Genomic DNA, 115,343 nt, shown 5'->3' with positions numbered 1-115,343 from the left:
TATCTGAGTGTTATTCTGATCCTGATTCAGGCTCTTTTCTATACCGGACTTTCTTATATTACGATCAGAAAGCACCAGCGGAAGATTCAACAGTTTTCCTCCAATACGGAAGGAATTAATCTGAACTGGCTGGAGTATATCATTCTGGTACTTCTTATGGTGAATATTATCTATGTGATCTATAACTTGTTTTATGATCCAAAATCATTGAATTTCTTTATCAATGCCGTTTTTTTATCTGTTATTTACTGGGTGGGATATTATTCTTTGAAACAAAAGGAAATTTACCCTTTAGAAGAAAAACAAAGACAGGAACTAATCTCTATTGATGAAGATTCCGATCCGGAAGAAGTAAAAAGAAAACTGATTTCCGATGAAGAATTAGTAAAGATTAAAACCTCACTGGAAGGCATCATGGAGGTACAAAAGCCTTATCTTGACAGTGAGCTTAATTTAATCAGGCTGGCTGAAATGTTATCCGTTTCTACTCATCATCTTTCTTATGTCATCAATACAGGCTTTGGAAAGAATTTCTTTCAATATGTGAATGAATTCAGAGTAGATTATGCCAAAAAACTTCTGAAAGAACCCAACAGTAAATTATCCATTTTGGGAATTGCTTATGAATCGGGATTCAATTCTAAGACTTCTTTTAATACTACCTTTAAAAAAGTGACCGGACAGACTCCTTCTGAGTTCAAAAAATAAGTTCCGATTTATAAAGTTTTACTTTTTTTAATTTTAAATAATTGATTTAAAGGTATTTGTTATTTATTTGTCTTTTGTTTAAAAATCAGTTCGTTCAGATAATCCGGAACATTTAAGCCTGCTTTTCAAGATAGCTTTGTACCATAAAATGTAAACTTATGGATACCAAAGAATCATATGCAGTAGTTACGGGAGCAAGCCAGGGACTTGGGAAATCATTCGCTGAAAATCTGGCCAGAAAAAAGATCAATGTCATTCTTGTAAGCCTTCCGGATCAGAATCTCAAAGAATTTTCTCAGGAGCTTGAAGAGCTCTATGAGGTAAAAGTTCATTATTATGAAACAGATCTTTCGGTTCATGAAAATGTGATGAAGCTTACTGAATGGCTCAACCGTTCTTTTGATATTCATATTTTGATCAATAATGCAGGATTGGGCGGAACTAAAAAATTCACAGAAGCCTCTTCGGATTATATCAATACCATTTTGCAGGTGAATGTAGCGGCCACTTCACTGATTACCCATCAGCTGCTTCCTAACCTTTTAAAACAGCCTAAAGCCTATATTCTGAATGTCTCAAGCATGGCAGCCTTTTCTCCTATAGGTTTTAAAACGGTATATCCTGCCTCTAAAAGTTTTATCCACTCATTTTCAAGAGGACTTCATGAAGAACTGAAAGATACCAATGTATTTGTCAGTGTTGTAAATCCTGGAGCGATGAAAACCAATAAGGATGTATCTGAAAGAATAGAAAAGCAAGGTTTTATGGGGAGATTAACGCTTTTAAATCCTGATAAAGTAGCTTCATACTGCATCCGTCAATTGTTTAAAAAAGATTCCGTAATTATGGTGAATCCAATCAGCTGGCTGGTGATGAAAATTTTACCTATATGGATAAAGCTTCCATTGATGACCCAGGCTATAAAAAGAGAGATCGAAGCATGAAAAAAGTTTGTGTAACCGGAGCAACAGGGCTTCTGGGAACTAATGTTATCATTAAATTATTACAAAATGGTTATTCTGTTACTGCTCTGGTGCGCAAGAAAAGCAGCTGGCTGGGCGAAGAAAACGAAAATCTGAAACTGGTGGAGGCGGATCTTTCATCCGATATCTCGGCACAGCTTACTCATATCGACTGTATCATCCATATTGCAGCTGAAACACGCCAAAATCTCATTAATTATGATGAATACAGGAAAGTAAATTATGAGACTGTAGTGAATCTGTTTACTCATGCAGAACTGATGGGTGTAAAAAAGTTTTTGTTTGTGAGTACAGCAAATACCCTGGGATTTGGAAACACGGCGTTCTGGGGAAGTGAAAAAGCACCACAAATTTATCCTTTTACCCATTCATTCTATGCCCAAAGTAAACTGGCAGCTGAAGATTATCTTTTAAAAAACCATAAAAATACAGACGTTATCATCGTTAATCCAACTTTTATGATCGGAGCGCATGACAGCAAACCGAGTTCCGGGAAAATCATCTTTTGGATCTGGAAAAAGAAGCTGGTTTTTTATCCAAAAGGAGGAAAGAATTTCGTACATGTGGAAGATGCCGCAAATGGGATATTAAAAGCTATCGAAAATGGTAGAACTGGTGAAAAATACCTCTTAGCTAATGAAAACCTGAGCTACAGAGAATTTTTTAAGAAAGTAAACCGGGTTTCCGATCAAAATCCTATCATGATAGCCATTCCAAACAGAGTTTTGAGTTTCCTCGGATTAATAGGTGACGGACTGAGACAATTAAACATAAAAACAAATCTCAGTACCTCCAATATGAAAGCTCTGCAGATCTGTAATTATTATTCTAACCGGAAATCAGTAGAGGAGTTGGGTATTCAATATCAATCCGTTGATAAAGCAATCGAAGATGCTGTTCAGTATTTTATTAAAAACCTTGTTAATCATAAAAAAACCAGCTCTTAAAAGCTGGTTTTTATTACTTTATCTTATGATTTTCTGAGTTACATTTTTGTTGGAAACAACGCAGGCTTTGCTGCAGTTATTTGCACTTGAAATATTAACCTGTACCAATCCTGGCAATGATCTGTACTCTTCACTATTGTAAGGTGCTTCAGTACCATTGCTTCCACCTCCTTTAATATCATATTGTACCTGGGCAACTCCTGTGAATCCAACTGCAGGCCTGAAAGAAAGCGCTCCGGTAGTGGGGTAATAGGTCCACGTTCCCTGGCTGTTGGTATAAACTCCACCAGTGATATTCGGAATCACAGCTCCGTTATTATCCAAATAGCGGAATGAATTAAAATCAAGGTTGTTATAGGAAAGTGTTGGAGGATTTTGACCGCTTGCTGAAGAATAAGCTGCATCATTAAGCAAAGGATAATAGGTCGATTTTATCCCCGGGCATCCTGCAAACAGATCATCTGTTACTTCCGCAGCATAAGGTCTTGTAACTCCTAAGTTTCTCAATAAATGGATGTTTTTAGCGGCTCCTGTAGAAGCAGCAAACCCAATTCTGAAAGTAGAAGGAGCTGAAGTATCCAGAGTTCTTACCGTACTGTTGGATATCGTAGTCTCGGTATATTTCAGAGAAGTCGGATAATAATAATTATCAATCACTTTTTCTTTTACAGTTCCGTGCTGTATTTCCAGGGTTATATTGTAACCACCGGCAGGATTGGGCACTAATGTGACATATGCTTTACGGAATCTCGCATCATTTTCATTAAGAGGAAAGGTTGTTCCACCACTTTCAATGCTGAATTGCTGAAGAGTTGTGTTTTTAATACCTACATATTTACCGGTTGCAGTATCCAGATAAGCAGATCTGTTGTTGCTGGAAGGGGAGGCATTCGTAGCTGTGCTGTAAAGCAACGGGTAACCATTGTATCCCGCAGGCTCAGCTGACGACAGAGATTGATTTCCGCGTTTAGCCCTTAAAGAGACATTGCTTCTTCCATCGGCTAATCCTACACCAAAAATTCCATTTCTAACCCTTTCTCCTTGATTAAAACTTGTTTTAAAATTTCCGTATTCATCAAGACCGATCCCTAGATAGGCTCCTCTAAGTCCTTCTGTAGATTCACCACCACGTACAAAACTATATCCTAATCCTCCACCAAAGTATCCGAGATTAAGCTGGGTTTTAGGGATAGATCCATCTACTAAGAATATAGAGATACCATCTCCTCCGTTTGTATTTCCTCCATAAATGGCAAATTCAAATTCGAACTTGATTCCCTGATCACTTTTGAATATTTTATCAGCAAGGATTACCCCTCCTGAAATATTATTCACACTTCGGGTTAGTCTTAATCCGTCTGTAGTGAAAGTAGCATCATTCTGAACACCGCTTGTAGCAACTTTATAAGCTTCCTGAGGCTGTAACCCCTGCGTAAAGTTGACAAAGTACGGATATCCGGTTCCTTGTTCATTCTGCGCCTGAATAGTTTGGGAGAAAATGAACAATGAAAAAGTGAGCAAAAATCTTTTATATCGTACAATTGAGGTACTTTTTATCATAACTCAATTATTTGACAACAAAAACAATATTAATAAAAGAACAGTCTGTAGCCGCTGCTTTTACATCATACTTCATTACACCATCATCAGTAATAGTAATATTACTGAATACGTTAGTATCAGCATCAGTTACATAATAGTAAAGGTCTTTGCTGGAGGGGAAAAAAGGAATGGATGCAGGAGCACTTGTACTTTTTGCTCTTGGAGATCCGAATTGAGTTTTATATAATGTATATAAATCTTTAGTCCTACCAATTGCGGTAGTAGAAGTATCAAAAGAAACACTAGGCATGTAAAACATTTTTACTGCATTATTGCTGATACATAGCCAATCAGGGCTGGTAGGTGTACCTACATTCTGGCTTAAACATTTCTTATCAGTATCATAGATAAGAAGGGAGTTAGCCGGATTGACAATAGCATTTCTTTGTGCTGTAGTAAGCCTTGGCATCAGCATTCCTTTACTTTGACTGTAAATATCAAGAGCTGCGCTGGCATCTGGTGTGGGTGTATTAACCCCAATTTGTGCATACGAAAATGAACTTACTAAAACGATTGGTAGAAATAATTTTTTAATCATGATGTTCTTAATAATTTTTAATCTGTGTATGTTTTTTTATGTTTTTTTTTGAGGGCATTTTTTCAGCCAGGCCGATTCCATAAAAGGAATAAAGTATCATAAACCGTTCATTTGAATAATGAATTGTGTTCATAGAATGCCATGAGGAGATCTTTGGATTCCTACAAGCCAATAACAGATATAGCATGATGTCTCATAGAGGACATTCTATGTCTTATCTGAAATAGTCGAAAAAGTAAAATGAGTTATGTAGCCGTATAAGCTCTTAAATAAGTAAGATTCATATTCCCTCGTGTTTTTTTGCAAATATACAAAGAAATATCCAACCGTTTGTATTTATAGAATTAATTCTAAACTTTGCTTAATAATTAACATATTTTGGTTTAAATTTTTACATAATTTGTAAATCAATGTGATTGTTTTTAATATGCAAATCTTTGTAATCTATTAAGAAATCTTAAAAAGCAAAAGATATTGAGGTGCTGATATTCGAAAATGAAGAAAAAATTCACCTTTTTTAATATAAATAATTGAAAAAGAGTCTATTTTGGAAAATTATTCAACGCATCTTCCAGAGTGCTTACAAAATTAATATGTTTAGTTTTATTACTTTCAAAAATGAAATCTTTCATACTTTTACTTTCATATTTACTGAAGTCACCCACAATAGCAAGACCGATACGGTAGTTGGAGAACTTTTGGAGAATTTCTCCTGCAATTTTTGTTTTCAGGTCGAAGAATTCAGGAGTAATATTTTTTTCGTAAAGAATCACTTTATCAAACCCTTGATAATAAATATTTCCCATAAGATCCAGCCCGTCCTGAACAGATTGGATGATCATGTCATTGGAAATAACTTCCGCAATTTTTATAGAATTAATTTCGTGAGATTGAATAGTCATTTTGTTATTGAATTGTTTTTCTTATATCATGTAAAAAATGGTCTAAAGGAAATGCATCTCCCTGATTGGTAAGGGCTATGATACAGCTGTTATGCTGAAGGTCTCTCCAGAATAAAGCTTTGAACCCATTAAGCCCACCAGTATGCATAGCTGTTTTTTCACCATGTTTATCCTCCAAAAACCACGCAAATCCATAGTTGGAAATCTGACCGTCAGATAATTTGAATGGAGTATACATGAGAGCTGTATTTTCTTTACTGATCAGAGTATTATTCCATAACGCCTGATCAAATTTATACAAATCTTCAGGAGTAGAATAGATTCCACCGTCGCCAGTCGTTAAGATTGAATAATCATCAGGTTTCTTCTGTTTATTATATCCAAACGCTTTATTTTGAATAACGGTATCTGGTTCATACACATAGGTATTGTTCATTTTTAAAGGACTGATAATATGTCCGTTGATAAAAGCAGAATAGGTTTTCCCGGAAAGCTTTTCAATAATCTGAGACAGAATGATATATCCGCTGTTGCTATACTTAAACTGGCTATCCGGAATGAAATCCAGGTTTTTAAGATGAAACAGCCAATCTATAATCTCCTGATTGGTTAATCCTTTTTTCGAAAACAAATTCTCGTAATCCTTAATCCCCGAAGTATGATGCAAAAGCTGCCTTACAGTGATATCCTGGGCGTAATCAGGAAGTGCAATGAAATGAGAGGCTTTGTCATCAAGTTTCAATAATCCTTTTTGTTCTAACATTAAAATCGCCGTGGCAGTGAAAGGTTTACTGAGGGATGCAATATAAAATGAAGTATTTTTATCTGCTTTCAGCCTTTTTTCAATATTACGGAAGCCCAAAACTGTATCACAAACAATCTGGCCATTTTTTACGATCAGAACAGAGCCATTGAACTCTCCTTTATTGTAATATTTACTCACAACATCCTCAGGATGCTGTTTGCAGGATACCAGTTGTGTAATCAGTGAAATACCAATAAGGAAATTCCATATCAAAGTTTTCATAGGTTAGGTGTATGGAAGCAAAATTACTTATTTCCTTCCATAAATAAACCTGTCATTTTCAGATAAATCCTTCAATAATTGAGCGTTAGAAAAATATTGGTACAACTCCAGGGTTTCATGACCTAATTTCTGGTTGATTTCTAGAAATAAAAGACCATCCTTATTCAAATGTTTTTTAGCATCATCTGCTATTTTTCTGTAAAAGATCAAAGCATCAGCAGTAGGGGAGAAAAGTGCCATTTTAGGCTCAAATTCCTTCACAGAATCGGCAATTTCAATCTCTTCTTCAATACCAATATACGGTGGATTTGAAATAATGATGTCATAATTTTCAATCGGCTCAAAATGAAGATAATCAGCATGAATGAACTGTATTTCCAACTGATGGTAATCTGCATTTCTTTTCGCAGTTTCCAGCGCTTTCTCAGAGAAATCTATGGATGAAACTTCAGCTTCCGGAAAATGCTTTTTTAAAACCAAAGGAATCACCCCGCTTCCGGTTCCTATATCCAAAATCTTTATATTTTTGATATTAAACTTTGAATTTTGAATTTCCCGAATAGCAATTTCCAACAGTTCTTCCGTTTCAGGGCGGGGAATCAGTACATTTTCATCTACAAAGAATTTCATTCCATAAAATTCAGTTTCACCAAGAATCTGCTGATAAGGTCTTCCTGTTTTAAGTTCTGAAACCAGTTGACAAAGTTTTTCCTCATCATCAGTCAGAAGTTCCTGTTCAGAAAACCTTCTTTGTTGGAAATGGTCAAAACCTACGATCTGATGAATGAAAAGTGATGATAAAAACAGGCTTTCCGACTCAGTATAAAGGTCGGAAAGTTCTGCTTTGAAATATTTTTTAAATGCTGAAATTGTCATTTATCTTGTAAAAACCAGTTTTGTATCTGTAGATTTTTCTTCATCAATTCTGTAACCTTCATAGTTGAATGCTTTTACATCTTCCAGTGTTTTGGCATTGGTCTCAGCACAGAATCGTACCACAAGACCTCTTGCATGCTTGGTGTACACTACGATGGTTTTCAGTTTTCCATCTTTTAGTTCATAAAAATCGAAATCAATTACTTTATGGTTTAGTTTTTTTCTGTCGATTACTTTTCCATACTCATTGCTGGCAAGATGAAGAAGAATTTCTCCTTTTTTCATCTCAGAATTCAGTTGTTCTGTGATTTTTTCTCTCCAGAATTCATACAGATTTTTGTACTGTTCAAACGCAAAAGGGCGTCCCATTTCCAATCTGTAAAGCATTACTTTATCAGATGGCTTCAACAGACCATAAAGCCCGGAAAGCATTCTGTAATTTTTCTGCAGATAATCTACTGCATTTTTATCCAGTGTTTTGGCATCCAGCCCTCTGTAAACCTCTCCTGTAAAAGCAAACATAGCCGGAGCCGATTCTTTTGCCGTAGGTTTGGATTTCCATTTTTGATTTCTTTCCCAGTTTTCATCAGCCAGTTTAGGCGATATTTCCATCAGTTCTGAAAGATATTTTGGTGATTTTTCTTTTAAATAAGACTGTATAAATGCTGCGTCTTCAATGAATTTTGGAGTAGAAGATTTCAACAGATCCGTTGAGTTTTCTACGTTCATTAATTTGGCAGGTGATGTTATAATTTTCATAATGCTAAAATAAAGATAAGTGTTTAATATCCATAAAATTCATGGCCATCAGAGAGATGAAATCTATCATGAAATGACAGATGATGAGAATTTTGATATTTGAATAAAGTTTATAAAATACAGCAAAAACAACTCCGATAAAGAAAGGAATGACTACCTGACCAATGGTGCCGTATGTACTGTGCAGAATTCCAAACAGAACCGCTGAAACAGCAATTCCCAGAAACGGACTGTTGTAGATTTTTTCAATTCTGGGTTGTATGTAGCCCCGCATCAAAAATTCTTCTACAGCTCCGGCTGTAAAGCAGGTAAAAATAAGTAAAAAATAATTGTTTTTAAAAATAGGCGTAAGCTCAAAAAGCTTGTCACTTATCTTTTCCTGGATCAAAAAATGAATCATTACATTTAAAAATGCTCCGCCAATACTACAGATAAGATATAGACTAATAACTGCTTTTATATAAAACAGAATAGAGTATGGAGTTTCTTTTTTTAATAAAAAAGATCCTTTTTCGAGAAAAAGACTGTAAAGAAATACAATAAGAAAAACTCCCCATATAGCAAATCTGCTAAGGAGAAAATTATTGGCTGTAATACCTCTTATTCCCGTTATCATAGTAGTAACAGGGAAAATATAAAGCATCACAAGAGCTAAAAGTATAAAAGTGAGTAAAATTCCTATAGAATATTTCCCATTAATCCCCATAATCTAATCAGTCAACAGTAAACCTCAAACTTTAAATCAAAAACTTTAAACCTCTAAACTAGATAATCCCTTTTCCCTGACGGATAATCTCCGGTTCTCCTGAAGTAAGATCCACAATAGTGGAAGCCACATTATCTCCATATCCGGAATCAATGACAATATCTACCAAATGATCATATTTTTCTGCAATAAGTTCAGGATCGGTAGAATATTCAATAATTTCATCATCATCCTTAATGGAAGTGGAAGCGATAGGATGTCCCAGTTTTTCCACAATAAGTTGTGGGATCGGGTGGTCAGGAACACGGATACCAATTGTTTTGTGACCTTTATAGGCTAATGGTAAACTTTTGTTGGCATCTAGGATAAATGTAAATGGTCCTGGGAGGTGACTTTTCAGAAATCTGAAAACTGAAGTTTCAATAGGTCTTGTAAAGTCGGAAAGATGACTCAGATCATTACAGATAATCGAGAATTTTGACTTCTCAAGCTTCATTTTTTTGAGCTGTGCCAGCTTTTCCATGGCTTTTATATCAAAAATATTACAGCCTAACGCATAAATCGTATCTGAAGGATAGATAATCAGCCCGCCATTATTAAGGGTTTTAATAACCTCATTCACAAGATTTTCCTGTGGGTTGTCTGGATAAATTTTTAATATTTTTGCCATAAAACAAAGATACAAATAATAAAATAGTTTTCATAAAAGTCCTTTATTTAAAAGAAAAATTAGGATTTGTAAAAAATATTCGTACCTTTGCAATCCAATATCGCGGGATGGAGCAGTAGGTAGCTCGTCGGGCTCATAACCCGAAGGTCATCGGTTCGAGTCCGGTTCCCGCTACTAAGTTAAGTGCTTTCGGTAAGCACTCTAAAAATACACCGCGGGATGGAGCAGTAGGTAGCTCGTCGGGCTCATAACCCGAAGGTCATCGGTTCGAGTCCGGTTCCCGCTACTAAGTTAAGTGCTTTCGGTAAGCACTCTAAAAATACACCGCGGGATGGAGCAGTAGGTAGCTCGTCGGGCTCATAACCCGAAGGTCATCGGTTCGAGTCCGGTTCCCGCTACTAAGTTAAGTGCTTTCGGTAAGCACTCTAAAAATACACCGCGGGATGGAGCAGTAGGTAGCTCGTCGGGCTCATAACCCGAAGGTCATCGGTTCGAGTCCGGTTCCCGCTACTAAGTTAAGTGCTTTCGGTAAGCACTCTAAAAATACACCGCGGGATGGAGCAGTAGGTAGCTCGTCGGGCTCATAACCCGAAGGTCATCGGTTCGAGTCCGGTTCCCGCTACTAAACGAAAGAGAAGCAATACTATTGCTTCTCTCTTTTTATTTATGAGCCGTCATTGCGAACAAAGTGAAGCAATCTCAGGTTGGAATAATATTAAGACACACATTTTTATAACGTGGATTAAGAAAGAAAGCAGATGATGAAGGTGTATGATATGCATTAGCTTAGAAAGAATCAATGAAGTTGATTCCATCTTTGCTTCCTTAAAAATTTGATCTAAGTTATTAAACCTTTGCGTTTAATTAATATAGACATTCCTTCCATTTTTTATAAGCTTCTCTCATACAATGCCCACAGGGCCGGAACTTATTTTCCAGTGCTTCTTTTTCATCTGTGAAGAAAACCCTGTTTTCCTTTTTCATTCTTTTCCCTGATGAACAGGTTAGTAGTCCATAGATCTTCAGTTTTTTATTGCCTCCAAAATGAATTTCTCCGTTGTGAATTTTACTTCTTAAATTTTCGCTTGATATTTGAGAATGCTGGATCATTATGATTGAAAGTTTAAAATTATACTGCTAGCTCACTGCGTCATGGAAAATTATACCCAAAGCATATCGGCTGCCTTCTCTGACCTCACTCACTCCATGTTTCATATTCACCCTGTAATATCCTCTAGTTCCTTTTTCAGGTTTAAATTGAGTGGTAAAAATAAGGACATCTCCTTTTTTAGGTTTTAAAACAATGGCCTTCGACTGTGCTCTTGGAATCTGCTGGGTAAGAACAAATTCTCCTCCTGTAAAATCATGATCAGGTTCACTGAGCATTAATACAATCTGGATAGGAAAGTACACATCACCATACAAATCCTGATGCAAAGTATTAAATCCCCCTTCTGTATATTTCAAAATTAAAATAGTTGCTTTTCGCTGCCCGTTAACATGACACTGCTGTAAAAACTCCTGATGATTCAATGGAAATTGAATATCAATATGTAAAGCGTTGAACCATGAATTGGCTATAGGAGCCAGATGTGGATATATACCCGTTCTTATGGTCTGGATGATTTCGGGCAGTGGATAATTAAAATATTTATATTCTCCCAGACCAAAACGATGCCTTGCCATCACAACCGTTTTTCGGTAAAGAGCAGAATGATCATATTCTGATTTCAATATTTCACATTCATGATCCGATAACAGGTTAGGAATTACAGCATATCCGTTTTCATGCATTGTTTCTGTAAGGTGCTGCCAATCTGTATTTTCTATTTTTTGGATGATCTCTTTCATTGGTTTGATTTAATACTGCAAAATTCTGAAGATGTTCATTATGATAAAATCCGAAACATGCGGTATTTATTTTATAAGGATAAGAATTAAAACTATTGGACTACCTGTATAATCCTAATCTGGAATATAAAACCAGTCCTGTTTAAGGCTACTTTTGCCCTGTTAATTAAAATACATAACTATGAATTACAGTATTAAAAAAGCAAGCCTTGAGGATCTTAATGAAACGGCAGAATTATTCAACCTTTACCGTATTTTTTACAGACAGAAATCAGATATTGAAAAAGGAAAGGCTTTTCTCAAAGAAAGGTTTTTAAACAGTGAATCGGATATTTTTCTTGCAGTGGCTGATGGCAAAGCAGTAGGCTTTGTACAACTTTATAAGCTCTTTCACTATACTAAATTACAAAAACAATGGCTGCTAAGTGACCTGTTTGTTCATTCCGATTACAGAGGAAAAGGACTTTCTGTAGCATTAATAGACCGTAGTAAACAATGGTGTGAAGAAACAGGAGCATGCGGACTGATGCTGGAAACAGAAAAAACGAATGATATTGGAAATGTATTATATCCACGCTGTGGATTTGAATATGATGGGCTGCATAATTACTACCACTGGTGGAAATAGACAGAAAAGTGACAGATGATTTTTAGGCTGGAGGCTGGAACAGGATGCTTCCAGCTTCTTTTTTAGTAGTATTAGTTCTACAGTTGTGCACGTTTAATTCTACATATATTTTCAGCCTGCAGAAGGGGATAGTTCTATTTTTGTAAAGCTCTTACAGGTCATGGGTAGGACAGTTGATCTGTAGAGTGTATGCAAAAAAATCTCTGCCTAATTTTCTACTTTTTCCCCAAGGGTTTTATGATTAGTACCACAAAACTGCTTTTTCCGGCGGAGATTTTTTGCTTTTAAATAAAAAAGAGAACTGCAATTGCAGTTCTCTTTTTTATTTTTAAATATGAATTTAGATATTATTGTGCCAGTTGAGCGTAAGGAGTAAGTTTGTTGTCATCAGACATTGTCTGCCCTAAAAAGTCTCTTTTCTGGTCAGCTTTCATTCTTCCTGCAGCCTCATTTGCATTCAGATAAGCTTCACTTAGTTTTGTAGCGATATCGGCTGGTTTAAATTCGAATTTTGTATCTCCTTCAACACCCAGATATCCATTTTTTCTTGTAAGGTTGGTAATATAATTGTTGTAGTTGATCATTGTTCCTCTGAACATATTGTTATGATATTCCATACATTTCTTAGCTTTTTTGGAAGAATTGTTCAGGATACAGTTTTTCATATTGTTTCTATATAAATACCATTCAGATTCTAAAATGCCGTATTGTTTACCTACAGCTATTTTTCCGTTGTTGAAAATATTGTTATCTCCTTCTTTAGTTGCAATCGTCTGAAGATGTTGGATAACCAATGGAACGGTAGCTTCGATTTTTGATTTTGTATCTTTTAATATGCTAAGATCGGCAGCAGGAGAACCCTTCTTTTGCGCTGTAGTAACATTGAAAATAAGCAGTAATAGTACAATCAATAAATTATATCTTTTCATGAGAAATTTTTAAAGCACTAAAATAAATATATTTTTCCAGTTAAAACAAATACATTTTAATATTTATTTAATAAATTTTAACAAATTTATAATGTATCGTATTCATTGTTGTATAAATGATGCGTTCAGTGTCTTTATTGAAGTGATTTTTGTAATTTAAAAATGTTAATAAAATTCAATTTATCTGTCTGATTTGCTTTTCCTTGTGGAATGTTATTCTCAGCTTTGGCGATTAATAGTAAGGGATGAGGGCGTATAAATAAAAAAACACTACTATGATAGTGATAGTAGTGTTTTTTAAGGATTATTTATTTAAAATAATGGGTGATTTTTTCACTTTCAGGAACTACTTTAGAATCAAAATGTTCCAGTAATTTTCCTTCCGGGCTGATGAGAAACTTGTTGAAATTCCAGCTTATTTTTGCATCCATTACCCCATTTTGAGATTTGTGGGTAAGATAATCAAATACCGGAGTGATTTTTGAACCTTTTACATCCACAGCAGTGGTAAGAGGAAAGGTTACGCCATAATTCTTTTCGCAAAAAGATTTGATTTCCACATTGTCATGAAACTCCTGGTCTGCAAAATTATCAGATGGGAAACCTACAACAACCAGTTTGTCACCATAATCTTTGTAAAGCTGCTCCAATCCTTTGTATTGAGGAGTATATCCGCACTTGGATGCCGTATTTACAATAAGAATGTATTTCCCTTTGTAATCGGAGAAATTAATTTTTCCACCGTCTATGGATTCAATCTTAAAATCATAAATTGATTTTGCAGGTTTCGGACCTGTAGAATCATCTGATTTAATAAATGATGAAAGTCCTATAATCCCTATAAGCACCATTCCGATAAAAAGTATTTTTTTCATTTAAAAAAGATTTTACTATTAATTTATATGTTGAATTACTGATCAGTCTTCCTGCAATTTTGACTTTTAGAGGTTAATTTCTTGCCAAAATCATTCTTCGGAAATATCAGAATATCAAATTTACGGCAATAAATTCTTTTGCAATATTATTTTTTTAGTCTTTGATCCTTGTCAAGGTTCATAACCTTGACAAGAATTTTTCCCGATTGATTAAAGACCAAGAATAATTAGACGTTTTTAGTGTAAAATAAACACCCAATAATTCCATTCATTAAAAATTTAATAAATTTTAACTATTTTTATATTACTGATATTCAGCAAGTTGTGTTTTTGAGTTGTTTATCACTAAAAAAATAGTTGTTTGATTCATTTTTATTTCTACATTTGTATAACTAATTTATTAGTGATATAGAATACAATGATTGTATATCACTATAATTAATAAATGAACAGGATATGAAAATTCAGACTCTAACAAAAGCAGAAGAACAGGTAATGCAGTATTTATGGAAATTAGAAAAAGGCTTCCTGAAGGATGTGCTTGATCTTTTTCCGGAACCTAAACCGCATACCAATACGGTTTCTACCATTTTAAAAGTATTGAAGGATAAAGAGTTTGTAGATTATGATGTACATGGAAGACAGCATGAGTATTTTCCTTTGGTTTCAAAAGAACAGTACTCCGGGAAAACGATGAAGAGCCTTGTGAAAAACTATTTTAAGGGTTCTTACAAAAGCGCCGTTTCATTTCTGGTAGAAAAAAATGAGATGACAGTAGAAGACCTTGAGATGTTATTAGATGAACTCAAAAAGAAAGACTAAGACCTATGGAAGCAATACTTTTATACTTTGGGAAAACTATTTTATGTTCGGGTGTAACGTTTTTGTACTATCAGTTGTCTTTAAAAGACAAGACATTCCATCATTATAACAGATTTTATCTGCTGGCAGCAATCGTAATATCACTTTTATTGCCACTCATCAGGGTAGACGATTTTACGATAGAAGTAAATAATGATATGTATATGCTTCTTGACAAAATTCAGAATTTTAACACAGAAAAAAACATAGACAATGGTAACCTTTATTTTAACATTATTTTTTCAGCTCTGGGACTGGTTTCTTTCTATTTTTTAGGAAAGCTGCTGTATGGGATTTTCAAAATCCAGCAGTTTAAAAACCAATTTCAGAAAGAAAGTTTTGACGGGATCAATTTTTACCGTACAGACCTTACCGAAGCTCCATTTTCTTATTTTAAAAACCTGTTCTGGAAGAATACAATCACCCTGCATTCTGATATCGGAAAACAGATTTTAAAGCATGAAATGGTACATATTGAGCAGAAACACTCTTTTGATAAGATCTTTATCGAGATTATTACCTCTGTTTTCTGGTTCAATCCGTTCTTTCATCTCATTAAAAGAGAAATTAATTTAATCCATGAATATCTGGCTGATAAAAAAGCCGTAAAACAATCGGACACCAAAGCATTTGCGCAGATGCTTTTAGCAAGCCACTTTTCCGGAACACAGTTGCCTGTTACCAGTCCGTTTCTAAGTTCAAACCTTAAAAAGAGACTTAAGATGTTACAAAAACCAAAAACCAAATTCGGATATGCGCGAAGAATTTTTGCATTACCGGTTGTATTCTCTATAGCTTTTGCTTATCTGGTAAATGCTAAAAACAGAGAAATTGAAGAAACGAATCTTTCTATAAAAAAAGTAGTTTCAGAAATCAAGAAAGATACGATAAGACCTGAAAAATCTGGTCAGGAAAAAATTGCAGAACTGAAAACCGTATCGCCTGAAGACCATACAAAAATTGCAGGTCTTGAAAAGAAAATAAAAGAAAAAGAAAAAGAGCTGGAAGGTTTAGATCCTGAAAGTGATCTCTTCAGTGATAAAATAGAAGAAATAAGCAATCTGGCATCAGAGATAGGAGAGGTAGCCTCAAAAGTTGAAGTTGATCAGTATTTCAATTCTGCGGAATGGAAAAATCAGATGAAGGAGCTCGAAAATATGGAACCTCTTAGTAAAAAAGATCTCCGTAAAATAGAAAGAGCAGCAAAAAAAGCGGAAAGAGCGGCTGAAAAAATAGGAAAAATGCAAGTTCCTGTACCTCCTAAAGCGCCAAAAGAACCGAAAATAACCTATTTTAAAACAAACAAAATTGTTAATTATAAAGATTTAAGCGCTAAAGAGAAAGAAGAAATAAGTAAAGCAATGGCTGAAGCTAAAAAAGCAATGGCCGAAGCAACCAAAGCCAGAGTAGAGGGAGATAAAGCACGAATGGAAGGTGATAGAGCAAGAGCAGAAGGAGATAGAATAAGAGTAGAGAGCGAAAGAATCAGGATTGATGGAGACAAAATCCGAAGAGAAGTTGAAAAAGCCCGTGCAGAAGCCGAAAAAAGATCAGCAAGCTTCAGAGACGGTACCTTTATTAAAGTAAGCAGCGGTTCACCTGGAGTTATTGTAATGAATGCAGATTTTATCAAAAAAGACGGCAACGGAAACATTGCAATGAATGGGGTGAAGAAGTTTAAAATATCCGGTACTGATGACGTAAAATATAAATATTATATTGACGGAAGAGAAGTTTCTCAGGATGATGTGAACTCATTAGATACAAAGAATATCTCGAGAGTGAATGTCAACACTCAGAAGACAGGAGATTCTAAGCAAGGAGAAGTAAGAATCGAGACAAAGAAATAAAGTTCCATCAGGCTTTGTTAATTTCAGATTGGCAAAGCCTTTTTACTAATATTTAAATAAATTATGGAAAAAAAATATTTGATTTTATTAGCATTCTTAGGGGTGTTTGCCAACGCGCAGGTCAACAGATTTTTTTACGATTATAAATATATATCTGATTCTACCAATAAAGCAGACGTGAAAAGTGATGTTATGTTTCTGGATATTGATAAAAACGGATCCAAATATTACAGCAGAGAAAAATTTGTATCAGATTCCGCAACAAAAGCAGATATTGCCAAGCAGATGAAAGGAGGATTCGGAGGTAGTATTAATATCAAAAGAAATATAAAGCCAGGAACAATATCCTCAACAGTTATAAAAAAATATCCGGATTACAGTGTTTCATTCTCTGAAAATATTGGGAATACCGCTTATAAAATGCCTGAAGATCAAAAACCTGAATGGAAAATTCTTCCTGAAAAGCAGAAAATCGGAGAATATAATGCACAGAAAGCAACCACCAACTATGGAGGGCGAAGCTGGATTGCATGGTTTACAACAGATATTCCATTTCAGGATGGTCCTTATAAATTTTATGGACTGCCAGGACTGATTGTTAAAATTGAGGACAAAACAGGTTCTCATGTTATGACTCTGATTGGTAACAAGAAAACAGAAGCTGCATCGCAGGAAGATGTGCAGATACCCGGTCTTACTACCATAGGTTTAGGAGGTAAAGAAATAGAGATCAGCAAAAAGCAGTTTAAAAAAGCCTGGAAAGACTATCTGCTGGATCCTACAAAAGATATGAAACAGACCATGAGTACACTTCCGGCAGGAGCTGTAGTGCAAATGAAAAATCAGGATGGTAAAAGCATTGACATGAATGAAGTGTATAGAAACATGGAAAAAAGGGCAAAAGAAGACCGATTAAAAAATAATAATAAAATAGAACCGGATTTGTTCAAGTAAAATTATATATTTTCTAATATCAGCGGGATGGCAAGAGTGTCATCCTGTTTTTGTTTTTTTAGATAATACAAATCTTGGGTACAGAGGTTAATGATAAATGTCAACTAAGTTTATCAAAACAGATTTCTTATCTTTCAATAAGCAATAAGCAATAAGCAATAAGCAATAAGCAATAAGCAACAATAATCAACGTTATATCTCATGACAGAAAAGGAAAAATGTGCAGCCGGACTTTTATACAATGCCAATTATGATAAAGAATTAATTCAGGAACGGATAGCATGTAAAGATCTGTGCCAGGAGTATAACGGATTGAAAAACTCTGATGCAGAAAACAGATACAAACTTCTCAAAAAATTATAGGAAACGTTAAAGAAAATATCTGCATAGAACCCAATTTCTGGTGTGATTACGGCTATAATATAAAAGTAGGAGAGAACTTCTATGCCAATCATAATCTTGTTATTTTAGATTGTGCCAAAGTAGAGTTTGGGGACAACGTATTTATCGGTCCGAACTGCAGTTTTTATACAGCAGGACATCCGTTGGATGCAGAACAGAGAAATGAAGGTTTAGAATATGCACACCCAATCAAAGTAGGCAATAATGTGTGGCTGGGAGGAAATGTGGTTGTGCTTCCGGGAGTTTCTATCGGAAACAATTCCGTGATTGGAGCAGGAAGTGTAGTGACGAAAGATATTCCGGAGAATGTAGTGGCAGTAGGAAACCCTTGTAAGGTTGTAAAAAATATAGCAGAAAAAAACTAAAAACTATATCAAACTAACCATGAAAAAAGTAATCATTCTATTCAGTCTGATAATGGCTGTGATGGCTAATGCCCAAAATCAAAGATTTATTTACGAGTATAAATTTATTACAGACTCTACCGCCAGGGATAAACAGGAAACAGAAGTCATGTATCTTGAAGTAGTACCTAAAGGATCCAAATTTTACAGCAAAGACTACTTTCAGTCAGACTCCACCATGCAGGCCATGGTAGCAAAAGATACCCAAAGTCTGAATATTAATCTCGGAAATTTTAAATTTAAAGGTAAAATACGCTACAATATTGAAAAAATGTACCCGGATTATTCTACCAATTTCTTTACTGCACTAGGTTCTGACGAATATCAGGTTCAGGAAAACAGAAAACAAAACTGGAAAATTCTGCCGGAAAAAGAAAAAATAGGTGAGTTTAATGCACAGAAAGCGGTTTGTGATTTCGCCGGAAGAAAATGGACGGCGTGGTTCACAACAGATCTTCCCATTCAGGATGGACCGTATAAATTTTATGGACTTCCTGGGCTGATTGTAAAAGTGGAAGATAATACCCATTCTCATTCATTCGAATTAAAAGGAAGCCAGAAACTTCCGGCTGGATATGAATGGAAAAGTACCAAAGATAAGGAACGTTATAACCCTCTGGTGACAATCAATGAAGCAAAGTTTAAAAAAGCGCTTAACGACTACCGTCTGGATCCGATGAAAAGCCAGAAACAGATGCTGGCACAAGGAACTATTATTGAAATGAGAGACAGTTCAGGAAAAGTACTGGATCCGATAAAGGCCAGCAGAGATCAGGAAGCTAAAGCGAAGGCCAATATTAAAAGACAAAATAATATTCTTGAATTGGATCTGATAAAATAGATCTGTTTTATCATAAAAGCAAAGGGCAGTCTCAGGAGAAATATAATGTAACTCTTGAGGCAGCCTTACGTTTATTGTAAAATCTTATTCCAGAGCTCTCTGTGAAATTTTATCATATTGCTGTATGCATTCGGGTTTTCTCCCATTCTGATAATAATGAGATTCTTACTGGGAACAATATCAAGGATCTGTCCGTTTTTACCCAAAGCACAAAACATATCTTTGGGAGCATCAGGAACCAGTGACTGGTTGAAAGACTGTTCAAATCCGGGAACTCTTATACTGTTTTTCCCATTAAGCCACCACAAATAGCCATAAGAAGGATTGACTTCCTGAGAAGTGTCTGTCATCTGCTGAAAGTAACTGTCGTATTGATAATAGACTTTATCATTTAATTTTCCTTTATTTAAAACAAGCTTTCCGAATTGCAAAAAACTCTTTGCATTACTGGAAAATACAAGACCGTTTTCATAAGGAATCCATTTTCCGGAAATACCAGAGTCTGAGAGCTTTTCAGAAGTATACTGATCAATGCTTTTACGACTTGCTTTTTCGATTACTTTTGCCAGCTGAGAATAGGCTGAGGTATCATAATACCAGAAGCTTCCTGCCGGATTTTTCATAGTAAAACAGTTTCCGTAATTGCAGGTTTGATCCTGAGAATAGTCAAGTCCGGAAGTCATGGTCAGAAGAGTTCTGATCGTGATTTTATCTTCAGAATTCTTATCCATTCCGGTCCATTTTCCCAGATATTTCGATACTGGATCGTTGATGTTTAATAAATTCTCCTGTTGGGCAATTCCGATAAGAACAGCCGTAAGAGATTTCCCTGCAGAAGCCCAATACCAATTGGAATTTTCATCGAAGGGCTCTTTGTCTATAATTTTTGTTCCGAAATATTGTTCATTAATGATTTTTCCATCCTGAAAAATGAGAAAAGCACGGCTCTTGTTTTCAAGATTAAATTGATTAAGCTGCTCCAGTTTTTCTTTTGAAAAAGTAATGTTTTGAGAGAACCCGAAAACAAAAGAAAATAATGCCAATAGAAGAATACTTTTTTTCATGGCTCTTTTTGTTTTTGATTCGGATACCATCCATTAGTTAAATTTGAAAATAATTCAAGGTTGATACCAAAGAAAAATCCCGGAACGACGTTCCGGGATTTTTATATCTGAATAGGGATCAGTGATTATGCTAATTTCTGAGAATCTGCAATAAACTGAGCCAGTCCGCTGTCTGTTAATGGGTGCTTCAATAAGCTCAAGATCGGAGGAAGTGGAGATGTAATAACATCTGCTCCAATTTTAGCACAGTCGATGATGTGCATTGAGTGACGGATAGAAGCTGCTAAGATTTCAGTTTCGTACATATAGTTATCGAAAATCAATCTGATTTCCTGGATAAGGTTCAGACCGTCTGTAGAAATATCATCTAATCTTCCTAAGAATGGAGAAACATAGTTAGCTCCTGCTTTTGCTGCCAAAAGAGCCTGCCCAGGAGAGAAGATCAATGTACAGTTCGTTTTGATTCCTTTATCAGAAAAATATTTTAAAGCTTTGATACCGTCTTTGATCATTGGGATTTTTACAACGATATTTGGGTGAATAGCAGCCAATTCGTCTCCTTCCTTAATCATTTCTTCATACGTTGTAGAAAGAACTTCCGCAGAAATATCTCCGTCTACAAGTTCGCAGATCGTTTTGTAGTGATTTCTGATTGCTTCAGCTCCCTGAATACCTTCTTTAGCCATTAATGAAGGGTTGGTAGTTACACCATCCAAAATTCCAAGATCTCTGGCTTCCTTGATTTGCTCTAAATTAGCTGTGTCAATAAAAAATTTCATTTTGATAAATAGATTTATTGTTACAAAGATAGGGAATTAATTGGGTTCTGAGATATGAATTTTGAGTTACGGAGTTAAGGGTAAGAGGGTTTGAGTGTAGGAGAGTTTGAGAGTGAGAGGGTTTTAGTGAATGAAAAAAATAATTTTATGTTGATCTTAAACCAAATAGTTATTTTTGCTTCTAGCTTCTAGCTTCTAGCTTCTAGCTTCCAGCTTCCAGCTTCTAGCTTCTAGCTTTTAAATTTGCCATCCATGAAAAAAAACAGTTTCACAGCCACATTGGAAATCATAGGAATCAATCCTTTTGTTTTTATTCCGGAAGAAATTTTGGAAACGATTTTTGATGAATCAGGAAGAAATAAAAGTCCTATTGCTGTAAAAGGAACCGTGAATGGGAAAGAATTTAAGCAAAACCTAATGAAATACCTGGGAGAGTGGAGGCTGTATATCAACCTGACCATGTTGAAAAATTCTCCAAAGAGAATAGGAGAAGTCATTGAAGTCGTTGTGGTGTATGATGATTCGGACAGAAGTATCTCTATCCATCCTCAATTAGAAAAAGCAATCAGAGAAAGTGCTCTGGCAACAGAAAATTTCAAAAACCTGATTCCATCAAGAAGGCATGAGCTGATCCGTTATATCAATAATTTAAAAACTGAAGCCAGTATTCAGCGGAATATTGAGAAAATAATCCGGCACTTACACGGTGAAACAGACTTTTTTGGGAAGAAAATAGAATAATTACAAGCATGGCATCATTTATAAAAAAAGACCGGAAAAACTTTCCGGTCTTTTTTTTACTAAGAATTTAATGTTTTGCTAAGTTTCACAGCATCCTGGTTGGTAGGATCATACTGTATCGACTTGGCGATGTGTTCTTTTGCTTTATTAGGATCAGTTTGCTGTTCTGTAAAGGCAAGATAGAAATAAGCATAGGCCAGATTCTTCTTATTTTGCTCTACTTCTTCAGGTTTTACTGTTGCAATATACTTTTCGTAAGCAATTTTTGCATTGGCATCATCTTTTGCAGACTGATAGGCATAGGCCTGGCTGTAATAAGACGGAGCCCAGTCCGGTAGTAAAACAGATATTTTCTTCCAGGTATCAATGGCATTCGGCCAGTCTGAAGCTTCCTGATAAGCGTTAGCCAATTTTGCTAATGATTCTGCATCCTTTGGATTGGCTGCAATCTGTTTTTTAAGACCCTCAATCGTTGGGTTAGTTGTTTGACTTGTTGTTGCCGAAGTTTCCGGCTGAGTCGTTTGTGCATTTACAAGACTTACACTTCCTGCTAGTATTAATCCTAAAAAAAGATTTCTACTATTAATTTTACTCATTTTCATAATCTTATATTTTAAATTCATAATCTAAAATTCAAGAATAATTCCACAAAACCATAAATTTTAGAGGCTTTAAGGTTTTTTAGAAAATATTAACGGGAAATAGTATTTTTTTAGATTAATTTTTGATTCGTTGATCTTTGAGGCTATCTTTGTGGTTCATTTTTTTAATAATACATATAATTTCGTGGTATGAATATCATATTAGCTTCAACATCCACACTTTTTGGTGGAGAATATCTGGAATACTTAAGAGAAGAATTAATTCAACTGTATAAAGGAATTGACGAAATTGTGTTTATCCCTTTTGCAAGACCAGGCGGGATTTCCCATGATGATTATACTGCAAAAGCCCGTTCTTTCTTTGAAACGATCAATATAAAAGTAAAAGGACTTCATGAATTTGAAGATAAACAAGAAGCCATTCATCAGGCAAAAGGTTTTTTTACCGGAGGCGGAAATACTTTTTTATTGGTTAAAACATTACACGAAGAAGGTTTGATGTCTGTCCTAAAAGAAAATGTATCTGGAGGGAAAGCCTATCTTGGATGCAGCGCAGGAAGCAATATCGGAGGTCAGAATATGAAAACAACCAATGATATGCCGATTGTATATCCGCCAAGTTTCGACTGTATGGGATTGGTGCCTTTTAATATTAATCCACACTATCTTGATCCTAATCCGGATTTGAAGCATAACGGAGAAACCAGAGAAACCCGTATTCAGGAGTTTCTTACCCAAAATGATATCAAAGTAGTAGGTCTTAGAGAAGGAAACTGGATCAGAAGAACTGGAAATTCAATAACCGTTGAAGGAAGTGAACTGACAAGAATTTTTGAAAAAGGTAAAGAACCTTACGAAATAGAAGCAGGAAGCAGTCTTTAATGAACAAAGAAGAAATTAATCTTTTTGTAGAACGTAATCTGACCAATTTTTCAGTGAACAGTACCGGATGGGAGGACCTGATCCGGAAACTGTTATTTGAATTTGCGATTGCAGGCTGGAATCTGGAACACCGTGTTTTTGGCAAAGAAAAGTTTGGTGAATTGAGATGCAACACCTATTCTGAAGACGAAACACTTAATAACAGGCTTAAAAATATCAAAGACAAATATTCGAAATTGTCTGAGAAAACTTGTGAGATCTGTGGTAGTGAAGGAAAAATGAGAACAATAGGTTCATGGCAGACAACGTTATGCCTGACCCATTTTCTGGAACAGCAGCCCGTTATTGAAATTGATGACCAGCATAATGTCAAACTTCATAACAAGACAGTTCTGAATATTAAAAACTTGGTGAAAGCTGATGTAGAATATGATCTTCAAAAGTTAGTGCTTTACACGGGACATAATGACTTGGAAGGACAAAAATATTTTTCGTGGCAGGAGCCTAATTATTATCTGCTTTTAAAAGCAATTCCCCTTTCACTTTTTCCGAAAGACAGGCAAAGTGAAATTTCGATGTTGTTTCAAAGCCTTAATGATTGTGAGATATGTGGTCATAAAGCTGTGTATCAAAGAAACTGTCTGCGCTGTCATCAGGAACCATGGAATGATTCGGGCTATTTTATTGAGGATTATGGAGACAAATCAAATTATATAAAAGAATGCCAGATGGATATTTTTTTAGATGAAGATGATTACGAGAAATACTTTAAGCATGACCGATCGTTTGAAAATTCTCCTGAACATCAGATTCTTTTCAGTTCCGATGATCTCAGGGAGTATGAAAAGCTTTTATTTTAACTATATTTGATTTAGAATTTAAATAAATGAAAAGGCGGCAGATACTACCAGGAATATGTATTTGAAACCTAAACATTTAGACTCAAACAACAATGCAATGAAAAAAACACTTGCTGTTCTCACGCTTTCTGTACAGATGGTAGCTGCGCAGAATATTGCCCAGAAATTAGACAAAGCAACAAAGGATCTTATGGATTCTTCAGGAGCGGTTTCTTCCAGTTTATCTTTTTATGTTTCAGATGAAAATGGCAACTTTATATACGAATATCAAGGGAGCAGGGGACTTTCTACTGCTTCTACACAGAAAATTTTTACCGCAGGTGCCGCACTGGAAACTTTAGGAAAAAATTATACTTTTACAACAACCTCCAGTTATTCCGGGAATATATCCGGAGGAACGCTGAACGGAAATCTTTTTATCAGTTCCAACGGTGATCCTACATTGGGAAGCTGGAGATACGATGCCTATAAACCTGAAAATTTTAAAAAGAAACTGATTGATGCTATTAAAAATTCAGGAATAATAAAAATATCAGGCGATCTTGTGATTGATGACTCTTATTTTGATCATCAGACGATTCCGGGAGGCTGGCCGTGGGATGATCTTGGAAATTACTATGGAGCAGGAGTTTGGGGAATCAACTGGAAAGAAAATCAGTTTGACATCAATATCAACGGAACAGATTTTAAGAGCTTTTCTTATCCTTTGGAAGGTGTAAAATGGCTGAATGATCTGAAGGCCGGCGGCAGTTCAGACCAAAGCCTTATCTTCACAGCCCCTCATTCTAATGTAGCCTTAATTAACGGAATGCTTCCGGCAGGAAAAACGGTAACGGTTTCAGGATCTACTCCTAATCCACCATTACAGCTGGCTGCAGAAATAAAACAATGGCTGAAAGAATCAGGAATTGAACTTTCAGGAAAAGCGGTGACGAATTCACAGCTTGAAACAGAAGGGAAACAAGCTTTGGAAGCTCCTAAAAATAATATTCTTCTCACTTATCAGTCGCCGACTCTGGACAAAATCGTGTATTGGTTTCTGAGAAAAAGTGTTAATCTGTACGGTGAGACCCTAATTAAAACTTTAGGAAAGGAGAAAAAAGGAAATTCAAGTTTCAAAAGCGGGGTTTCTTACCTGAAAGAATTCTGGAAATCAAAAGGAATTAATCCTAATATGATCAATTTTGCTGATGGAAGCGGGCTTTCACCACAGAATTATGTAGCAGCAAAAGCAGAAGTACAGGCGCTGTTATATGCGAAAAAGCAATCCTGGTTCGATGCTTATTACGACGGGTTTCCCGTTCAGGATAATGGAATGAAGATGAAGAGCGGAACCATGAGAGATACCAAATCTTTTGCAGGATATCACACCGCAAAAGATGGAAAAAAATATGTATTTTCGATTATTATCAACAACTATCAGGGAAGTGGGAATGCAGAGCTGCAGAAAATTCTGAATGTTTTAAAATAAAATACCTTTGAGAAAATCCATACTTACAAGGCTGAATAACTGGATCATTTTTGTGGTCATGACTACTTTGGTGATTGCCATTGTAGTGGCCTCCACATCCCTTATTAATTTTCTCAGAAAAGAGGAGATCAAAAGGATCAGTCTTCTTTCCAAAGCGATAAGAATACAGCAGGAAGTGAAAACTCCTGATACGGATGTTCTGGACCTTTTGCCGGATATCCTCAATATCAACAATACGATTCCGTTTATTGTAACGGATAAATTTAAAAACCCGATTCTCGATCTGGGATATTACAGAAATATTCCCGAAAGTACCATTAAAGATCCTGAGAAACTTCAGGATCTGATCCGGAATATGGAGAAAAATTATGATCCCATCGAGATTAAAGTGCCGGACGGAAATAACCAGTTTGTGTACTACGACAACTCTCGTATGCTGAATAATCTTCGGTATTCGCCTTATATTTTAGGATTATTTATTTTACTATACTTCGGTTTCTCTTTCTGGTTTTTCAGAACAATCAAAAAGACCGATGAAGGATATCTTTGGGCAGGTCTGGCTAAAGAAACTGCTCATCAGATCGGAACTCCCTTATCTTCGATGATTGGCTGGATGGAAATCATGAAGCTTGATAATCCTGAATCAGAAGGAGTGCATGAGATAGAAAAAGATATTGAAAGGCTTAGAACTATTTCTGAAAGATTCTCAAAAATAGGTTCTGTTCCAGAGCTGAACGATAGGAATTTCAATGAAACCATTCGGGAGAATTATGATTATTTAAAAACCAGAATTTCCAGAAAAGTCAATTTTACGTTGAACCTTCCCAATTATACCGTTTTGGTTCCTCATAATAAAATTCTGATGAGCTGGGTGATTGAAAATCTGGTAAAAAATGCTGTGGATGCAATGAAAGGTGAAGGTGCTATTACCATGTCCGTTTTTGAAAGAAACAAAAATATCCTTATTGAAGTAAAAGACAATGGAAGCGGAATGACTAAGCAGCAAGCAAGAAATGCTTTTAATCCAGGATATTCTACCAAAAAAAGAGGCTGGGGATTGGGATTGTCATTAGCAAGAAGAGTAATTCATGAATACCACAACGGAGATATCAAGATCTCTCAGACTGAGGTAGGAAAGGGTAGTACCTTTAGAATAACCATCAGGAAAGGAGAGAATATTTAACTGGAAGTTAGTTTTACAAAAAGGTTTCTAAAGCCTATATTTAAAATAAAAAGCGAGGAAAATTTCCCCGCTTTTCTTATTATTTTTTACCAGTTAACCACTGGTTCTGTAGTTTCAGTTCTTCCGGAGTTGGATTCGCCTTAAATGAAAGCGTTTCCATGGTCATTTTATCCAGAATAGCTTTTCCTTTCAGCGTCATTTTCTCTTTCTTGCCGGCATTATCTCTTAAAATAGTTACCGTAACGTCTTGTCCATCTTTAATGGTTCTGGTATATTTAATAAAATCCTGTACATTTTTGATGTCTACCGTTTTTCCATCCAAAGCAAGTACCTGGTCAGTAATTTTGAATCCGATACTTTTTGCAAATGGAGACAAAGCAGAATGATCGTCAAAGGCAAATGCATTGGTCTTTTGATCAAAATCTGTTTCATTCGGGTTTTTAATGAACCAGAAAAGAGGCTGGCTTTCCTGCTTCTTAATATCTACACCCACCATGCTCAGATATTGTGCATAAGGGGTTGGCTGGTTTCCTGCAATATACTTGTTATAGAAATCTTTTACCTGAGGATATCCGGTTACCGTTACCAGTTCGTCTATCAGTTTATCATCTTTGAAAGGTTTGTTTTCACCAAATCTCTGAGATAATTTTCTGATCATATCACGATATCCCATTTCACCGTTAGAAAGCTTTCTAAGCTCGATGTCTAAACACATTGCCAGAAGAGCTCCTTTCTCATACACATTTCTGTACTGATCTTTATAAGGCTCAACTAATACATTTTTACTCATTACGGTAAATGGCATTGTGTCATCATAGCTCTTGGAGTTGGCAATTTTCTCACCCATTCTTTCAAGAAACTGATCTTTATCAATCAAACCTTCCTGAATCTGGAAAAGATTGGCAAAATATTCTGTTCCACCTTCGTACATCCATAAGTGCTGAGACATTTTCGGATCTGCATAATCGAAATAGTGAATCTCTTCTGAATGCGTTTTCAAAGGATTTACGGTATGGAAGAATTCGTGAGAAACTACATCTGTAATGGTTTTGTCAATGGCATCTTTCGGCATTCCTTCCGGAAGAACAACACTTGTAGATTCATGGTGTTCCAGTGCTCCAAAACCTTTCACTTTAGGCCCGTCACCACCGGAAAGATAAAGCATGATTGCATACTTTTTATTGGTATTCATATCACCCAAAAATTTCTTCTGAGCAATTACCATTTTCTCCAGATTTTCTTTGAAATCTGTGGCTTTGTATTTTCCAGTTGGAGAATATACGCCCAATACAAGATCCATTCCTCCTGCATTGAAGGTAATATAATCCGGTTTTGTATACATTAACGGAGAATCTGTTACCTTGGCATAATTAGCAAGAGTATAGGTATCTGTAGATTCAGATTTGTCCTGATCTACCAAAGCCGTTGTTCCGTAGAAATCTGTTGGCTTCTGAACGATAAGCTGATAAGGAACATCCTGCATATTATCTATATATCCAATGAACCCGTGGGTATTGATCATATATACTTTTCCTGCCTCAATATCTGTTCCTGACGGAGAAAATACTGCTTTATGCTTTGATGTATCTAATTCATCATCAAAACTGTCATTCACAAGATAAGAGATTTTGGAAAGTCCCTGAGCGTTTTTCAATGAATAGGTATTGTCATTTACTTTAGTGAAAGTAAGTTCTTTGCCTTTATTATCGTAAAATTTGATCCCTTCGATGAATCTTCCATAGTCGTCTACAGAATAAGTACCGGGAACCGTTTTTGGGAAATGAAATTTAACATCCCCGGATTTCATTTTCGGAAACTCCATGGTAACGGCTACTTTATCATCTTTTACATTGACCAGATCAATGGTTGTTTTTATAGACTGAGCATTTGCTAAAAAAGAAGCAAAAATACCGAGACTAAGTACTGTTTTTCTCATTAGGTTTACATTAATAGTTAAATAGTTGCTCTTTTTGTCATTTTGTTACGAAAGAAGTATTAAACTTTTCTTAAATTTTTAAAGTAAAAAGTGAAAAGGCAAATCTGCAGGTCTGCAAATTTGCCTTTTTCTTTTATTTATTATTGTAATAAGTGATATAATAGTTGGGATTAAACTCTACCGGACTATTCTTTTTAAGCTTTACAGTCTGCCATTCTTCAGTAGGATTGATCGTCTGATCTCCATTAATGATGATAGGTAATTTCAGGTTTTTTACCACATCTGTATAACGGAATTTTAAAGTATCCCCATTCTGATTATACTCAAGAGTAGGAATCTTTATTGTTCTCAGATACTGATCAAAAACAGTTGAGAAATCAATCCCTGATTTTGAGGAAATATAATTTTCAATCTGCTTGGTGGTAACAGTCTGATGATAAAAATCTTTATTCAAACCTCTTAAAATCTGTCTGAATTTTTCATCATTATTGATAACCTGTCTTATCGTATGAATCATGTTGGCTCCTTTCGGATACATATCTCCGCTGCCTTCATTTCTTACACCATACCGGCCAATAATAGGAACGTCATTGTCTATCAATTTCCTGATCCCTTGAACATAGATTTCAGAAGATTTTTTGTCCATATATTTTTCTGTGAAAAGAGTTTCTGAATAGTTGGTGAAACTCTCATGAATCCACATATCAGCCTGATCTTTTGCAGTAATATTGTTGGCAAACCATTCATGGCCGCTTTCATGAATAATAATGAAATCCCATTTTAATCCAACTCCCGTCCCTGAAAGATCTCTTCCAAGATAGCCGTTCTGATATTTGTTTCCATATGCCACATTACTCTGATGTTCCATACCAAGGTGAGGAGACTCTACAAGTTTGTATGAATCTTCATAAAACGGATACGGACCAAACCAGTATTCAAACGCTGAGAGCATGGGTTTTACCTGTTGAAATTGTTTTTTTGCCTTGTCTAGATTATAGTCAAGTACCCAATAATCCAAGTCCAGTTTTCCTTTTTCACCCTCAAATATATCTTTAAAATTTACATATTTTCCTATACTTGGGATAATAGAGTAGGCATTAATAGGGTTTTTCACTTCCCATGTATAAGTTGTCTTATTCCCCTCTGTCTTTTTGTTGGTAAGCCTTCCGTTTCCAACTCCCACAAGATCATTAGGCGTAATGATATTCATGACAATACCATTGTCAGGTTCGTCGCTCCAGATATCTTTGGTAGGAAGCCATATGGATGCTCCTATTCCTTCATCTGCAGCAGTCATCCATGGATTTCCTTTTTCATCTTTGGTGAAAACCCAGCCTCCATCCCATGGGGCGTTTTTAGCAATCGTAGGTTTCCCGGAATACAGAACATTGATGGTGTATTTTTCTCCTTTTTTGAATTTTTTATTGGCTGTAACCCAAATAAAATCTCCATCCTGCTTATAATTGGCAATCGGAAAACTTCCTTCCACTTTATCAGCTTTCATAGGCTGCTGAAGATCAATCTGGAAAATAGGATTGGTAACATCTTTTATAATCTCAAAGCTGATTATATTATTTCCTTTAATACTTCTCTGTTCGAAATCCGGTTCTACAGACAGATCATATTTTTTGACATCCCAAAAATTTCTGAACTTTGTATTGGATCCTTTTAAAGTATCTTGTTTGGTGAAAACTTTACCCTTCTCAAAGAACTGCCCGAAAGCCAGCCCTGAAACAAATAAGAGTGTATATGACAACTTTTTCATTTAAACTTTTATTAATAATCTTTTCAAAAGTATAAAATTAAATTAATAGCGACATGCCATAACTCAAATTAAATATAGATTTTGAACCATAAAAAAAGCCCGGTCATTGCCGGGCTGTAAATATGGGTTGGTTTTATTTTTTGATGAATTTCAGGTTGGTAGTGGTACCCTTATCGTCAATTGAAATAATATAAGCTCCTGTAATCAGTTTTGATACAGCAATTTTATTGTCTGTAATCTGACCATTCATTACAATTTGTCCTGCAGCATTAGTGATAGTATACTGAGCCTTGGATGAAACTTTAAGAACGTTCAGTACATCAGTTGCCGGGTTAGGGAAAATCTGGACTGTATTATTGTCTTTTGTTACATCTTTTGTGCTTAGAGCATCTTGAACAAGGATAGGGTAGTCTTCAGTTTCCCCATATTCAGGGCTGGTACAGGCATCCACAGGCTGAGTGTTGTAAGCCAGCATCACTCTCATAATGATATTTCCTCCGGTATATGCGTCATTAGGAACAGAGAATGTTCCCGAAACTGGAGTTAATTTATTAGGTACACTCGTATAGATCTTTTCAGAGCTTGAGAATACTCCGTCTTTATTGAAATCGATCCATGCAGTTACTCCTTCATTGTATTTGGTACCTGACCATTGTTTTGCTATACTGATGATGTTGCCTGAAGAACCTTTTTTAAGAGTAATCAGTTTAGTAGCATCGGTGGTGTAATTAGTGTAAGCTGATCCGACACTGTTATTCGAAACGGCAGCCATTCCGGTGGGAGTCACCGTAACATTGGATATAAATTCATCAGAAGGATCTGAAGAAACGGCGCATACGCTAAATGAAAGTGTTGTGAAATTAGTAGATGCGGAATAGGTTCCTGTTGTAGATTCACATACATTGGCTATTTGTACTTCATACTGTGTAGCTTCTTCTAATCCTGTAAAAGGATAAGAATTTGTAGTAACCGGAATAGTGGTCCATGCAGCACTTCCTGTTTTTCTGTATTGTAAAGAATAGGTAGCTCCTTGTAAACCAGACCAGCTTACGGTAGCAGAAGATTTGGTTATCCCTGAAACAGCAATTCCTGTTGGTGCTGCTGAAGAGCAGGCAGAAGCAGCTGAAACAGTAGCATTTCCAATAGCATAAAATACATTGTCAATAGCACTTACTCTTATCTTTACATTGGCTCCTGCAGCAAGCGTTGAAAATGAATACGGTTCTACTCCGTCATTGGGTGTTGATGCTGAAATAATGCTCCATGTATTTCCATTATCTGTTGTATAATCTATTTTAACATTTGCTACATTATAAATAGTATTATTGGTATTGGCTACATCCCAGGTAACAGCTCCGGATGTATTATTGTATACCGTAGATGAAGTGAGTTTAAACGGTCCGTCATTTCCTACATTTATTTTAACTAAACTGCTCTGAGTCTGCTGTTGGGTAACATCAGGGTTATTATCTCTAACAGTTACTTTAAAGTTCATTTCCCTGCTCACATTAGAAACCGTTTCCCAGTCCTGAGCATTGGTAAGATTTCCATTAAGAACACTGGATAATTTTGGGAAATAACGTGTTGGAGAATTAGTAGGCATCAGCGATCTGAAGTTTGCTCCATTCGTACGATTGGCATCTACATTATTAAATTTAGTAGTTGCAATATCATATTGTTCCCAGGTATAGGTCATAGGATCATTTTGAGCATCTGCAGCGCTGGCAGTCAGCACAAAAGCTGTTCCTTTGGGAATTGTTTTCGTAGGAATTGCCTGTATCACTGGTGGAGTATTGGCAACCGGAGTGGTAATCGCACAGTTTTGAGAGTTTACGTACTGTTGTATTTGTTCAATATTGAGTACGTGGAAATAAGCATCAGAATTCATTTGAACATTGGCAGCTGTAATTCCGGCATACCCCATAATTGTAGATCCTGATCCGGGTTCTATTGGACGGTCTGTTTGTGGGTGAATTACAGACATTGTATGGCGTCCTCCAAACTGATGTCCAAGTTCATGAGCTACATAATCAATATCAAAAGTATCACCAAAAGGTTGATCATTTATACTTGGAGAAGTGATTCCTGCTCCTTTTGAAGTATCATCATTATTATTGGCAGGGTTTCTACATACGTTTCCGATGTCACCGGCCGATCCTCCGCCACCTCTATGTCCGAAAAAATGACCTACATCATAAGCACCATTCCCTACACCGGCAGTATTGGTTAAAGTTTGCTGAACTTGCAGATTCCAGGCATCAGGTGCAGAAAAAGAACCGTTAGGATTTTGAACAACATCTGAGTAAGGGTCTGTGGCAGGATTCGTAAAAATAAGCTGTGGTAAATCCTGTACAATCAAATGAATTCCCAAATCCTTTTCATATACCCCGTTTACTCTGTTTATAGTAGCATTAATACGGGCTGCTGCTCCCGGAACACCTCCTGCTAATTGGGTATATTCACCATTTACAGAAACAGCCAGTCTATAAGTTCTGTATTTTTGGTCAGTACTTTTTTTTTGACTTCCTGCTTTTTCCAAAACACTCTTTGAATTGAGCAGCTTTTTCATTTGTTTTTTTGATTGCTCGGATTCCGTTATTTTACATTCAAAAGGGTGTCCGTCCGATGTTTTATTAGATTTAAAGAAAACTCCAAATACATCTTTTTCTTTGTTGATAGGCTCTATAAATTCATATAGACCTGTTTTGGTATCAAAAAGCATCGATTGAAAATCATTGGGTGCTGTACTGAATCTAACCTGTTTGCTTGGATTATCCAAACCTACCCCAGAATAAGCCCCTAACTGATATCTCTCAGCCATTGATTTTTCAACAACAGGCGAGCTGTACACAGAGAATCTTTCAACTCTTCCGTCAGTAGTAGGTAAAGAGACTACTACCGGACTTCCTTTTCCGGCTTCCGGAGCATTTTTTAAAAGCGCTCTCAGTGCACTAAGATCAAATTTGTAAGCATGAATGACATTCACTTCTTTCCTGATCGGAGTAATCTTTTGGGAGACGGGTTCCCAACGTTGTGCATGTAAATTCGTTAGTCCAATTGCTAAAGCAAAGACGAAAATAATTTTCTTTTTCATAAAATTAATATATTGATTTGGTTGTTTTTGTGAATTTTATGCAAATCTAATAAATTAAATGCGAAAAATTTATTAAATGTATTTATTTATTGTTTTTAGTTTAATTTAAAAATTAATAACTTTAATTATTCTTATTTAAAGAATTTTTTTTAATGAATTTCGATATTTAAAGAAAAAAAATACGTGTATGTATTGGGGTGAGTATGAAAAAAAAGAGCAGGTTTTCAATGGTGAAAACCTGCTCTTTTTTATATTTTAATTAATTAAACTATTTCTGTACTGCCGGAAGATTTCCGTTATTTTTCTGTGCTTTTTTATAGGTATAACTACACATCATAATACTGAATTCATAAAGAACAAGCAGTGGTAATGCAGCCATTATCATACTCAAAACGTCTGCCGGAGTAATAATTGCAGCTACTACCATGATCAAAACAATAGCATGACGACGGTATGTTTTCATAAACGCAGGAGTAAGAATTCCGATACTGGTAAGGAAATAAATCAGAATTGGAAAAAGGAAAATAACCCCCATACCCAAAACGACCTGTAAAAATAAAGTGGTATAATCACTCAGATCATAAAGCGGAACAATAATGTCTGAAATTTTAAAGATAACCCCAAAATTAACAGCAAACGGAAGGATTAAAAAATAACCGCATAATACTCCGGTCATGAAAAGCATCCATACCGCATTAATAATATAAATGGAATTCTTTCTTTCCTTCGGATGTAAAGCAGGACCAATAAAACGCCATAATTCCCATACAATATAAGGAAAAGCAGCTACCATCCCTCCAAAAATAGAAACAGCCATCATCACATTGAACTGCTGATATAATCTCTGTACACGAACAGGGAACTCTTTTGGAAGATGAATACTGTCTTCCCCTAAAATCATTCTTGAAAAATGATTAACAATTCTGAAGGTAGGGAAATCATTTCTGGTGGGTCCAAAAAAGATATGGTCCATAATCCAGTTGATATTAAAACCAACCACAAAAGCCGCAATTATGATAGCAATAATCGAACGGATCAGATGCCCTCTTAATTCTCCTATATGTCCAAGAAAGGACATGTCTTTACCATCACTCACAGAATAAAATTTTAAAGCACAAATTTATTAAAAAAAATGACAGAAGTAAGAGTCTGAGGATTATTAGTTAAATTTTACTTTTAATCTGTCAGCTATCTGTTATTTATTAATCACTAATGTTGGTCTAGTTAATCCCTTCGTCCAGCAGTTTATGCAGGTCTATAATCCCGAAATATTTTCCGTTTTCCGTTACTACAAGCTGGCCGATATTATTTTCTTTCAATATTTTCATAGCTTCTTTAGCCAGCGCTTCTTTCTCAATCGTTCTCGGACGGGCAGACATAATATCTTTAGCTGATACCTTACTGATATCTTCTCCTTTCATCAGCATTCTTCTCAAATCACCATCTGTGATAACACCAATAATCTGATCTGCATTTGTTACCACCGTGATTCCGTGGCTTGAACCACTGATAGATATAATCACGTCTCTTATGGATGCATCTTCCGTAACCTGAGGCTTTTGTGAAGATAAAAACTGTTCCACTTTGGAAGTCAGATTTTTACCTAAGCTTCCTCCGGGATGAAACTTTGCAAAATCATTAGCTTTGAAATCATTCAATTCCATTAAAGCAACAGCTAAAGCATCTCCCAAAGCCATCTGAATGGTGGTAGAGCTGGTAGGAGCCAGTTTATTCGGGCATGCCTCAACGTCAACATGTGTATCTAAAATAACTTCAGAAAACTCAGCCAGTTTACTTTTCTTATTCCCTGTCATTCCTATCAGAGCAGAAGAATAATCTTTCAAATAAGGAACGAGATTCGCAATTTCAGGAGAATTTCCGGAATTGGAAATGCATAAAACAACATCCTGCTTCTGAATTACCCCAAGATCTCCATGGATAGCTTCCGAAGCATGCAGAAATTGTGAAGGAGTACCCGTTGAGTTTAAGGTCGCTACAATTTTGTTGCCTACATGGGCAGATTTCCCTATTCCTACTACAATGAGCTTTCCTTTTGCCGAGTGAATAATCTCTACTGCGTGTGCAAATTGGTCATCAAGTCTGTTTTTTAATTTTTCGAGTTCAGAAATCTCTATTTCTAAAGTGCTTTTTGCAATTGATATAATGTTGGTTCTATCCATTTTATGATGATAAGGTATACAAAAAAGTTCTTAAAAAACGTTATATTTTAAAAAGAATATTTAATATAAATTTTATTTTTTATAAATTCGTTCGCTTTTATTTTAAGCAGAATTTTTATAACTTTGGGTGTGATGCAAATTTAGCAATAGAAAATTAGATGAGCGCAAAAAAAGCCAATTTATCAGGCGAATTGAAAAAGTATTTTGGGTTTTCTACATTTAAGGGCCAGCAGGAACAAATTATAGACAACCTATTGAACGGGAAGGATATCTTTGTTTTAATGCCTACAGGTGGGGGAAAATCATTATGTTATCAGCTTCCGGCACTTATTTCGGAAGGTACGGCAATAGTCGTTTCGCCCCTAATAGCGTTGATGAAAAACCAGGTAGATGCGGTGAACGGTCTTTCATCTGAGGATGGGGTAGCACACGTATTAAATTCATCATTAAACAAAACGCAGACCAAACAGGTTTTTGACGATATCAAAAGCGGAAAAACCAAGCTTCTGTATGTAGCTCCTGAATCATTAATTAAAGATGATTACCTGGATTTTTTGAAAGAAGTGAAAATTTCTTTCTTTGCTATCGACGAAGCCCACTGTATTTCAGAGTGGGGGCATGATTTCAGACCAGAATACAGGAATCTGAAACAGATTATAGACAAAATCGCCAATGTACCGGTGATTGCTTTAACGGCTACTGCTACTCCTAAGGTTCAGGATGATATCCAGAAGACTTTAGGAATGACAAATGCATTGGTGTTTAAAGAAAGTTTTAACCGTCCTAATCTATACTATGAAGTATGTCCTAAAATCAATGTAGATAAGGAAATCGTTAAATTTATCAATCAGCATAAAGGAAAATCAGGAATCGTATATTGCCTGAGCCGAAGAAAAGTTGAAGAATTTGCCCAGCTTCTGCAGGTCAACGGAATCAATGCACTTCCTTATCATGCAGGTCTTGACCAGAAAGTGAGAGTTGCCAATCAGGACAAATTCCTGATGGAAGAAGTGGATGTGATTGTAGCAACAATTGCCTTTGGGATGGGAATTGATAAGCCGGATGTACGTTTTGTAATTCATTACGACTTTCCGAAATCCCTGGAAAGCTATTATCAGGAAACCGGCAGAGCAGGAAGAGACGGAGGTGAAGGGCACTGTCTGGCTTTCTACGACCCTAAGGATATTGAAAAACTGGAAAAATTCCTGGCACAAAAACCCGTTTCAGAAAGAGAAATCGGATTACAGCTTTTAAATGAAGTGGTAGGCTACGCTGAAACTTCAATGAGCAGAAGACAATATATTCTGTATTATTTTGGAGAAAATTTCGATCCGGTACACGGAGACGGAGCAAATATGTGTGACAATTCATCCAATCCTCCAAAATTAAAAGATGCTACGGCAGACCTGGAAAAATCACTGGAACTGATCAATGATACAGGAGAAAAATTCAAATCTAAAGATCTGATCTCTGTTATTGTAGGAAAAGAAAATGCAGTTACAAAATCTTATAAACTTGAGCAAAGTTCTTATTTTGGTTTTGGAAAAGAAGAAAAAGATAATTACTGGAAAACGATTCTAAGACAGGCAACTGTTCAGAATTTTTTACAAAAAGATATTGAAACTTACGGCGTTTTAAAGATTACAGAAAAAGGTAGAAATGTCGTGAATGGTAAGACTAAAGAGGTCTTTTTAATTGCTGAAGACAGAGAATTTGATCTTACCCAGGCAAAAGCTGAGAGCGACCAGGTGCAGCAGCAGGCTAGCGGAGGGCTGGATCAGACCCTTTTTAACCTGTTGAAGGAACTTAGAAAGAAAGTCGCCAAAAAACATGGAATTCCACCATATACAGTGTTTATGGATCCGAGTTTGGAGGATATGACGGTTCAATATCCAATCTCGGTAGATGAAATTAACAAAATCTACGGAGTAGGCGAAGGAAAAGCTAAAAAGTATGGTAAAGAATTCGCAGACTACATCAAAACATATGTAGAAGAGAATAATATAGAACGTACTCAGGATATGGTATTGAAGCAGGTGGCCAATAAATCCAGCCACAAAGTTTTCATTATCCAGAGCACCGATAAAAAGATAGACCTTGAAGATATTGCAAGAGCTAAAAACCTTTCTATGGATGAACTTTTGAAAGAAATGGAAAGGATTGTATATCAAGGAACAAAGCTGAACATCGATTACTATATTGAGGATAATTTTGACGAAGACATTGTAGACGGATTTATGGAATTCATGAACGAATCTGAAAGCGACAGCATGAAAGTATTGCTGGATGAATTCGGAGATGAATTATCTGATGAAGAAGTGAGAATGCTGAGAATTAAATTCATTAGTGACGTAGCGAATTAAAGAAATCAATATATTTTAAAAATATAATTTAAATAAAGTAAGTTTTTCATTAGAAGAGCTTACTTTATTTTTAGAGGATCAAGACTATCATAAATAGGAGAAATAAAATCAGGCTTCAGAACTTAGTTAATTTCTGTTAATAAGCACCAAAACAGGAGTTTTCACTCAAACTTTTTACTAACTTTGATGTGATGAAAAAAATATCTGTCATATTTATTCTGCCGGACCTAGAGACCGGAGGAGCAGAAAGGATTGTTACTACTATAGCGAACCATCTTTCCAGAGATCGGTTTGAGCCTAAGATTTTGCTGTTACGTAAACAAGGCGGATATCTGGATTTTCTGAAAAAAGATGTTGAAATCATCGATATCAATACCGAAAGAATAAGACATTCATTACGACCTATTTTAGGAGAAATCTACAGAAGAAAACCGGATATTGTTTTCTCAGGTTTCGGAGAGGTGAATGCTTATTTATCCCTGTTTATAAAACTCTTTCCAAGAACAAAATTTATCGCAAGAGAAACCAACGTTGTTACCGAACATGTAACCCGAAAAGAAATTAAATTTTTCTATAATTTTTACAATAACTATCAGAGAATCATTGCTCAGAGTGATGATATGATGAAAGATCTTGTTGATAATTTTAATATTAAAAAGAAAAAAATTGTCAAGATCAATAATCCTGTAGATTTTGATTTTATTGAGGATAAAATGGCCATTTCTTTAAAACCGGAATGTTTCAAATACAATTATAAAAATGTAGTGGCTATTGGTAATTTGTCTTCAAGAAAAGGATTTGACAACTTGCTGAAAGTCTTTTCAAGACTGAAAAACGAAAATATTATTCTCCATATTCTGGGAGACGGAAAAGATAAAGACCTTTTACTTCAGACGAAGGAGCTTTTAGGATTGAAAAAAGTTATTTTTCATGGCAGACAGGAAAATCCTTACCAATACCTGAAATATGCGGATTTATTTGTTCTTTCTTCAAGATACGAAGGATTTCCCAATGTACTTCTGGAAGCAGGAGCCTGCGGAACGTATTCCCTTGCGAACAATTGTCCCGGAGGAATCAATGAGATTATCCAGCACAATATAAACGGTGAAGTTGCCAATATTGAAAACTATGACGGTTTTGCCCAGCAGATTGTAAAAGTACTGCAGAGCAATTATAACAGAGATGCTATAAAAAACTCCATTAAATCAAGATTCTCGAAGAATATTATTCTGGATAAATATGAAAAGGTTTTGCTGGATTTGGTCAAATCTTAATAACCTCATTTGCTTTATGAGGAGTTAAATTCTTACTTTTGGAGGTATAAATTTTATCTGAAAACCAATTTTTTCATTCATGAATAAAATCCAAAAATTAGGATGTGCCTGTGAGAAACCCACTTCAAATTATACAGAATATAGAAGCTCTGCATTAGGAATTGATCATACAAACGGAAGATATGGAGAAGTAACTATTCAACAATGTAAGCTGTGCCAAAGAATATGGATCCACTATTTTGTTGAATATGAAAGCTTTTCCAAATCAGGAAGGTGGTACAAAGGAATTGTTTCTAAAAAAGACCGTCCTCAAATAACCCCGGAAAATGCAGTAGAATATCTTGAAAGCATTGACTGGTATGTATATGGTGGTTCTTTTTTTGAAAGCACAGGTGAATTTGGGCAAGGAAAGTTGAACATATAGCTGTATAATATTCCATAATGACTTTATACATTAAATATTAAATCCATGAAGCCATTTATCATTGCTGTTTTGATGCTGAATTCTGTTGGTATAACAGCTCAGCAGAAAACAATCTCCAGAAAAGAGTTATTAAAAACTGCTCTTGATCAGAAGGTGAAATCTACAGAGATTCAGGAAATAACAATGGCTGCAGGACAAGGAGCTCCGGAACATCTGCACCCTTGCCCCGTTTTGGGAATAATCAATTCCGGAGAGGCTGTTTTTCAGATAGAAGGCCAGCAGAAAGTGATACTCCATGAAGGAGATGCTTTCTATGAACCTAAAAATGTAAAAATTCTTCATTTTGATAATGCATCCGCTGAAAAACCATTGGTCTTCACTGCAATTTACCTGAAGGAAGGGAATGAAGAAAATATAAAGTTCATAAAATAACACTTTTCATAAAACTAAAGCATATAATTATCATTTTTAAAATTGATAAAACTCACTTTGGTGCTTGGTAATTTATATGTAAATTTGTGAGAATTAAGATAGATAATAATAAACAAATTCATACAATAACATGAGTCAATTCGATGTTACCGTAATAGGTTCTGGTCCCGGTGGTTATGTTGCTGCTATCCGTGCAGCACAATTAGGTTTCAAAACAGCAATTATTGAAAAATATTCAACTTTAGGCGGAACTTGTCTTAACGTTGGATGTATTCCGTCAAAAGCGCTTCTTGACAGCTCTGAACATTTCGAAAATGCAAAACACAATTTTGCAGGTCACGGAATTATCATCAACGAGCCACAAGCAGATATTGCAAGAATGATCGAGCGTAAAAATGAAGTGATCAAACAAAATACAGACGGAATCAGCTACCTGATGAACAAAAACAAAATTACTGTTTTTGAAGGCGTGGGAAGCTTCGAATCTGCTACTCAGATTAAAGTGACAAAAAACGACGGTTCTTCTGAAACGATAGAATCTAAATATACAATCATTGCAACAGGTTCTAAACCATCTGCATTGCCTTTCATCTCTTTAGACAAAGAAAGAGTGATTACTTCTACGGAAGCTTTAAATCTTAAAGAAATTCCTAAACATTTAGTAGTAATCGGAGGGGGAGTTATCGGTCTTGAACTAGGTTCTGTATACCTAAGATTAGGTGCTCAGGTAACTGTTGTTGAATTTATGGATAAAATCATCCCTGGAATGGATGGAGCTTTAAGCAAAGAATTGACTAAAGTTCTTAAAAAACAAGGAATGAAGTTTATGCTTTCTACTGCGGTTTCTGCGGTTGAAAGAAACGGAGATACTGTAAAGATCACGGCTAAAGATAAAAAAGGAGAAGAAGTTGTAGTAGAAGGAGATTACTGTTTAGTTTCTGTAGGTAGAAAACCTTATACAGATGGTCTTGGTCTTGAAAAAGCTGGTGTAGAGCTTGACGAAAGAGGAAGAGTGAAAGTAAACGATCACCTTCAGACTAATGTTGCTAATATCTATGCGATCGGTGATGTTATCAAAGGTGCGATGTTGGCTCACAAAGCTGAAGAAGAAGGAGTATTTGTTGCTGAAACATTAGCTGGACAAAAACCTCACATCAATTATAATCTTATTCCTGGAGTTGTTTATACATGGCCGGAAGTAGCTGGAGTTGGTAAAACTGAAGAACAATTAAAAGAAGAAGGGGTAGCTTACAAAGTAGGATCTTTCCCAATGAGAGCTTTAGGTAGAAGCCGTGCAAGTGGTGATATCGATGGTCTTGTTAAGATTATTGCAGACGAAAAAACAGATGAAGTTTTAGGAATGCACATTATAGGAGCAAGAGCTGCTGACCTTATTGCTGAAGGAGTAATTGCTATGGAATTCCGTGCAAGTGCTGAAGATATTGCAAGAAGTTCTCATGCTCACCCAACGTATGCAGAAGCTATTAAAGAAGCTGCATTGGATGCTACTGGGAAAAGACCTATTCACATGTAATAGCTGATTAATAAAATTAATCATTTAGATATAAAAAGGAGAAATCAATTCGGTTTCTCCTTTTTTTGGCATAAAAATGGACATTGTTTTTGAAAATTTCAGGTATGAAAAAGATTTTTATAAGTTGGATGCTGTTGGCGGGAATCAGCTCATTTGCACAGGAAGCAGGAAAGGCAGGAGAATTATTGAAAAATGAAGCTTCAGCCACAGAAATGAAAGCTTCTAAAAGCCCGGATGAAAGAAATAAAAGTTTTGATCAGTCGAGATCAGGAAATACTCCGATTCCTCAGAGAAATAGAAATGAAAACAGAATAAAAACCCCTAACTATCAATGGAACAGAAATTACGGTTATGCGGAAGTTTTTCTGAGAATTCCTGAACAGGGCTTTTTCACCGTTGAGGTTGGTGATCAGATGATGGCAAACGGTTCAGGAAAATTCAGATTCTTTGATCTGTCTTCAGGAAGAATGCCTATTTCAATCTACGAGAATGGTTTTCTGATCTACAGAACCACTTTGATGCTTCGTAATAACAGCAGAATGGTACTCGATTTCTTCACCAATGAAGGTTTGTATCTTCTGGATTCTTATCCTGTTCAAAACCAATATGGATTTAATGATTGGAATGATATCTGGAACAACCCTTATGGAAATCAACCCGGAGGCGGATATAATAATGGAAATGCGATGGATACTCAATCTTTCCGCCACTTTTTTGATACGATGATGCAAAATGAAAGGTTTGATGATGGGAAAATTACCATGATTAATCAACAGATGCGTGTTTCAATGTTTACTGCTGCACAAATAAGAGATTTGGTGAAATCAATAAGTTTTGATAATAATAAGCTGGCATTAGCTAAATCTATGTATCGTAACTGTGCAGACAAAGAACATTACTTTTTGGTGACTGATGCTTTTGATTTTGAGAGCAGCAAACGTGAACTGATGGATTATATTTCGAAATTATAATATTCAATAGAAACGGGCTATTATCCTGAGCCAAGTCGAAGGAAGCCCGTTTTTTTACATCAATCCAATGGCTTCAGCCAAAATATATTTTCTACATGATTTTTAGATGATCATAAAACTTAGAATGTTTTGGTGCAATATTAAACTGGATTCCAAAAGTTACCCCTTTAAAATATTTTTCTCTATGAATCGGAAAGGCATAGCCGCTATTGAGAAACACTGCATTAAACAACGAAACACCAATTCTTGGTTCCAGCGAGTATGGATTCCCGGATATTCCCAGCAATAGTCCGGCACGGAGAAGATTGATGTTGATCTCCGGGATCAATTTATCTGTTTCATTTACACGCGTATAAAGCAGAGAGGGTCCAATAATAATAGAACCTTCATAGCTTTCGCCAAATCTGTATTCTAATCCTGCCTGCAGAACGTTTCTTCCAGTGTATCGGTAAGAAATATTCAGTGCCGTTTTCTCAAGCAGCTGAGCATTTGAAAAGATAACTGAAAAGAACAGAGGTAAGATGAAATACTTTTTCATGATTATTTTTTTTGTTCAAATATAAGAGTTTTACGGCCTTTATAAAACATGAAAATAATTCTTCAAAATAATTATAACAGCATTAACTAGGTTGGCGTCTTCAAATTTCCGTACCTTTGTAAGCTAATTTTATCATCAATGCAACTCGGAAAAACTCAAACTTTAACAATTTCAGAAAAAATTAATTCAGGATGGATTCTCGTAGATGAATCCGGTGAAAAGGCTTTTCTACCTAAAATCTTTATGCAGGACGAAAAAGAAATAGGCGGGGAGGTTGAAGTTTTTGTGTATCAGGATGACGATAAATTGAAAGCAACTACTGAAATTCCATTAGCGGAAGTAGGAGAATTTGCAGTAATGAGCTGTGTACAAAGTCTTCCAAGTGGAGCTTTTATGGATTGGGGAATCATTAAAGATTTATTTATCCCTTACAAGCAGCAGAAAACCAAAATTATCGAAGGAAAAAGATATTTGGTTTATATTTATGTAGATGAAGATATGGAACTGATTACGGGAACAACAAAGTTCAAGAGAAATCCACAGTATGATGATCTTCCGTTTCAAAAAGGGGACAAAGTAGATTTGATTATGATGAATGAAAGTGAACTGGGCTGGAATGTTGTCATCAACAAGCAATACATCGGTTTGATATATGTTTCTGATGTTTTCAAAAAACTATATCCGCTGTCAGAAGAAAAAGGATACATCAAAACAATACGTGAAGATGGGAAAATAGATGTTTCTTTACAACCAGACGGATTTGAAAATATTGACGAGTTCAAACAAAAGATTCTCAATAAGCTGGAAGAAAACTATGGACTTCTGTATGTATCAGACAAATCTTCTCCTGAAGAGATCAAGGATGAACTTCACATGAGTAAGAAGAACTTTAAAAAAGCAATCGGAGGACTTTATAAAGATAAGGTTATTGATATTTTAGAAGACAAAATCAAATTATTATAAAATAAAAAGCGAGCAGAAATTTCTGCTCGCTTTTTTTGTTCTCCATTCTTAATAAATAGCCATTCGCTGCGGCTATTTCCATCACAGCAAATTCTCTTTAATAATCATCTTTTCGGGTGATAACTTTCTTATTCTAAATAGTACCTGCCACCAATTTGAATTCAAAATATGATGGATATCATAACAATTATGTTTAATTTTTTTGTTTAACAATTTTGTCAAAAATAAATTTTAATATAAATTTGCACAAATTTGTTTAACAAAAATGTCAAATCAAGCAAAAAAAGACCAAACACAGGAATTGATCAAGGAGACAGCGAAGAATTTGTTCTTTGTGAAAGGAAAATTTGATGCTACTACGCAGGAGATTGCAGATGAAGCAGGAGTGAACAGGACCCTTATTAATTACTATTTCCGTTCAAGGGATAAGCTTATCCAGATCATCTTTGATGAAGCGCAAAGAGTAGAACAGGAAAAATCGAAGATCATTCAGGATTCTGATCTGCCTTTTAAAGAAAAGATCAGTCAATTCATAGAAAGCAGCCTTTCTACGAGTCTTCAGTATCCGTATCTTGAAACGTATATCGTATCACAGATCAATAAAGGAACCTGCCATCAGAGAGAAATTGAAGAAGATATTCTGAACGATATGTACAAGGATATTGAAAAAGAAATGGAATTGGGAAATATTGAGAAAATGGCACCTGTTCAGTTTATTCTGAATATGGTTTCGTTATTGGTGTTCCCAAGTGCCATAAGACCATTATTTATGGAGAATTTATTAATTAATGACAATGAGTATGATCAAATTATTTCTGAACGAAAAGAGATTATTATCAACATGTTGTTTAAAAACTAAAAAAAACTAAAGTATTTCTTACAATGATTCGTCATTTAGAAATAAATAATGACTGAAAATTAAATAAAAAATAAACGAAGTATAAAATTATGAATAGAAAACGTATAACTGCTACAAAGCTAAAAATTGGGATAGCTTCAGCATTTATGATTTTCGGCTCTACACTGATGTCTGCCCAGCAGCAGGTTTCCCTGCAGGAAGCAATAAAACAGGCACTTCAAAATAAGGCAGAAGCTAAAAAAGCTGCTTTACAGGTTAAAAAAGCCGAATATAAGATTGATGAAGCCAGAGCCGGTGCCTTACCTCAGATAAGTGCAACGATAAACAATACTTACAATCCTATTTTACAGAAATCTGTTCTTCCCGGAGAAGTTTTAGGAAGACCCGGAGAACTTATTCCGGTTGCTTTCGGAACAAAATGGCAGTCTGTAAATGTAGTAACTCTTAATCAGAACATTTTTGATCAAAGAGTTTTTATCGGCCTTAAGGCGGCAAAATCAACAAGAGAATTCTATCTTTTGAATTCCGAATTGACCAATGAACAGATCATTGAAAATGTTGCTACAGCTTACTATCAGGTATTTGTTCAGGAAGAGAATCTTAAAACTGTACAAGAAAGCTATGCTAATACAGAAAGGGTAAGGAATGTAATCAAGAGCTTGGTGGATAATGGTTTGGCAAAACCGATCGATCTGGATCGTACCAATGTTCAGCTTACCAATATCGGTTCAAACAAGCAGCAACTGATTAATGCAGTTGAAGTTTCAAAGAATTCATTGAAATTTTATATGGGGATTCCCATTGAAACAGCAATTGAGCTTGAAGAAAAAACAATTGTACCGAATCCTCAGCTGCTAGACAATAATGTTAATCTTGAAACACGTTCTGAATTAAAAGTTTTAAATAAACAAAAAGAACTTTTGATCTATAATAAAAAAGCAACAGTTGCAAATCTTTATCCTACTGTAGGTCTTTCTGCTAACTATGGCTGGCAGGGCTTGGGAAATAAATTTCCTTATGCTTCAGGATCAAGCCAGGGAACCAATTGGGGAGATTATGCTTCTGTCGGATTAGCAATTAAAATCCCGATTTTTATGGGTGGAGCTACTAAAGCTCAGATTGAACAGGCAGAAATTGACATTCAGGATTTAGATCAGGATATTATAAATAAAAAACTCAATCTGAGTTTAGATTATAAAAATGCTGTTTCTAATATGGAAAATGCCATCATCAATATTCAAAGCATGAAAGATAATGTGGATCTGGCAGAAAAAGTACAGAAGAATACCCAATCTAACTATCAATACGGATTGGCTACACTTACTGAAGTATTGGATACTGAAAATTCGCTTACACAGGCTAAACAGAACTATTCAACTGCATTGCTAGACTACAAACAGGCTGAGATTAAGCTGATAAAAGCTAAGGGTGAACTAAACACACTACAAAACTTATAATAAACTAAAATGAAAAAAACTTTAATATATATCATCGTAGCAGCTGTACTGGTAGGTTTAGCAGCTTATAAGATTGCAGGGAACAAAGAAAAGCAGACTAAAGAAGTAAAAGAAGTTGCCAAGCAGGTAGATAAAGTCAATGTAAATATTGTCACTGTTACAAGAGAAAATATTGATACAGACTACTCTGCCAACGGAACTTTCATTCCTAAGCAGGAAATGAACCAGTCTTCTGAAATTGCCGGACGTATTGTAAGCGTTTTGGTAAAAGAAGGTTCAAGAGTAAGTGCAGGTCAGGTTTTAGCAACCATCAAGAGAGATGCTATCGAAGTGGATGTTACACAGGCTCAGAATAATTTGCAGAATGCTGTTATTGATAATCAGCGTTACGAAAATGCCTTTAAAACAGGAGGTGTTACGAAACAGCAGGTTGATAATTCAAGACTTCAGCTGAAAAATGCACAGGCAGCTGTGAAAGCTCAGGGAGTAAGAGTGAATGACACCAGCATCCGTGCAGGTATCAGCGGAACAATCAATAAAAAACTGGTAGAACCTGGAACAGTTGTTTCGGTAGGAACTTCCATGTTTGAGATCGTTAATATCAACAGCTTAAAATTGTCTGTTTTAGTAGATGAAAGCCAGATCGGAAAAATCCAGTTAGGTCAGGAAGTTCCGATTAATGTAAATGTTTTACCTGAAGATTCTTTCGTAGGTAGAATTACTTTCATTGCTCCTAAAAGTGATGCTTCTCTGAATTTCCCTGTAGAAATTGAAGTTCAGAACAGAGGAAATCTAAAAGCGGGTATGTATGCAACAGCTAAATTCAGTACAAATAACGGTGCAGAAACTCAGAATATGCTGACAGTTCCTGCAGAAGCATTTGTAAACGGAGTAAGTTCAGGACAATTATTTGTTGTTCAGAATGGCGTTGCTAAATTGATCAAAGTAACCATCGGAAAAGTTTACGGAGATAAAGTTCAGGTTCTAAGCGGATTGAATGGAGGAGAGCAGGTGGTAACCAGCGGACAGATCAACCTGGATAATGGATCTAAAGTAAATATTATAAAGTAGTAGATCTATGAAGCTAGCAGAAATATCGATTAAAAGACCCTCGCTGGTAATTGTATTATTTACAATTCTGACGTTGGGAGGTATCCTGAGTTATACGCTCATGGGATACGAATTGATTCCGAAGTTTGAAACCAACATGGTAACTATTTCTACGGTATACCCGGGAGCTTCACCAGCAGAGGTGGAAACATCCGTGACCCGAAAGATTGAAGATGCCGTAGGTTCCCTGGAAAATGTAAAAAAAGTAGAATCCTCTTCATACGAGAGTTTATCCGTAATCATGGTTCAGCTGAACGATGGTGCCGATGTAGATTACGCCTTGAATGACGCTCAGAGAAAGGTAAATGCAATTTTAGCAGACCTCCCGGACGACGTGAAAGCGCCCTCTCTGAACAAGTTCTCTTTAGATGATCTACCGATTATCACGATGAGTATTTCATCTGATAAGCTGAACAGTAAAGATCTTTATGACTTATTGGATAAAAAGATTGAACCTATTTTCTCCCGTGTAAATGGTGTGGCACAAGTTGATCTTGTAGGTGGACAGGAGAGAGAAATTCAGGTGAATCTTGATGAGAAAAAACTGCAGGGGTACGGACTTTCAATTGGAGATGTACAACAGGCAATCCTTTCATCAAACCTTGATTTCCCTACCGGAAGTTTGAAAACGAGAACCACAAAATCTACGATCAGACTTTCAGGAAAATATAAATCTACCGAGGAAATGAATAACCTTGTCGTTTCCAATAAAAATGGAGCTCAGGTACGTTTATCTGATATCGCAACCGTTTTCGACTCTCAGAAAGATGTGGAAAAAGTAGCGAGATTCAACCAGTTCCCGACCATTTTGATGCAGGTTAAAAAACAATCTGATGCGAATGCGGTATCAGTATCGGAAAGTGTTCAGAAAACAATTAAAACAGTAGAAGAAGCTTATAAAGTTCAGGGAGTAAAAGTAAAAATCGTAAACGATACTACAGAATTTACCCTTGAATCAGCAAACCACGTTATTTTCGACCTATTCTTAGCGATTATTCTCGTGGCGATTGTGATGTTGTTATTCCTTCACAGTATCAGAAACGCGTTCATCGTAATGGTTTCTATCCCGGCTTCATTGGTGGCAGCGTTCATCGGAATGAATTTAATGGGATATACTTTGAACCTGATGAGCTTACTGGGGCTATCGCTTGTGGTAGGTATCCTGGTGGATGACGCGATTGTTGTACTGGAAAACATTTACCGTCACATGGAGATGGGTAAAAGCAAGATCAGAGCGGCTTATGACGGAGCTTCAGAGATCGGATTTACCGTTGCTGCGATTACATTGGTAATTGTAGTGGTATTCTTACCGATTGCGATGAGTTCTGGTCTTGTAGCAAACATTTTGGCTCAGTTCTGCGTCACGGTAGTTATTGCAACCTTATTATCATTATTGGCTTCATTTACCATCATCCCTTGGTTATCATCAAGATTCGGTAAGCTGGAACATTTGACAGGTAAAAACTGGTTTGAGAAATTCATTCTTTGGTTTGAAGGATTAATTGACAAGTTTACACACTGGATCACAGGTATCCTTGAATGGTGTCTGAAAACAACCTTAAGAAGAATTTCAACAGTAGTGATCACATTTATTGTTTTGATCAGTTCATTCATGCTGGTTGCATTCGGATTCATTGGAGGTGAGTTCTTCCCGCCAATTGACCGTGGTCAGTTCTTAGTACAAATGGAATTGTCAAAAGATGCAACCGTTGAAAAAACAAACCAATTAACATTAGATGTTGAGAAGTTCTTAAGAAATGATAAAGATGTTGTAGACCTTATTACAACAGTTGGACAGCAGTCTACAGGTTTTGGGGGTGCTCAGGCAACCACTTACCAGTCTGAGGTTCAGGTGAACTTAACAGACAAATCTGAACGTTCTGAAAGTACCAACATCAAAGCTGCAAAAATAAAAAGACAGCTGGAAGAGAAATTCACAGGAGTTGAGTTTAAAACTGCTCCAATCGGTATCATGGGTGCTGAAAATGCTCCAATTGAAATGGTAGTAACAGGACCGGATAACGAAACAGCAGTAAAAGAAGCAACAAGAATTTTAGATCTATTGAAAAAAGTTCCCGGAGCTGTGGATGCCGAATTATCAACAGATACAGGTAGCCCAGAGGTTCAGGTAAGTATTGACAGAGATAAAATGTCTTCCCTAGGCTTAAATCTTTCAAGTGTAGGACAGACAATGCAGACAGCATTTAACGGAAATACAGACGGAAAATTCAGAGCCGGAGAATATGAATATGACATCAATATCCGTTTTGGAGATGTCAACAGACAATCTATTGATGATGTGAAAAACCTTATGTTTACAAACCCTCAGGGGCAGCAGGTTCGTTTAAGCCAGTTTGCTGATGTAAAAATGGGTTCAGGGCCAAGTTTGCTTGAACGTAGAGATAAATCTCCTTCAGTAAAAGTAAGAGCTAAAGCTGTAGGTAGACCAGTAGGGGATGTTGCTAACGAATGGGCAGATCAGTTCATGAAGAGCACCAAAAAACCTGCAGGAGTAGAGTATATCTGGAGTGGAGATATGGAGAACCAGCAGGAAGGTTTCGGTACGTTAGGAATCGCATTATTAGCGGCTATCGTATTGGTATACCTGGTAATGGTTTCACTATATGATAGTTTCGTATATCCGTTTGTGGTATTGTTCTCAATCCCGTTAGCAATGATTGGGGTAATGGTAATTCTTGCCTTAACTGCCAACTCACTGAACATCTTCACCATGCTAGGGATGATCATGTTGATTGGTTTGGTAGCGAAGAATGCGATCCTTATCGTGGACTTTACGAATGCAAGAAAAGCAGCAGGAGCAAATACTCACGATGCTTTGGTACAGGCTAACCACGCCCGTCTTCGTCCGATCCTGATGACCACCATTGCGATGATCTTCGGTATGTTACCAATCGCATTGGCAACAGGGGCCGGAGCTGAGATGAACAAAGGTCTTGCATGGGTAGTAATCGGTGGTTTGACATCGTCACTATTCCTTACATTGATCATTGTACCGGTAGTATACTCTCTATTTGACTCTGTTCTACGAAGAATGGGTAAAGATACTAAAGTAGACTACGAAGCTGAAATGAAAGCAGAATATGTACACAGAGAACTAAATGAGGATGGATTTACTCCTAAGCATTTAGACAAATAAATTAAACCTTTAATTAACCGAAAGCGCCTCAGGATTTCTGAGGCGCTTTTTGTTTGTAAATAATATTCAAGATTTGAGTATATAAGTTTTGGCTAAAGCCAGAGGATTATTTTGTTATTGTAAATGGGCTTCCTTCGACTTTGCTCAGGATAATAGCCCATTTCTATTGATGGTGTTTGTGAAGAGAAAAGAAGTTGTTTTTAAATCGAATTATTGGCTTTGTCATTCTGACGAAGGAAGAATCTCATTTATAATCAAACCTATGAGATTCTTCACTGCATTTCATTTCGTTCAGAATGACAAACATAAACCGTTAACTTTTAAGATATTCAATAGGAGCGGGCTATCATCCTGAGCAAAGTCGAAGAGAGCCCGCTTAATTTTATAACAATGAATAGATGGCTTTAACCAAAACATAAAAAAAGCTTCCAGTAAAACTGAAAGCTCTTCTATATTGTAATATGAAAAAATTAGTCTGCCATAGCCTCTCCGGACTTTCTGTAGATAAAGTTTCCATAAATATGTCTTCTTGCAAAACGGCTTGGTGAATCTGAATTGACCATTTTGATATACGTATTTCTTGGAACTCCCATATACTCATACATATTTCCGTTTAAATGCTGAACCGTTAAAATTGATTTCTCAAGATAAAAGTCCTGAATATTAGATTTTGTAGTAGTTTCCGTATATTCTTCTTTATATTTTTCCTGTGTTTCAGAATTAATACTTACCAAAAAGTGGTAAGCTTCAATCACAGACTTGCTTTTTTCTTCTGCTTCCTGCTTTCCTGTTTCATCATTAATGAACTTATCAGGATGAGTATCTTTCATCACATTTCTGTAAATGGTCTTTAATTCTTTTAAAGTAACATTTTTATCTACTCCAAGAAGTGTTCTGTGCTCACCAATTTTTTTCATATCTCTAATCCTTATTTTCGGGGTGCAAAATTAAGGATTTTAATCTAATAAACCATAACTTATTCATTATTAATTTATTTGGTTTGTTTTAAGGTGGGTAAAATAGTCTCGATATCAGCCAATAGAATATGTATAGTCAACTTTTACAACTAATTAAACTCCGAGTACAAATTTTTATTCAGTTTAAAATAAATAAACCCATTTTTAAAATCAATCACAGTATTAAATCTTTTTAAAAACTGATTTCCAAAAAATCCAGCCATCTTTTCTGTAGAATCAATTCCTTCTGTGGAACCGGAAAGGGTAATCGGGAGGTTATAAAGATATTTCTGAGCGAATTTGACAGCCGGACAGAGAACAACAGGCATTTCATATACAGAACCATCAGAGCCTTGCGCTGTAGCTTTGCCAATTGTTTTCATAGCTTTTACCAACGTATTCTTTTTTGCAAAAGGAGAAGCTATAGTGAGTACATCATCCGCTCCGCTGTCGAGGCCAAAGAACCCCGAATATTCCTTACCATCCACTATCATACAGCTTTCTACTGCCGGATAGTTGTCAATCATGTGAAGTTTTATTTTCTCATATCCTGCCAAATCAATAGATCGGTCGTTTTCTTCATAAAACCGTATTTCTTTTTTATGATAATTGATTTCAACAGTTTTTCCCTTCATAAGATCCGTTCCGAAAACCCCGTCAAAATTGGCAGATTTATAAGGAATAAGAGTAAACTGTATCTCTTTTTTCTGAATATCTCCAAACTGTACAGTATTATTACTGCTGTAATCAACAGTGTTCGTCCCGTTTGAGCCTCTGTTTTCAGACTTGCCACCAATTTGCAGCGGTACTTTTTTCTTTGAATTAATATTAATGACAGAGCCATCCGCACCAGTATCAAACAGAAATTTAATACTGTCCGTTTCATTGACTTTACAATGCAAATAAATCGAATTATTTTCCAGAGAAAATGGTAGGATAGTGGGGGCTTTCTGAGCTGATACTGCTATGTAAAATAACAATACCAGGAAAGTAACAACGTGTTTCATGGAATAGTTTTAGAAGTACGAAAATAGAGGTAAATAGCAGTTTCTCAAAGAAATAACTGGTCATTAACCCTCCTTTAACCGTTCCTTAACCATTCACTATAAAACTTATACAAATAAAAAACAGTACCCAATCTGAGTACTGCTAATATATTTTTTAAATGCTTTAATCTTTTAATTTTTAAATGAACTAAGGCTCATCACAAGTTCTCTTCAACTTAGTGAAAATTTTATCAAAATCCTTGTAAGACGTTCCTTCATCATCACGTTTCTGTCTGAAACTGCTGTTGGCACAGTTGTGAAAACCAAGACCAATAAGGTCTATCAAAGCGTAATCTTCTTTCTGAGGATCATTCATTTTGGCATCAAATCTTGCCATTACGCCTTTCGGATCCGCATTATTTTTACTTTTAAGCTCAGTGTAGTTTTTCCATGCTGCAAACATTTTTTCTCTGTCCGGAGAGGAAACTGCATCAATCTGTTCTCTGCAGGTAGTATAATATTTGCTGTTTTTAAGTGTGGAAGGATCAGAATAAGCGAGGATTTCTTCTTTATTCAGCTGGTATTCATTTTCAAAAGAATCAATAGTTTCTTCCATTAGTTTTTTCCATCTTGGAAGATCAATTACTTTAAGGCTGTACAATTCCTTTTTCTTTTCTTCATACTGTTTTTCCAGTTCCTGTAAGTAAGCTTCTTTGTTTTGACGGATTTCTTCAAGCTGGGAGAGTTTAAAAACAGGTCGGGTATCAAATACAACCCCATTGAACTGATACAAAAGTTTGTTTACCCCGTCTATTTCTTCTTTCTTATATTTAGCCGGATCAAAATACCCTTTATTGTCACAATTAAAAGTCTGATAACTGTAAGGGGTCAGATTGTTTGCTTTTGCAGGAGTTTTTTGCCCCCAAATACTAATGGATAGGGCTAAAGCAAGCCCGATCATCATTTTTTTCATGTACATAAATTGTTGAAGGAATCCGAATTTTCTGAATTTCAGTGCAAAATTAAGGCTTTAAATTCAAAATATAAAGGATTAAATAGATTTTCTCAATTGATTTTGCAGATTTTATATGAATTTTGTACTGTCGGGTTTTATTTGATTTTATATTTTATGTTTAATTTTCTTGAAACCCCTTTTGTAGTAGGGTATACAAAGAATATGAATGAAAATTTTGAAAGAGGATGTTGTTGATAATTTACATAGTTTTAGACAAACTTCTATGTGTATTTTATTTCAATAACAATGATATTAGAATAAAATTCAAGAATTTGTTTAGGAAGCAGGACTATTGATATCCCTTTTCTTAATGTTGGTGATTGTTTTTTAAAATTTAAAATAATAGATTTACATAAATTAACACGAAGCCATGATATATTACCTTTTCTTTCTTTTTATCATTGTCCTTTTTGGCGGAATCGCTTATCTGATAATGCGTTTTTTCGGTAAATGGACACGGAATAATAAATATGAAGTTGTTTTTAATACTTTAATATTTATCGGATCATTTTTTCTGGTTTCATTTCTCAGTCTTTTAATCTTCTTTTCCACTGTTGATTTTTCCCGTTAAAAAAGAATCTTTTTTGAGAATTAAATAAGCAATGAAAAGATTGATAAAAAGAGCAGCCCAGACATTCAAGCCATAAAAAAGTTCGTAATCATGACGTTCTTCGTTATAGAACATATTCTTTACGATTCTGAAAGTAATTGCTGTGGTAGTCACCGCGTAGCTTAGAATCATGTACATTTTATGATTGCCGATATTTCCTTTTTTAATGGAAAATACAGCAGCAATGGTGAAATATGCCCAGAGTATATCCTGTATCAGAAATCCAGCAATTCCGATAAGTCCTCCATTTGAAAAAAGCCCAAGTACAAAGCATGCCGGAACATTAATAATAAGAATGTTGTAAACATATATTTTGCCAATAATTTGATGAAGACCCCAGTTTTCCGTTAAAAAACGATTTGAAAACTGGGTAAGACCGGCCAGAAGACATAGCGTTATGGAAAAGATATGAATGTAAAAAAAAGCCATCCAATACGGATTGTTTACAACCTGCTGCTTAAAAGCCAGAAACCCGATATGCTTATTAAAAGAAGTATACTGGGAAATCGTTTTCAGCATCAGAATACTGAAAAGAAGAACTAAAAATAAAGCGGTGACTTTAATGATTTTTATTCCCAAACACTTCATGAATTATTGCATGTCTTATAAAGCTTCACTGCTGTTGATATGAATAATTTCGGTACTTTGACCATCTGAATCTCTCTTAGATCTACCATAAAGTCCTATTTCAAGATCATTTGGGGATTCACTGTCCAGTTCCGAAGGATGTACATAGGTATACATACCATATCCATGTCCGGAAACCAGCCATCCGTCGGTAAGGTTTAAATGGATAACACTGAAATCGCCGGCAGGACCTCCCGCAGAAACCGGCCCGAATTCTTTCATTAGTTTTATTGCTTCCTCTTTTACATCTTCGATAGTACTGATGTCATCAAAAATAATATAAGTACCATTTTCAAAAAGAACCCAATCCTGAAATTTGGGATTAATGGCAAGCTTCACATGTTCAATCATCTGTTAATAGTTTAAATTAAAGTTTTTAAGTTAGTAGTTTTATTTAAATATGTAGTTTTTATAGATGATTTATCATTTATCAATCATCATTTACGCTCTATTTTTACATAATTCCTTTAATCCTCAAATGCTGTAGCAGCATGATTGTTTTTGCATCTTTGATTTCCCCTGTATCAATCATTTTCAGGCTTTCTTCAAAAGGGAGTTCCAGAACTTCTATATTTTCTCCTTCTTCTTCCAATCCGCCTCCATCATTGACTTTCATTTCATGGGAATATTCCGCAATAAAGAAATAAAGAATTTCCGTTACAGATCCAGGGGACATATAGGCTTCAAATACCTTTTGAACGCTTGAGATTTTATATCCGGTTTCTTCTTCTGTTTCCCTTTTTATACAGTCTTCCGGATTGTCATTATCCAAAAGTCCGGCGCAGGCTTCAATAAGCATACCTGTAGGATTTCCGTTGATATAAGTAGGTAATCTGAATTGTCTGGTGAGAATAACGGTGTTTGAGATAGTGTTGTAAAGAAGGATTACAGCTCCGTTCCCACGATCGTAGGCTTCCCTGCTTTGGGTTTCTGTAGTTCCGTTCTTTTTTAAGACAGAATAAGTGACTTTGTTTAAAGTATACCAGTTGTCTGAAAGGATTTCTGTGTTTAGTAAGGTTATGTCAGGGTTTTTCATTAGAATATTTTCTATATTATTATATATGTCAATTATATTTTTGAATTTAATGCTTTAATAAATCATTTAAAGCATTCTCCAGATCCGGAAATTTAAAATAAAATCCTGCATCCTGAAGTTTTTTTGAAGAAGCTCTGGAGCCTTCCAGAATTGCAGTTGCCAGTTCACCGAAGATCAGCTTTAAAACAAATCCTGGAACATTGGGCATGAATAAAGGTTTGCTAAGTACTTTTGCGATCTTTTTTGTCAGTTCTTTATTGGTGGCATGCTGTGGTGATACCGCATTATAAGCCCCTTCCATTGTTGGGTTTTTTAATGAAAATTCATAAATAGAACAGATATCATCAAGATGAACCCATGGCATATATTGTTTGCCAGTTCCCAGAGGAGACCCGATATAGTATTGAATAGGAGGGATCATTTTCTTTAAAGCTCCGTCTTTTTCAGAAAGAACAACGGCAGTTCGTATTTTCACAACCCTTTCTGCCAGTCCCTGTTCTTTGAAATCGTCAGCAGCTCTTTCCCATAAAACTACGACTTCACTCAAGAAATCATTACCAGGCGGATCTGTTTCAGTATAAATCTTTTCTGTAGTTTCTGTGCCATAAAAATTGATTCCTGAAGCTGAAATAAAAGATTTTAGCTTTATCTTGTTTTTTCTTAAAGTCGTTCGAAGTAATTCTGCAGAATCTACACGGCTGGAGATCAGTTCTCTTTTTCTTTCCGGTGTCCATCGTTTTTCTGAAATGTTGGCTCCTGCAAGATGAATGATGTGAGAAACATTGTCAAAGGCAGTTTCATCTATAATTCCTTTTTTAATATCCCATTCATATTCATGATCATGCACTTTTTTTCGGGTCAGAAACCTGAGTTCGTATTCATTACCTATCTTTTTTGCCAGCTCTTTGGCTATCATACCGCTGGCGCCGGTGATCAGAACAACTTCTTTCATAATAATAATTTTGTGGTGTGGATCTATGCCTGATTTTTTACAATCAGTACAAAATCATCTTCCAGAAGTTTATATCCGTAATCATAAATAAACTTGTATTCAGAGCCGTTTTTATAAACTTTCAGGTTGGTGAAATAATCAAAATCAAAACCCAAGCCATCCAGTCTGGATCTTGCAACTTTTGTTTTACCATCGGTATTAATTTCCATCAGGATACGGTAATTCTTACGGAGTTTATTGTTTACATTCCGCATCAGATTATTAGAATCCTTGTTCTGATTATTATTGTATGCGTTCCGGCAGGCGTCGTTGCAGAACTTTTTATCAGACCGTCCGATGATTTTTTCGCCACATTCCAGACAATTCATGTTTTCTATTTTAAGTGATGGGTGTGTCTTTTCTTTAGCAGTTTTTTAAACATGCTGTGAGTAGGATAACTTCTGTTCGGTGTAATATTATTAAAAAATAGTGCTACAAGCAAAAGAATAATGCAACCTGAAAGAACGGGGGAGAGAACGTACCAATATCCCAATTCCGGAATTTTTCCTGTAGAACTTACAGCAATCAGGGCTGTAGCACCACCTGGTGGATGTAACGTCTTTGTATATTGCATTAATACTATAGAAAATGCTACTGCTAAAGGAGCTGACAACCAGATAATACCCGGAACAAACTGATAAACAGTAACGCCTACCAATGCGGAAAGTACATGCCCGCCCACAAGATTTCTGGGTTGAGCCAAAGGACTCTGTATAGCTCCATAAATAAGAACACTTGATGCCCCAAAAGAACCGATCAGAAATATATTCTCTGTTTCTGTAATCGTATGAGACTGGATGAATGCAATGATTCCAATCCCGAAAAATGCGCCCAAAAATGACCAGAAATGCTCCTTGTAATCAACAAGCGTTTCTTTATAAATCACATATTTTGAAACCCTGAATGTTCTTTTGATTGTCTTCTTCATTTACTCTTCTTTATTTTTTATAATTTGAATTAAATTGTCTACAAATGGCTGGGTATACGTTCCGCTTTCATCATAATCAGGATCTAAAATGGTAATCTCTATTCCAAAGCACAACGGATTTTCAAATAAAGTTTCAAGCATTTCCCTGAGGTCGTTATAATTGATTCCGTCTTCCATTCTGCTGTCTACCGCAGGCATGATCTCATCTTTCAGAACATCTGCATCAAGATGGATGAAGAAACCGTCCAGACCTTTATCATTCACCATTTTCAGAAAATCATCCACTGTTTTCCTGAAACCATTTTCTCTGAGACGGTAAAGATCAAAATAATGAATATCAGAATTGATAATCTGATTCACATATTCTTCATCATCTGTTTCTGCATTTCCACAGCAGAAAATGTTTTCTTCAGAAAGATAAGGTTTTAATCCACTGATGTCAGTTAGTTTCTTATGTCCGGTTCCGGTGATGATAGCGAGATCCATTCCTGCTGCGCCTCCGGTTTCGGAAAGTTCCGGCGGGATAAAATCTGTATGCCCGTCAAGATAAAAAAGACCGAAATTCCCTAGCTTTTTCAAAGCAACGGCATTTCCTATGAGAATACTGCAGTCACCTCCAAGAATAATATTGAATGCATTCTTTTCGTAATTTTGGAGAATACAATCAGCCTGTTTTTGGGCATATTCTATAATCTGGTTAGCATTTCTGACCTTTGATACCTCATCAAAATCTAAGGAATATTCCGGAGCATCCAGCCTGAAAACATTTTTAGGATCAATTCTGTTATGAAAATCAAACTTTCTGAGCCAATCCGGAAGTTTTCGAACCCCGGGTTCTGTCTCATGTTCTTTCTTTGTAAGCCCCAAATTGAGAGGAAATTCAAAAATATTGATATTCCTTTTCATAGATGAATTTTCACAAAGATACGGAATTATCCGTTTGTAAATGGATAGCACTGAGCTGGGAAGTCAATGGTGTTGAATTTTATAAATAGGATAGGATTTATTTCATTAAATGAATTTTCAGGTCATTTTCAAACTTCATTTTATTTGTGTCATTTCTTTCGGAAAAATCAGTATTGATCACAATTTTAAAAAAAATAATTCACTTGTAAAGTTAATTTTTTAATTATAACTTTCTTATTTTCATATAAATAAAATGAATTTTTATTTCACATAATTGTGTTTTTTTTATAAATTTGATACTGATAATTCTTCTGTTGTCATTTAAAATCAATCAAAAACTATTACTATGAAAAAGCAACCCGTGAAACCGGAATTTACCTTCAAAATGTTTGAAGTACTAAGCCGGATGTGGCTTGTAGGCTGTGTAAAAACGGCTGCGGAACTTAATATTGCAGATCAGCTGGCATATGGTCCTAAAACAATTTCAGCACTGGCTGCAGAGACGCACTCCAACGAGAAAGAGCTGTACCGAATTATGAGGGCTCTAAGTAGTGAAGGCATTTTTGAAGAACTGGAGAATAAGACATTTGCATTAAATGACTTCGGGGCTGCTTTGCAAACCAGTGTTCCGGGAACCGTAAAAGATTTTGTAATAGCCAACGTAGGAGAGCATTTCCCAGGTTTTGCTGATCTTATTTATTCAGTCCAGAAAGGGAAAGTTCCTTTTGATCATGTGCACGGGATGAATCTCTGGGAATATTATAAAAAACATCCGGAGCTGGGAGCCAATTTTGGCCGGGGAATGACGGGATTATCCGGAATGTCTTTGCAGGGGATCGCAGCAAACTATGATTTTACACCCTATAAAACCATTGTAGATGTGGGTGGAGGCAATGGCGCCATGATGTACACCATGCTGAATTCTTCACCGGAAAGCGCGGGGATTATTTTTGACGAAGCCAATGTTACAGAAAAAACGATTCAGCTTATTCCGGAAAATTTAAAAGACCGTTGTACTGTTGCCACGGGAAGTTTCTTTGAGAAAGTACCTGAAGGGGCAGATCTATATACCATGAAATGGATTATTCATGATTGGAATGATGATGAATGTGTACAGATTCTAAAAGTATGCCGTGATGCAATGCCCAAAGGAGCAAAACTCCTGATTATAGATTCCGTAATTCCTGATGACAGCAGAAACAAACCTCATATTTCCAAGCTTTTCGACATCGTAATGATGGCATGTATTACAGGAAGGGAAAGAGAGTTGAATGAATTTAAAAATCTTTTGGATAACGCAGGACTAAAGTTCAATAGAGTAGTCCAAATAGGAACAGAGGTTCAAAGTATTGTAGAATGTGAAAAAGCATAAATTCCAATTTTAAGTTGCATGATTAAGTGAAAGGTACTCAATGATTTTATTGAGTACCTTTTTATTGCTAATATCCCAAAAAAGCGCTCCCTTAAGGAACGCTTTTATATTTTACAGTGTCATACTGAGCGGAGCCGAGTCTCTCAGTTTATTTTTTCAGCCTATTGATTTCTTCTTTCAGAAGAACAATATATTCCTGCATTGTTTTTATAATTTCTATGCTTAATTCATTGCTGATATGCCCCATGTTGTTGGCGGAGAAACCGCTGTTACCAACGTTTGCTCCAGGGCTGTCATTAAAAACAGGATTTTCAATAATAATCCTAGCTTCTTCTTCTTCATAAATTTCCTCTACAGGAACTTCTAAAAATTTAGCAAGCTTTTGCCATTCTGTCTTTGTTATAGATACGCTGCCGCTTTCTTTTCTGCTATAATTGGAGACGTCAGTGGGGATCACATCAGCCATTTCCTGCTGGGTAAACCCTTTCATCTTTCTTACTGTACGTAGTTTTTCTTTTTGCATATCAGACATTTTTACAAATTTGCAAAAAAAAAATCAAATTAAATAGAAAAAAAATCCCTTGTAATAGATCTATTTTTCAATGTTTTTTATGTGAAGAAAAATATTTTGTGATTGAGTTTTTATTGTTGAATTTTTTAGCTTTAAAATAGAAATTCAACGCGATTACTCTTTATTAATATCATTTAGTATCGGATCTTTTTATATTATTATCCGTTTTCAAACGATTACAAACGAATTTAAATAGTTTATAACCGACTGTGATATCAGAAGATCGACACCTTTGCAACAGAGATTTGAGAAAAAACAGTGAACGTCTCTTATCTGAATTTATTAATATTTAAAATCTAAAACTTATGTCACTAAGAAACAAAGTAACATTAATTGGTTACACAGGAAAAGAAGTTGAAATGGTAAACTTCGATAATGGAAATGTAAAAGCAAGTGTATCCTTAGCTACCAGTGATCATTACACCAATGCTAAAGGAGAAAAAGTAGAAGAAACGCAATGGCATAATCTTATTGCATTCGGGAAAACAGCAGAAATCTTTGAAAAATATGTTCCCAAAGGAAAAGAAATTGCCATAGAAGGAAAGCTTACCTACAGATCATATGATGATAAAGACGGGGTGAAGCGGTATATTACAGAGATTCGTGTAGACGAAATCCTATTGTTAGGAGGGAAATAATGGTAAAAACACAAATGATGAGAGTAAAAATTTTTAAAATCAGATTACCTGAAGAATTTCTCTACAAAGACCAGAAAATGCTGGATGATTTCCTGGAATGCAATGAGATTATAAAAGCAGAAACAGCTTTTGTGAGTGAAGAAAAATATTGGTCAGTAATATTGTATTTTGAAGATTTAAAACTGTCAAAAAATACAGTAAAAGAACCAAAGGCAGCTAAATATTCGGCAGAAAATGATCTTTTGAACACAGATGAAGAAAAGATTCTGGATGCATTGAAGCTATGGAGATCAGAAAAAGCCCGGGAACAAAATCTTCCCACTTATTTCATAGCCAGTAATAAGGAATTGACTTCTGTAGCTAAATATAAACCTGCTAAGAAAGAAGAGCTTCTTGAGATCAAAGGATTCGGAAAGCATAAAATTGAAAATTATGGTGAAGAGATCCTCGAAATCCTTGAAAACGTATGATTTTTTTGTGAATTTTAAAATACTCTAATTTATACAGGGCAGAGGGATTGCCCTGTATATAATTAGAATCAAAATAAGTAAATTCATGTGGTTAAATGAAACCATTGCTAATATTTGAAGCTATCTGTAAAATATGCTTTAACATATTGAATTTATTTAAAATTGATGAAAAAACAGAAAACACTCTAAGTGTTCAAAAAAATATATTTTAAATTATCTCAATGGCTTAAGAGTCATTTGAGTAGTAAATATGTTTTATTAAGGCGCGGTGTAATTAATAACTACAGAATTAACCATTGTTCTGTTATAGTTAATACTTTCAAGATTCATAGTATTGGCAGTAGGATCGATAAATCTTGTTAAAAATGTAATTTTTTGACCAGCTGTTAAATAAAGAGTTCCTGATGAAAATATGGTAACAGGAGTAAGGTTATCTACTGTTACATAAGGTTGTGCCAGAAATGAAAAAGAGGCATTCCCGTTATTAACAAAGCTGCCAGTATAAGGTTTTGATACTCCTACTCTTGGAGTTCCGGTCATAGCACCTTTTATCACAAGATTAATATTAAATGTAAAAAATCCGGTTTTTAGTATTGATAATTCACTGTTAGTTATGCTATAGCTGGCATAGCTGGAAGTTTGTCGTATATCATCATATTTAATCATTCTCATTGTAAAACCTGAATCAGCTCCTAAATAAGTAGTATCATTTCCGGTACCTTTGAATCCAATGATGTTCGATACAGTTGAAACTCCAGGAATAGCAGTGTTTTCATCTAATAATTTTTGCCATTGCCCAGATGCTGTACTAAACTTATAAATAGTATCAGCAGTTACATTATTGGGAGAAGTTCCTGCATTAGAGGTATTATAAACTAATAATGAATTAGCAGGATTTGGGATGGTTGTAAGATCTGTTTTTCCTGTAAGTGCTATTCTGGGGATAAGAAGACCTTTATTGGTAGATTTAATGTCCAATACGGAAGAAGGATCGGGAGTAACCGTATTAATTCCAACTTGAGAAAATGCAATGGTAGATGCCATTACAAAGGGTAGTAAAAGTAACTTTTTCATTTTGTGTATGTTTACAGTTTATTTATGTTAAATTTTTAGATCAGCAATATTATTTAAAAAATAGATTTTGTGCAAAAAAAGAGATACAACATATTTACAACATGTTTATTACATTTGTTCAATGCTTTGTGTTTTAGCTTGTTGTGTTGGAAGAGAGATCTCTGTGTAAGTTGTAATTTCAGTAATGTAATATTTTGTATTTAATCTAAAGAATTCCTCGAGGCTCTGCCTCGGGGTTAAAAGAGGAAAAGTTTGAAAAACGGATGGTTTTTCAAAAGAATAAAAAGATGTAGCTTTGATTTATGGATGATCATATTCTGAAAAGACATAATAAAACATTACCTCTTTACCATATTGTTTTTCCTGTGAAATATAGGAATTCGGCTATTAGTGAAGAAGTTGGAACTGGCTTGAAAGAAAGATGTATTGAATTGTCTCATCGCTATGAAATTCACTTTTTAGAAATTGGTTATGAAGATAACCATGTTCATTTTTTGATACAAAGTGTTCCAAATTTATCAATTAGTGAAATTTGTATGAAAGTAAAAAGTATCACAGCTAAAGAAATTTTCAAACGTTTTCCTGAAGTTAAAGCTAAGCTTTGGGGTGGAAATTTTTGGACAAGCGGTTATTACGCAAACACAGTAGGTCAATATAGAAACAAAGATGTCATTAAAAGATATATAGAAAATCAAGGAAAAAAATATCAAAAAGTGCATGAGGCTCAACTTACACTTTTTGAATTCTAATACTTCGGGGCTCTGCCCAGGGGTAGTTTATTTGACATTTTATTCTTTGATCCGAAATTTTTAAATAGAGTATAGAATTTCGAAAAATTTTGAATATTTGAACGTATAAGGAAAAGTTTATATAAGTGTATTTAATGTCAATCTTGGAAAAAAGAATAAAAAAAATTGCTTCCTCAGCTTTTTATCTTTCGGAAAAGTGTTTTCAATTCCTTATTTTTGCATTTATCAAAATGACATACAACAAATGAAGCCAAGTTTAGCAAAAGGGACGAGAGATTTTACAGCACAGGAAGTTTCCAGAAGAAAATATATCATCAATATTTTACAGAATAATTTTGAATTATTCGGGTTTCAGCCATTGGAAACACCAAGCTTTGAAAATCTTTCTACGTTGACAGGAAAATACGGAGAAGAAGGTGACCGCTTGATTTTTAAGATTTTAAATTCAAGCATAAATGAAGCAAGAGAAGATAGAAAAGCTCAAATGCTTCATGATTTTCAAAGAGCACTAGATAAACCTTTTAGTTCAGAGTATTTAACTGACAAAGCTCTTCGTTATGACCTTACCGTACCTTTTGCGAGATTTGTAGCTATGAATCATGGGAAATTGACATTCCCATACAAACGTTCTCAGATTCAGCCGGTTTGGAGGGCAGACAAGCCTCAGAAAGGAAGATACAGAGAATTTTATCAGTGTGATGCCGATGTAGTAGGAAGTGAAAGTTTATTGCAGGAAGTAGAGCTGGTTCAATTGTATCTGAAATCTTTTGCAGACCTTAAAGTTCCGGTAACGATTCATATGAACAACAGAAAGATTCTTTCCGGATTGGCAGAATACGCAGGAATCACAGAGAAACTGATTGATTTTACTGTAGCATTAGATAAGCTGGATAAGATTGGAAAAGATGGGGTTGTAAAAGAATTGCTGGAAAGAGAAATTTCTCAGGAATCTATTGATAAGCTGGATTTCTTATTTACTCAGTCTGACGATGCACTGGAAAATCTTCTTCAGCTGAAAGAAAAATTTGCAGGAAACGAAATTGGTCTAAAAGGAGTAGAAGAACTGGAATATGTTCTTACACAATCTCTGAACCTTGGTGTGGATATGCAAAATCTTGTATTCAATATTACCTTGGCAAGAGGTCTGGATTATTATACAGGAGCCATCTTCGAAGTGAAGGCAGATGAGGTTGCTATGGGATCCATCGGAGGTGGTGGTAGATACGATAACCTTACAGAAGTTTTTGGAGTGAAAAATATTCCGGGAATAGGAATTTCATTCGGATTAGACAGAATTTATCTGGTAATGGAAGAGTTGAATCTTTTCCCTGAAGAAGCATCTTCTAAGATAGAATATCTGTTTGCCAATTCTGGAGGAGAAGAAACAACAGAAGCTTTGAAACTGATTATGCAGCTAAGAGCAAAAGGAATTTCAGCAGAATTATATCCTGAAAATGCAAAGATTAATAAGCAATTTACTTATGCAGAAAAGAAAGGGATAAAAAAAGTGGTTTTCCTTGGTGAAGAAGAACTTAAAAATAATACTGTTACTTATAAAGATATTGAAGCAGGAGAAAAGAAAACTGTTTCTTTAGAAGAGTTTTTAGGGCAATAATAGTATACACATATTAAAAAATAAATCAACCACAAAAGCAATTTTTGTGGTTGATTTTATTTGATGGATGCTAAGATTTAAATATTTTTGACCTTTACAATCGGTTCAAAATTTGTAATTTGGAGTCGATATTATAAAAACAGGGTAAAATGTTGCCTTGTATTCATAAAAACTTTTAAACATAAAAACCAGATGAATAGTATTTGTGCTTTGTGCGGTACACCACTTACGGAAACAGACTTCTCTGTAGGTAAAAATAAATTGGCTGACGGTGGTTACTTATGTGTGGGATGCTTTACTAAAGCCATTCATATTAATAGAGACCTCATCAATAATCTTGATCAGTTTTATTTTGCAGAAATTACAGGAATGATTCTGAAAAGTAAAATTGATGCCAGTCAGAATTCTGGAGGATTTCAAGCTACAGCCAACAGCCACTACGAATATGATGCACCTACCAGACTGGATGAAATAAAAGATCAGATTGTGACACTAAACGCTAGACTGAGTGTGCTGGCTAACGAAGAAGTGAATGAACTGGCCAATGTGCTGGATAGAGACGAAAGATTGCTGGCTATTGCAGAAGGAATAGATCTTCAAAGTAACAGAGAAGGAATCATATTCTCAACCCAGAAAAGAATTGCTTTTATTGATAAAAAGTTTCTTGGTGGAGTTGCAAAGAATGAATTCCTCATTCAGGATGTCTCTTCCATTGATCATGATGAAAACCTTTTGTACTCAATACTTAAAATCAATACTTACAGAGGTTCAGCACAGTTTAAGTTACACAATAAAAATGACGGAAGGGCATTTTCCAATGTTCAAAGCAGAAGTAAAACTCATACTGAAAATGAATTCAGACAAAACTCAAGTCCATTCCAGGCATTTACTCAAACGATTCCGGATCTGGTAGAGGAAAATGTATATTCTACTGATAAAGGAGATTCCGGAACTATTTTTGAACAGCTGGAAAAATTAGGGAAGTTGAGAGAAAGCGGAATTTTAACAGATGAAGAGTTTGCAGAACAAAAGAAAAAACTGCTTGATAAATTATAAAAGAAGAAGAAATGAGCAATACTTGTGCATTGTGTAATACGGAATTAACATCCATGGATACCCTTTTGGGCGCTAATAAACTCTCGGATGATAATGTTTTATGCAATAAATGTTTAAATAAAGTAAGCGATATCAACGATGAATTGCTGTACAACCTTAATAAATTCAGCATTAATGATATTCATGAAATGCTGAACGCAGACAAAATTGAAGTCGTTCAGGCATTAGCGGTTACAGAACAGAATCTTCCTGCGGTCATCAATTCCGGTTCTCGTCAGATCTCAAAAGAGGTTTATAAACGAAGACATCAGAAAATAAAGAACGAACTGGAAATGCTGAATGCTAGCCTTTCTGTATTTACCAAAGGAGAAATTAAGGAACTTCCTTATCTTATTCCGGAAGAAGAACAGATCATTGCCATTACAGATGCTCAGTTTGTCAATACCTTGGAAGCAGGAATATTGGTAGCAACAACCATGAGATTGATTTCTGTATCAAAGGCCATGTTTGGAGCAGCAAAAATCAATGATTATCCTAACGAAACCATTAAGGCTGTAAGCTTCGTGGCACATTCAAAGTCCCCAATTATTAAATTGCATCTTGATGAAAGAGCAGTAGAGTTTGAATGTTTCATGGATAAAGAAGATGCAGAGAAATTCTATGATAAGATAAAAGTAATTTACAATAATTCTCAGGAGAATTCTCCAAAACAAATAGGTTCAGCAAGCAAAAGTGTTTCAGTTTCCTCAGAAGAAGTTATTAATCAGCTGGAAAAATTAGGAAAGCTGAGAGAAAACGGAATCTTAACCGATGCAGAATTTGCAGAACAGAAAAAGAAACTGTTGGAGCAATTATAATAACCCTTTTAATACTGAATCATGAAGGATAAAGTATCGGCAGAAATAGTAGAAAAATGGCTTAAAGGATGGTGCTTATCAAGACAAGTACCTTTTCCTGTTCCCTATAAATCCGGATTCCATGTGATGGTAGGAGATGAAAAACAAAAAGAACGTTTTGTATTTCCCGAACTTAATGATGATTTTTTCCAACTTGCCCATTCAATTGATGAGCCCTGGGTGTATCTGAAAGTATCTACTTCTCCTGATGAATTTATAAATAAGATTCCTGAAAGATGGAAACTGCAGCCACAAGGGTATATGATGCTCTGTTTTCAGCCGATGAATTTCTCGCAAATAAGTCTCGCAGAAGGATATCACTTAGAATTTTCTGAGTACAATACCACTTTTGTTGTCAGAATTGCAGCAGAAAATGGCGAACAGGCTTCTATAGGACGGGTTTCTCTAATAGATGATATTGCCGTTTATGACAGGATTATTACCGAAAAAGATCATCAAAGGAAAGGTCTTGCTACTTTTTTACTAAAAGAATTGGAGACGATAGCTTTGTCTAAAGGAATTACAAATAATCTTTTAGTCGCCACAGAAGAAGGAAAGTTATTATATGAAACCTTAGGCTGGAAAATGTACTGCCTGCACACTTCTGTCGTGATACCCTTGGAAAACTAATATTTTATTGAACTAAATAAACTAATACGATGAGTGAAAAATCAAGATTAGACGAAATAAGAGACGAACTAAAAAAGCTGGATATCAGCCCTACCATATTTGCCAGAAAAGAAATTCATGAACTGCCGGATATCCTTTCAGCAGATGAGAGAATTGTCTCTCTTGTAGAAGGAAGAAACAAATTAAACAACCATCATATCATTTTAGTAGCCACAGAAAGGAGATTGATATTTGTGGATAAGGAATTTATGTACGGATTGAAAGTAGAAGATTTCTCCTACAGCAAAATAAGCTCCATACAATATGAAACAGCATTCTTGCTGGCTTCCATAGATATTCAGGTTACAGACGATATTGTAGAGATTGATGGCGTAGGGAAGTATCATGCTGAACTGTTTTGTGAAAAAGTAAGAGACTTCATGTCACGTCCGGAAGAATCTATTCAGAGTAAATCTGAACCTAGTGTTTTAGACCAGCTTGAACAGTTAGGAAGATTAAAAGAAGCCGGAGTTTTAAGTGAAAATGAATTTCTTGAGGAAAAGAAGAAATTAATGGAGAAATTATAAACAGTAAATTGATGGGATAGGGTAACTAAAATAAATTAAAACTAAAACTATGGAAAATTACTTAGAAATAAACAAAAAATCGTGGAATGCTAAGGTAGAACCACACCTGAAATCGGATTTCTACTTTGTAGATGATTTTTTAAAAGGAAGAACTTCTCTGAACTCAATAGAGCTGGAACTTCTTGGAGATATAAAAGGAAAAACTATTCTGCATCTGCAGTGCCATTTCGGACAGGATTCGATTTCTCTGTCAAGAATGGGTGCGAAGGTTACAGGAATAGACCTTTCCGACAAAGCCATTGATACAGCCAGAGAGCTTGCACAGAAGAGTGAAACTGATACAGAATTTATCTGTTCAGATGTTTATAATCTGCCGAATGTTCTGGATCATAAATTTGATATCGTTTATACAAGTTACGGTACCATAGGATGGCTTCCGGACCTTGAAAAGTGGGCTGGTATTATCAGTCACTTCCTAAAGCAGGGAGGACAATTCATCATGGCAGAATTTCATCCTGCCGTTTGGATGTTTGATGATGACTTTACAAAAGTTGCTTACAACTATTTCAATGAGAAACCCATTGTAGAAACTTATGAGGGAACCTACGCGGATCAGTCTGCGCCTATTGTACAGGAATATGTAATGTGGAATCACTCTTTATCAGAAGTGCTTGACAATTTGATTAAAAAAGATTTACAGCTGAATACTTTCCGGGAATTTGACTGGTCACCCTATCCTTGCTTCAGACATGTAGAAGAATTTGAAACAGGAAAATGGAGAATTCCACAGTTTGGAAATAAGGTACCTCTTGTATATGCATTAGCAGCACAGAAAAAGTAAAATTAATTGATACAGATTAATATCTGAACGGTTTAAATTAAAGAACCTGTTTAAACTTTTTAGAGAAAGAGTTTCCAGAAAATTAGCAATTTAGAGTTGCAAAAAAAAAAAGAACTAAAATCTGGAACTCATAAGCAAAGATAAACTGGAAAAATTGATTTTACCTCATTTAAGCAAGGGCAAACGAGGATTTTCCACAAGATTTGATTTAGGAAAAATCTTTAAACTCATTATTAAACGATTGAAAACAGGCTGCCAATGGCGGGAATTAAGCCTGAAAGAATATTTTTCAAAAGAAACAATAAGCTGGCAATTGATTTATTATTATTTCAATAAATGGTGTAAGGACGGTTCTTTCAGACGAATCTGGATTTCTCTTCTACGTAGCCATAAAAGAAAGCTTGACCTTTCCAGCGTCCAAATGGATGGAAGCCATACCCGTAGCAGAACGGGAGGAGAATCGGTAGGATATCAGGGAAGAAAATCATCCAAAACCAGCAACTGTATTTTCCTGTGTGATAATCAGGGACAGATGCTTTCAATAGGAAAACCAATAAGTGGAGAGCATCATGACCTGTATAATATTGAAGAAACTTTAGAAGATATTTTAGGTCTTCTGAATGATGCAGATATAGAGTGTAAGGGATTATTTCTCAATGCAGACTCTGGTTTTGACGGTAAAAAATTCAGAGATATTTTGGATAAAAAAGAAATTATCGGCAATATTAAAGAGAATCCTCGAAACGGGGATACAAAACATGAAAAATATTTTGATACTGAACTCTATAAAAGAAGATTCAAAATAGAAAAAGCAAATGCGTGGCTGGATAGTTTCAAGGCTTTGCTGGTAAGGTATGAAACAATTAATATTACATGGATCAGCCTACATTATCTGGCTTTTTCTATTTTGTTCCTAAGAAAAATAAAAGTTTAAACAGGTTTAAAATAAAAAAAGTCATCGTAGTGCTATTACGATGACTTTTTCCTATATATGAATGTTAAAAAAAACTGCTCTTGTTAAATTAGCTTAGAGAATCTTCAGCCTTTGTTTTTGCTTCGTCCACTTTAGTCTGAACCTGGGAAGCAACGTCATTGGCTTTACTTTTAAGGTCATTTCCCCACTTGTTAAGATTGTCTTTTGCTGTATTAATTTTATCTTTTACTGCTTGTTGATCTTCAGGGCTTGAATTCTTATATTTCCAATAAGCTAATGCACCTAAACCTAATAAAGCTAATAAACCTTTTACTTTGTTTCCCATGATTTCTATTTTTTTATGTATTAATATTAAAGTTTGTTGTTATCAATAATGTAAAATACGTGCCAAAAAAATAACTGGACTTATAAAAAAATGTTAAATTTAAGAGAAGACTACAAAATTTTCACCATCAAAACTGGCGAAAACCATAGTAGGATAGGAATCCTGATGATAAACATTCCCTTCTTTGTCAATAGCAATGGCACCTGCGAACCCATCAATGGTTTTAAGTTCATCAAATGTTTTGCTGAAAGCCTGCTGAAGGCTCATTCCGTCTGTAACTCTTGTTACAATTTTTGTGGCAGTAGCATTGCTCACAATATCTTCTCCCACACCGGTACAGCTTACTGCACAGAATGCATTGGCATAATTTCCGGCCACTGTGGCAGAATCTGAAATTCTTCCGGGAATTTCAAAACCTTTTCCTCCCGTAGAAGTTGCAACCGCCAGTTTTCCTTCATGATCTATAGCAACACAGCCTACAGTACCTATTCCTCCATTAGCAAGTTTAGCCTCATATTCTTTTCTTCTCTGAGGAATTTCCGTAGAAAAATTTTCAAAACCATGCTTTGCAGCATAGATTTTTGCACCATTTCCTCCTAAAACTCTGTCATCCTCATTGATAAGATCTTTGGCAACAAAAATAGGATTCTTTACATCCTGAATATTGATCACACCGCTTAACTTCTGAGTGTCTCCGTTCATAATCGCAGCACTCATACGAATAATGCCGTCACTTTGAATCTGAGACCCGATTCCTGCATTGTATAATGGATCGTTTTCCAGTAATGAAACGGCATATGCAACGGTATCAAAAGCGGAATGTGTTTTAAGATAATCAAAAGCTTTTTGGGCAATTTCTTTTAAAGAGTCCTGTTTAGCTGTTTTTACTTCATGGCTTTGGTCGCTTTCTGAGAAAAAACCGCCGTGGATAATGATTTTCATAATAGATATGGGTTTCTTGTTCCCGAGTTATGTATTTATTATAATCAATAATAATCCGGGTTATTAATAAGAAGAAAAGATAAGAATTTTATTAATATCCTGTATTAATGTGAGTTTCGTGTTCCGGGATTTCGAGTTTGCTATATTTTTTGGAAAATAAATCTCGATGTTATCTATAAGACTCCGAATCTCGAAATCCCGCACCCTTCACTACTTATCCTGCGGTATCGGATTAAACTGAGAATTCTCAATAGTTAATACCTTCGTTGTAAGATCATAATGATCATTCATAGACATTACGTGTACCGTTAAATTATCAATAGAAATAGGCTCTCCAAGATTAATATTCGTAAGATTGGTATCTTTAATAAATCTTCCGTCTACTAAGATAACAAGACCTGAACCTACAGCTGTCATCACATCATTATGAATGAAAAGTCCTGTATCTTCTCCCAGTCCGATTCCCAGGGTTCTCGGATTGTTCACTACCGCCTGGAAAAGACGCCCGATTCTTCCCCGCTGTACGAAGTGGGTATCAATAATAACATTATCAATTAAACCTAATCCCTGAGTGGTTTTGATTTCTCCTTTTAAAAGAGCTTCAGAACTGCTTCCCTGGTAGATCATATTTTCAGAAGCGGCAGCAGCACCTGCGGAGGTACCGGAATAAATAAAATCCTGTTCCTGATATTTTAATAAAACCGTATCGTGGAATCTTGTACCTCCAAGAATAGAAGTCAGTCTCAGCTGATCCCCTCCAGTGAACATCATGACATCAGCAGCATTTGCTCTTGCTACCATCGCATCAGAATTAGCTTCTTCACGGTTGTGGATGTCCAGAACATTTACATTTTTAGCACCAAGAAATTCAAATGCTTTTTTATATTCAGAGCCTACAATCTGGGGAATTTGAGAGGCGGTTGTTACAATTTCAATGACAGAATTTTCCTTAAGTTTTGATTCATTAATGATCTTTCGTAAGATCCCACGCTCAAAAAAATTAAGATTCTTTTCGATATTCTGATCATAATCGGTTTCAGCAAAACTTCCTTTGTTTACAGCTCCTCCGATAACTATTAATTTTCCAACAGGTTTCATCATTGTACAAAATTAAAAAATAATTAACATTTCTTCGCGAATTTCGTGCCATCTTTAGTTGATTTTTAATGTTTTAAGAATGTTAATTAAAATTAATTTTTTTTTAACAAATCTTTAAATCTACTATGGTTTCGTTTTGGGTTTTACATTATCTTTGGCTATGAAAGGAGTTATTGTTAACTGTTAAAATGCCAATAGACTATGAAAATCGAAAAGATTCAGGCACTAAGAGGTCCTAACATCTGGAGCATCAGAAGAAAGAAGCTGATACAGATGAGGTTGGACTTAGAAGAAATGGAGGATTATCCTACCAATAAAATAGAAGGTTTCCGGGAAAGGATTGAAAAATTAATTCCTTCATTGATTACCCACCGATGCTCAGAAGGAGTAGAAGGAGGCTTTTTCCATAGAGTGGAAACAGGAACCTGGATGGGACACGTCATTGAGCATATTGCCTTGGAGATTCAAACCTTGGCAGGAATGGATGTAGGGTTTGGAAGAACCCGTGAAACAAAAACTCCGGGAGTGTATAATGTGGTTTTCAATTATATTGAAGAAAATGCAGGTATCTATGCTGCAGAAGAATCTGTAAAGATTGCCGAAGCATTGGTAGAAGGGAAAGATTATGATGTGAATGCATGTATTCATCGGTTAAAAGAAATCAGAGAACGTGTGCGTCTGGGACCATCTACCGGAAGTATTGTAGAAGAAGCGGCTTCCAGAAGAATTCCATGGATCAGATTGGGAACCAATTCTTTAGTGCAGTTAGGTTACGGAGTGAATCAGCAAAGGTTTCAGGCTACCATTACAGGAAAGACAAGTTCTATTGCTGTGGATATTGCCTGCAATAAAGAGCTCACCAAAAGAATGCTCCATGATGCAGCTATTCCGGTTCCGATTGGAGATTTAGTAGTAGATGAAGAAGGATTAAATGCGGTGATCAGAAAAATTGGCTATCCTATTGTTCTAAAACCTCTGGATGGAAATCACGGAAAAGGCTCTTCCATTAATGTAAATGAATGGGAGGCTGCTAAAATAGGTCTGGAACACGCTCAAAAGTATTCAAGAAAAGTAATTGTTGAGAAATATATTACAGGGTATGATTTCCGTATACTGGTTATCAATAATAAAATGGTGGCAGCAGCAAGAAGAGTTCCTGCCCATGTTGTAGGTGATGGCGAACTGAACCTTCAGCAGCTTATTGAAAAGGAAAACAAAGACCCGAGAAGAGGTTATGGTCATGAAAATGTCCTTACCGAAATTGAGGTAGATAAAGATACTCTTGAACTTCTTGATAAACTTCAGTATACCCTGGAAACAGTTCCTCAAAAAGGAGAGATCGTTTATCTGAAGTCAACGGCTAATCTTTCAACCGGAGGAACGTCTATTGATGTAACAGATATGGTACATCCGGAAAATATCACAATGGCTGAACGAGTTTCCAAAATTATCGGATTGGATGTCTGCGGTATTGATGTGATGGCAGAGAATCTTACACAGCCTTTAAAAGAAAGTGGAGGGGCAATCATTGAAGTAAATGCCGCTCCGGGATTCAGAATGCACCTTGCTCCAAGCGAAGGATTACCAAGAAACGTGGCAGCACCTGTAGTGGATATGCTTTATCCACAGGGGAAACCTTTTACCATTCCAATCATTGCGGTAACGGGAACCAATGGAAAAACAACCACGACGAGACTTATCTCACATATTGTGAAAAGTAACGGCTATAGAGTAGGGTTCACCACTTCTGATGGAATCTATATTCAAAATACCATGTTGTCTAAAGGAGATACTACAGGGCCGCTTTCAGCAGAATTTATTTTGAAAGATCCTACAGTAGAGTTTGCTGTTCTGGAAACTGCCAGAGGAGGAATTTTACGCTCCGGACTTGGGTTTTCACAATGTGATATCGGTGTTTTAACCAATATTGAGGAAGATCATTTGGGAATGAATGATATTCACAATTTAAAAGATCTTACCAAAGTAAAAAGGGTAGTGCTGGACAGTGTAAAGAAAAGCGGTTGGAGTGTGTTGAATGCAGACAGCGAATATTCTATGAGGATCGTCAATGATCTCGATTCTAATGTAGCGATCTTCAGTATGGATGAAAATAATCCTCATATCGTAAAATTTGCGAAAGAAGGAAAAATCACGTGTGTCTATGAAGAAGGTTTTGTGACTATTAAAAAAGGAGACTGGAAAATTAGAATAGGAAAAGCCAAAGATTTCCCGATCACAATGGAAGGAAAGGCCAGATTTATGATTGAAAATGTATTGGCGGCAAGTTTGGCGAGTTACCTTTACGGATTCGGGATTGAAGATATTTCCAATTCTTTGAGAACCTTTATCCCAAGTGCTCAGCTTACTCCGGGAAGACTGAACGTTTTTAAATTCAAAAACTTTAAAGTTCTGATCGATTTTGCTCATAATCCTTCAGGCTATGAAGCGATTGAAGATTATCTTAAAAATGTAGAGTCCACGAAGAAAATTGGTATTATTTCTGGTGTTGGAGACCGAAGAGATGGTGATATCAGAGAATGTGGAAAGATTGCAGGAAGAATGTTTGATCATATCATTATCCGAAACGAAAAACATCTTCGAGGAAGAACTGAGGAGGAGATCAATGGATTGATTATCGAAGGAATGCAGTCTGCAGGAAAAGATGTAAGCTATGAGATTATTCCTAAAGAAATAGAAGCCTTGAAACACGCTATGGGAATGGCAGAAGAAGGAACGTTTATCACGGCTTTGAGTGATGTTATCTCCAATGCTATTGATCTGGTACAGGAATATCAGGCAAGAGAATTATTGGAAGACGATAAAAACGTATAAATAAATCTTTATCAACTTATTAAAATTGCAATACGAAATGAATAAAAACGTATTGCAATTTTTTTATACCCATAGCACTGCTGTTGATTTGCAAATACATTGTAAATACTTTTAACTTTTTTTAAAAGTGAAAAAAATAAAAAATTATTAACTTGCAGTACGATCGGTTTTTATGAAAAAGGCACTATTTATTTTCTTTCTTTATTTTTCTGTACAGTCTTATTCTCAAAACTATATTCCGGCAAAGCTGGATAGTATAACGAGTGTCTATAAGAATAAAGGAGAATATGAAAAGGTTTTCCAATACAATATAGCTGCACTTCAGTATTATAAAGAACATGATAACCCCGAGGGAGAGGCTTTGGCTAATATTAATATTGCTAATGCCCTTTCTACCTTTGATGAGCACCAGAAAAGCCTGCATTATCTGGATGAAGCTAAAAAGCAACTTAAATTAATCAATAATAATGGACTGAATGCCAGATTGTGTAATGAAATTGCAAGAAATTATGCTTTTTTAGGGCTTTATAATCAGGCTAATATTCAACTCAATAAATCGATAGAATATCTTAAGCATGCCCCTGATACAAAAGAGAACAGAAATTCTTTATTTTTTGTGTATATCTGGAAGTGGTCCAATTTTGAGGATTTAAAACTACCTGATTCTATTAACGCTATGCGGAAAAAAGGATTAAAAGATTTTCCCAATGAGCCTAAAATTTATGTAAGAATTGCAGAACAGTTTTTATCCAAGAAACAACATCTTGATTCCGTAGAATATTACCTGAATAAGGCATCTGGACTAGCCGTAGAAAATAACAGCTCTCTTCATGCTTACGGAGCTATCGCAACAAGACGTGGAAACCTGTACACTCTGAAAAAAGATTATCCGAAGGCGCTTGAATATTATCAGGAATCTTTACCCATCTATCTGAAAATAAATCGGGGTGCAGATATTATAGATACTTATAAAAAGATCTATCAAACTTATCTGGCTCTGCATGATATTCCAAAAGCAAATGAATATCTGGCAAAATATACCGAACTTAATGACAGCATCCAATCCGGAGAAAGAAAAGCTGTTGCTTCGGTCGTTAATAATCTTGCTATTGAACAGGAAAAAGAGAGGAATAACCTCTACATCATTATTGTTGCTATTGCTGGTATTGCTATTGTATCTATTGCCACAATATTTATGATTCGGAAACGGAATAAAAGAAGAGATCAGCTGCTTGAAGAACAGAAAAAACTCATCGGTGAGAAAATAATTGAAACAGATCAATTGAAAAAGAAAGTGGATACTTCCATTAATGAATTGTCTAAAATGGCTACCTCCAACAATCCTTTTTTTATAAGTAAGTTTAAAGAGGTTTATCCGGAATTTTATGAAAAACTAATTTCACAATATCCTGATCTTACCAATCATGATATTAAATTTATCGCTTATGTAAGGCTTAATCTGACCAATAAAGAAATCGGACAATGCGGAAATGTAACAGTAAGAGCTGTGGAAACCAAGAAATACAGGCTTAAAAAGAAACTAGAATTACCCGCTGAGATGGACTTAGGAACTTGGGTTTCAGGATTATAATTAAAATAAAAATGCCTCAGGTATTTCTGAGACATTTTATTGTGATGGATTATAATTTTTCAGACTTTTCTAAATAAGATAAGAGTTTATAAGCAATATCAATCCTTTCAGAATTAGGATAGTTTTTATTGGCAAGAATGACAACACCAATTTTTTTCGAAGGAACATACATTACATAAGCTCCAAAACCATTGGTAGCCCCGGTTTTATTAATCAATACATCTGTTGCCGGTTTCTGATGAGGAAGGATTTCCTTTACAGGATTGGGCTTAAAGGCCATATCCGCTGAATTTCCTTTTTGAAGCTGTTCCAGTGTTACCGGGTAATTATACTGCTCCCAGATAAGATCCTGCGTCATTTCTGAGGTGTTAAAATAGCCGGTATGAGTATTCATTACTGCAGCAGATAACTTACGGTCAATGTTTCCAATTCCCATATTCGCATCTACAAATGTAATCATATCCTGTGTACATGATTTCACTCCATAAGCTTCATCTGCCAAAACTTCAGGGTTTAAACGTATAGGTTCATTATTTTTGTTATAACCGAATGCATATTGGCTCATATTTTCAGCTGGTACTGTGTAAAATGTATTATTCAATCCCATTTTAGCAAAAACATTTTCAGTCATTGCTTTTGTGAAAGGTTGATTCATCGTTTTTCCTGCAATGATCCCTAGCAGACCAATGCTCGGATTGGTGTACATTCTTTGAGTGCCTGCCGGATAATCAGGCTTCCATGTTTTATAATACTGGATGAGTTGTTCATTATTCGTAATCTCCTCAGGCAGCTGCAGCGTAAATCCACCTGCGGTATGTGTTCCCAGATTATAAAGTTTTATTTGATCAAAAGCGGTGTTTTTAATTTCGGGCATATATTTGCTCACTGGGTCAGATAGGTTAAGTGTTCCGTTCACATGTGATAAACTGGCTAAAGTAGCCGTGAATGTTTTGCTTACAGAGCCCAGCTCAAATAACGTTTTATTGGTAACTTCTATCTGGTCTGCTTTTGAAGCCAGTCCATAATTGAAAAAAGTATGTTTTCCATCTATCGTTATGGCAATACTCAACCCTGGAATTTCATTTTTCTCCATGACAGGTTTCACCAGAGCATCCAAATAATTATTAAGATCTGACGCCTCCTCTTTCTTGGGATTATTACAGCTTGATAAAAAAGATAAACATAATACTGCAACAGATATGTTTTTTAAACTTCGCATAATTTTAAGATTTTATAATTGAATTTTTTACTTGTGTATACAGTGAGAAATTTCCTGAAGAATTTTAAGCGAAAGTAAAATAAATTTGCAGTATTATCTCTACTACAATTGCACTACAGTTATATATTTAATTGAATATTAGTATTTTGTAATTTTTTTGAAGAGCGTTTGAAATAGCAGGGAACTGTTAGAAAAGAATTAGCTGAAAGAATTTTATCCTTAGAAAAAGGTGATGGTGAAGTGGTATATGCTAAATAAGTTTCGGCTGAACCAAAGGTTCAGCCGAAGCCTGTTTTTTCAAAAATTAAAAGATATACTATTATTTACAGTAATTGTATCAGGTTTTACTCTTATAAGTTTTCCCAGGTTTTCTTAATTTTCTGCATTTTAACAAGGTAGAAATACAAAGGAATAAGTTCAAGTCTTAGTGTAAAACTAATATTGGGAAAAGTAAAAGGTATAATCACCATCATAATTAAACAAATAGCAATGCCTATAATTGCATCAGCTATTGCGGCCTGTACAGCCCATTTTTGTTCAAACCAAAGTCCATAGGCAACAATACCTTTATATAGAAAAAGGGAAGATATCAAAAGTCCTATCATTGAATAGGGATGGTTTGCTTTTATTCCATATAAGGATAAACTAATATGAGTTAAAAAAGAACCTGCCATCAACAAAATAGCAGCTATTGCTCCTCCAATTAAAAAGAACCATAAGAAAATTTTAATCCACGTGGGTAATAGATTTCTTCTTCGGGTTAAAGCAGTGTTTTCAAATTCTGCAAAAGGTGTTGACCTTTCTTCCATGTATATTAGTTTTTAAAGTTATTTATCCAAAAAAAGCATTCGAGCTTCCGATCCAGATGGCGTCTTTTTTATTGAAGTCTACATTTACCATTGCTGCTTTGGTCATTCTTCCCAGATTTTCCAATAGGATAGGACGGTCGTCATTTTCCCGCCAAATATACAACAAACGGATCTCTGCTTTTGAAAATTCTCCATTGATATCCTCAAAAATAGGTTCATAAGTTACCTTTCTCTGCAGAATATAGTTTTCTTTATCCTGAATAGCTTCGGTAATTTCCTTGGTAGGATTCAGGTCAACTCCACTTCCTGCAAACGAAAATAAGGGTTTCAATACAAAATTTTCAAGGTTTTCATTTTCCGGAAACTCATGCAGGAAATAACTCTTTGGAACAAACTGATGCTTTAATAAAGGCAAAAGAAACTTTGATATTTTAAAGAACCAGTTCGGGTGTGTTACCCATTTTACATCAACTTCTTCACGGAAGTCAAACTCTGTAACAAGATCAGGAATATTGTCCAGTTCATCAAATATAACACGGTTGTAGATTCTCTTGATTTCTGTCAGCTTTCCATTATTTTCATAATACAGTTTTTTACCTTCCTTTTTTACTTTGGTAAGACATACTGTTTTTATACCCAGTAATTTCTCTGTTAAGGCAAAATCGATAGCTGTCTTCTGTTTTTCCGGGAAAATTTCAAGCAGAATTACATTTTCAGGATCTTCGTCGCCTACAATCAGTTCCTTCAAATAATTTTTGAACGTTTCATGAGGCATAGGATTTTTGATTTCAGAAAGAAAAGGATAGACTTCACAATACGTTTCTTCATATACTTTCTGGAAAGCATACAGAGAAGGAAAAGCCTGAAGTTCTATCAGCTGAGGTTCTATCTCTCCATTTTCACTTTTGCAGACTCCAAAATCTATGGTGAAAAAATGAGGCTGATCTGTATCATTGGGAACCCAGCAGTTATCAGGAATGGCTTTTTGAAGAGCCTCTTTTGGCATTGCTTTGATCTGGCTGATGATACTTTCGCTGGCATCTATAAGTTTGCTTTCAAACTCTTTAGTAAGGAAAATGGGACTTTCTGAAACTCTGAAAGTAGGGGCTATTCCTCCTTTTTGTAATAATATATCTTTTAATTGATTGTATTTTTCATCCGAAAACTCCTGATTAAACTGTTTTCTGTATTTTGGGATCATATTTTTTTTCTTTTGTGATGTTAAAAAAATCGAGCATTTCTGCCCGATTGTTATAGTATGGAAGCTTGAAGCTGGAAGAGGGGTTTTCAAATCTAATAATATTAATATTTTTAGTTCATGAATAAAAGGATATTTAGTAGTCTTAACGAATAATAACTTCCAGCATCCTTCTTCCGGCCTCCAGCTTTTAAACCTTTTAAACCAAAGATTCAGCTTCTTTCAAAATGTTTTTTTTTGCAAACTGAAGAAACCTCGGCAGGATTTGATTTCTGGTCAGGATGATTTTGTCTTCATCATCTATTCTGTCCATAGTTTCAAGATACTTTTCCATTCCGAAGTTTTCGATCATGGCTTCTCTGTTTTTTTCATCTTTCAGATTTTCAATCAGAGATTCAGGATTGGCTTCAGGGTGAAATTGTGTTCCGAATATCTCTTCCGAAAAACGAACGGCCATTATCGCTCTTTCCAGATTAATATGAGGACGGAACTTTTCAATGGCCATAACAGTCATTCCAAGTTCTTCAAAACGGTCATGATTCGGCTCAATAAACTGGTACGCTCTGGAATCTACAGCATAAAAAGGATCCTGAAGATTTTTGAATAAAAATTCCTCTTTACCTTCATCCGTCTTATGAACAGGCATTACTCCGAAAGAATAAGATTTTCTTTTGCAGATATTTCCCAAATTCCAATGAATACTTGCCAGCTGGAATGAATGACAGATCAGGAAAAGATATTTTTTATCCTCACTGTATTTATTGTGTTCAAAAACAGAGTCTAAAAAATCAGCAAATCTGTCTTCCCAGGCAAGACCTTCACGATGTGGATTTCCTGGTCCGCCGGAAGAAATGAAAATATCAAAATCTCCGATTTCCGGCATTTCATCTTTAAATCTCACATCAAATGTCTTGATGATAACATTTTCTTCAGAGTTCTGCTTAAATGCTTCGGAAATCTCTTTAATGTTTCTAAAGCCTTGATTCACATGGTTGTTGTTCATGTCAAGCAGAGCAATTCGAATATCTTTCATTACATCATATTTTTTGTAAAGTTACCAAAAAAATTATGAAGCTGGCTCACCATGTGTTATACCGTACTCCGTTTCAGAAATCATATAATCAACCACTTTCGTTAAATCACCTGTTTCTTTATAGATTTTAAGCTGTCTGTCTGCACCGGTTCCGTTTTCAAGAATCTTCCAGGCATATTCCACTTCATGGCGGCATCCTAAATCGTCTACTACATCATCAATAAACTCTAAAAGTTCTTTTAATAGATGAGGATAAGGCACAGATTCTTCTTTCCCGAAATCAATCAGATGGGCTTCGATACCACTTTTGGAGGCACGCCATTTGTTTTCGTTCAATAACAGTCTTCTGTAGCTTCTGAAACTTAAATTCTGCTGGTGAAGTTTATAGATTTTAGCAACAAGACATTGCATGATGGCAGCAAGACATACCGTTTCATCAATTCTCAAAGGCATATCACAGATTCTGAATTCAATCGTAGGATAGAATGGGTGAACACGCAGATCCCACCAGATTTTCTTAGCATTATCGATGGTTCCTGTTTTTACCAGAAGATCTACATAGCTGTCAAATTCTGCCAGAGAGTTAAAATAACTTGGAATACCTGTTCTTGGGAATTTTACGAAGATTTCCTGTCTGTACGATTTAAAACCTGTATATCTTCCAATCCAGAATGGCGAATTGGTGGACAAAGCATAGACGTGAGGAAGAAAATAACGCATAACATTCTGAATTCTAACGCCTTCTTCGCGGTTAGGGATTCCAATGTGAACATGCAGTCCGAAAATAAGATTTTCACGGGCAACATCTCCCATATCATCCACGATCTTTATATATCTTTCTCCCTGAGTGATATTGTTGTCAGACCAATGAGAGAATGGGTGAGTACCCCCTCCGGAAACACGCAGTCCCTGTTCGTGAGCGGTATTAATGAGATGGCGTCTTAAATTCGTTAATTCTGCTCTGGCTTCCTGAATATTTTGGCAGATACCTGTTTCCATTTCAATCATGGATTCGTGCATTTCGTGCTTTAAGTTTTCACTTAAAACAGCTTTACCGCCTTCAATGATTTTTGAAACGTGAGAAACAAGATCTCTGCTTTCAACATCAATGATTTGATATTCTTCTTCAATTCCAATAGTAAACTGATGATGCATTTGTTTTGTGTTTTTTAATTTTTTTCAATGTTATTTAATGGAATCTTTCACAAAGGTTCCCCAAGTAATATTAGGTTTCCCAGAAACATATTCTTTAGCTTTTTCTATAGCCAGTTTTGCAGCATGCTCTATAATCCATGCAAAGTTTTCTTCTCCTACAGAATTTTTATCCGCATCAGGAGCAGGGTTGCAGAAGTCAATCGCATAAGGAATACCATCTCTTACTGCAAATTCTACCGTATTGAAATCATATCCCAAAGCTTCATTCATGGTAATGGTATAATCATGAATAGTCTTCAGTAGTTTTTCAAGTTCTTTACCTTGCGTCTGGTGAGTAGTGGCATATCTCAAATGAGGAGCATTTCTTGGCTCATAAGGCATGATATGAACATATTTTCTTCCCAAACAGTAAACCCTGTAATAGTCATCAAAAATAATTTCTTCTTGTACCATCATCACCAGTTGCTCTGTTTCTCCTAGTTTGTTCCAAAGATCATCCGGATTCTCAACTCTGTAAACGCTTTTCCAGCCGCCGCCGTCATGAGGTTTCATGTATGCCGGAAATCCTACATAATTGAAGATATATTCCCAGTCATGAGGAAATTTCAAGTTTCTGAATGAAGTTTCGGAAGTATTGTCCGGTCTTTCGTGTGACGGAAGCAAAACTGTCTTAGGAAGCGGAATTCCCAGTTTAGACATTAGGGCATTGTTGAAAAATTTCTCATCTGCACTCCACCAAAACGGATTGTTGATTACATAAGTACCGTTAAGTGCTGCATTTTTCAAATAAGCTCTGTAAAAGGGAACGTCCTGCGAAATTCTGTCGATGATCACTGCATAGCCATAATCTGCACCCTGTTCCAGTTTGTCTATGTTAACAGGTTCAGCCACGATTTCTCCACCTCCAAGTTCATTCACTTTGTCTATAAATGCCCAGGGAAACGTGTCTTCCATACCGAAAAGAATTCCTACTTTTTTTGCCATAATTTTTGTTTTTAAGATGGATGTATATTTTTTCTATTTGTCTTTTTTTGTTTTTTTAAGAGAAGAATGTTCCTATAAATGTAGGGAAAACCATTCTCCATAACGGCCAGTCGTGGCCTATCCATTTTCTTTCATCATACCAGAAGTCTATGCCTTTTATTCTTAAGATTTCTGCCATTTCTACATTTTTTTCTTTGCAGATATCCTGATCAGAAGTACTCAGTACAATATGCATATGCTTGTATTTCCATGCCTCATCAGTTCTTACAAATTCTCGTGGACAGTTGAAATATACCAGATCATCAGAATAGCCATCCATAAAGTTTCTTATACTGAAAGCGCCTGAAAGGCAAAACAGGTGGGAAACCACATCAGGAAACCTGAAAGCAAAATTGGCAGCGTGATACCCTCCAAAACTTGCTCCGGCTACAGCTACGCGATGGGTCTTGTGAAGTTTCTGAATATAAGGTACAAATTCTTTGATCAGAAACTGTACATACCGCTCATAGTTTCTTATTCTTTGCTGAGGAGATATTTTGTCATCATAAAAACTCCAGCTGTCGATGGTCTGTACATTGTAAAGCTTTACTTTTCCCTGTTCAATAAACCAGTTGATACTTCCGTTAAGATGAAAGTCATGGTTCTGGGTGTATTGACCCTGGGAAGTAGGAAACATGATGATAGGATGACCATAATGCCCGGTCACTTCTACCTTGAGACTTGTTCCCAATATATTTGAATAATAATCTGTATGTTCTATATGAGGCATTTTTCCGTGTTTAATTTTAAAATTGTATTGATGCTAATTTGATAAATTCAATTCCTTCAGGCTGATTAATGAAATTGGTAATATGTTTTGCCATTTTCCAGAACCGATTTCCTAAATTACATTTTATAACAGGTTCTTCCTGCAGCTTGTATATTATGAATTCAATAATATTTTGAAAGTCAGTATCTTGCTTTATGATTTAGGAGCTGAGCTTGCTGCTTTTGGGAGGCAGGATGTTCAACATATCCGCATGAATCATTTCTGCAGCAGAATCCAGCCTGTCCTGTACAACTGAAGCATCGCTGGATTTGTAAACAATCCCGACGTGATAATCTATTGGAAGGAATTTTACAACCTCTTCACATTCAAAATTGCTGTAGTTCGGTTCTTTATCTTTAATCAGAGCAACAATCAGCCCGGAATAGTATCCTGTAGGTGGTGAAACATTGTAGTCATTACCCCTTAAAAGAGCATCCTCAATCTTTGCCCATTCTCTCCAGATATTGATGCCGCTTGAAGCTTCCACCAGATCCGGAATATGCGCTCCGCCAACCCTTGAAGAGGTTTCAAGGAAATACCATTTTCCGTCTTCTTTTCCACGGATAAACTCTGTATGGGTAGCACCATTAATCAGTCCGAAATTGGAAAGTACGCTGGCGTTAATTTCGTCCAATGCTTTAAACTCTTCAGAATACCGGCCTAAGGTTTTGGATCTGAATACTCCACCTTCATGAGAAACCTGCATAGGAGGAGCAAGGTATTTCGAGGCAGAAGTGAATATAATTTTTTTATTAAAAGTAAGGCTGTCTACATGATAAACGTCTCCTGGTTTAAAACTTTCCAGTAAAAAAAGATGACGTTCTTCGCCCAATGTTTCTAATGCCTCAGAAAGCTGCTCTTTGGATGTAATTTTTTTGATTCCCGATGCGGAAGCTTCAGAACGGGGTTTCAGTACCCATGGTGCAGGAACTCGGTCTGTAAATTCATTCACCTCATCGTCATTGAATACCGCTGTGAATTCAGGAACACTGATCCCGGAATCTTTTGCTTTTTGGCGCATAGCCAGTTTGTCTCTGAAATATCGGTGGGTAGTCTGTCCCATGCCCGGAATGCGGAATGTTTCCCTGATGAGTGCTGCTTTTTCTACGTCATAATCATCCAAAGCCACTACAGCATCTACTTTTCTGGTTTTCATCAGGTGGGAAAAACCCTGAATAAGATGTTCCAGATTCCATACAGATGGCTTAAGTTCAGGCATATAAAAGGTTTCTTCAATGGCATGCCAGGGCCAATCCTTTTCTTTGAGGTTTTCCGAAGTTACGAGGATGATTTTATTGCCGAGTTTCTTCATTTCGTCCATAAAATCGTAGCCCTTGTAGTAGCACGAAATACACACAATAGTTTTCTTCTCCATATAATGTTTTTTAAGATTTAGTGTATTTTCAAAAATAAAAGCATTTATTTGTTATTTTATTAATAGTAAAAAATACAATATCGTGCGTTTTTGAAAATCCACTAATCAAGTATACAGAGTTTTTTTTAAAAAAACTAATTTTTAGTGATAATTTTCAATTAAATTCACGAGCAGTTGAACCCCATAACCTGTTGCTGCTTTTTCCCTGGCATAGCCTACATTCCCAAAGGCTACTCCGGCAATATCCAAATGCGCCCATTTAGGGTGGCTTTCAATGAATTGCTCTAAGAATTTTGCGGCAATAATACAGTCTCCAATCGGTTTTAAAGAGATGTTTTTAATATCCGCTACATCAGATTGAATATCGTCTTTCCAGACATCCCATAGAGGGAGATTCCAAACTCTCTGATTGGTTAGATCTCCGGTTTTGATCAGATTGTTTTTCAATTCTTCATTATTGGAAAACATAGCGGCGCAGGTGTCTCCAAACATTCTTACTGAGCTTCCCGTTAAGGTAGCCAGATCGATCAGGAAGTCTGTTTTGTAGTTTTTAGAAAGATAAGACAGTCCGTCTGCAAGAATCAATCGGCCTTCTGCATCAGTATCAAGTACTTCAATGGTTTTTCCGTTGTAGGCTGTGATCACATCACTCGGAAGCAGGGCTTTCTCTGAAACAGCATTGTCTGTAATAGGAAGTACAGCAATAATATTCACCGGAAGCTGCATTTCAGCGGCATAAATTAGAGCTCCTATAACAGCTGTAGCACCTCCCATATCAGATTTCATATAGTGAAGGTTGGCAGAACTTTTAATAGATATTCCTCCCGTATCAAACAAGACGCATTTTCCTACCAGTCCGAAAGTTTTGGCATTTTTAACCGTAGTTTTATATTCTAAAATAGTGAAAGCGGCATCATAAGCACTTCCTTGATTAACGGAAAGATATGCTCCCAATCCAAGTTCCTCACATTTCTTTCTGTTAAAAACGGTGTGTTTTAATTCATATTTTTTAGCCAGATTTTTAAGATATGCACTTAAGGTGTCCGGCCTTTTTAGATTGGCAGGTTTGTTGAGCCATTCCTGACAGGCAGTTTGTCCGTTAATCAGAGCTTCTGTTTTCTGGCTGATATGGTCTAATTTTTTCTGGCTTAAATTTTCAAAGTGCAATTCAAATTTTACATTCCAGAAAGCATGTTTTTTATCAAATGGATAGTTGTAAGTTCCTGCTAAAAGCCCTTTTACAAATTCTTCGAACTGTTGTTCGTTCAGGAAATCTGCTAATGCTAATGTAGGGACTGCCTGCAGTTTTTCTTTCTGTGTCTGTGAAAATTTAGCAGCCACCTGCTGGATTTCGAAATTTTGTAAGGTAGATTTTCCTAATCCGATGAAATAAGTAATTCCTTCTTCATGGGCATTCACAAAAACCTCATATTTCTTTCCTGTGAAGAAAGTGGAAATGTTTTTATTGAAATTTTTACTGGTTTTTGTCCATTCTTCTTCGGTGAACAGATGGAAAACCTGAGTGTAATTTTTGTTTTTTTTATTGATTAATTTCATAAATAGATGTTATTTTTTCTAAAGTCATAGATCATTGCTGTCTGAAAATTTTCTTCAGCGATTTTATATGCTTAGTTTTTAATGCTTTGTTGTTGGGGTTTTACTTCTACAGGGTTTTCTGTATTGTCATAAAACAGCCATTCTATAGCCCTTGGAAATTCCTGTGACCAGTAAAATTCATTGTGAGTGCCTTCCGGATTAATATTGGTTTTAAATTCAAAATCGAAAAGCTTTTTTTCTTCCCATCTTTTCAGGTATTCTTCAAAAATATGAATCCTTTTAACCATTTTAGAGCCTTCCTGGCCGCCACCATACAGATAAATCTTGGTCTTAAACGGAACTCTGAAATTCATCATCGGGAAGTTGTTGTTCGGTTCTACCCAAAGAGACGGAGAGAAGATTAATAGCTTGGAATATACTTCAGGATAAAGAAACCCGCTGTATATACTGATCAGTGCGCCCAATGAGCTGCCCCCGATTCCCGTATTGTCGCGGTCTTTTTTAGTTCTGTAGTTTTCGTCTACGAAAGGTTTTAAAGTATCCGCAATGAAGCGGATGTATTTTTTTCCTTCAGAACCATTGGCCACATGATCATTATCAAAAATATATTCTTTAATTCTTTCCTCGCTGCCATGTTCTATGGCAATGATAATAAGATCTCCACGGCCATACTCTGCAAGGATAGAGAGTTTTTTGTCGATTTCCCAATTGCCGAATCCGCTTCCTTCATTGAATAGGTTTTGTGCATCCTGCAGATACAGTACGGGGTAACTCTTGTCGGTAGTGTGATAGTCATAAGGAAGAACTGCCCAAACCTTTCGGTAACGGTCAAGCTGTGGAATGTAGAATTTTTCGGAAATGACTTCTGCAATAGGATAGTATTCTTCTTTGAACGGTCCCCAGTTTAATCTCCATTTTTGTACAGAATCGGAAGTTTTACCCACTGATTTCTTTACTTTCCGGTTGGGCGTTATGTTTCCATACTGATCCAGTTCCACATTCTCCCAGCCTCCTTTTGTGAATTTGTACTCGATTTCTTCGGCAAGGAGCTGGTCTTCAATTTCTATAAAATAATTGGAGGGATCTGTTTGCTGGAGCTGGAAATTGTAATCTTTAGGATTCCAGCTGTTGAAATTTCCGGTGATAAATACCGGTCTGTCGTCTTTTTCTTCTGTATAAAGTTCAAACCTCATCGTATGTGTTTAATAAAATAGTGATGCTAAATTTATAAAAAAAGATTGTTTTGAAATCATAAAAATGTGAGCTAAAAAATGATATATTTGATTGAAAGACAAAACACGAAATGATATTGATAATTATTTGATGAATAATTAATCGCTATTGTCAGTATTTTTCGTAGTTTCAGGGAAATTATAAATACAAACCGATCTTGATGAATTCTGTTAAAACCTACACGCTTTTCACCGATCATGATGTATATCTTTTCAAAGAAGGTAGACATTATAAGCTGTATGGCAAATTTGGAGCTCATTCTGCAGAAAAAGATGGCGTGAAGGGCGTATACTTTTCAGTGTGGGCACCTAATGCAAAGAAAGTTTCCGTGATCGGAAATTTTAATAACTGGAATCATAAAGATCATATTTTGTTTCCCAGATGGGATGAATCCGGAATTTGGGAAGGATTTATTGAGGGATTAACCTGGGGTACATTATATAAATATGCTATTGAAACTCCCGGAGGCGAGATTCTGGAAAAAAGTGATCCCTATGCATTGAGCTGGGAACAGAATATTCAGGCTGCATCTTTGGTTTCTACTACATGGTATGAGTGGGATGACCAGGAATGGATGGACAGCCGATGGAAAAAAAACAGACTTGAAGCTCCAATATCAGTCTATGAACTGCATCTGGGGTCTTGGGTAAGAGAGGGGGACCAGCCCCAACGTTTTTTAAATTATAGAGACATTGCTGAAAAACTGGCTCCTTATATAAAAGAAATGGGATTTACCCATGTAGAATTTATGCCAGTGATGGAGTATCCTTACGAACCAAGCTGGGGATATCAGATCACTGGTTTTTATGCGGCAACTTCACGCTTTGGCTCACCACAGGATCTGATGTTTCTTATTGATGAACTTCATAGAAACGAAATTGGTGTCATTCTGGACTGGGTTCCATCCCATTTTCCGGGAGATGCTAATGGTCTTCATCGTTTTGACGGATCATATCTGTATGAACATGAAGATCCGAGAAAAGGATTCCATCCTGATTGGAAATCACATATTTTCAATTATGGAAGAAATGAAGTGAAATCTTTTCTGATTTCCAATGCCATGTTCTGGCTGGATCGTTATCATGCAGATGGATTGCGTGTGGATGCAGTCACCTCAATGCTTCATTTGGATTATTCAAGAAATGAAGGCGAGTGGGAACCCAATATTTATGGAACCAATGTAAATCTGGAGGCTAAAGCTTTTCTGCAGGAATTTAATACAGCCGTTTACAAGGAATTTGGTGATAATATCATGACGATAGCAGAAGAAAGTTCAGATTTTCCTATTCTTACAAAACCCGTTCATGATGGCGGCGTAGGTTTTGGAATGAAATGGATGATGGGCTGGATGCATGATACACTGGATTATTTCAAAGAAGATTTTCCTAACCGTAAGTTTCATCATCATAAGCTCACCTTTGCTTCCATGTATATGTATAATGAAAATTATATGATGCCTTTGTCACATGACGAAGTCGTACACGGAAAAGCCAGTCTTATCTATAAAATGAAGGGTGATGAATGGCAGAAATTTGCCAATTTGCGGGCTCTATATGTATATATGTATACCCACCCAGGAGCCAAGCTTCTTTTTATGGGGGATGAATTCGGGCAGACCAGTGAATGGAATTTTACCAGAAGTCTCGACTGGCATTTGCTGGAATATCCCGTTCACAAAGGAATGCAGGAAATTGTAAAAGAACTGAATCATCTGTACAGATCTGAAACGGCTTTTTACGAAAATCAGTTTGATAAACATGGTTTTGAATGGGTGGAAGCCGATGATCTCGAAAACTCGGTGTATATCTATCTGAGAAAAGGGAAAAGAAAAGATGATGTCTTGATGGTTGCTTTAAATCTGGCACCCAAAGTATTGGATTATAAAATTGGGATTCCTGCAGGGACACATTGGGAAGTTGTTTTAAGTTCCGATGATAAAAAATACAGCGGAAGCGGGGTCGAACCTGAAATAGTGGAAGAGAAATATGAAGAATGGAGAGGGTACCCAAAAACAATGACAGTGAAGCTGCCACCATTGGCGGGAATTATTTTACGACAGAAGAAAGATAAAAAGTATAAATTACACAGAATTAAACACAAGAGATAAAGAATGGTTATTTATCATTTAAGTACAGAATGTTATCCTGTAGCAAAAGTAGGAGGCCTGGCGGATGTAGTGGGAGCACTTCCGAAATATCAGAATAAAATAAAAGGAATAGATGCTAAGGTAGTAATGCCATGGTATAATAAAACCTTTGTTTATGATCATGAATTTGAATTGGTTTTTGATGGGTTTATTCATCAGGGAACCAATATGCTGCAGGTTCAGGTGCTGAAAGAAAAGACAAATGTGTTGGGATTTGAGCTGTATATGGTGAAAATTCCCGGATTATTAGATCGAGAGAATCCTTATGGATATCAGGATGAAAGCTTTCAGTTTCTGGCTTTTCAACATGGGGTACTGCATTGGCTGTCTGCCATGAAAATTCGTCCGGATGTACTGCATTGCCATGATTATCATACCGGTCTGGTTCCTTTTATGGTAGAAAACTGCCCGGAATTCGGATTCTTGAAAGGAGTGAAAACAATAGGAACCATCCATAACGGAGAATATCAGGGTATGATGAGCTGGAATATGGCCAATTATATGCCTTCTTTCGATGCTTACAAATGGGGATTGATGGATTGGAACGGATTCATGAACCCTTTGGCCAGTATGATTAAATGTGCCGATGCTTTTACTACCGTTTCCGAAGGATATCTTGAAGAACTTTTTATCAGCTTCCGAGGACTCGAAAGTCTCGTTCGCCAGGAATTCGGGAAAGCGTATGGAATCATCAATGGTATTGATACTGAAGTCTGGAATCCAGAAACCGATCCGATGCTGGATTTTAATTTTAACAGTAAAAATGCAGTTGCTCAGAAAAAGAAAAATAAAGAAAAGCTCTGTAAAGAATATGGTCTGAAACCTGAACTCCCTTTATTTGCCTTTATCGGAAGATTCGCTACAGAAAAAGGAGCAGATTTCCTGCCGGATGTAGTATGGAGAAGTATTAAACAAAGCTACGGAGCTTTAAATATTATGATTCTCGGCTCAGGAAATACCTACATTGAAAACAAATTGAAAGAATACGACTATACCTACACCAATTTTGCATTGGATCTGGGATATAAAGAACATCTTTCCCATAAGATATATGCCTCGGCAGATTTTCTTTTGATGCCATCCAGGGTAGAGCCTTGCGGACTGAATCAAATGTATTCTATGAGATACGGAACCGTTCCTGTAGTAAGATATACAGGAGGACTCAGAGATACCGTAGAAGATATTTCAACAGGAGGAGCAGGACTGAATTTTACTTATCCGGGTGTAGATGATATTGTACATGCGATGAACAGGGCAATGGCAATTTATAATCAAAAGGGAATGATGGAAGAACTTATTCATGCCAACATGAATTTTGATTTTGCATGGGAGAAATCTGCAGAAAAATACATAGCTTTATATAATAGCTAAATATGAGAAAGCTTTTTTCATTTCTATTAATAATAATTATAGTCTCTTCCTGTAAAAAAGAAGATGACGGACTCCGTAATGGTTATTTCTGGCTATACGGGGCTGGTCTTAAAGATAGATATGGAGAAGAAGCGACCAATGGTATTTCTGAAAAATGGAAAATAAAAACAGTAGATGCCGGCGGATGTATTATTGATGACGAGCTGGAAAAAAAGATAAACAGGGCGAATAAAAAAACACTAGCCGCTATTACAAAAAAATATGGTAAAGGCTGGGAAACAAAATATGATAAGGATATAGAAAATTTTGCCTTGAAAAGCGCAGATGTAATGGATGTGCTGATTGTAAATAAAATGTTCAGAAGCAAATTGAAAGACCACAATATTCCTATTGATGATGTGGATAAACAGGTTAAAGAACTTAATGATCAGGGAGAATACGAAGTGGCAATAGTTAATTCAAATCTGAAATATGAAAATAAAGAATGCTTTAAAGTAGCAGTAAACACTAAGAACCGAACAGTAAACTTAATAAAATAAAAAAACGCAAGATATTTATGAATCGAAATGTAATCTCCATTGTTTTAGGAGGAGGCAGAGGGACAAGACTATTCCCGTTAACGTATTCCAGATCAAAACCAGCTGTTCCTATTGCGGGAAAATACAGACTGGTAGATATTCCAATTTCAAACTGCCTGAATTCAGGACTGAATAAAATTCTGGTTTTAACACAGTTTAATTCCGCTTCTCTCAATTCACACATTAAGAACTCTTACCATTTTGATATTTTCAGCAAAGGCTTTGTCGATATTCTGGCAGCAGAGCAGAATGTAGAAAATGACAGTTGGTATCAGGGTACTGCAGACGCTGTACGTCAGTCGATGAAGCACCTTGAAAAATATGATTATGACTATATTCTTATTCTTTCAGGAGATCAGTTGTATCAGATGGATTTCAGAGAAATGCTGGATTTTCATATTGAAAACGGAGGAGATCTTACCATTGCTACCATTCCGGTGAATGCAAAAGATGCCACTGGTTTTGGAATCTTAAAATCGGATGATGAAGGAAACATCACTTCTTTCTATGAAAAGCCGGATTATGATTTGCTGGAAGGGATGAAATCTGAAGTTTCAGAAGCTAATAAACATACAGGAAAAGAATTCCTTGCTTCTATGGGAATCTATATTTTCACTAAGAATATCCTTAAAAAGATGTTTGAAGAAGGAGCAGGTGATGACTTCGGAAAAGATATCATCCCAAGTTCCATCGGAAAATACAAGACATTGAGCTATCAGTATGAAGGCTACTGGACAGATATCGGAACTATAGAATCGTTTTATGAAGCCAATCTTGACCTTTGTCTGGATCTGCCTCAGTTTAACCTTTTCTCTTCTTCTCCTATCTATACCAGAGCAAGGATGCTTCCGCCATCAAAAATAAATGGTTCATACGTAAGTAAAGCTGTTTTTGGAGATGGATGTATCATCATGGCAGATAAAATTGAAAATTCCGTGATTGGAAACAGAACAAGAATAGATAAAGGAAGTACCATCGTGAATTCTTACGTTATGGGAGCCGATTTCTACCAAAATACAACAGAAATTGTCCTTAATGACAGAGGCGGCCGTCCTAATATGGGAATTGGAAAATACTGTTACATAGAAAAAGCAATTCTTGATAAAAACTGTTACATTGGTGATAATGTAAAGATCATCGGTGGTAAACATATTCCTGATGGTGATTATGGAACTTATTCCGTTCAGGATGGGATTGTGGTTGTGAAAAAAGGAGCTGTAATTGCGCCGGGAACACATATCGGATGAAGAGGAGGAAGCAAGAGCAAAGCCAGAAAGTAATCAAAAGTCTACAGGCGATTTCTGTCCAACAGTCCCCTTCAGCTTCCCTCACCCAGCTTCCCGCCTTTAACCAGGTTAATTATTGTTAAACATACAATCAGAGTGATCAACATATTGTTCACTCTTTTTATTGTAAAGAAATACAATTCAATAATTCTGATTCTTGACAACCAATAAAAACACAATTTAAAAAAGAAAGCTATTCTAAATGAAATGTAAACAAGCTCTTTTTAAAACACTTTTAATCTTAACTACTTTAATATCTGAATGCTTTGCATCACAAACAGTTACCGTTCGAGGAATAGCCAGAGATTCTTCAAATAACCTTATAGCAATTAGCGTAAATGATACAATAAGAAAGTTTAGAGATAAAGCATTTGAAAATAATGATTGGAAAGGATATGATGCGCTAGCTACTAATAAAAATCTTTATACAATACCTGATTCTGCTGGCAACTATGTCATAACAGCAAAGGTTACAGATACATTGTATTTTTCTAAAAGAAAGTATGTCACCCAAAAATATAAAGTTGCAGATATAGTAAAGAATAATATTCAGGTTCATTTAAATCGCGCACAATGTATTCCTAATAAAGAATGTAATCAGAAAATTCCATCAAAGTTATATATTTTCGTAGGAGAAAAAATAAATGTTACTTCTGTAGACAGATCTCAATATTGTGGTGAAATGATGGATAGCGAATATAAAGCCGAATATAAAATTGAACAGGAGTTTTCTGAACATTGTCCTTCTTCAAAAATTGTTTTTACAGCTTATGACCACAATAGTACGTATGAATTTGATTTTAGAAACTATGATCATATATTAGTTTTTGTGGGAGAATATTGCGGTGATTTAATTCATTTGAAATATCAGTTTTTTCCTTTATACAAAACAGCTGATGGAAGATGGGCAACCCCAGTGAAGCTTAAAGCAGAACAGATATATCAACTTGACCAATATACACCTTCTAAAATAGAATTTGATCAATCTGTCAGTTTTGATTTGCCCAATGATTTATCTGAAGAGCAAATTGCTCAATTAAGAAAATATAAATTTCCTGAAAAACATTATGATATTAAGGATCACAAAGCTATTCCAATAATGGGAAGATATGCAGAAGATTTAGTGAAAATCTGGAAGGTGGCTTATGAGAAAAACGAAGAATAAATTAACAAAAAATAATGAGAGATCGATGTTAGAAAATGGAAGTTATGAAAGCTAGGGTAGAACTTTAATCTTTTTATATGAAATTGTGGTTTAAGCAATTGTTTGAAGAATTTTCAATCAAAAGTCTACAGGCGATTTCTGCCCAACAGTCCCCTTCAGCATCCCTCACCCAGCTTCCCGCCCTCAACTAGGTTAATTATTGTTAAACATACAATCAGAGTGATCAGCATATTGTTCACTCTTTTTATTTATACTATTTTTGTGCGATGCGTATTTTTAAGATATTAACTTTTATCGTTATTGTGTTGGGGGGAGCTTATGCGGCTTCCATGTATTATTTTGTGGACGAAAGTAAAAATTTTACTATTGAAAAAGAGATTGATTATCCGGTAGATAAAGTTTTTTCTCAGTTTAATAACCTGCAGAATTTTACAAGATGGAACAATTTTTTTACCAGTTCACAATCTATCGATATTGATTATTATACGCCATATGAAGGGCAGGGAAGTGCCATCAGCTATGTAGATCCTAAAAATGATACCGATGGAGAAATGTTCATCAGGTATGAGAACCTTAATAAGACCCTGAAATACCAGCTTTTTGAGGATGAAAACGAAAATCCAACGCTGGTTGATGTTAAATTTAAGCCCGTTTCTGCTGAAAAAACAAAAATTATCTGGTACGTACATACCCCGAAATTATCTGTCTGGAAAAGAGTAGGAAACTTTTGGACGGAAGACCGTTTTGCTGAAAATATCAACAAAAGTATGGTGAATCTTAAAAATTCTTTAGGAAATAAAGTAGAAAAAGACAACCAGATGGCAGCCATCAAATACGACAGTCTGATGGTGGAAAATGAAGAAGACAAACTTTTATTGGGAATCAATGTAAGTACTTCGAACAAAAAAGATGCACTTTACAAAAATATCGTTATGAATTATAACAAAGTCTATAATTTCGTGACGATGGACCTTGGGAAAAGAGATGATGAATTTGGATATCCAATCCTAATCACAGATGCAGATAATTACAAAGACAAGGAGGTTTCTTATTTCCTCGGAATTCCACTTTCTAAGAAAATTGGAGTATCGGATAATAATTTCAATTTTAGGTCCGTAAATCCGTCTCAAAATTACGTAATGTACTACAAAGGGAACTATGAGGGCCGAATTCGGGCAATTCAACAGCTCATTCAGAAAGCCAAAAAAGACGAGATGCGCTTCGGAGATATCCGCCAGACCTTTATTGAACGTCCGATGGAAGGTCAGGAGGTAAACGTTAAGCTCTCATTATCAGTGTATAAGTAATTTTTATTTAATTATTTTTTTCTTAAGTTTTTTTAACGGTTTCAGACTGTTCTAACTCGGTTTTTTTTATTAAATTTGAAGATTAATTCTACAAATAAATTTTAATAAATAGATAAACTGTAATAATGGACAGATTTTCATTCCTAAACGCAGCTCATTCTCAGTTAATTGAGGATTTATACCAACAGTACTTAAAATTCCCGGACTCCCTAGAACCATCATGGAAAGCCTTCTTTCAAGGCTTCGATTTTGCTTTGGAGAACTACGGAGATGACGATAACACTCAGTTTATTCAGGCTTCAGCCAACGCTGCTCCGGCAGTACAACAACAGATTTCTCAGGCAGTATCTAATGGAGAAGTTCCTGAGCACATCAAGAAAGAATTTAAAGTAGTAAACCTTATCGAGGCTTACAGAACAAGAGGGCACCTTTTTACAAAAACTAACCCGGTTAGAGAAAGAAGACACTATACACCTACTTTAGACATCGAGAACTTCGGTCTTTCTAAAGAAGATTTAAATATAAAATTCAACTGCGCGGTTGAAACAGGAATGAAAGAACCTGCTACTTTAGCAGATTTGATCAAGCACCTTGAAAGCATCTACTGTGATTCTATCGGAGTAGAATACATGCACATCAACAACGTTGAAGAAAAAGATTTTATCAAAAGATGGCTTCAGGTAAACGAAAACCATCCAAGTCTTTCTGCAAACGAAAAAACAGAAATCTTATTAAAATTAAACCAGGCAGTTGCTTTTGAAAACTACCTGCACACAAAATTTGTAGGACAAAAAAGATTCTCATTAGAAGGTGGTGAAACATTAATCCCTGCTTTAGATCAATTGATCTCAAGATCTTCTCAGCTAGGAGTAGATGAAGTGGTATTGGGAATGGCTCACAGAGGTAGACTTAATGTACTGACCAATATCTTTGGGAAATCTTACAAGCAGATATTCTCAGAATTTGAAGGAAAAGAATTCGAAGAGGATGTATTCTCTGGTGACGTTAAATATCACTTAGGATCATCTAAAAAAATCAAAACAGCTTCCGGAGAAGAAGTTTGTATTAACCTTACTCCGAACCCTTCTCACCTTGAAACCGTTGCCGCCCTTGTAGAAGGTATCTGCCGTGCAAAAGTAGACGATAAATACAAAGATTATTCTAAAGTATTGCCAATCATCATTCACGGTGATGGAGCTATTGCCGGACAAGGTATTGCTTACGAAGTGGCTCAGATGATGACTTTGGAAGGATACAGAACAGGTGGTACAGTTCATATTGTTGTCAATAACCAGGTTTCATTTACAACCAACTATATGGATGCAAGATCTTCAACATACTGTACAGATATTGCAAAAGTTACAGAATCTCCTGTAATGCACGTAAATGCTGACGATGCTGAAGCTGTTGTTCATGCCATCCACTTTGCTGCTGACTTCAGAGCAAAATTCGGAAAAGATGTTTATATCGACCTTTTAGGATATAGAAAATATGGTCACAACGAAGGTGATGAGCCAAGATTTACTCAGCCTAACCTATATAAAACCATTTCAAAACATCCGAATCCAAGAGAAATTTATAAAGATAAATTGCTTAAAGACAGCATTACTTCAAACGACGTAATTGCTAAAATGGAAACGGAATTCAAAGCTCTTCTGGACAAAGATTTTGATGCTTCTAAAGAGATTGAGAAAAACGTAATGGATCTGTTTATGGCTGAAGACTGGACGAACTATCCAATCGGAAAGAGAGGAGCAGTTCAGTTGCCGGTTGATACCCAATATGATGCAGCAAAGCTTAAAGAATTAGCGCTTAAAATGTCAACACTTCCTGTTGATAAAAAGTTCATCAATAAAATTACAAGACTTTTCGAAAACCGTATCAAAGCTATTGAAGGAAACTCATTAGACTGGGCGTTAGGAGAGTGGTTAGCATATGCTACACTTCTTGTGGAAGGTCACAATGTAAGAATCTCCGGAGAAGATGTGGAAAGAGGAACATTCTCTCACAGACACGCGGTAGTAAAAACAGAAGATACAGAAGAAGAATATATCCCGTTAAGACACGTATCAGAAAGCAGATTTGATGTATTCAACTCTCACCTTTCAGAATATGGGGTTCTAGGTTTCGATTACGGATATGCAATGGCATCTCCAAATACATTAACCATCTGGGAAGCTCAGTTCGGAGACTTCGTGAACGGTGCTCAGATCATCGTTGACCAGTATCTTGCTGCTGCAGAAGAAAAATGGAAAATCCAGAACGGATTGGTAATGTTATTGCCTCACGGTTCAGAAGGACAGGGTGCTGAGCACTCTTCAGCAAGACTGGAGAGATTCCTTACTCTTTGTGCTAATGAAAATATGGTAGTAGCGAATATTACTTCACCTGCCAACTACTTCCACTTATTGAGAAGACAGTTGAAATGGGGCTTCAGAAAACCATTAATCGTAATGAGCCCTAAATCTTTATTGAGACATCCTAAAGTAGTTTCTCCAATTGAAGATTTTGCAAACGGTACATTCCAGCCAATCTTGGATGATCCTACTGCAGATCCTAAAAAAGTAGAAAAAGTAGTTCTTTGTTCAGGTAAACTGTACTTCGAATTATTAGCGAAGAAAGAAGAACTGAACTGTGAAAATATTGCATTAGTAAGATTCGAGCAGTTATATCCACTACAGACAGATGCTATTGAAGCGATCTTCAACAAATACGAAAACAAAAAACAATTGGTTTGGGCTCAGGAAGAACCTGAAAACATGGGAGCTTGGTCTTATATCCTGAGAAACTTCAGAGATACAGGAATCCAGGTAGTTGCTCCGGTACCAAGCGGTGCTCCAGCTCCAGGTAGCCACAAAATGTTTGAGAAAAACCAAAATGCAGTGATCAACAGAGTTTTTGATAGAGATGATGCTCCTGCAAAAAGACCAGTTACAGCTTAATTTAAATAATATCCAATTAAAAAATAAAAAATACTCGATATGTCAGTTTTAGAAATGAAAGTTCCTTCACCGGGCGAATCAATTACAGAAGTTGAAATTGCAACTTGGCTTGTAAAAGATGGTGATTATGTAGAAAAAGATCAACCTATCGCCGAAGTGGATTCAGATAAAGCAACTCTTGAATTGCCGGCAGAACAAAGTGGTATTATCACTTTAAAGGCAGAAGAAGGTGATGTAGTACAGGTAGGTCAGGTAGTTTGTTTAATTGATATGGATGCTAAAAAACCAGAAGGTGCTGCACCTGCTGCTGAAGCTCCAAAACAGGAAGCTCCAAAACCAGCTGCTCCGGTAGCTGCTCCACAAACTTATGCAACAGGAGCTCCATCTCCGGCTGCTAAGAAAATCCTTGACGAAAAAGGAATGGATGCTGCTCAGGTTTCAGGAACAGGAAGAGACGGAAGAATCACTAAAACTGATGCTGAATTAGCGGCAGTTCCTGCATTAGGAGGAAGCCCTATGACTGCTACAGGTGCTAGAACTACCACTACAACTAAACTTTCAGTTTTAAGAAGAAAAATCGCTCAAAGATTGGTTTCTGTGAAGAATGAAACAGCAATGTTGACGACTTTCAACGAAGTGGATATGTCTGAAATCTTCAGATTAAGAAAGCAATATAAAGAAGAATTTGCTCAAAAACACGGAGTTGGACTTGGTTTCATGTCTTTCTTTACAAAAGCAGTGACAAGAGCATTACAAATGTATCCGGATGTAAATGCATCTATCGACGGAGACTTCAAAGTAAATTATGATTTCTGCGATATTTCAATTGCCGTTTCTGGTCCTAAAGGATTAATGGTTCCGGTATTGAGAAATGCTGAAAATATGTCTTTTGCTAGCGTAGAAGCAAATATCAAAGATCTTGCTATCAAAGTAAGAGATGGTAAAATTACTGTTGACGAAATGACTGGTGGTACTTTCACAATTACAAACGGTGGTACTTTCGGATCTATGATGTCTACACCAATCATCAATCCTCCACAATCTGCAATCTTAGGTATGCACAACATTATCCAGAGACCAGTAGCTGTTGACGGGCAGGTAGTAATCAGACCAATGATGTACGTTGCAATGTCTTATGACCACAGAATTATCGACGGTAAAGAATCTGTAGGATTTCTTGTTGCGGTAAAAGAAGGTATCGACAATCCAGTTGAAATATTATTGGGAGGTGACGAAAGAAAAGGCCTTGGTTTATAGTTTTAATAAAATTATAATGTAAATATATGATCTCGCCTTATAAAAAAGGCGAGATTTTTGTATTTATTAAGAAAATGCTACAATGATGTTTTCAAAAATGACTTCCAATATCAAAGTTTCAGTTATACCTGAATATGATAGTAAAAACAGTTATCCATCCGAAAACCGTTACGTTTTTAAATACAATATCACGATAGAAAATGACGGAAGCTTTCCTATCAAAGTGTTGAAAAGAAAATGGTTAATTTTTGATGTAGGATTTGGATACACAGAGATTATAGGTGATGGCGTTATCGGCCTTACTCCTGAAATAGGAACAGGTGAAAATTTCGCTTACTTCTCCAATGTAATGCTTCGTTCCGGAGTAGGAAATATGAGCGGAAAATACCTCGTTAAAAATCTGGAGACACAGGAGACATTTGAGATTGATATTCCAAAATTCAATCTATTGTCTGAAGTGTTGAGTAATTAATGATTAATAAATGGCAGACTAAGAACCCGGGTTCTTATTAAAGCTTTTTTATTTTCGCCTTCATATAATCGTTTACTTCATCATTGCTGGTGAGAAACAGTTTCTCAAAAGCCAGCAGCGAGATCTTTGCACACACTTCAGCATCTGCACCCGCTCTGTGGTGGGTGAAATCAATTTTATGATATTCAGCCAAAGGTTTTAAACCGTATTTCGGAAGATAATTCCATGATTTCTTGGCAAGCTGTATGCTGCACAAATAGTTTAATTTGGGGGTAAACATTCCATAATGCTCCAGGCATCCTCTTAAAACAGAAGCATCAAATCCTGCATTATGAGCAATCATAAGACTGCCATACATCATTTCCTGAGCCTCATACCATACTTCGTCGAAGGTCGGTGCATCTTTTACATCTTCAGGATGAATTCCATGAACGGCAATATTGAATCTGCTGAAATAAGGAAAACTCGGAGGTTTAATCAGCCAGGTCTTTGTTTCCACAATTTTAGAATCCTGTACTACACAGATTCCCATCTCACAAGCTGAACTTTTCTCGTGAGTGGCTGTTTCAAAATCTATTGCACAGAAATCCATTGTTTTAAAATTATAATTTGTTGATTGTTGTTGGGGTATAGTTGCTGGTTCTCAGGTTTAGAGTTTAATGTTCAAAGTTTTGGGTTTAAAGTTTAATGTTAATTGAAGTTATGAATTTTTACTCTAATGAATCCTTAGTTCATGATAAGTAAGAAAGTCGTAATTTTCAACTAATCCCTAATCTATCATCTGCCACCTAAAAAATGTTTAAAAATCAGCCATTTCGATTGATAAAACTGATTCTTCTGATGTTGCTGACGAAGTTTCAATGTTCCGGAAAGCTGAGTATAAAATCCAAAATGAGCTCTTACAACCGCCCACAGATGTGGAAAACCTTGTTTTAAACCAAAGTAAATCCCGGCAACACCATCCAGGCATAATCTGAAAAAGATCAACCAGATCAATTGAGGAAAAGGAAGGTTTTTAAGCATCATGGAAAGGTTATTTCTGATGTTTAAATAAGTTTTTTGTGCACTCTGCTTATTGAGTGTTCCACCACCTACATGATATACATGGGCTTTTCCGGTATAATAAATTTGTTTCCCGGAATTAATAAGCCTCCAGCAAAGGTCAATTTCTTCCTGATGAGCAAAAAATCTTGCATCAAAGCCATTCTGATCCCAGAAATCTTTTGAACGGATAAAAAAACAGCATCCTGAAGCCCAGAAGATTTCTTTTTCATCATTATACTGGCCTTTATCTTCTTCCAGATCATCAAAGACCCTTCCTCTGCAATAAGGATATCCAAGGTTGTCTATCAAGCCCCCGGCAGCACCAGCGAACTCGAAATGACTTTTATTGTGATAAGATAAAATTTTAGGTTGTACTGCTGAGATTGAAGGATTTTTTTCCAACAGTTCCAATACAGGTTCTGTCCAGTTGTCTGTAACCTCTACATCAGAATTGAGAAGACAGTAGTATTCATGCTTGATGGATTTTAATCCCTCGTTATAACCGCCTGCAAACCCATAATTTTTATCATTTTTAATAATGTGTACTGTGGGGAAATTCTTTTGCAGAAACTCAACGGAATCATCCGTAGAAAGGTTGTCTATCACATAGATATCAGCATTCTGAGAAAATTGAACCACACCCGGAAGAAATTTTTCAAGCCAATTTCTGCCGTTCCAGTTTAAGATGGCAACTGCCAGTTTTTTCTGCATGTCAATCTATTTTTTTTCAGAATCAAAATTTTTGATAGAGTCCTGATATTTCCATTTTCTGTGTGACCAAAGATAGTTGTCAGGATTTTTGTGCAAAGTATTTTCCAGTAATTTATGGAATTTTCTTACCACTTCATTTTCTGTGAACTTTTCACCATCCGGATATATTCTGTGATAATTAACCTGATAATAACCACGTTTCACCTTTTTCATCTCACAATAGATAAAAACAAGATCCATTCTTGTGGCCAGTTTATCATATCCTATAAAAGCAGGAGTTCTTTGATTCAAAAATTCTAATCCGTAAGTGACATGAGCATGGTGAGGCGTTTGATCTGCTACAAACATATAAGCAGAATCTCCGTTGTTTTTAGATCTGAAAATATTCAAGATCACCTCATTGGCTTCCAGTGCTTCGTTTCCGAACTTGTTTCGGACCTTTTTCATCTGATTCTCCCAAAAATCACTGTTTACTTTTCTGTATACAGGATGGCAATGAGCCTGGGGAACAATCTTTGCCAATGCATTGATCCATTCCCAATTGAAAACATGTCCTGCCAGCAGGATAATATTTTTACCTTCCTTTTTAGCATCATGAAACAGTTCCTGATTGATATGCTGCATTCTCACTCTGGCTTCTGTCTCAGAAATACTGAAAGATTTTATAGTTTCTACCAGATAATCTGAAAAATTAAGGTAGAATTTTTTTCGGATCTCTTTAATTTCTTCTTCCGATTTATCAGGGAAAGACTTTCTTAGATTTTGGGTGATTACCTCTTTTCTGTATCCTACCAGATAGTAATTAAGGAAAAAGATGACGTCCGAAAAAATATATAATATTTTAAGCGGCAGCTTAGAGACTAAGTATAATATTTTGATTAAGAAATTCATAAAACAGGCAAATTTAGTGATAATAAAATTATGGTTCTATTTTTGCTGACGGATATATATTATTTTTTTACTTTTATGTTATGAAAAAATTGACAATACTAGCTTTTTTGGTATTAAGTGCTTTCGCTTTTTCGCAGAATACCAATAAACCACTGGAAGAGAAGAAAAGTGATAATGCACTTTTAGTAAAAACTGATCATGCTGAAATAGAAGCAAAGAAAAAGGCAGCAGAAGAAAAAGCAAAACTTCCAAAGCCTTATGATCCAAAAGCAGATGCACAGGCAGACATTAATAAATTGATTGCAAAAGCAAAGAAAGAAGGTAAAAATATCATAATCCAGGCGGGTGGAAACTGGTGTATTTGGTGCTTGAGATTCAATCAGTTTGTGCAAACAACTCCGGAATTAAAAAATATTGTTGATAAAAACTACGAATATTATCATTTGAATTTCTCTCCGGAGAATAAAAATGAAAAAGTTTTTGCCCAATATGGTAATCCGGGTGAAAAATTTGGCTATCCGGTATTTATTATTTTAGATAAAAACGGAAAAATGATCAAAGTTCAGCAGAGTGATGTGCTGGAAGAAGGAAAAGGATACAGTAAAGATAAAGTAAAGGAATTCTTTACTACATGGGCTCCTAAAAAAGGATAAAACAATAAAAACTGCTTCGGAAATGAGGCAGTTTTTTGTTTTTTTGTAGCGTTTGCGAAAATACTATTTGCAGAATTTACAGCAGCTTTTTAATCCAGCTTAATTTCTTCTCAGAATAAGGAGGATATTTGATATCCGGTTCGCCCCAGGTAGCTTTATCAAGAACTGCTTTTTGATGTGAGAAGGCTTCAAAACCATATTTACCATGATAATTTCCTATTCCTGAGCTTCCCACTCCTCCAAACGGAAGATGGTCATTGCTTAAATGCATTACTGTGTCATTGATACAACCTCCTCCGAAAGATAATTTTCGTGTAAAACTCTCTTTTTCTTCAGAATCATTGGTGAAAAGATAAGCAGCCAATGGTTTTTCAAGCTCTAAGACAGCGTTTAATGCTGCATTATAACTTTGGAAGCTGATGACCGGAAGGAGAGGACCAAAAATTTCTTCCTGCATGATTTCGTCATTCCAGTTTATATGGTTCAGAATCGTAGGTTCGATATAGAGTTTTTCTTCGTCAAAATGACCTCCGGAATATATTTTTTCCTTATCAATAAGGCGTACAAGGCGCTGAAAATTTCTTTGGTTAATGATTCTTGTGTACTGTTCAGAATCCTGATCATATTTAAATTGCCTGATGTATTTTCTGATCATTTCCAGAAACTGCTCCTGAATGGTTTCTTCTACCAAAAGATAATCGGGAGCCACACAGGTTTGCCCTGCATTGAGAAACTTTCCCCATACAATTCTTTTAGCTGCTATTTCAAGATTGGCGTTTTTGGTGACGATAGCCGGAGACTTTCCACCCAGTTCAAGGGTTACAGGGGTTAGGTGTTCCGCTGCTGCTTTGTAAACGATCTTTCCGACTTTTGTACTTCCTGTAAAAAATATTTTGTCAAATTTTAATTGTAGAAGAGCTGTAGTTTCATCAATTCCACCTTCGTACACATAAAGATATTCAGACGGGAAATTTTCATTGATAATGGATGCCATTGCTTTCATGGTATTTTCAGCTATTTCACTGGGCTTAAGAACACAGCAGTTTCCGGCAGCCATTGCGGCAATGATTGGAGATAATGATAACTGGTAAGGATAATTCCAGGCTCCGATGACCAAAACACAGCCCAGTGGATCAGCATAAATTCTACTGCTCCCCAATTGATTGACAAGATTAGTACTTACTTTTTTAGGTTTTGACAGGGATTTTAAGTTTTTGATATAGTAATTGATATCATTCAGAATAAAGGACAATTCTGTTGTGAAAGTATCAAATTTTGATTTCCCAAAATCCTTGTTAATAGCTTCATACAACATATTCTCATTAGAAATAATAAGATTTTTAAGCTTTTCAAGATACATTTTTCGGAAAGCAAGACTTTTGGTTTGCTGTGTGGCAAAAAAATCTCGTTGCTTCAGTAGAATACTTTCAATTTCCATGGGTGATTTTTATATTAAACGTTCTTATTTCCAAGATAGTATTGATTGGAAAATTATTAATAATAATGAGATATTAATTTAATAAAAAATTATATAACATTGTATTTTAATGAATAGAATAGCGAATTTTAGAAAACTCATTGGTTGGTGATAAAAAATATTGTAATTTTAATTATTTAAAATTTGAGGATGAGAAAATTGTTCTATGTGTTCCCCTTACTCTTTTGTTATTTCAGTTACGCGCAATGTACAAACTGCGGCATTCAAAACCCTACAGATCCTAATTATCATTTTCCCGATAATACAACAGTTTGTTTTAGTTCCGATATGACATTCAATAATCCGACTTTTGGAATCAATTCTAAGATTTGTATTGCTTCGGGTGTTACCTTACAGTTTCAGAATAATATCAGTGGCGTTACCAATGCTCCGGTGAGTTTTGAAGTTCACGGAACATTAAATTTTAACCAAACGTTAACGGCTGTTGCCGATCTTGATGTACATGTTTACAACACTGGAAATATAACGGTAGGAGGAGGAAATGGCAATTTAACGATTAACGGACAGGTTAATAAAATTGTAAATGAAGGGCTTATTGAGCTGGGAGTTTTACAGTTAGGAGATAACACCACTAATACAATTGATAATTATGGAAACCTGAATATTAACGGAAACCTGAATATGAGCAGTTCTGCAACTACTTTGTTCAGGAATGAAGGAGGCGGACTGATATTACTCAGCGGTAATTATGGGAATAGTGAGCAGAGTGTCTATGTCAATTGTGGTACTATTATATCTCAGAACGGATTTAATATCAATGGCGGTAAAATTATCAATACCGGATTTTTTACTGTTGGAGGAGATATTAATTTATCAGGAAGCAGCAGCGAAATTTACAATTTTGGGCTTTTTACCTCCAACGGAAATATGAATAATGCACCTGCTGATGCAGTTATTTATAATGAAGGAGAAATGGCATTAAACCAATTTCAGGGAGGAAATGCTGCCATTCAGGGGCCTTCTTCATCTGCCAAAAAAGGATATGTAGTGTTGAAGAATGCCATACAGGTTGGAAATGTGGCTGTAGGGCCTAATCTCGATTTCAGAATGACTACAGGTGTTTCTGATCCAAGTACAGTTTTTATGAACAGTAATCCGAGCTTCCTGACGAATGTTACCTATGATTGTGCTTCTACCAACAGCTGTAGTGCACCTTTGATCATTAATCCGGGATTTTGTCCTGCAATTAACGGCGATTTACCACCAATGGCGGTAGATGATTTGTATACTATTGTTGCAGGAGGGTCTTCTACAGGAATTGTTCTGGATAATGACTTTGAAACCTACGGCGGAGCACAGGCAACCCTTTCCAATGTTATTTTGTCTCAGATATCCACTTCAAACCCCAATATTTCACTGAATACGTCTGACGGCCATATTCTTGTAGCTTCGGGAGCATCTCCGGGAACGTATACTTTGGTGTATCAGATCTGCCAGACTGCTTCTCCGTCCAATTGTGATACAGCAACAGTTACGGTTACGATTCAGGGGAATGTGCCTTGTTATAAACCTGCGGTAACAGCAGGAACAGTACTTTCTTCAAATTTTGGAATTACTTCTTTAAGCAGAGCAGATAGAGGAGGAAGCAATTGGCCTGGAGTAAGAAAAGGAGCGTGGGCTGTATTGGAATCAAAGAGTAAAGGTTTTGTTCTTAACAGGCTTACGGATGCACAGGTCGCAGCAATTCTACAGGCCGATCTTAAAGAAGGAATGATTGTTTATAATACGACACAAAATTGTCTGCAGGTCAATATTGACGGTACTTCTACGGGCTGGAAATGCTTTAATAACCAAACTTGTCCGGATTAACAGAAAACTGATTAGTTATGAAAAAAATTACTTTAATCTTTACAATAATAGTATCTGGAAACATTAATGCTCAGATTGCTTTTGGAAAAACGACACTAGAATCAGCTTCATCATCTATTGAGTTTGGAAATGAAAACCGAGGGTTTGTTCTTCCATGGGCTGCAAACACCTCCGGAATTCTGAATGCGGTGAATGGTACTCTGATTTTTGATACCTCAGATATGAAGGTGAAAGTTTATCAGAATAATCTTTGGAAAGACCTTTCAGTAGATGGAACGGGTATTGCAGATACCAGTCTTCAGGATAGTTTAACAGATCAGCCTGACGCAAAAGTTTCCGTGGGAACACCTTCATCCGTTTCCGGAATTCTGGTGCTTGAAGATGCAAATAAAGCTATGATTTTACCGAAAGTAGCTTCTCCGCATCTCAATATTATTTCACCAGCCGCCGGAATGATGGTATATGATACCCAGAAAAAGCAATTGGCCGTTTTCAACGGAACTGTCTGGTCTTTCTGGGGAGAATAATTCTACATAATATTCCTCACTGCTATTTTTACAGGATGATAGAGCAGCAGACCAATTGCTGTAACAAGCGCCAGCCAGAATAATCCTGTGAAAATTTCCATATTGGAAAGGAGAATAGACTGAGCCGTTATTTTGGCTTTGAAAGCTCCTGCTGTCATGGATAAAGAATCATTAACTGAAAGTTTGGAAATATTAGCTCCGAAAAGTTGATTCCATTGATTGTAAAAAACAGGATTGGTATCAGTAAAGTTGGCGCTGAGTGTATCAGAATGTTTTAATGTTAAAAATAACATCAGATTCTGCATCAGGGCATATCCGATAGCGGTAGTCCAGAAACGGGTTGTTGTTCCCATTGCTGTAGCATTAGCCACATATTCTTCCGGACTTCCCGAAATCAAAAAGAAAACGAGGGGGGTAAATAACAATCCCTGAGCAACTCCCTGCAGAAATAATGGCGGACAGATCGTAGAAAGGGTAGTGTCAGGATAAAAAGTATAGGTAAACCATGCACAGTCAATGGCCAGTAACAGAAAGCCTGTAAAGAAAACAATTCTTGAGGAAATCCCGCGAACCAGACAGATTCCCGATAATACTATTCCCAAAAGAGTTCCTGCAACATTCCAGTACTGGATGTTCACAATATAATCCCACGGCCACTTCCAGACTGTCGCCATGATGCTGTAGACATTATTCAGTCCGGAGCGGATCAGATAAAAAATAAAAAACAGAATCATTCCTGCAATCACGTTTTTTGAACTGAAAACCTCAAAATGAAACAATGGCCTTTTAGAATTTCTTTGTTTGAGCATAAATAACCCTCCCGAAAGAAGAAATATAAACAGACACATGATAATGGTATCAGATTCAAACCACATCAATCTTTTCCCATAAATAATAGCATAACCGCCAGCCTGCAGACAGACCCAAAGTAAAAACCAGCTGGTAATATCCAATTGGTACAGAGGTTTTTTAGGAAAGAATCTGTTTTTGTTGAACAGGGCAATACCAATAATCAGGACAAACACATGAAAATACACCATCATCAGGATCATATGCTGAAAATCGTAATCTTCAATGCTTGATTTTAAAAGGGAAGTGGTGATGGTTCCTCCGGTCAGCATAATCGTATACATAAAAAGATAGGCTAAAACTTTGGAGTGTTTTGTTTTTAATTCTGCAATAATCAAAGGCAGGAAAATAGCACCTTCCAGTAACCCGAAAATTCCCTCTAAAAACCGGATCACCAATATAACATGATAATCATGGGTCACTGATAAGACGTAAAGAATAATAACGGAAATAGAAGCCATCAGTAATACGTAATATTTGACACTGAAATAGGCCATAAATCTTTGTAAAACTAAAAGGGTAACCACAAATGTCCCGTACATCAAAATCATTAAATACTGGATGTCATCTGAATCTACATCCATAAAAGAAGATGTGAAGGCGCTGTTTGAATGTAAAAGCGACAACAACATCAGGTGGGGAAACAATGCCAGTATAAGAAGAGGCAGTTTCAGCCATTGTGGTACCCATTTATGATAAACTGTATTATGTTGCATAATTTGTAAGCATTAAGCTTAGAAAAAGGAGATGGAAAATGAACAAATTTGTCATTAAACCGGATTTAAAAAATGCGAAAAGACAAAGGGCAAAGGTGTAAACAAGTAAAAGGTAAAATGGCAAATATGCTTAAGAAAAAATTTGCAGATTCGCTATTTTGCAGTTTGCCTTTTCGCTAAAAAAATAATTTATTCGTAAAATTTGAGATAGGTTGATTGGAAGTTAATTTTGAACTCTAAAACCCAAAATCCTCCTACACTCAAACTCATATTTTCTTCGCACTCACCAGAACATTCATCCCGGAAAGCAGTTTTTCGTTGTCTTTATTGTTATCCAGAATAATTTTCACAGGAAATCTCTGTTCAATTTTCACAAAGTTTCCGGTTGCATTATCCGGTTTTACCAATGAAAACTGAGATCCTGAAGCAGGTGAAACAGAAAGTATTTTTCCTTTAAATTCCACATCAGGATAAGCATCTGCAGTAATAATGACTTCCTTGCTCTGATCAATCTGCCCAAGCTGTGTTTCTTTATAATTCGCAATGATCCATTTTTCTTTGCTGACAATCTGTACAAGAGCCTGACCTTCTTTAATCAGCTGTCCTTCCTGAATGGTCTTTTTTCCTATCCATCCGTCATAAGGAGCGGTAATCACTGTGTAAGAAAGATAGAGTTTAGCATTGTTAAGACTTGCTGAACTCTGCTGAATCTGGCTTTTTACAGGAGCCACTTTGGTCTGCTGCTCACTGGCTCCAGCTCTTACTGCATTTTTCTGCTGTTCCAATGCTAAAAGATTAGCTTTTGACTGTTCATAAGAAGCTTTCACATTCTCAAACTCCTGTTCTGTAGCCGCATCTTCTGTTAAAAGGTTTTTATATCTTTTAAAATCCTGTTCTGTTCTCCAGATATCAATTTTTGCGGAAGCAATTTTAGCATCAATGATTTTTGTATCACTTTCTTTGGTACTGACACCGCTTTCAATAGTACCGATGGTTGCTGCATTGGCGTGAAGATTAGCCTCTGCCATGTGTACCTGATTTACAAACTCTCTGTTGTCTATGACAATTAAAGTATCTCCTTTATGTACAAATTGATTTTCGTTAAATTGTATTGATTTGATAAACCCTGAAACCTTGCTGGATACAGGCGTTATATATTGCTCGATCTGTGCATCATTTGTCGTAACATTTTTTCTCGAAAAAAGATAAAAACTGACCATTCCCGTAATTCCGCTGATGATCAGGATCCAGGCCAGTAAAGTAATGGACTTGTTGATTCTTTTTTCCTTTTGTGTCAATTGTTTCTGTGCCATAGTTTTTATAAGTTTCCAATCGTATATTGGAGTTGGTAATATTTAAGTTGTCTGTTGATTTTTACGGAAATAAGATTAGATTCTGCTTCCAGATAAGTATTGTCAGCGTCGATCAGTTCAGTGATAAGGCTTAGCTTATTCGCATACTTTGTTCTTACAATACGGTAATTTTCCTTAGCCTGATTAATCGCTTCTTCAGCAATTTTTATCTTCTGGTCTGTCTCTTCAAACTTTTTGTAAGCTTCATACACAGTATGTCTTACATTCTCCTCATTTTCTTCAATTTGAAGCTTGGCAAGATCAATATTTTCCCGTGATTCTTGCATTCTGTACTTATTTTTGTACAGATTTTCGATAGGATAAGTTAGGTTCACACCCACCATTCCCAGACGATATGCATAGGGTTCGGGAGGAAAAAACATCATATTCGGATACTTTAAAAAATATTCTCCGCCGGCGGTAATTTTGGGTAAATAATTCGCTTTGGTAATCTTTTGATCCAGTTCCTTTAATGAAAGGTTTTTATGAGTGATTTCAACAGATTCATTTTTGTTTAAAGCGGTTTCTGTCAGTTCATCCAAATAAGGAATCGAAGCATTGTCAGAAATAAGATCTTCCGTATTCACATGCATTTCCTGACTTTCCGGAAGCGAAAGAATCGTTTTCAGTTTATGCTCTGCAATCTGAATATCATTATCCAGTTCTGTCCAGCTCATTTTATGATTGGAAAGCTGCAGGGAAGTTCCTAAGACTTCATTTACAGTAACAACACCGTTGGCCTTCAGAGCTTTTACCTGCTTAATATTGACAGAATCTTCCTTCATTTTATCATTAATAAGACTCTGCTGTTCTTTTAAATGGTGGATCTGAAGAAAAGCTGTGATAATTGCCATTTTAAGCTGTCTCTCATCCAAATGCGTTTTTAAAGCTGAAATTTCAGTATCAATAGCCGCTTTCTTCTCTGTATTTTTGATTTTGCCACCCATGTACACCGGAATGGAAGCAGATAAGGTAAAATCATACATCCCATTGATCACATCATACTTGGTAGCTTTGTTGAAGACGCCATTCTGATGCTGAAACAGGTTTGTAACCTGATTATAGCTTGTATGAAATTCAATGTCCGGCAGTTTTTCCATTTTGAGGTCTTTCTCTTTGGTAACGGACATTTCCTGTTTCAGATGACTTATCTGTATGTTTTTGTTGTTTTTCAGACCAATCTCAACAGCCTGCTGTAAGCCGAGATGCTGGTAATCTATCATCTGTGAATGTAAAAAGGTGCTCAATAATAAGCACAACGCAATGTACCGATATCGGTATGCGTTCAATATGATATTCATAAATTAATTAAAGGATTTTTGCTAAAATGATTTTGATGCAGCAAAGTTACGATGAGGAGCCACAGACTCTATTTGTGAAAACAGAAAAAGATTTGCTCATTTACGCCATTTTGAAAATTCTTCTTACCTTTATGGGATGAACAACAGCCATTTTAAAGAAGTAGAAGAAGATGATACCGAATTTTACATTTATCATGTCCTTACCGGGAATATAACTACGGAAATTCATTATCACAGTTCTGCACAATTAGTATATGCAGAAGGCGGTATTGTACATGTTTTTACTGATCAGAAGCACTGGTATCTTCCTGCGAGATGTTTTATGTGGATTCCCGCAGGAACCCCTCATTATATTTTTTCTACCAGTCCTAAAGTGGATTTATATAATTTTTATTTTAAAAAAGAAGAAGGTGAAAATGGCTTCTTTGATGAAATTAATATTTATTCTGTTAATGATTTACTCAGAGAGATGATTTTGTATACTAAAGAATGGGATGGGAAAATCACAAAAAATGATACTTCCAAATATTTTTTTCTCAAAGCGCTGAAAGGCGTTTTACAAGAGAAAGAATACAAACATCTTGCGTTTCCAATACAGCATCCTTTTCCTAAAGATGAAACATTATTGAAGATTGCACGATATATTCATGCCAACCTTGAAAAGCCCCTTACTATCGAATCTACAGCAAAAGAATTCGGAATGAGTACAAGAACCCTTTCAAGGAAATTTAAAGAGATTCTGGGCATGAATTACATCCGTTTTCTAAGAGCATTAAGAATTACCCGTTCACTTGAGCTAATGCTGGAAGATAAATACAATATGTACGAAATAGCAATGATGGTAGGGTACAACAGCCTGTCGTCTTTCAGCAATATTTTCAAAAAGATCATTGGTATTGCTCCTACGGAATATCAGCAGAAGTTGAGAGGGGATAAATAGTGAGTGGGAGCGTTTGAGGGTTTAAGATTCCTGATTCGGGTTATGGGTTGTATGGAAACGAGTTTTATAATGTGGGATAAGGTTTCCTGGCTGTTCTTACGTGTAAGGCTGCGAAAAAGCTAATTTAATGAGTAATAACAGTTAAGGTTTTCTACATTCCCCTTCCCTGAAGAGGTGGATTTTTGCAAAGCAAAAAGACGGGTTAGTTCTATGCGCAATCTTTTCCAAATTACACAAAAAAACCACCTCAATAAATTGAAGTGGTCTGTATTGTGAGAAAATCTCAGTCGCTTATATTAAGCTTCTTCAGATTTAACTTCTTCTTTCTTAGCAGCAGGAGCAGCTACAACTGGAGCGTCAGATACGATATCGAATTCGAAATTGTACTCAACGTTTCTGTGTAATCTGATGTTAGCTGTTACTTTACCAGTTCTCTTAATAGTGTTCCCTGGAATTTTGATGTATTTCTTCTCTACAGAAACTCCAGCTTTAGCAAGAGCAGCAGAAAGATCTGCATTGTTGATAGATCCGAATAGTTTATCACCAGAACCTACTTTTGCAGGAATAGTGATAGAAGTTTTCTTCAATTGCTCAACTACAGCGTTAGCAGCAGCGATTAATTTAGCTTCTTCTTCTTTTCTAGCTTCTAAAGTAGCTTCTAAAGCTGCTTTGTTTTTAGGTGTAGCTAAAAGTGCAATTCCTTGAGGAAGTAAGAAGTTTCTAGCATAACCTGGCTTTACGCTTACTGTATCAAACTCAAGTCCTAAGTTTTCTACGTCTTGTTTTAGGATGATATCCATTGTTGTTGTCCTTTTTTGGGATTTTAGAGTAATCTAAAATCAAGTTAGAATTAATTATTTATTCAGCAACAAAAGAAGAGGAGACCTCTTCTTTTATTTATTTTTTTGTCTTATTTCAATAAGTCAGCTACGTAAGGTAGTAAAGAAAGGTGTCTTGCTCTTTTGATAGCAGCAGAAACTTTTCTTTGGTATTTTAAAGAAGTTCCAGTGTATCTTCTTGGTAAGATTTTACCTTGCTCGTTTACAAATTGTAATAAGAAATCAGCATCTTTATAGTCAACGTGCTTAATTCCGTATTTTTTGAATCTACAATATTTCTTTTCAGATTTTGTATTGATATCAAGTGGAGTAAGGAATTTTACTTCTGATTCTCCTCCAGCTGAGGCTTGTTTAGCCATTTCATCTATTGCCATGTCTTGTCTTTTTTAAAAAATAGGGTTAATAATTAAGCTTTAGCTGCTTTTACTTTTGCTCTTCTTGTTACAGCGTACTCAATAGCATGCTTGTCAAGTTTTGTAGTAAGGTAACGGATTACTCTTTCGTCACGCTTAAATGCTAATTCTAAATCAGCAACTACAGTACCTTCACCTTTAAACTCGATTAAAGTATAGAACCCATTCTTTTTCAATTGGATAGGGTAAGCTAACTTTTTCAATCCCCAATTTTCTTTAGCAACGATTTCGCAGTTCTTTTCTTTGATAAGATCTACATACTTGTTCACTGCTTCCTCTACCTGTGACTCAGATAGAACGGGAGTTAAAATGAAAACAGTTTCGTAATTGTTCATAATGTTAAATGAATTTGTTAATTATTTCGAGGTGCAAAAGTAGAAAATATATTTCTTATATACAAGAAGATTGAAGGAAAATGAGTAGAAATGTCTTCTTATTTAATAACTGCTGCTTAAAATTTCTAAGTTGAACCATTTTAGAATTAATCTTTCTCTCTCAACTCCTTTAGAAAATTCACCTTCAAAACATCATACAAAGAATGTCTGCTTACAAGGATCGAAGCAATGGAAGATACCATTCCGGCAAGCATTAAGTGAAATATCAATGAGTGTCTGTCCGTCATTTCCAGCACAATAATAGCTGAAGTAAACGGAGCTCTCGTAATTCCGGTAAGAAAAGCTACCATTCCGGCAAGGATT

The 115,343-nt window shown here is 35.9% G+C and carries 109 protein-coding genes and 5 tRNA genes (2 of these 114 cut by a window edge); 57 read left to right on the top strand and 57 right to left on the bottom strand.

Going from position 1 to position 115,343, the window contains the following annotated elements; all coding sequences use genetic code 11:
• From LKL37_RS07740 to LKL37_RS07730, 3 genes are all read left to right on the top strand, one after another.
• Positions 1–708, top strand: partial view of a helix-turn-helix domain-containing protein gene (locus LKL37_RS07740; protein ID WP_431609976.1) — the 3' portion only. 381 nt of this gene lie to the left of the window's left edge; 708 of the gene's 1,089 nt are visible here — the last part of the coding sequence; the start codon falls outside the window, past its left edge; its stop codon occupies positions 706–708.
• Positions 709–866: 158 nt separating this feature from the next.
• Positions 867–1,652: an SDR family NAD(P)-dependent oxidoreductase gene (locus LKL37_RS07735; protein ID WP_431609975.1), complete on the top strand. Its 786-nt coding sequence runs from the start codon at positions 867–869 to the stop codon at positions 1,650–1,652.
• Positions 1,598–2,638 (top strand): NAD-dependent epimerase/dehydratase family protein, encoded by a 1,041-nt coding sequence (locus LKL37_RS07730; RefSeq protein ID WP_431609974.1) that lies wholly within the window; start codon positions 1,598–1,600, stop codon positions 2,636–2,638. The genes LKL37_RS07735 and LKL37_RS07730 overlap by 55 nt, the downstream gene beginning before the upstream one ends.
• An 18-nt stretch (positions 2,639–2,656) precedes the next feature.
• Here the strand turns inward: LKL37_RS07730 and LKL37_RS07725 are convergent, their stop codons facing one another.
• The 8 genes from LKL37_RS07725 to LKL37_RS07690 all read right to left on the bottom strand — a co-directional run bounded on the left by LKL37_RS07725 (position 2,657) and on the right by LKL37_RS07690 (position 9,718).
• Positions 2,657–4,198 (bottom strand): lectin-like domain-containing protein, encoded by a 1,542-nt coding sequence (locus tag LKL37_RS07725; RefSeq protein ID WP_431609973.1) that lies wholly within the window; start codon positions 4,196–4,198, stop codon positions 2,657–2,659.
• A 7-nt stretch (positions 4,199–4,205) separates the two neighbouring features.
• Positions 4,206–4,778 carry a hypothetical protein gene (locus LKL37_RS07720; protein WP_431609972.1) on the bottom strand — a complete coding sequence of 191 codons (573 nt, stop codon included), beginning with the start codon at positions 4,776–4,778 and terminating at the stop codon, positions 4,206–4,208.
• Between the two features lie 542 nt (positions 4,779–5,320).
• Complete coding sequence (locus LKL37_RS07715) at positions 5,321–5,680, bottom strand: DUF4180 domain-containing protein (protein WP_431609971.1); 360 nt, start codon at positions 5,678–5,680, stop codon at positions 5,321–5,323.
• A 4-nt stretch (positions 5,681–5,684) separates the two neighbouring features.
• A complete protein-coding gene (locus LKL37_RS07710; protein WP_431609970.1) occupies positions 5,685–6,707 on the bottom strand; it encodes a serine hydrolase domain-containing protein in 1,023 nt (340 codons plus the stop codon).
• Between the two features lie 27 nt (positions 6,708–6,734).
• Positions 6,735–7,583 carry a peptide chain release factor N(5)-glutamine methyltransferase gene (gene prmC, locus LKL37_RS07705; protein ID WP_431609969.1) on the bottom strand — a complete coding sequence of 283 codons (849 nt, stop codon included), beginning with the start codon at positions 7,581–7,583 and terminating at the stop codon, positions 6,735–6,737.
• Complete coding sequence (gene yaaA / locus LKL37_RS07700; protein ID WP_431609968.1) at positions 7,584–8,342, bottom strand: peroxide stress protein YaaA; 759 nt, start codon at positions 8,340–8,342, stop codon at positions 7,584–7,586.
• 4 nt (positions 8,343–8,346) lie between these two features.
• Entirely contained in the window at positions 8,347–9,048 is a 702-nt protein-coding gene (locus LKL37_RS07695) for a CPBP family intramembrane glutamic endopeptidase (protein WP_431609967.1), read from the bottom strand.
• 58 nt (positions 9,049–9,106) lie between these two features.
• Positions 9,107–9,718 carry an L-threonylcarbamoyladenylate synthase gene (locus LKL37_RS07690; protein ID WP_105703630.1) on the bottom strand — a complete coding sequence of 204 codons (612 nt, stop codon included), beginning with the start codon at positions 9,716–9,718 and terminating at the stop codon, positions 9,107–9,109.
• 101 nt (positions 9,719–9,819) lie between these two features.
• On the opposite strand from LKL37_RS07690, the gene LKL37_RS07685 reads away from it, so the two are divergent.
• The 5 genes from LKL37_RS07685 (at position 9,820) to LKL37_RS07665 (ending at position 10,340) form a co-directional block, all read left to right on the top strand.
• Positions 9,820–9,892: transfer RNA gene (locus LKL37_RS07685), tRNA-Met, on the top strand.
• A 39-nt stretch (positions 9,893–9,931) separates the two neighbouring features.
• Positions 9,932–10,004: transfer RNA gene (locus LKL37_RS07680), tRNA-Met, on the top strand.
• Between the two features lie 39 nt (positions 10,005–10,043).
• Positions 10,044–10,116, top strand: a tRNA-Met gene (locus tag LKL37_RS07675).
• 39 nt (positions 10,117–10,155) lie between these two features.
• Positions 10,156–10,228: transfer RNA gene (locus LKL37_RS07670), tRNA-Met, on the top strand.
• Positions 10,229–10,267: 39 nt separating this feature from the next.
• Positions 10,268–10,340: transfer RNA gene (locus LKL37_RS07665), tRNA-Met, on the top strand.
• A gap of 242 nt (positions 10,341–10,582) precedes the next feature.
• Here LKL37_RS07665 and LKL37_RS07660 read toward each other — a convergent pair.
• Both LKL37_RS07660 and LKL37_RS07655 read right to left on the bottom strand, forming a co-directional pair.
• The gene (locus LKL37_RS07660; protein WP_431609966.1) at positions 10,583–10,828 is read right to left on the bottom strand and encodes an Ada metal-binding domain-containing protein; all 246 of its coding nucleotides are present in this window, start codon (positions 10,826–10,828) and stop codon (positions 10,583–10,585) included.
• A gap of 27 nt (positions 10,829–10,855) precedes the next feature.
• Positions 10,856–11,569, bottom strand: coding sequence for a 2OG-Fe(II) oxygenase (locus tag LKL37_RS07655; protein WP_431609965.1), 714 nt, complete (start codon positions 11,567–11,569; stop codon positions 10,856–10,858).
• A 181-nt stretch (positions 11,570–11,750) separates the two neighbouring features.
• On the opposite strand from LKL37_RS07655, the gene LKL37_RS07650 reads away from it, so the two are divergent.
• Positions 11,751–12,197, top strand: coding sequence for a GNAT family N-acetyltransferase (locus LKL37_RS07650; protein WP_431609964.1), 447 nt, complete (start codon positions 11,751–11,753; stop codon positions 12,195–12,197).
• Positions 12,198–12,544: 347 nt separating this feature from the next.
• Here LKL37_RS07650 and LKL37_RS07645 read toward each other — a convergent pair whose 3' ends face one another.
• Together LKL37_RS07645 and LKL37_RS07640 are read right to left on the bottom strand one after the other, a co-directional pair.
• Positions 12,545–13,126, bottom strand: coding sequence for a hypothetical protein (locus tag LKL37_RS07645; RefSeq protein ID WP_431609963.1), 582 nt, complete (start codon positions 13,124–13,126; stop codon positions 12,545–12,547).
• A gap of 308 nt (positions 13,127–13,434) precedes the next feature.
• The gene (locus tag LKL37_RS07640; RefSeq protein ID WP_431609962.1) at positions 13,435–14,001 is read right to left on the bottom strand and encodes a glutathione peroxidase; all 567 of its coding nucleotides are present in this window, start codon (positions 13,999–14,001) and stop codon (positions 13,435–13,437) included.
• 456 nt (positions 14,002–14,457) lie between these two features.
• Here LKL37_RS07640 and LKL37_RS07635 point away from each other — a divergent pair, with 456 nt between their 5' ends.
• The 6 genes from LKL37_RS07635 to LKL37_RS07610 all read left to right on the top strand — a co-directional run bounded on the left by LKL37_RS07635 (position 14,458) and on the right by LKL37_RS07610 (position 19,313).
• Positions 14,458–14,823, top strand: coding sequence for a BlaI/MecI/CopY family transcriptional regulator (locus LKL37_RS07635; protein WP_414845632.1), 366 nt, complete (start codon positions 14,458–14,460; stop codon positions 14,821–14,823).
• A 5-nt stretch (positions 14,824–14,828) separates the two neighbouring features.
• Entirely contained in the window at positions 14,829–16,712 is a 1,884-nt protein-coding gene (locus LKL37_RS07630; protein WP_431609961.1) for a M56 family metallopeptidase, read from the top strand.
• A 63-nt stretch (positions 16,713–16,775) separates the two neighbouring features.
• Positions 16,776–17,666, top strand: a complete 891-nt coding sequence (locus LKL37_RS07625) for a GLPGLI family protein (protein ID WP_431609960.1) — start codon at positions 16,776–16,778, stop codon at positions 17,664–17,666.
• 201 nt (positions 17,667–17,867) lie between these two features.
• Positions 17,868–18,029, top strand: a complete 162-nt coding sequence (locus LKL37_RS07620; RefSeq protein ID WP_431609959.1) for a maltose acetyltransferase domain-containing protein — start codon at positions 17,868–17,870, stop codon at positions 18,027–18,029.
• A 182-nt stretch (positions 18,030–18,211) separates the two neighbouring features.
• Entirely contained in the window at positions 18,212–18,433 is a 222-nt protein-coding gene (locus tag LKL37_RS07615; RefSeq protein ID WP_431609958.1) for a DapH/DapD/GlmU-related protein, read from the top strand.
• A gap of 19 nt (positions 18,434–18,452) precedes the next feature.
• Positions 18,453–19,313 carry a GLPGLI family protein gene (locus tag LKL37_RS07610; RefSeq protein WP_431609957.1) on the top strand — a complete coding sequence of 287 codons (861 nt, stop codon included), beginning with the start codon at positions 18,453–18,455 and terminating at the stop codon, positions 19,311–19,313.
• 71 nt (positions 19,314–19,384) lie between these two features.
• Here LKL37_RS07610 and LKL37_RS07605 read toward each other — a convergent pair whose 3' ends face one another.
• Both LKL37_RS07605 and fsa read right to left on the bottom strand, forming a co-directional pair.
• A complete protein-coding gene (locus LKL37_RS07605) occupies positions 19,385–20,377 on the bottom strand; it encodes a serine hydrolase domain-containing protein (RefSeq protein WP_431609956.1) in 993 nt (330 codons plus the stop codon).
• 125 nt (positions 20,378–20,502) lie between these two features.
• Complete coding sequence (gene fsa, locus LKL37_RS07600; RefSeq protein ID WP_105703618.1) at positions 20,503–21,156, bottom strand: fructose-6-phosphate aldolase; 654 nt, start codon at positions 21,154–21,156, stop codon at positions 20,503–20,505.
• 252 nt (positions 21,157–21,408) lie between these two features.
• Here fsa and LKL37_RS07595 point away from each other — a divergent pair, with 252 nt between their 5' ends.
• Complete coding sequence (locus LKL37_RS07595; protein WP_431609955.1) at positions 21,409–21,897, top strand: YdeI/OmpD-associated family protein; 489 nt, start codon at positions 21,409–21,411, stop codon at positions 21,895–21,897.
• A 59-nt stretch (positions 21,898–21,956) separates the two neighbouring features.
• Here the strand turns inward: LKL37_RS07595 and LKL37_RS07590 are convergent, their stop codons facing one another.
• Positions 21,957–22,493 (bottom strand): tetratricopeptide repeat protein, encoded by a 537-nt coding sequence (locus LKL37_RS07590; protein WP_431609954.1) that lies wholly within the window; start codon positions 22,491–22,493, stop codon positions 21,957–21,959.
• Between the two features lie 195 nt (positions 22,494–22,688).
• Here LKL37_RS07590 and pepE point away from each other — a divergent pair, with 195 nt between their 5' ends.
• The 4 genes from pepE to LKL37_RS07570 all read left to right on the top strand — a co-directional run bounded on the left by pepE (position 22,689) and on the right by LKL37_RS07570 (position 26,895).
• Positions 22,689–23,381, top strand: coding sequence for a dipeptidase PepE (gene pepE, locus LKL37_RS07585; RefSeq protein ID WP_431609953.1), 693 nt, complete (start codon positions 22,689–22,691; stop codon positions 23,379–23,381).
• Positions 23,381–24,241 (top strand): hypothetical protein, encoded by an 861-nt coding sequence (locus LKL37_RS07580; RefSeq protein WP_431609952.1) that lies wholly within the window; start codon positions 23,381–23,383, stop codon positions 24,239–24,241. The genes pepE and LKL37_RS07580 overlap by 1 nt, the downstream gene beginning before the upstream one ends.
• A gap of 97 nt (positions 24,242–24,338) precedes the next feature.
• Positions 24,339–25,712 carry a D-alanyl-D-alanine carboxypeptidase/D-alanyl-D-alanine endopeptidase gene (dacB, locus tag LKL37_RS07575; protein WP_431609951.1) on the top strand — a complete coding sequence of 458 codons (1,374 nt, stop codon included), beginning with the start codon at positions 24,339–24,341 and terminating at the stop codon, positions 25,710–25,712.
• A gap of 7 nt (positions 25,713–25,719) precedes the next feature.
• Positions 25,720–26,895 (top strand): sensor histidine kinase, encoded by a 1,176-nt coding sequence (locus tag LKL37_RS07570; protein WP_431609950.1) that lies wholly within the window; start codon positions 25,720–25,722, stop codon positions 26,893–26,895.
• Positions 26,896–26,974: 79 nt separating this feature from the next.
• On the opposite strand, the gene LKL37_RS07565 is transcribed toward LKL37_RS07570, so the two are convergent.
• The 5 genes from LKL37_RS07565 to LKL37_RS07545 all read right to left on the bottom strand — a co-directional run bounded on the left by LKL37_RS07565 (position 26,975) and on the right by LKL37_RS07545 (position 35,870).
• A complete protein-coding gene (locus LKL37_RS07565; RefSeq protein ID WP_431609949.1) occupies positions 26,975–28,831 on the bottom strand; it encodes a PDZ domain-containing protein in 1,857 nt (618 codons plus the stop codon).
• A gap of 133 nt (positions 28,832–28,964) precedes the next feature.
• The gene (locus LKL37_RS07560; protein ID WP_431609948.1) at positions 28,965–30,596 is read right to left on the bottom strand and encodes a M1 family metallopeptidase; all 1,632 of its coding nucleotides are present in this window, start codon (positions 30,594–30,596) and stop codon (positions 28,965–28,967) included.
• Positions 30,597–30,729: 133 nt separating this feature from the next.
• On the bottom strand, positions 30,730–33,690 hold the full coding sequence (locus tag LKL37_RS07555; RefSeq protein ID WP_431609947.1) for a reprolysin-like metallopeptidase: 2,961 nt from the start codon (positions 33,688–33,690) through the stop codon (positions 30,730–30,732).
• Between the two features lie 268 nt (positions 33,691–33,958).
• Positions 33,959–34,786 (bottom strand): twin-arginine translocase subunit TatC, encoded by an 828-nt coding sequence (gene tatC, locus LKL37_RS07550; RefSeq protein WP_431609946.1) that lies wholly within the window; start codon positions 34,784–34,786, stop codon positions 33,959–33,961.
• Between the two features lie 124 nt (positions 34,787–34,910).
• Complete coding sequence (locus LKL37_RS07545) at positions 34,911–35,870, bottom strand: KpsF/GutQ family sugar-phosphate isomerase (RefSeq protein WP_431609945.1); 960 nt, start codon at positions 35,868–35,870, stop codon at positions 34,911–34,913.
• Between the two features lie 158 nt (positions 35,871–36,028).
• On the opposite strand from LKL37_RS07545, the gene recQ reads away from it, so the two are divergent.
• From recQ to LKL37_RS07515, 6 genes are all read left to right on the top strand, one after another.
• A complete protein-coding gene (recQ, locus tag LKL37_RS07540) occupies positions 36,029–38,233 on the top strand; it encodes a DNA helicase RecQ (RefSeq protein WP_431609944.1) in 2,205 nt (734 codons plus the stop codon).
• A 191-nt stretch (positions 38,234–38,424) separates the two neighbouring features.
• A complete protein-coding gene (locus tag LKL37_RS07535) occupies positions 38,425–39,507 on the top strand; it encodes a glycosyltransferase (RefSeq protein WP_431609943.1) in 1,083 nt (360 codons plus the stop codon).
• Between the two features lie 79 nt (positions 39,508–39,586).
• Positions 39,587–39,931, top strand: a complete 345-nt coding sequence (locus LKL37_RS07530) for a hypothetical protein (protein ID WP_431609942.1) — start codon at positions 39,587–39,589, stop codon at positions 39,929–39,931.
• A 45-nt stretch (positions 39,932–39,976) separates the two neighbouring features.
• Positions 39,977–40,363: a cupin domain-containing protein gene (locus LKL37_RS07525; protein WP_431609941.1), complete on the top strand. Its 387-nt coding sequence runs from the start codon at positions 39,977–39,979 to the stop codon at positions 40,361–40,363.
• A 130-nt stretch (positions 40,364–40,493) separates the two neighbouring features.
• Positions 40,494–41,897, top strand: a complete 1,404-nt coding sequence (gene lpdA / locus LKL37_RS07520) for a dihydrolipoyl dehydrogenase (protein ID WP_431609940.1) — start codon at positions 40,494–40,496, stop codon at positions 41,895–41,897.
• Between the two features lie 104 nt (positions 41,898–42,001).
• Positions 42,002–42,868, top strand: coding sequence for a DUF4476 domain-containing protein (locus tag LKL37_RS07515; RefSeq protein ID WP_431609939.1), 867 nt, complete (start codon positions 42,002–42,004; stop codon positions 42,866–42,868).
• Between the two features lie 91 nt (positions 42,869–42,959).
• On the opposite strand, the gene LKL37_RS07510 is transcribed toward LKL37_RS07515, so the two are convergent.
• Positions 42,960–43,406 (bottom strand): hypothetical protein, encoded by a 447-nt coding sequence (locus tag LKL37_RS07510; RefSeq protein ID WP_431609938.1) that lies wholly within the window; start codon positions 43,404–43,406, stop codon positions 42,960–42,962.
• Between the two features lie 138 nt (positions 43,407–43,544).
• Between LKL37_RS07510 and LKL37_RS07505 the strand changes: the two genes are divergently transcribed.
• The 5 genes from LKL37_RS07505 (at position 43,545) to LKL37_RS07485 (ending at position 50,952) form a co-directional block, all read left to right on the top strand.
• A complete protein-coding gene (locus tag LKL37_RS07505; RefSeq protein ID WP_431609937.1) occupies positions 43,545–44,369 on the top strand; it encodes a CvfB family protein in 825 nt (274 codons plus the stop codon).
• Positions 44,370–44,634: 265 nt separating this feature from the next.
• Positions 44,635–45,228 carry a TetR/AcrR family transcriptional regulator gene (locus LKL37_RS07500; RefSeq protein ID WP_431609936.1) on the top strand — a complete coding sequence of 198 codons (594 nt, stop codon included), beginning with the start codon at positions 44,635–44,637 and terminating at the stop codon, positions 45,226–45,228.
• Between the two features lie 89 nt (positions 45,229–45,317).
• Complete coding sequence (locus LKL37_RS07495; protein WP_431609935.1) at positions 45,318–46,685, top strand: TolC family protein; 1,368 nt, start codon at positions 45,318–45,320, stop codon at positions 46,683–46,685.
• A gap of 9 nt (positions 46,686–46,694) precedes the next feature.
• Positions 46,695–47,756 carry an efflux RND transporter periplasmic adaptor subunit gene (locus LKL37_RS07490; RefSeq protein WP_431609934.1) on the top strand — a complete coding sequence of 354 codons (1,062 nt, stop codon included), beginning with the start codon at positions 46,695–46,697 and terminating at the stop codon, positions 47,754–47,756.
• 7 nt (positions 47,757–47,763) lie between these two features.
• A complete protein-coding gene (locus tag LKL37_RS07485; RefSeq protein WP_431609933.1) occupies positions 47,764–50,952 on the top strand; it encodes an efflux RND transporter permease subunit in 3,189 nt (1,062 codons plus the stop codon).
• 470 nt (positions 50,953–51,422) lie between these two features.
• Here LKL37_RS07485 and LKL37_RS07480 read toward each other — a convergent pair whose 3' ends face one another.
• From LKL37_RS07480 to LKL37_RS07435, 10 genes are all read right to left on the bottom strand, one after another.
• Positions 51,423–51,869 carry a KTSC domain-containing protein gene (locus LKL37_RS07480; protein WP_431609932.1) on the bottom strand — a complete coding sequence of 149 codons (447 nt, stop codon included), beginning with the start codon at positions 51,867–51,869 and terminating at the stop codon, positions 51,423–51,425.
• A 149-nt stretch (positions 51,870–52,018) separates the two neighbouring features.
• Entirely contained in the window at positions 52,019–52,915 is an 897-nt protein-coding gene (locus LKL37_RS07475) for a retropepsin-like aspartic protease (RefSeq protein WP_431609931.1), read from the bottom strand.
• Between the two features lie 187 nt (positions 52,916–53,102).
• On the bottom strand, positions 53,103–53,867 hold the full coding sequence (locus LKL37_RS07470) for a hypothetical protein (RefSeq protein WP_431609930.1): 765 nt from the start codon (positions 53,865–53,867) through the stop codon (positions 53,103–53,105).
• A 577-nt stretch (positions 53,868–54,444) separates the two neighbouring features.
• Complete coding sequence (locus LKL37_RS07465) at positions 54,445–55,107, bottom strand: DUF2306 domain-containing protein (protein WP_431609929.1); 663 nt, start codon at positions 55,105–55,107, stop codon at positions 54,445–54,447.
• 15 nt (positions 55,108–55,122) lie between these two features.
• On the bottom strand, positions 55,123–55,497 hold the full coding sequence (locus tag LKL37_RS07460) for a hypothetical protein (RefSeq protein ID WP_431609928.1): 375 nt from the start codon (positions 55,495–55,497) through the stop codon (positions 55,123–55,125).
• A gap of 103 nt (positions 55,498–55,600) precedes the next feature.
• On the bottom strand, positions 55,601–56,182 hold the full coding sequence (nudK, locus tag LKL37_RS07455; protein ID WP_431609927.1) for a GDP-mannose pyrophosphatase NudK: 582 nt from the start codon (positions 56,180–56,182) through the stop codon (positions 55,601–55,603).
• Positions 56,183–56,228: 46 nt separating this feature from the next.
• The gene (locus LKL37_RS07450) at positions 56,229–57,134 is read right to left on the bottom strand and encodes a TIGR01777 family oxidoreductase (protein ID WP_431609926.1); all 906 of its coding nucleotides are present in this window, start codon (positions 57,132–57,134) and stop codon (positions 56,229–56,231) included.
• A 23-nt stretch (positions 57,135–57,157) separates the two neighbouring features.
• Complete coding sequence (locus LKL37_RS07445) at positions 57,158–57,502, bottom strand: hypothetical protein (RefSeq protein ID WP_431609925.1); 345 nt, start codon at positions 57,500–57,502, stop codon at positions 57,158–57,160.
• Positions 57,503–57,507: 5 nt separating this feature from the next.
• Positions 57,508–58,101: an HPP family protein gene (locus LKL37_RS07440; protein ID WP_431609924.1), complete on the bottom strand. Its 594-nt coding sequence runs from the start codon at positions 58,099–58,101 to the stop codon at positions 57,508–57,510.
• Entirely contained in the window at positions 58,102–59,007 is a 906-nt protein-coding gene (locus LKL37_RS07435) for an arginase family protein (RefSeq protein WP_431609923.1), read from the bottom strand.
• Positions 59,008–59,353: 346 nt separating this feature from the next.
• Here LKL37_RS07435 and LKL37_RS07430 point away from each other — a divergent pair, with 346 nt between their 5' ends.
• Positions 59,354–60,379, top strand: a complete 1,026-nt coding sequence (locus LKL37_RS07430) for a methyltransferase (protein ID WP_431609922.1) — start codon at positions 59,354–59,356, stop codon at positions 60,377–60,379.
• A 148-nt stretch (positions 60,380–60,527) separates the two neighbouring features.
• On the opposite strand, the gene LKL37_RS07425 is transcribed toward LKL37_RS07430, so the two are convergent.
• Positions 60,528–60,902, bottom strand: a complete 375-nt coding sequence (locus LKL37_RS07425) for a helix-turn-helix domain-containing protein (protein WP_431609921.1) — start codon at positions 60,900–60,902, stop codon at positions 60,528–60,530.
• Between the two features lie 353 nt (positions 60,903–61,255).
• Between LKL37_RS07425 and LKL37_RS07420 the strand changes: the two genes are divergently transcribed.
• Both LKL37_RS07420 and LKL37_RS07415 read left to right on the top strand, forming a co-directional pair.
• Positions 61,256–61,588, top strand: coding sequence for a single-stranded DNA-binding protein (locus LKL37_RS07420; RefSeq protein WP_076351611.1), 333 nt, complete (start codon positions 61,256–61,258; stop codon positions 61,586–61,588).
• A gap of 17 nt (positions 61,589–61,605) precedes the next feature.
• The gene (locus tag LKL37_RS07415; protein ID WP_431609920.1) at positions 61,606–62,058 is read left to right on the top strand and encodes an HRDC domain-containing protein; all 453 of its coding nucleotides are present in this window, start codon (positions 61,606–61,608) and stop codon (positions 62,056–62,058) included.
• A 258-nt stretch (positions 62,059–62,316) separates the two neighbouring features.
• Here LKL37_RS07415 and LKL37_RS07410 read toward each other — a convergent pair whose 3' ends face one another.
• Complete coding sequence (locus LKL37_RS07410) at positions 62,317–63,132, bottom strand: hypothetical protein (protein WP_431609919.1); 816 nt, start codon at positions 63,130–63,132, stop codon at positions 62,317–62,319.
• A 302-nt stretch (positions 63,133–63,434) separates the two neighbouring features.
• Between LKL37_RS07410 and tnpA the strand changes: the two genes are divergently transcribed.
• The 8 genes from tnpA (at position 63,435) to LKL37_RS07370 (ending at position 70,419) form a co-directional block, all read left to right on the top strand.
• Positions 63,435–63,881, top strand: coding sequence for an IS200/IS605 family transposase (tnpA, locus tag LKL37_RS07405; protein WP_431609918.1), 447 nt, complete (start codon positions 63,435–63,437; stop codon positions 63,879–63,881).
• Between the two features lie 244 nt (positions 63,882–64,125).
• Positions 64,126–65,496, top strand: coding sequence for a histidine--tRNA ligase (gene hisS, locus LKL37_RS07400; protein ID WP_431609917.1), 1,371 nt, complete (start codon positions 64,126–64,128; stop codon positions 65,494–65,496).
• A gap of 192 nt (positions 65,497–65,688) precedes the next feature.
• Positions 65,689–66,552 (top strand): SHOCT domain-containing protein, encoded by an 864-nt coding sequence (locus LKL37_RS07395; RefSeq protein ID WP_431609916.1) that lies wholly within the window; start codon positions 65,689–65,691, stop codon positions 66,550–66,552.
• An 11-nt stretch (positions 66,553–66,563) separates the two neighbouring features.
• Entirely contained in the window at positions 66,564–67,409 is an 846-nt protein-coding gene (locus LKL37_RS07390; protein WP_431609915.1) for a PH domain-containing protein, read from the top strand.
• A gap of 21 nt (positions 67,410–67,430) precedes the next feature.
• Positions 67,431–68,078 (top strand): GNAT family N-acetyltransferase, encoded by a 648-nt coding sequence (locus LKL37_RS07385; protein WP_431609914.1) that lies wholly within the window; start codon positions 67,431–67,433, stop codon positions 68,076–68,078.
• Positions 68,079–68,107: 29 nt separating this feature from the next.
• Entirely contained in the window at positions 68,108–68,644 is a 537-nt protein-coding gene (locus tag LKL37_RS07380; RefSeq protein ID WP_431609913.1) for a PH domain-containing protein, read from the top strand.
• Positions 68,645–68,693: 49 nt separating this feature from the next.
• Positions 68,694–69,485, top strand: coding sequence for a class I SAM-dependent methyltransferase (locus LKL37_RS07375; RefSeq protein ID WP_431609912.1), 792 nt, complete (start codon positions 68,694–68,696; stop codon positions 69,483–69,485).
• A 154-nt stretch (positions 69,486–69,639) separates the two neighbouring features.
• Positions 69,640–70,419, top strand: a complete 780-nt coding sequence (locus LKL37_RS07370; RefSeq protein ID WP_431609911.1) for a transposase — start codon at positions 69,640–69,642, stop codon at positions 70,417–70,419.
• A gap of 88 nt (positions 70,420–70,507) precedes the next feature.
• Here the strand turns inward: LKL37_RS07370 and LKL37_RS07365 are convergent, their stop codons facing one another.
• The 3 genes from LKL37_RS07365 to LKL37_RS07355 all read right to left on the bottom strand — a co-directional run bounded on the left by LKL37_RS07365 (position 70,508) and on the right by LKL37_RS07355 (position 72,784).
• Positions 70,508–70,744, bottom strand: coding sequence for a YtxH domain-containing protein (locus LKL37_RS07365; RefSeq protein ID WP_431609910.1), 237 nt, complete (start codon positions 70,742–70,744; stop codon positions 70,508–70,510).
• Between the two features lie 99 nt (positions 70,745–70,843).
• Positions 70,844–71,686: an isoaspartyl peptidase/L-asparaginase gene (locus LKL37_RS07360; protein WP_431609909.1), complete on the bottom strand. Its 843-nt coding sequence runs from the start codon at positions 71,684–71,686 to the stop codon at positions 70,844–70,846.
• A 210-nt stretch (positions 71,687–71,896) separates the two neighbouring features.
• Positions 71,897–72,784, bottom strand: coding sequence for a cyanophycinase (locus LKL37_RS07355; RefSeq protein ID WP_431610443.1), 888 nt, complete (start codon positions 72,782–72,784; stop codon positions 71,897–71,899).
• A 201-nt stretch (positions 72,785–72,985) separates the two neighbouring features.
• Here LKL37_RS07355 and cphA point away from each other — a divergent pair, with 201 nt between their 5' ends.
• Together cphA and LKL37_RS07345 are read left to right on the top strand one after the other, a co-directional pair.
• Entirely contained in the window at positions 72,986–75,616 is a 2,631-nt protein-coding gene (gene cphA, locus LKL37_RS07350; protein WP_431609908.1) for a cyanophycin synthetase, read from the top strand.
• A gap of 172 nt (positions 75,617–75,788) precedes the next feature.
• Positions 75,789–77,207, top strand: a complete 1,419-nt coding sequence (locus tag LKL37_RS07345) for a tetratricopeptide repeat protein (protein ID WP_431609907.1) — start codon at positions 75,789–75,791, stop codon at positions 77,205–77,207.
• A gap of 49 nt (positions 77,208–77,256) precedes the next feature.
• Here LKL37_RS07345 and ampC read toward each other — a convergent pair whose 3' ends face one another.
• From ampC to LKL37_RS07295, 10 genes are all read right to left on the bottom strand, one after another.
• Positions 77,257–78,426, bottom strand: a complete 1,170-nt coding sequence (gene ampC / locus LKL37_RS07340; RefSeq protein ID WP_431609906.1) for a class C beta-lactamase — start codon at positions 78,424–78,426, stop codon at positions 77,257–77,259.
• A gap of 350 nt (positions 78,427–78,776) precedes the next feature.
• The gene (locus tag LKL37_RS07335; RefSeq protein WP_431609905.1) at positions 78,777–79,235 is read right to left on the bottom strand and encodes a hypothetical protein; all 459 of its coding nucleotides are present in this window, start codon (positions 79,233–79,235) and stop codon (positions 78,777–78,779) included.
• Between the two features lie 22 nt (positions 79,236–79,257).
• Positions 79,258–80,436 carry a hypothetical protein gene (locus tag LKL37_RS07330; RefSeq protein ID WP_431609904.1) on the bottom strand — a complete coding sequence of 393 codons (1,179 nt, stop codon included), beginning with the start codon at positions 80,434–80,436 and terminating at the stop codon, positions 79,258–79,260.
• 196 nt (positions 80,437–80,632) lie between these two features.
• Positions 80,633–81,466: a type 1 glutamine amidotransferase gene (locus LKL37_RS07325; protein ID WP_431609903.1), complete on the bottom strand. Its 834-nt coding sequence runs from the start codon at positions 81,464–81,466 to the stop codon at positions 80,633–80,635.
• A gap of 33 nt (positions 81,467–81,499) precedes the next feature.
• Complete coding sequence (locus LKL37_RS07320) at positions 81,500–82,621, bottom strand: carboxylate-amine ligase (RefSeq protein WP_431609902.1); 1,122 nt, start codon at positions 82,619–82,621, stop codon at positions 81,500–81,502.
• 30 nt (positions 82,622–82,651) lie between these two features.
• Entirely contained in the window at positions 82,652–83,605 is a 954-nt protein-coding gene (locus LKL37_RS07315; RefSeq protein WP_431609901.1) for an ATP-grasp domain-containing protein, read from the bottom strand.
• A gap of 55 nt (positions 83,606–83,660) precedes the next feature.
• The gene (locus LKL37_RS07310) at positions 83,661–84,374 is read right to left on the bottom strand and encodes an alpha/beta hydrolase-fold protein (RefSeq protein WP_431609900.1); all 714 of its coding nucleotides are present in this window, start codon (positions 84,372–84,374) and stop codon (positions 83,661–83,663) included.
• A gap of 199 nt (positions 84,375–84,573) precedes the next feature.
• On the bottom strand, positions 84,574–85,788 hold the full coding sequence (locus tag LKL37_RS07305) for an ATP-grasp domain-containing protein (RefSeq protein ID WP_431609899.1): 1,215 nt from the start codon (positions 85,786–85,788) through the stop codon (positions 84,574–84,576).
• A gap of 141 nt (positions 85,789–85,929) precedes the next feature.
• Positions 85,930–87,345 (bottom strand): leucyl aminopeptidase family protein, encoded by a 1,416-nt coding sequence (locus tag LKL37_RS07300; protein ID WP_431609898.1) that lies wholly within the window; start codon positions 87,343–87,345, stop codon positions 85,930–85,932.
• 71 nt (positions 87,346–87,416) lie between these two features.
• Positions 87,417–88,538: an alpha/beta hydrolase-fold protein gene (locus tag LKL37_RS07295; RefSeq protein ID WP_431609897.1), complete on the bottom strand. Its 1,122-nt coding sequence runs from the start codon at positions 88,536–88,538 to the stop codon at positions 87,417–87,419.
• Between the two features lie 200 nt (positions 88,539–88,738).
• Between LKL37_RS07295 and glgB the strand changes: the two genes are divergently transcribed.
• The 9 genes from glgB (at position 88,739) to apaG (ending at position 101,102) form a co-directional block, all read left to right on the top strand.
• On the top strand, positions 88,739–90,685 hold the full coding sequence (gene glgB / locus LKL37_RS07290; RefSeq protein ID WP_431609896.1) for a 1,4-alpha-glucan branching protein GlgB: 1,947 nt from the start codon (positions 88,739–88,741) through the stop codon (positions 90,683–90,685).
• Between the two features lie 3 nt (positions 90,686–90,688).
• A complete protein-coding gene (locus LKL37_RS07285) occupies positions 90,689–92,095 on the top strand; it encodes a glycogen synthase (RefSeq protein ID WP_431609895.1) in 1,407 nt (468 codons plus the stop codon).
• 2 nt (positions 92,096–92,097) lie between these two features.
• Entirely contained in the window at positions 92,098–92,634 is a 537-nt protein-coding gene (locus LKL37_RS07280; protein ID WP_431609894.1) for a hypothetical protein, read from the top strand.
• A gap of 17 nt (positions 92,635–92,651) precedes the next feature.
• On the top strand, positions 92,652–93,920 hold the full coding sequence (locus LKL37_RS07275) for a glucose-1-phosphate adenylyltransferase (RefSeq protein ID WP_431609893.1): 1,269 nt from the start codon (positions 92,652–92,654) through the stop codon (positions 93,918–93,920).
• 241 nt (positions 93,921–94,161) lie between these two features.
• On the top strand, positions 94,162–95,124 hold the full coding sequence (locus tag LKL37_RS07270) for a hypothetical protein (RefSeq protein ID WP_431609892.1): 963 nt from the start codon (positions 94,162–94,164) through the stop codon (positions 95,122–95,124).
• 266 nt (positions 95,125–95,390) lie between these two features.
• A complete protein-coding gene (locus LKL37_RS07265) occupies positions 95,391–96,431 on the top strand; it encodes a polyketide cyclase (RefSeq protein ID WP_431609891.1) in 1,041 nt (346 codons plus the stop codon).
• Positions 96,432–96,556: 125 nt separating this feature from the next.
• Positions 96,557–99,373, top strand: a complete 2,817-nt coding sequence (locus LKL37_RS07260) for a 2-oxoglutarate dehydrogenase E1 component (RefSeq protein WP_431609890.1) — start codon at positions 96,557–96,559, stop codon at positions 99,371–99,373.
• 39 nt (positions 99,374–99,412) lie between these two features.
• Positions 99,413–100,630, top strand: a complete 1,218-nt coding sequence (gene odhB / locus LKL37_RS07255; RefSeq protein ID WP_431609889.1) for a 2-oxoglutarate dehydrogenase complex dihydrolipoyllysine-residue succinyltransferase — start codon at positions 99,413–99,415, stop codon at positions 100,628–100,630.
• A gap of 82 nt (positions 100,631–100,712) precedes the next feature.
• Positions 100,713–101,102 carry a Co2+/Mg2+ efflux protein ApaG gene (gene apaG, locus LKL37_RS07250; protein ID WP_065398091.1) on the top strand — a complete coding sequence of 130 codons (390 nt, stop codon included), beginning with the start codon at positions 100,713–100,715 and terminating at the stop codon, positions 101,100–101,102.
• Between the two features lie 37 nt (positions 101,103–101,139).
• On the opposite strand, the gene LKL37_RS07245 is transcribed toward apaG, so the two are convergent.
• The 3 genes from LKL37_RS07245 to LKL37_RS07235 form a co-directional block, all read right to left on the bottom strand.
• A complete protein-coding gene (locus LKL37_RS07245; RefSeq protein ID WP_105701376.1) occupies positions 101,140–101,694 on the bottom strand; it encodes a 3'-5' exonuclease in 555 nt (184 codons plus the stop codon).
• A 185-nt stretch (positions 101,695–101,879) separates the two neighbouring features.
• Positions 101,880–102,857 carry a glycosyltransferase family 2 protein gene (locus LKL37_RS07240; protein ID WP_431609888.1) on the bottom strand — a complete coding sequence of 326 codons (978 nt, stop codon included), beginning with the start codon at positions 102,855–102,857 and terminating at the stop codon, positions 101,880–101,882.
• 6 nt (positions 102,858–102,863) lie between these two features.
• The gene (locus LKL37_RS07235) at positions 102,864–103,748 is read right to left on the bottom strand and encodes a lysophospholipid acyltransferase family protein (RefSeq protein WP_431609887.1); all 885 of its coding nucleotides are present in this window, start codon (positions 103,746–103,748) and stop codon (positions 102,864–102,866) included.
• A gap of 80 nt (positions 103,749–103,828) precedes the next feature.
• On the opposite strand from LKL37_RS07235, the gene LKL37_RS07230 reads away from it, so the two are divergent.
• Entirely contained in the window at positions 103,829–104,401 is a 573-nt protein-coding gene (locus LKL37_RS07230) for a thioredoxin family protein (protein ID WP_431609886.1), read from the top strand.
• A gap of 76 nt (positions 104,402–104,477) precedes the next feature.
• Here LKL37_RS07230 and LKL37_RS07225 read toward each other — a convergent pair whose 3' ends face one another.
• The gene (locus LKL37_RS07225; protein ID WP_431609885.1) at positions 104,478–105,839 is read right to left on the bottom strand and encodes an aldehyde dehydrogenase; all 1,362 of its coding nucleotides are present in this window, start codon (positions 105,837–105,839) and stop codon (positions 104,478–104,480) included.
• A 189-nt stretch (positions 105,840–106,028) separates the two neighbouring features.
• Between LKL37_RS07225 and LKL37_RS07220 the strand changes: the two genes are divergently transcribed.
• Together LKL37_RS07220 and LKL37_RS07215 are read left to right on the top strand one after the other, a co-directional pair.
• Positions 106,029–107,708, top strand: a complete 1,680-nt coding sequence (locus LKL37_RS07220) for a hypothetical protein (RefSeq protein ID WP_431609884.1) — start codon at positions 106,029–106,031, stop codon at positions 107,706–107,708.
• A 17-nt stretch (positions 107,709–107,725) separates the two neighbouring features.
• Entirely contained in the window at positions 107,726–108,235 is a 510-nt protein-coding gene (locus tag LKL37_RS07215; RefSeq protein WP_431609883.1) for a hypothetical protein, read from the top strand.
• A 2-nt stretch (positions 108,236–108,237) separates the two neighbouring features.
• Here LKL37_RS07215 and LKL37_RS07210 read toward each other — a convergent pair whose 3' ends face one another.
• The 3 genes from LKL37_RS07210 to LKL37_RS07200 all read right to left on the bottom strand — a co-directional run bounded on the left by LKL37_RS07210 (position 108,238) and on the right by LKL37_RS07200 (position 112,375).
• Positions 108,238–109,800, bottom strand: coding sequence for a hypothetical protein (locus LKL37_RS07210; protein WP_431609882.1), 1,563 nt, complete (start codon positions 109,798–109,800; stop codon positions 108,238–108,240).
• A gap of 266 nt (positions 109,801–110,066) precedes the next feature.
• The gene (locus LKL37_RS07205) at positions 110,067–111,113 is read right to left on the bottom strand and encodes an HlyD family secretion protein (protein WP_431609881.1); all 1,047 of its coding nucleotides are present in this window, start codon (positions 111,111–111,113) and stop codon (positions 110,067–110,069) included.
• A gap of 5 nt (positions 111,114–111,118) precedes the next feature.
• Entirely contained in the window at positions 111,119–112,375 is a 1,257-nt protein-coding gene (locus tag LKL37_RS07200) for a TolC family protein (protein WP_431609880.1), read from the bottom strand.
• Between the two features lie 214 nt (positions 112,376–112,589).
• Here LKL37_RS07200 and LKL37_RS07195 point away from each other — a divergent pair, with 214 nt between their 5' ends.
• Positions 112,590–113,393, top strand: a complete 804-nt coding sequence (locus LKL37_RS07195) for a helix-turn-helix domain-containing protein (RefSeq protein ID WP_431609879.1) — start codon at positions 112,590–112,592, stop codon at positions 113,391–113,393.
• Positions 113,394–113,689: 296 nt separating this feature from the next.
• Here the strand turns inward: LKL37_RS07195 and rplI are convergent, their stop codons facing one another.
• The 4 genes from rplI to LKL37_RS07175 all read right to left on the bottom strand — a co-directional run.
• Positions 113,690–114,193 (bottom strand): 50S ribosomal protein L9, encoded by a 504-nt coding sequence (rplI, locus tag LKL37_RS07190; RefSeq protein ID WP_105701384.1) that lies wholly within the window; start codon positions 114,191–114,193, stop codon positions 113,690–113,692.
• A gap of 110 nt (positions 114,194–114,303) precedes the next feature.
• Entirely contained in the window at positions 114,304–114,606 is a 303-nt protein-coding gene (gene rpsR / locus LKL37_RS07185; protein ID WP_034706728.1) for a 30S ribosomal protein S18, read from the bottom strand.
• 32 nt (positions 114,607–114,638) lie between these two features.
• Complete coding sequence (gene rpsF / locus LKL37_RS07180; protein WP_105682125.1) at positions 114,639–114,980, bottom strand: 30S ribosomal protein S6; 342 nt, start codon at positions 114,978–114,980, stop codon at positions 114,639–114,641.
• Between the two features lie 146 nt (positions 114,981–115,126).
• Positions 115,127–115,343 carry the 3' portion of a chloride channel protein gene (locus LKL37_RS07175; RefSeq protein ID WP_431609878.1) on the bottom strand. 1,136 nt of this gene lie beyond the right edge of the window, so only the last 217 of its 1,353 coding nucleotides appear in the window; the start codon falls outside the window, past its right edge; it ends in the stop codon at positions 115,127–115,129.

The sequence above is a fragment of the Chryseobacterium sp. 'Rf worker isolate 10' genome, assembly GCF_050753305.1.
Taxonomy (GTDB): domain Bacteria; phylum Bacteroidota; class Bacteroidia; order Flavobacteriales; family Weeksellaceae; genus Chryseobacterium.
Note: the sequence above shows the minus strand (reverse complement) of the source record. Positions and strands in the feature narration are given on the sequence as shown.

Coding starts and splice junctions, on each gene's coding strand:
- LKL37_RS07320 (WP_431609902.1), bottom strand. CDS start 82,621: ATGCATCATCAGTTTACTATTGGAATTGAAGAAGAATATCAAATCATT.
- LKL37_RS07210 (WP_431609882.1), bottom strand. CDS start 109,800: ATGCAACATAATACAGTTTATCATAAATGGGTACCACAATGGCTGAAA.
- apaG (WP_065398091.1), top strand. CDS start 100,713: ATGATGTTTTCAAAAATGACTTCCAATATCAAAGTTTCAGTTATACCT.
- LKL37_RS07500 (WP_431609936.1), top strand. CDS start 44,635: ATGTCAAATCAAGCAAAAAAAGACCAAACACAGGAATTGATCAAGGAG.
- LKL37_RS07650 (WP_431609964.1), top strand. CDS start 11,751: ATGAATTACAGTATTAAAAAAGCAAGCCTTGAGGATCTTAATGAAACG.
- LKL37_RS07240 (WP_431609888.1), bottom strand. CDS start 102,857: ATGCAGAAAAAACTGGCAGTTGCCATCTTAAACTGGAACGGCAGAAAT.
- lpdA (WP_431609940.1), top strand. CDS start 40,494: ATGAGTCAATTCGATGTTACCGTAATAGGTTCTGGTCCCGGTGGTTAT.
- LKL37_RS07305 (WP_431609899.1), bottom strand. CDS start 85,788: ATGGAGAAGAAAACTATTGTGTGTATTTCGTGCTACTACAAGGGCTAC.
- recQ (WP_431609944.1), top strand. CDS start 36,029: ATGAGCGCAAAAAAAGCCAATTTATCAGGCGAATTGAAAAAGTATTTT.
- LKL37_RS07560 (WP_431609948.1), bottom strand. CDS start 30,596: ATGAAAAAGTTGTCATATACACTCTTATTTGTTTCAGGGCTGGCTTTC.
- LKL37_RS07300 (WP_431609898.1), bottom strand. CDS start 87,345: ATGAAATTAATCAATAAAAAAAACAAAAATTACACTCAGGTTTTCCAT.
- LKL37_RS07645 (WP_431609963.1), bottom strand. CDS start 13,126: ATGAAAAGATATAATTTATTGATTGTACTATTACTGCTTATTTTCAAT.
- ampC (WP_431609906.1), bottom strand. CDS start 78,426: ATGCGAAGTTTAAAAAACATATCTGTTGCAGTATTATGTTTATCTTTT.
- LKL37_RS07710 (WP_431609970.1), bottom strand. CDS start 6,707: ATGAAAACTTTGATATGGAATTTCCTTATTGGTATTTCACTGATTACA.
- LKL37_RS07535 (WP_431609943.1), top strand. CDS start 38,425: ATGAAAAAAATATCTGTCATATTTATTCTGCCGGACCTAGAGACCGGA.
- LKL37_RS07235 (WP_431609887.1), bottom strand. CDS start 103,748: ATGAATTTCTTAATCAAAATATTATACTTAGTCTCTAAGCTGCCGCTT.
- LKL37_RS07395 (WP_431609916.1), top strand. CDS start 65,689: ATGAATAGTATTTGTGCTTTGTGCGGTACACCACTTACGGAAACAGAC.
- LKL37_RS07545 (WP_431609945.1), bottom strand. CDS start 35,870: ATGGATAGAACCAACATTATATCAATTGCAAAAAGCACTTTAGAAATA.
- rpsR (WP_034706728.1), bottom strand. CDS start 114,606: ATGGCAATAGATGAAATGGCTAAACAAGCCTCAGCTGGAGGAGAATCA.
- LKL37_RS07315 (WP_431609901.1), bottom strand. CDS start 83,605: ATGGCAAAAAAAGTAGGAATTCTTTTCGGTATGGAAGACACGTTTCCC.
- LKL37_RS07245 (WP_105701376.1), bottom strand. CDS start 101,694: ATGGATTTCTGTGCAATAGATTTTGAAACAGCCACTCACGAGAAAAGT.
- LKL37_RS07205 (WP_431609881.1), bottom strand. CDS start 111,113: ATGGCACAGAAACAATTGACACAAAAGGAAAAAAGAATCAACAAGTCC.
- LKL37_RS07595 (WP_431609955.1), top strand. CDS start 21,409: ATGAAAAAAAACAGTTTCACAGCCACATTGGAAATCATAGGAATCAAT.
- LKL37_RS07265 (WP_431609891.1), top strand. CDS start 95,391: ATGCGTATTTTTAAGATATTAACTTTTATCGTTATTGTGTTGGGGGGA.
- LKL37_RS07230 (WP_431609886.1), top strand. CDS start 103,829: ATGAAAAAATTGACAATACTAGCTTTTTTGGTATTAAGTGCTTTCGCT.
- fsa (WP_105703618.1), bottom strand. CDS start 21,156: ATGAAATTTTTTATTGACACAGCTAATTTAGAGCAAATCAAGGAAGCC.
- cphA (WP_431609908.1), top strand. CDS start 72,986: ATGAAAATCGAAAAGATTCAGGCACTAAGAGGTCCTAACATCTGGAGC.
- LKL37_RS07360 (WP_431609909.1), bottom strand. CDS start 71,686: ATGAAAATCATTATCCACGGCGGTTTTTTCTCAGAAAGCGACCAAAGC.
- LKL37_RS07505 (WP_431609937.1), top strand. CDS start 43,545: ATGCAACTCGGAAAAACTCAAACTTTAACAATTTCAGAAAAAATTAAT.
- LKL37_RS07465 (WP_431609929.1), bottom strand. CDS start 55,107: ATGAAGTGTTTGGGAATAAAAATCATTAAAGTCACCGCTTTATTTTTA.
- LKL37_RS07690 (WP_105703630.1), bottom strand. CDS start 9,718: ATGGCAAAAATATTAAAAATTTATCCAGACAACCCACAGGAAAATCTT.
- LKL37_RS07380 (WP_431609913.1), top strand. CDS start 68,108: ATGAGTGAAAAATCAAGATTAGACGAAATAAGAGACGAACTAAAAAAG.
- LKL37_RS07610 (WP_431609957.1), top strand. CDS start 18,453: ATGAAAAAAGTAATCATTCTATTCAGTCTGATAATGGCTGTGATGGCT.
- LKL37_RS07275 (WP_431609893.1), top strand. CDS start 92,652: ATGAATCGAAATGTAATCTCCATTGTTTTAGGAGGAGGCAGAGGGACA.
- LKL37_RS07430 (WP_431609922.1), top strand. CDS start 59,354: ATGAAAAAGCAACCCGTGAAACCGGAATTTACCTTCAAAATGTTTGAA.
- LKL37_RS07345 (WP_431609907.1), top strand. CDS start 75,789: ATGAAAAAGGCACTATTTATTTTCTTTCTTTATTTTTCTGTACAGTCT.
- LKL37_RS07720 (WP_431609972.1), bottom strand. CDS start 4,778: ATGATTAAAAAATTATTTCTACCAATCGTTTTAGTAAGTTCATTTTCG.
- LKL37_RS07475 (WP_431609931.1), bottom strand. CDS start 52,915: ATGAAACACGTTGTTACTTTCCTGGTATTGTTATTTTACATAGCAGTA.
- LKL37_RS07390 (WP_431609915.1), top strand. CDS start 66,564: ATGAGCAATACTTGTGCATTGTGTAATACGGAATTAACATCCATGGAT.
- LKL37_RS07220 (WP_431609884.1), top strand. CDS start 106,029: ATGAGAAAATTGTTCTATGTGTTCCCCTTACTCTTTTGTTATTTCAGT.
- LKL37_RS07490 (WP_431609934.1), top strand. CDS start 46,695: ATGAAAAAAACTTTAATATATATCATCGTAGCAGCTGTACTGGTAGGT.
- LKL37_RS07195 (WP_431609879.1), top strand. CDS start 112,590: ATGAACAACAGCCATTTTAAAGAAGTAGAAGAAGATGATACCGAATTT.
- LKL37_RS07355 (WP_431610443.1), bottom strand. CDS start 72,784: ATGAAACCTGTTGGAAAATTAATAGTTATCGGAGGAGCTGTAAACAAA.
- LKL37_RS07215 (WP_431609883.1), top strand. CDS start 107,726: ATGAAAAAAATTACTTTAATCTTTACAATAATAGTATCTGGAAACATT.
- dacB (WP_431609951.1), top strand. CDS start 24,339: ATGAAAAAAACACTTGCTGTTCTCACGCTTTCTGTACAGATGGTAGCT.
- nudK (WP_431609927.1), bottom strand. CDS start 56,182: ATGAAAAACCCTGACATAACCTTACTAAACACAGAAATCCTTTCAGAC.
- LKL37_RS07620 (WP_431609959.1), top strand. CDS start 17,868: ATGACAGAAAAGGAAAAATGTGCAGCCGGACTTTTATACAATGCCAAT.
- LKL37_RS07280 (WP_431609894.1), top strand. CDS start 92,098: ATGAGAAAGCTTTTTTCATTTCTATTAATAATAATTATAGTCTCTTCC.
- LKL37_RS07420 (WP_076351611.1), top strand. CDS start 61,256: ATGTCACTAAGAAACAAAGTAACATTAATTGGTTACACAGGAAAAGAA.
- LKL37_RS07735 (WP_431609975.1), top strand. CDS start 867: ATGGATACCAAAGAATCATATGCAGTAGTTACGGGAGCAAGCCAGGGA.
- LKL37_RS07310 (WP_431609900.1), bottom strand. CDS start 84,374: ATGCCTCATATAGAACATACAGATTATTATTCAAATATATTGGGAACA.
- tnpA (WP_431609918.1), top strand. CDS start 63,435: ATGGATGATCATATTCTGAAAAGACATAATAAAACATTACCTCTTTAC.
- LKL37_RS07435 (WP_431609923.1), bottom strand. CDS start 59,007: ATGAAAAGGAATATCAATATTTTTGAATTTCCTCTCAATTTGGGGCTT.
- LKL37_RS07295 (WP_431609897.1), bottom strand. CDS start 88,538: ATGAGGTTTGAACTTTATACAGAAGAAAAAGACGACAGACCGGTATTT.
- LKL37_RS07415 (WP_431609920.1), top strand. CDS start 61,606: ATGAGAGTAAAAATTTTTAAAATCAGATTACCTGAAGAATTTCTCTAC.
- LKL37_RS07565 (WP_431609949.1), bottom strand. CDS start 28,831: ATGAGAAAAACAGTACTTAGTCTCGGTATTTTTGCTTCTTTTTTAGCA.
- hisS (WP_431609917.1), top strand. CDS start 64,126: ATGAAGCCAAGTTTAGCAAAAGGGACGAGAGATTTTACAGCACAGGAA.
- LKL37_RS07445 (WP_431609925.1), bottom strand. CDS start 57,502: ATGAATTGTCTGGAATGTGGCGAAAAAATCATCGGACGGTCTGATAAA.
- LKL37_RS07605 (WP_431609956.1), bottom strand. CDS start 20,377: ATGAAAAAAAGTATTCTTCTATTGGCATTATTTTCTTTTGTTTTCGGG.
- LKL37_RS07225 (WP_431609885.1), bottom strand. CDS start 105,839: ATGGAAATTGAAAGTATTCTACTGAAGCAACGAGATTTTTTTGCCACA.
- LKL37_RS07330 (WP_431609904.1), bottom strand. CDS start 80,436: ATGATCCCAAAATACAGAAAACAGTTTAATCAGGAGTTTTCGGATGAA.
- LKL37_RS07730 (WP_431609974.1), top strand. CDS start 1,598: ATGGATAAAGCTTCCATTGATGACCCAGGCTATAAAAAGAGAGATCGA.
- LKL37_RS07515 (WP_431609939.1), top strand. CDS start 42,002: ATGAAAAAGATTTTTATAAGTTGGATGCTGTTGGCGGGAATCAGCTCA.
- LKL37_RS07725 (WP_431609973.1), bottom strand. CDS start 4,198: ATGATAAAAAGTACCTCAATTGTACGATATAAAAGATTTTTGCTCACT.
- LKL37_RS07640 (WP_431609962.1), bottom strand. CDS start 14,001: ATGAAAAAAATACTTTTTATCGGAATGGTGCTTATAGGGATTATAGGA.
- LKL37_RS07460 (WP_431609928.1), bottom strand. CDS start 55,497: ATGATTGAACATGTGAAGCTTGCCATTAATCCCAAATTTCAGGATTGG.
- LKL37_RS07270 (WP_431609892.1), top strand. CDS start 94,162: ATGAAATGTAAACAAGCTCTTTTTAAAACACTTTTAATCTTAACTACT.
- yaaA (WP_431609968.1), bottom strand. CDS start 8,342: ATGAAAATTATAACATCACCTGCCAAATTAATGAACGTAGAAAACTCA.
- LKL37_RS07485 (WP_431609933.1), top strand. CDS start 47,764: ATGAAGCTAGCAGAAATATCGATTAAAAGACCCTCGCTGGTAATTGTA.
- LKL37_RS07410 (WP_431609919.1), bottom strand. CDS start 63,132: ATGAAAAAGTTACTTTTACTACCCTTTGTAATGGCATCTACCATTGCA.
- LKL37_RS07660 (WP_431609966.1), bottom strand. CDS start 10,828: ATGATCCAGCATTCTCAAATATCAAGCGAAAATTTAAGAAGTAAAATT.
- LKL37_RS07655 (WP_431609965.1), bottom strand. CDS start 11,569: ATGAAAGAGATCATCCAAAAAATAGAAAATACAGATTGGCAGCACCTT.
- LKL37_RS07325 (WP_431609903.1), bottom strand. CDS start 81,466: ATGAAAGATATTCGAATTGCTCTGCTTGACATGAACAACAACCATGTG.
- LKL37_RS07625 (WP_431609960.1), top strand. CDS start 16,776: ATGGAAAAAAAATATTTGATTTTATTAGCATTCTTAGGGGTGTTTGCC.
- LKL37_RS07425 (WP_431609921.1), bottom strand. CDS start 60,902: ATGCAAAAAGAAAAACTACGTACAGTAAGAAAGATGAAAGGGTTTACC.
- LKL37_RS07200 (WP_431609880.1), bottom strand. CDS start 112,375: ATGATAGATTACCAGCATCTCGGCTTACAGCAGGCTGTTGAGATTGGT.
- LKL37_RS07715 (WP_431609971.1), bottom strand. CDS start 5,680: ATGACTATTCAATCTCACGAAATTAATTCTATAAAAATTGCGGAAGTT.
- LKL37_RS07375 (WP_431609912.1), top strand. CDS start 68,694: ATGGAAAATTACTTAGAAATAAACAAAAAATCGTGGAATGCTAAGGTA.
- LKL37_RS07470 (WP_431609930.1), bottom strand. CDS start 53,867: ATGAAAAAAATGATGATCGGGCTTGCTTTAGCCCTATCCATTAGTATT.
- pepE (WP_431609953.1), top strand. CDS start 22,689: ATGAATATCATATTAGCTTCAACATCCACACTTTTTGGTGGAGAATAT.
- LKL37_RS07480 (WP_431609932.1), bottom strand. CDS start 51,869: ATGAAAAAAATTGGTGAGCACAGAACACTTCTTGGAGTAGATAAAAAT.
- LKL37_RS07695 (WP_431609967.1), bottom strand. CDS start 9,048: ATGGGGATTAATGGGAAATATTCTATAGGAATTTTACTCACTTTTATA.
- LKL37_RS07630 (WP_431609961.1), top strand. CDS start 14,829: ATGGAAGCAATACTTTTATACTTTGGGAAAACTATTTTATGTTCGGGT.
- LKL37_RS07365 (WP_431609910.1), bottom strand. CDS start 70,744: ATGGGAAACAAAGTAAAAGGTTTATTAGCTTTATTAGGTTTAGGTGCA.
- prmC (WP_431609969.1), bottom strand. CDS start 7,583: ATGACAATTTCAGCATTTAAAAAATATTTCAAAGCAGAACTTTCCGAC.
- LKL37_RS07440 (WP_431609924.1), bottom strand. CDS start 58,101: ATGAAGAAGACAATCAAAAGAACATTCAGGGTTTCAAAATATGTGATT.
- LKL37_RS07580 (WP_431609952.1), top strand. CDS start 23,381: ATGAACAAAGAAGAAATTAATCTTTTTGTAGAACGTAATCTGACCAAT.
- rpsF (WP_105682125.1), bottom strand. CDS start 114,980: ATGAACAATTACGAAACTGTTTTCATTTTAACTCCCGTTCTATCTGAG.
- LKL37_RS07260 (WP_431609890.1), top strand. CDS start 96,557: ATGGACAGATTTTCATTCCTAAACGCAGCTCATTCTCAGTTAATTGAG.
- LKL37_RS07510 (WP_431609938.1), bottom strand. CDS start 43,406: ATGAAAAAGTATTTCATCTTACCTCTGTTCTTTTCAGTTATCTTTTCA.
- LKL37_RS07530 (WP_431609942.1), top strand. CDS start 39,587: ATGAATAAAATCCAAAAATTAGGATGTGCCTGTGAGAAACCCACTTCA.
- LKL37_RS07385 (WP_431609914.1), top strand. CDS start 67,431: ATGAAGGATAAAGTATCGGCAGAAATAGTAGAAAAATGGCTTAAAGGA.
- LKL37_RS07495 (WP_431609935.1), top strand. CDS start 45,318: ATGAATAGAAAACGTATAACTGCTACAAAGCTAAAAATTGGGATAGCT.
- LKL37_RS07525 (WP_431609941.1), top strand. CDS start 39,977: ATGAAGCCATTTATCATTGCTGTTTTGATGCTGAATTCTGTTGGTATA.
- LKL37_RS07450 (WP_431609926.1), bottom strand. CDS start 57,134: ATGAAAGAAGTTGTTCTGATCACCGGCGCCAGCGGTATGATAGCCAAA.
- LKL37_RS07555 (WP_431609947.1), bottom strand. CDS start 33,690: ATGAAAAAGAAAATTATTTTCGTCTTTGCTTTAGCAATTGGACTAACG.
- LKL37_RS07635 (WP_414845632.1), top strand. CDS start 14,458: ATGAAAATTCAGACTCTAACAAAAGCAGAAGAACAGGTAATGCAGTAT.
- odhB (WP_431609889.1), top strand. CDS start 99,413: ATGTCAGTTTTAGAAATGAAAGTTCCTTCACCGGGCGAATCAATTACA.
- LKL37_RS07335 (WP_431609905.1), bottom strand. CDS start 79,235: ATGGAAGAAAGGTCAACACCTTTTGCAGAATTTGAAAACACTGCTTTA.
- rplI (WP_105701384.1), bottom strand. CDS start 114,193: ATGGATATCATCCTAAAACAAGACGTAGAAAACTTAGGACTTGAGTTT.
- glgB (WP_431609896.1), top strand. CDS start 88,739: ATGAATTCTGTTAAAACCTACACGCTTTTCACCGATCATGATGTATAT.
- LKL37_RS07590 (WP_431609954.1), bottom strand. CDS start 22,493: ATGAGTAAAATTAATAGTAGAAATCTTTTTTTAGGATTAATACTAGCA.
- LKL37_RS07285 (WP_431609895.1), top strand. CDS start 90,689: ATGGTTATTTATCATTTAAGTACAGAATGTTATCCTGTAGCAAAAGTA.